Origin of the sequence: Microbacterium sp. ZW T6_19, assembly GCF_044987465.1 — a bacterium.
GTDB lineage: Bacteria > Actinomycetota > Actinomycetes > Actinomycetales > Microbacteriaceae > Microbacterium > Microbacterium natoriense_A.
Window position 1 is genome coordinate 388,136 of sequence record NZ_JBJDRH010000002.1, and the last position, 110,778, is coordinate 498,913.

The 110,778-nt window shown below is 67.8% G+C and carries 112 protein-coding genes, 3 tRNA genes and 1 other RNA gene (2 of these 116 only partly in view); 47 read left to right on the forward strand and 69 right to left on the reverse strand.

Annotated features, from left to right (window positions below):
- Nucleotides 1–379, reverse strand: partial view of a thiamine-phosphate kinase gene (gene thiL, locus ACI3KT_RS04380; protein ID WP_404902758.1) — the start only. The gene continues 617 nt to the left of window position 1, outside the view; 379 of the gene's 996 nt are visible here — the first part of the coding sequence; its start codon is at nt 377–379; its stop codon lies beyond the left edge, outside the window.
- Nucleotides 380–402: 23 nt separating this feature from the next.
- Between thiL and ACI3KT_RS04385 the strand changes: the two genes are divergently transcribed.
- Entirely contained in the window at nt 403–873 is a 471-nt protein-coding gene (locus ACI3KT_RS04385; RefSeq protein ID WP_292910099.1) for a DUF3515 family protein, read from the forward strand.
- Nucleotides 870–1,091: a PLDc N-terminal domain-containing protein gene (locus ACI3KT_RS04390; protein WP_292910100.1), complete on the forward strand. Its 222-nt coding sequence runs from the start codon at nt 870–872 to the stop codon at nt 1,089–1,091. The genes ACI3KT_RS04385 and ACI3KT_RS04390 overlap by 4 nt, the downstream gene beginning before the upstream one ends.
- A gap of 7 nt (nt 1,092–1,098) precedes the next feature.
- Here the strand turns inward: ACI3KT_RS04390 and ACI3KT_RS04395 are convergent, their stop codons facing one another.
- The 6 genes from ACI3KT_RS04395 to leuC all read right to left on the reverse strand — a co-directional run bounded on the left by ACI3KT_RS04395 (nt 1,099) and on the right by leuC (nt 7,458).
- Nucleotides 1,099–2,184 carry a D-alanine--D-alanine ligase family protein gene (locus tag ACI3KT_RS04395; RefSeq protein WP_404902759.1) on the reverse strand — a complete coding sequence of 362 codons (1,086 nt, stop codon included), beginning with the start codon at nt 2,182–2,184 and terminating at the stop codon, nt 1,099–1,101.
- A complete protein-coding gene (locus tag ACI3KT_RS04400) occupies nt 2,090–3,220 on the reverse strand; it encodes an NAD(P)H-dependent glycerol-3-phosphate dehydrogenase (RefSeq protein ID WP_292910102.1) in 1,131 nt (376 codons plus the stop codon). Before ACI3KT_RS04400 ends, ACI3KT_RS04395 begins: the two co-directional genes overlap by 95 nt.
- Nucleotides 3,210–3,968, reverse strand: coding sequence for a lysophospholipid acyltransferase family protein (locus ACI3KT_RS04405; protein ID WP_404902761.1), 759 nt, complete (start codon nt 3,966–3,968; stop codon nt 3,210–3,212). The genes ACI3KT_RS04400 and ACI3KT_RS04405 overlap by 11 nt, the downstream gene beginning before the upstream one ends.
- Nucleotides 3,969–3,973: 5 nt before the next feature.
- Complete coding sequence (gene murA, locus ACI3KT_RS04410) at nt 3,974–5,338, reverse strand: UDP-N-acetylglucosamine 1-carboxyvinyltransferase (protein ID WP_292910105.1); 1,365 nt, start codon at nt 5,336–5,338, stop codon at nt 3,974–3,976.
- A gap of 69 nt (nt 5,339–5,407) precedes the next feature.
- Nucleotides 5,408–6,004 carry a 3-isopropylmalate dehydratase small subunit gene (gene leuD, locus ACI3KT_RS04415; protein WP_307296501.1) on the reverse strand — a complete coding sequence of 199 codons (597 nt, stop codon included), beginning with the start codon at nt 6,002–6,004 and terminating at the stop codon, nt 5,408–5,410.
- Nucleotides 6,005–6,006: 2 nt separating this feature from the next.
- Nucleotides 6,007–7,458 carry a 3-isopropylmalate dehydratase large subunit gene (gene leuC, locus ACI3KT_RS04420; RefSeq protein WP_307296499.1) on the reverse strand — a complete coding sequence of 484 codons (1,452 nt, stop codon included), beginning with the start codon at nt 7,456–7,458 and terminating at the stop codon, nt 6,007–6,009.
- A gap of 188 nt (nt 7,459–7,646) precedes the next feature.
- Here leuC and ACI3KT_RS04425 point away from each other — a divergent pair, with 188 nt between their 5' ends.
- Both ACI3KT_RS04425 and ACI3KT_RS04430 read left to right on the forward strand, forming a co-directional pair.
- Nucleotides 7,647–8,945, forward strand: coding sequence for an O-acetylhomoserine aminocarboxypropyltransferase/cysteine synthase family protein (locus tag ACI3KT_RS04425; protein ID WP_404902763.1), 1,299 nt, complete (start codon nt 7,647–7,649; stop codon nt 8,943–8,945).
- Nucleotides 8,942–10,255, forward strand: coding sequence for an LLM class flavin-dependent oxidoreductase (locus tag ACI3KT_RS04430; RefSeq protein WP_404902765.1), 1,314 nt, complete (start codon nt 8,942–8,944; stop codon nt 10,253–10,255). Before ACI3KT_RS04425 ends, ACI3KT_RS04430 begins: the two co-directional genes overlap by 4 nt.
- Nucleotides 10,256–10,275: 20 nt before the next feature.
- On the opposite strand, the gene ACI3KT_RS04435 is transcribed toward ACI3KT_RS04430, so the two are convergent.
- On the reverse strand, nt 10,276–11,277 hold the full coding sequence (locus ACI3KT_RS04435) for a TerC family protein (RefSeq protein WP_292910115.1): 1,002 nt from the start codon (nt 11,275–11,277) through the stop codon (nt 10,276–10,278).
- 182 nt (nt 11,278–11,459) lie between these two features.
- Here ACI3KT_RS04435 and ACI3KT_RS04440 point away from each other — a divergent pair, with 182 nt between their 5' ends.
- From ACI3KT_RS04440 to ACI3KT_RS04480, 9 genes are all read left to right on the forward strand, one after another.
- Nucleotides 11,460–12,113, forward strand: a complete 654-nt coding sequence (locus ACI3KT_RS04440) for a TIGR00645 family protein (RefSeq protein WP_292910117.1) — start codon at nt 11,460–11,462, stop codon at nt 12,111–12,113.
- Nucleotides 12,114–12,174: 61 nt separating this feature from the next.
- A complete protein-coding gene (locus ACI3KT_RS04445; protein WP_292910119.1) occupies nt 12,175–12,732 on the forward strand; it encodes an RNA polymerase sigma factor in 558 nt (185 codons plus the stop codon).
- On the forward strand, nt 12,729–13,811 hold the full coding sequence (locus tag ACI3KT_RS04450) for a DUF4349 domain-containing protein (RefSeq protein WP_292910121.1): 1,083 nt from the start codon (nt 12,729–12,731) through the stop codon (nt 13,809–13,811). Before ACI3KT_RS04445 ends, ACI3KT_RS04450 begins: the two co-directional genes overlap by 4 nt.
- 111 nt (nt 13,812–13,922) lie before the next feature.
- Nucleotides 13,923–14,471 carry an ArsR/SmtB family transcription factor gene (locus tag ACI3KT_RS04455; protein ID WP_404902767.1) on the forward strand — a complete coding sequence of 183 codons (549 nt, stop codon included), beginning with the start codon at nt 13,923–13,925 and terminating at the stop codon, nt 14,469–14,471.
- Nucleotides 14,471–15,703 (forward strand): MFS transporter, encoded by a 1,233-nt coding sequence (locus ACI3KT_RS04460; RefSeq protein ID WP_404902768.1) that lies wholly within the window; start codon nt 14,471–14,473, stop codon nt 15,701–15,703. Before ACI3KT_RS04455 ends, ACI3KT_RS04460 begins: the two co-directional genes overlap by 1 nt.
- A 61-nt stretch (nt 15,704–15,764) precedes the next feature.
- The gene (locus ACI3KT_RS04465) at nt 15,765–17,078 is read left to right on the forward strand and encodes an acyltransferase family protein (RefSeq protein ID WP_404902770.1); all 1,314 of its coding nucleotides are present in this window, start codon (nt 15,765–15,767) and stop codon (nt 17,076–17,078) included.
- Nucleotides 17,079–17,108: 30 nt separating this feature from the next.
- Complete coding sequence (locus ACI3KT_RS04470; RefSeq protein WP_404902772.1) at nt 17,109–17,693, forward strand: RNA polymerase sigma factor; 585 nt, start codon at nt 17,109–17,111, stop codon at nt 17,691–17,693.
- Nucleotides 17,690–18,565 (forward strand): hypothetical protein, encoded by an 876-nt coding sequence (locus tag ACI3KT_RS04475; protein ID WP_404902773.1) that lies wholly within the window; start codon nt 17,690–17,692, stop codon nt 18,563–18,565. Before ACI3KT_RS04470 ends, ACI3KT_RS04475 begins: the two co-directional genes overlap by 4 nt.
- A 66-nt stretch (nt 18,566–18,631) precedes the next feature.
- Nucleotides 18,632–19,063, forward strand: coding sequence for a hypothetical protein (locus tag ACI3KT_RS04480; RefSeq protein WP_292904044.1), 432 nt, complete (start codon nt 18,632–18,634; stop codon nt 19,061–19,063).
- Nucleotides 19,064–19,119: 56 nt separating this feature from the next.
- On the opposite strand, the gene ACI3KT_RS04485 is transcribed toward ACI3KT_RS04480, so the two are convergent.
- A tRNA-Glu gene (locus tag ACI3KT_RS04485) sits at nt 19,120–19,192 on the reverse strand.
- A gap of 153 nt (nt 19,193–19,345) precedes the next feature.
- On the opposite strand from ACI3KT_RS04485, the gene ACI3KT_RS04490 reads away from it, so the two are divergent.
- The gene (locus ACI3KT_RS04490; protein WP_292904046.1) at nt 19,346–19,984 is read left to right on the forward strand and encodes an MBL fold metallo-hydrolase; all 639 of its coding nucleotides are present in this window, start codon (nt 19,346–19,348) and stop codon (nt 19,982–19,984) included.
- A 2-nt stretch (nt 19,985–19,986) separates the two neighbouring features.
- Nucleotides 19,987–20,874 carry an aminoglycoside phosphotransferase family protein gene (locus ACI3KT_RS04495; RefSeq protein ID WP_292904048.1) on the forward strand — a complete coding sequence of 296 codons (888 nt, stop codon included), beginning with the start codon at nt 19,987–19,989 and terminating at the stop codon, nt 20,872–20,874.
- A 53-nt stretch (nt 20,875–20,927) separates the two neighbouring features.
- Here ACI3KT_RS04495 and pepN read toward each other — a convergent pair whose 3' ends face one another.
- Nucleotides 20,928–23,420 (reverse strand): aminopeptidase N, encoded by a 2,493-nt coding sequence (gene pepN / locus ACI3KT_RS04500; RefSeq protein WP_404902775.1) that lies wholly within the window; start codon nt 23,418–23,420, stop codon nt 20,928–20,930.
- 124 nt (nt 23,421–23,544) lie between these two features.
- Between pepN and ACI3KT_RS04505 the strand changes: the two genes are divergently transcribed.
- Nucleotides 23,545–24,009: a MarR family winged helix-turn-helix transcriptional regulator gene (locus ACI3KT_RS04505; protein ID WP_292904052.1), complete on the forward strand. Its 465-nt coding sequence runs from the start codon at nt 23,545–23,547 to the stop codon at nt 24,007–24,009.
- A complete protein-coding gene (locus ACI3KT_RS04510) occupies nt 24,006–24,863 on the forward strand; it encodes a 3-hydroxyacyl-CoA dehydrogenase (protein WP_404902776.1) in 858 nt (285 codons plus the stop codon). Before ACI3KT_RS04505 ends, ACI3KT_RS04510 begins: the two co-directional genes overlap by 4 nt.
- A gap of 55 nt (nt 24,864–24,918) precedes the next feature.
- Here the strand turns inward: ACI3KT_RS04510 and ACI3KT_RS04515 are convergent, their stop codons facing one another.
- The 3 genes from ACI3KT_RS04515 to ACI3KT_RS04525 form a co-directional block, all read right to left on the reverse strand.
- The gene (locus ACI3KT_RS04515) at nt 24,919–25,878 is read right to left on the reverse strand and encodes a DNA topoisomerase IB (protein ID WP_292904056.1); all 960 of its coding nucleotides are present in this window, start codon (nt 25,876–25,878) and stop codon (nt 24,919–24,921) included.
- Between the two features lie 80 nt (nt 25,879–25,958).
- Nucleotides 25,959–26,453, reverse strand: a complete 495-nt coding sequence (locus ACI3KT_RS04520) for a hypothetical protein (RefSeq protein WP_404902778.1) — start codon at nt 26,451–26,453, stop codon at nt 25,959–25,961.
- Between the two features lie 96 nt (nt 26,454–26,549).
- Complete coding sequence (locus ACI3KT_RS04525; RefSeq protein WP_404902871.1) at nt 26,550–27,791, reverse strand: MFS transporter; 1,242 nt, start codon at nt 27,789–27,791, stop codon at nt 26,550–26,552.
- Nucleotides 27,792–27,871: 80 nt separating this feature from the next.
- Between ACI3KT_RS04525 and ACI3KT_RS04530 the strand changes: the two genes are divergently transcribed.
- On the forward strand, nt 27,872–28,720 hold the full coding sequence (locus ACI3KT_RS04530) for a hypothetical protein (protein ID WP_404902780.1): 849 nt from the start codon (nt 27,872–27,874) through the stop codon (nt 28,718–28,720).
- A 15-nt stretch (nt 28,721–28,735) separates the two neighbouring features.
- Here ACI3KT_RS04530 and ACI3KT_RS04535 read toward each other — a convergent pair whose 3' ends face one another.
- Both ACI3KT_RS04535 and fdhD read right to left on the reverse strand, forming a co-directional pair.
- On the reverse strand, nt 28,736–31,048 hold the full coding sequence (locus ACI3KT_RS04535; protein WP_292904062.1) for an FdhF/YdeP family oxidoreductase: 2,313 nt from the start codon (nt 31,046–31,048) through the stop codon (nt 28,736–28,738).
- 19 nt (nt 31,049–31,067) lie between these two features.
- Nucleotides 31,068–31,955 (reverse strand): formate dehydrogenase accessory sulfurtransferase FdhD, encoded by an 888-nt coding sequence (fdhD, locus tag ACI3KT_RS04540; RefSeq protein WP_404902872.1) that lies wholly within the window; start codon nt 31,953–31,955, stop codon nt 31,068–31,070.
- 102 nt (nt 31,956–32,057) lie between these two features.
- Here fdhD and glp point away from each other — a divergent pair, with 102 nt between their 5' ends.
- Both glp and ACI3KT_RS04550 read left to right on the forward strand, forming a co-directional pair.
- Nucleotides 32,058–33,302, forward strand: a complete 1,245-nt coding sequence (glp, locus tag ACI3KT_RS04545) for a gephyrin-like molybdotransferase Glp (protein ID WP_404902781.1) — start codon at nt 32,058–32,060, stop codon at nt 33,300–33,302.
- Entirely contained in the window at nt 33,299–34,180 is an 882-nt protein-coding gene (locus tag ACI3KT_RS04550; RefSeq protein WP_404902783.1) for an NTP transferase domain-containing protein, read from the forward strand. The genes glp and ACI3KT_RS04550 overlap by 4 nt, the downstream gene beginning before the upstream one ends.
- 45 nt (nt 34,181–34,225) lie before the next feature.
- Here ACI3KT_RS04550 and ACI3KT_RS04555 read toward each other — a convergent pair whose 3' ends face one another.
- From ACI3KT_RS04555 to ACI3KT_RS04595, 9 genes are all read right to left on the reverse strand, one after another.
- Nucleotides 34,226–34,615 (reverse strand): bleomycin resistance protein, encoded by a 390-nt coding sequence (locus ACI3KT_RS04555; protein ID WP_292904068.1) that lies wholly within the window; start codon nt 34,613–34,615, stop codon nt 34,226–34,228.
- Between the two features lie 162 nt (nt 34,616–34,777).
- A tRNA-Gln gene (locus ACI3KT_RS04560) sits at nt 34,778–34,849 on the reverse strand.
- A 110-nt stretch (nt 34,850–34,959) separates the two neighbouring features.
- Complete coding sequence (locus tag ACI3KT_RS04565) at nt 34,960–35,457, reverse strand: lipocalin family protein (protein WP_404902785.1); 498 nt, start codon at nt 35,455–35,457, stop codon at nt 34,960–34,962.
- A gap of 165 nt (nt 35,458–35,622) precedes the next feature.
- A complete protein-coding gene (gene gltX / locus ACI3KT_RS04570; RefSeq protein ID WP_404902786.1) occupies nt 35,623–37,128 on the reverse strand; it encodes a glutamate--tRNA ligase in 1,506 nt (501 codons plus the stop codon).
- A 12-nt stretch (nt 37,129–37,140) separates the two neighbouring features.
- Nucleotides 37,141–38,343, reverse strand: a complete 1,203-nt coding sequence (locus ACI3KT_RS04575; protein WP_404902874.1) for an MFS transporter — start codon at nt 38,341–38,343, stop codon at nt 37,141–37,143.
- A 47-nt stretch (nt 38,344–38,390) separates the two neighbouring features.
- Nucleotides 38,391–39,158, reverse strand: a complete 768-nt coding sequence (locus ACI3KT_RS04580) for a fumarylacetoacetate hydrolase family protein (protein WP_307296440.1) — start codon at nt 39,156–39,158, stop codon at nt 38,391–38,393.
- 48 nt (nt 39,159–39,206) lie between these two features.
- Nucleotides 39,207–40,304, reverse strand: a complete 1,098-nt coding sequence (locus tag ACI3KT_RS04585; RefSeq protein ID WP_404902788.1) for a branched-chain amino acid aminotransferase — start codon at nt 40,302–40,304, stop codon at nt 39,207–39,209.
- Between the two features lie 61 nt (nt 40,305–40,365).
- A complete protein-coding gene (locus tag ACI3KT_RS04590) occupies nt 40,366–41,409 on the reverse strand; it encodes a 3-isopropylmalate dehydrogenase (protein ID WP_404902790.1) in 1,044 nt (347 codons plus the stop codon).
- A gap of 131 nt (nt 41,410–41,540) precedes the next feature.
- Nucleotides 41,541–43,091, reverse strand: a complete 1,551-nt coding sequence (locus tag ACI3KT_RS04595) for an MFS transporter (protein WP_292910031.1) — start codon at nt 43,089–43,091, stop codon at nt 41,541–41,543.
- A 94-nt stretch (nt 43,092–43,185) separates the two neighbouring features.
- On the opposite strand from ACI3KT_RS04595, the gene ACI3KT_RS04600 reads away from it, so the two are divergent.
- Nucleotides 43,186–43,731: a TetR/AcrR family transcriptional regulator gene (locus ACI3KT_RS04600; RefSeq protein ID WP_404902791.1), complete on the forward strand. Its 546-nt coding sequence runs from the start codon at nt 43,186–43,188 to the stop codon at nt 43,729–43,731.
- Nucleotides 43,732–43,872: 141 nt separating this feature from the next.
- Here the strand turns inward: ACI3KT_RS04600 and serA are convergent, their stop codons facing one another.
- From serA to ACI3KT_RS04615, 3 genes are all read right to left on the reverse strand, one after another.
- Nucleotides 43,873–45,477 carry a phosphoglycerate dehydrogenase gene (serA, locus tag ACI3KT_RS04605; RefSeq protein ID WP_404902792.1) on the reverse strand — a complete coding sequence of 535 codons (1,605 nt, stop codon included), beginning with the start codon at nt 45,475–45,477 and terminating at the stop codon, nt 43,873–43,875.
- A 123-nt stretch (nt 45,478–45,600) separates the two neighbouring features.
- On the reverse strand, nt 45,601–45,942 hold the full coding sequence (locus tag ACI3KT_RS04610) for a hypothetical protein (protein ID WP_404902794.1): 342 nt from the start codon (nt 45,940–45,942) through the stop codon (nt 45,601–45,603).
- Nucleotides 45,939–46,412 (reverse strand): hypothetical protein, encoded by a 474-nt coding sequence (locus ACI3KT_RS04615; RefSeq protein WP_404902795.1) that lies wholly within the window; start codon nt 46,410–46,412, stop codon nt 45,939–45,941. The genes ACI3KT_RS04610 and ACI3KT_RS04615 overlap by 4 nt, the downstream gene beginning before the upstream one ends.
- A gap of 82 nt (nt 46,413–46,494) precedes the next feature.
- Between ACI3KT_RS04615 and ACI3KT_RS04620 the strand changes: the two genes are divergently transcribed.
- Nucleotides 46,495–47,430, forward strand: a complete 936-nt coding sequence (locus ACI3KT_RS04620; protein WP_307296428.1) for a hypothetical protein — start codon at nt 46,495–46,497, stop codon at nt 47,428–47,430.
- Here the strand turns inward: ACI3KT_RS04620 and ACI3KT_RS04625 are convergent, their stop codons facing one another.
- The gene (locus tag ACI3KT_RS04625; RefSeq protein ID WP_307296425.1) at nt 47,431–48,087 is read right to left on the reverse strand and encodes a GntR family transcriptional regulator; all 657 of its coding nucleotides are present in this window, start codon (nt 48,085–48,087) and stop codon (nt 47,431–47,433) included.
- A 71-nt stretch (nt 48,088–48,158) separates the two neighbouring features.
- Between ACI3KT_RS04625 and ACI3KT_RS04630 the strand changes: the two genes are divergently transcribed.
- Nucleotides 48,159–50,990: an FAD-binding and (Fe-S)-binding domain-containing protein gene (locus ACI3KT_RS04630; RefSeq protein WP_404902797.1), complete on the forward strand. Its 2,832-nt coding sequence runs from the start codon at nt 48,159–48,161 to the stop codon at nt 50,988–50,990.
- A gap of 55 nt (nt 50,991–51,045) precedes the next feature.
- On the opposite strand, the gene ilvC is transcribed toward ACI3KT_RS04630, so the two are convergent.
- The 7 genes from ilvC to ACI3KT_RS04665 form a co-directional block, all read right to left on the reverse strand.
- Complete coding sequence (gene ilvC / locus ACI3KT_RS04635) at nt 51,046–52,074, reverse strand: ketol-acid reductoisomerase (RefSeq protein ID WP_307296421.1); 1,029 nt, start codon at nt 52,072–52,074, stop codon at nt 51,046–51,048.
- A gap of 39 nt (nt 52,075–52,113) precedes the next feature.
- On the reverse strand, nt 52,114–52,623 hold the full coding sequence (gene ilvN, locus ACI3KT_RS04640; RefSeq protein WP_045258755.1) for an acetolactate synthase small subunit: 510 nt from the start codon (nt 52,621–52,623) through the stop codon (nt 52,114–52,116).
- A gap of 2 nt (nt 52,624–52,625) precedes the next feature.
- Nucleotides 52,626–54,428, reverse strand: a complete 1,803-nt coding sequence (locus ACI3KT_RS04645) for an acetolactate synthase large subunit (protein ID WP_292910011.1) — start codon at nt 54,426–54,428, stop codon at nt 52,626–52,628.
- A 79-nt stretch (nt 54,429–54,507) separates the two neighbouring features.
- Complete coding sequence (ilvD, locus tag ACI3KT_RS04650; protein ID WP_404902799.1) at nt 54,508–56,226, reverse strand: dihydroxy-acid dehydratase; 1,719 nt, start codon at nt 56,224–56,226, stop codon at nt 54,508–54,510.
- A gap of 9 nt (nt 56,227–56,235) precedes the next feature.
- Nucleotides 56,236–57,030, reverse strand: a complete 795-nt coding sequence (gene otsB / locus ACI3KT_RS04655; protein ID WP_404902801.1) for a trehalose-phosphatase — start codon at nt 57,028–57,030, stop codon at nt 56,236–56,238.
- Nucleotides 57,031–57,074: 44 nt separating this feature from the next.
- On the reverse strand, nt 57,075–58,484 hold the full coding sequence (locus ACI3KT_RS04660; protein WP_404902803.1) for a trehalose-6-phosphate synthase: 1,410 nt from the start codon (nt 58,482–58,484) through the stop codon (nt 57,075–57,077).
- Nucleotides 58,485–58,532: 48 nt separating this feature from the next.
- A complete protein-coding gene (locus ACI3KT_RS04665) occupies nt 58,533–59,762 on the reverse strand; it encodes an MFS transporter (RefSeq protein ID WP_404902805.1) in 1,230 nt (409 codons plus the stop codon).
- A gap of 192 nt (nt 59,763–59,954) precedes the next feature.
- Between ACI3KT_RS04665 and ACI3KT_RS04670 the strand changes: the two genes are divergently transcribed.
- Together ACI3KT_RS04670 and ACI3KT_RS04675 are read left to right on the forward strand one after the other, a co-directional pair.
- Nucleotides 59,955–61,160, forward strand: a complete 1,206-nt coding sequence (locus ACI3KT_RS04670) for a PLP-dependent aminotransferase family protein (protein WP_404902806.1) — start codon at nt 59,955–59,957, stop codon at nt 61,158–61,160.
- Nucleotides 61,157–61,435, forward strand: a complete 279-nt coding sequence (locus ACI3KT_RS04675; protein ID WP_404902808.1) for a hypothetical protein — start codon at nt 61,157–61,159, stop codon at nt 61,433–61,435. Before ACI3KT_RS04670 ends, ACI3KT_RS04675 begins: the two co-directional genes overlap by 4 nt.
- Before the next feature lie 28 nt (nt 61,436–61,463).
- Here the strand turns inward: ACI3KT_RS04675 and ACI3KT_RS04680 are convergent, their stop codons facing one another.
- Genes ACI3KT_RS04680 through ACI3KT_RS04690 form a run of 3 tightly spaced genes read right to left on the reverse strand, consistent with a single transcriptional unit; the run spans nt 61,464 to nt 64,082 of the window.
- Nucleotides 61,464–62,648 carry an acetyl-CoA C-acetyltransferase gene (locus ACI3KT_RS04680; RefSeq protein ID WP_404902810.1) on the reverse strand — a complete coding sequence of 395 codons (1,185 nt, stop codon included), beginning with the start codon at nt 62,646–62,648 and terminating at the stop codon, nt 61,464–61,466.
- A complete protein-coding gene (locus tag ACI3KT_RS04685) occupies nt 62,645–63,292 on the reverse strand; it encodes a CoA transferase subunit B (protein ID WP_404902812.1) in 648 nt (215 codons plus the stop codon). Before ACI3KT_RS04685 ends, ACI3KT_RS04680 begins: the two co-directional genes overlap by 4 nt.
- Before the next feature lies 1 nt (nt 63,293).
- Nucleotides 63,294–64,082 carry a CoA transferase subunit A gene (locus ACI3KT_RS04690; protein WP_404902814.1) on the reverse strand — a complete coding sequence of 263 codons (789 nt, stop codon included), beginning with the start codon at nt 64,080–64,082 and terminating at the stop codon, nt 63,294–63,296.
- 105 nt (nt 64,083–64,187) lie between these two features.
- On the opposite strand from ACI3KT_RS04690, the gene ACI3KT_RS04695 reads away from it, so the two are divergent.
- The 4 genes from ACI3KT_RS04695 to ACI3KT_RS04710 are packed head-to-tail and all read left to right on the forward strand — an operon-like array spanning nt 64,188 to nt 67,193.
- Nucleotides 64,188–64,973, forward strand: coding sequence for an IclR family transcriptional regulator (locus ACI3KT_RS04695; protein WP_404902815.1), 786 nt, complete (start codon nt 64,188–64,190; stop codon nt 64,971–64,973).
- Nucleotides 64,974–65,008: 35 nt separating this feature from the next.
- Nucleotides 65,009–65,446, forward strand: coding sequence for a MarR family winged helix-turn-helix transcriptional regulator (locus ACI3KT_RS04700; protein ID WP_292909989.1), 438 nt, complete (start codon nt 65,009–65,011; stop codon nt 65,444–65,446).
- Entirely contained in the window at nt 65,443–66,666 is a 1,224-nt protein-coding gene (locus ACI3KT_RS04705; protein WP_404902817.1) for an MFS transporter, read from the forward strand. Before ACI3KT_RS04700 ends, ACI3KT_RS04705 begins: the two co-directional genes overlap by 4 nt.
- A 47-nt stretch (nt 66,667–66,713) precedes the next feature.
- On the forward strand, nt 66,714–67,193 hold the full coding sequence (locus ACI3KT_RS04710) for a YbaK/EbsC family protein (RefSeq protein ID WP_404902819.1): 480 nt from the start codon (nt 66,714–66,716) through the stop codon (nt 67,191–67,193).
- Nucleotides 67,194–67,196: 3 nt separating this feature from the next.
- On the opposite strand, the gene ACI3KT_RS04715 is transcribed toward ACI3KT_RS04710, so the two are convergent.
- Together ACI3KT_RS04715 and ACI3KT_RS04720 are read right to left on the reverse strand one after the other, a co-directional pair.
- Nucleotides 67,197–67,607, reverse strand: coding sequence for a protease inhibitor I42 family protein (locus tag ACI3KT_RS04715; protein ID WP_404902821.1), 411 nt, complete (start codon nt 67,605–67,607; stop codon nt 67,197–67,199).
- An 85-nt stretch (nt 67,608–67,692) separates the two neighbouring features.
- Nucleotides 67,693–67,765 (reverse strand) — tRNA-Lys (locus ACI3KT_RS04720).
- 149 nt (nt 67,766–67,914) lie between these two features.
- Here ACI3KT_RS04720 and hisN point away from each other — a divergent pair.
- From hisN to ACI3KT_RS04735, 3 genes are all read left to right on the forward strand, one after another.
- Nucleotides 67,915–68,712: a histidinol-phosphatase gene (gene hisN / locus ACI3KT_RS04725; protein ID WP_307296355.1), complete on the forward strand. Its 798-nt coding sequence runs from the start codon at nt 67,915–67,917 to the stop codon at nt 68,710–68,712.
- Nucleotides 68,713–68,731: 19 nt separating this feature from the next.
- The gene (locus ACI3KT_RS04730) at nt 68,732–69,301 is read left to right on the forward strand and encodes a hypothetical protein (RefSeq protein ID WP_404902822.1); all 570 of its coding nucleotides are present in this window, start codon (nt 68,732–68,734) and stop codon (nt 69,299–69,301) included.
- A gap of 97 nt (nt 69,302–69,398) precedes the next feature.
- Nucleotides 69,399–70,337 (forward strand): hypothetical protein, encoded by a 939-nt coding sequence (locus tag ACI3KT_RS04735; protein ID WP_404902823.1) that lies wholly within the window; start codon nt 69,399–69,401, stop codon nt 70,335–70,337.
- Nucleotides 70,338–70,483: 146 nt separating this feature from the next.
- On the opposite strand, the gene ssrA is transcribed toward ACI3KT_RS04735, so the two are convergent.
- Nucleotides 70,484–70,853: a transfer-messenger RNA gene (gene ssrA / locus ACI3KT_RS04740) on the reverse strand.
- A gap of 132 nt (nt 70,854–70,985) precedes the next feature.
- Here ssrA and ACI3KT_RS04745 point away from each other — a divergent pair.
- Genes ACI3KT_RS04745 through ACI3KT_RS04765 form a run of 5 tightly spaced genes read left to right on the forward strand, consistent with a single transcriptional unit; the run spans nt 70,986 to nt 74,988 of the window.
- Nucleotides 70,986–71,645, forward strand: coding sequence for an SIMPL domain-containing protein (locus ACI3KT_RS04745; RefSeq protein WP_404902824.1), 660 nt, complete (start codon nt 70,986–70,988; stop codon nt 71,643–71,645).
- A 43-nt stretch (nt 71,646–71,688) separates the two neighbouring features.
- Nucleotides 71,689–73,290 carry a radical SAM protein gene (locus ACI3KT_RS04750; protein WP_307296349.1) on the forward strand — a complete coding sequence of 534 codons (1,602 nt, stop codon included), beginning with the start codon at nt 71,689–71,691 and terminating at the stop codon, nt 73,288–73,290.
- A complete protein-coding gene (locus ACI3KT_RS04755; RefSeq protein WP_292909971.1) occupies nt 73,287–73,595 on the forward strand; it encodes a hypothetical protein in 309 nt (102 codons plus the stop codon). The genes ACI3KT_RS04750 and ACI3KT_RS04755 overlap by 4 nt, the downstream gene beginning before the upstream one ends.
- A gap of 3 nt (nt 73,596–73,598) precedes the next feature.
- On the forward strand, nt 73,599–74,405 hold the full coding sequence (locus tag ACI3KT_RS04760) for a prolipoprotein diacylglyceryl transferase (RefSeq protein ID WP_292909969.1): 807 nt from the start codon (nt 73,599–73,601) through the stop codon (nt 74,403–74,405).
- Nucleotides 74,386–74,988 carry a hypothetical protein gene (locus ACI3KT_RS04765; protein ID WP_404902825.1) on the forward strand — a complete coding sequence of 201 codons (603 nt, stop codon included), beginning with the start codon at nt 74,386–74,388 and terminating at the stop codon, nt 74,986–74,988. The genes ACI3KT_RS04760 and ACI3KT_RS04765 overlap by 20 nt, the downstream gene beginning before the upstream one ends.
- A 28-nt stretch (nt 74,989–75,016) precedes the next feature.
- On the opposite strand, the gene hflX is transcribed toward ACI3KT_RS04765, so the two are convergent.
- On the reverse strand, nt 75,017–76,528 hold the full coding sequence (gene hflX, locus ACI3KT_RS04770) for a GTPase HflX (protein WP_404902827.1): 1,512 nt from the start codon (nt 76,526–76,528) through the stop codon (nt 75,017–75,019).
- A gap of 67 nt (nt 76,529–76,595) precedes the next feature.
- Here hflX and ACI3KT_RS04775 point away from each other — a divergent pair, with 67 nt between their 5' ends.
- Nucleotides 76,596–77,237 carry a class I SAM-dependent methyltransferase gene (locus ACI3KT_RS04775; protein WP_292909963.1) on the forward strand — a complete coding sequence of 214 codons (642 nt, stop codon included), beginning with the start codon at nt 76,596–76,598 and terminating at the stop codon, nt 77,235–77,237.
- Nucleotides 77,238–77,255: 18 nt separating this feature from the next.
- Here ACI3KT_RS04775 and ACI3KT_RS04780 read toward each other — a convergent pair whose 3' ends face one another.
- The 17 genes from ACI3KT_RS04780 to ACI3KT_RS04860 all read right to left on the reverse strand — a co-directional run bounded on the left by ACI3KT_RS04780 (nt 77,256) and on the right by ACI3KT_RS04860 (nt 92,923).
- The gene (locus ACI3KT_RS04780) at nt 77,256–77,915 is read right to left on the reverse strand and encodes an HAD family hydrolase (protein WP_404902828.1); all 660 of its coding nucleotides are present in this window, start codon (nt 77,913–77,915) and stop codon (nt 77,256–77,258) included.
- A 4-nt stretch (nt 77,916–77,919) separates the two neighbouring features.
- Complete coding sequence (dapF, locus tag ACI3KT_RS04785; RefSeq protein WP_404902830.1) at nt 77,920–78,792, reverse strand: diaminopimelate epimerase; 873 nt, start codon at nt 78,790–78,792, stop codon at nt 77,920–77,922.
- Nucleotides 78,793–78,815: 23 nt separating this feature from the next.
- Nucleotides 78,816–79,247 carry a GNAT family acetyltransferase gene (locus ACI3KT_RS04790; protein ID WP_404902832.1) on the reverse strand — a complete coding sequence of 144 codons (432 nt, stop codon included), beginning with the start codon at nt 79,245–79,247 and terminating at the stop codon, nt 78,816–78,818.
- Between the two features lie 23 nt (nt 79,248–79,270).
- Nucleotides 79,271–79,798 carry a dihydrofolate reductase family protein gene (locus tag ACI3KT_RS04795; RefSeq protein WP_404902833.1) on the reverse strand — a complete coding sequence of 176 codons (528 nt, stop codon included), beginning with the start codon at nt 79,796–79,798 and terminating at the stop codon, nt 79,271–79,273.
- The gene (gene miaA / locus ACI3KT_RS04800) at nt 79,795–80,703 is read right to left on the reverse strand and encodes a tRNA (adenosine(37)-N6)-dimethylallyltransferase MiaA (protein WP_404902835.1); all 909 of its coding nucleotides are present in this window, start codon (nt 80,701–80,703) and stop codon (nt 79,795–79,797) included. Before miaA ends, ACI3KT_RS04795 begins: the two co-directional genes overlap by 4 nt.
- Before the next feature lie 106 nt (nt 80,704–80,809).
- The gene (miaB, locus tag ACI3KT_RS04805) at nt 80,810–82,357 is read right to left on the reverse strand and encodes a tRNA (N6-isopentenyl adenosine(37)-C2)-methylthiotransferase MiaB (RefSeq protein WP_404902837.1); all 1,548 of its coding nucleotides are present in this window, start codon (nt 82,355–82,357) and stop codon (nt 80,810–80,812) included.
- Nucleotides 82,358–82,491: 134 nt separating this feature from the next.
- Nucleotides 82,492–83,313: a regulatory protein RecX gene (locus tag ACI3KT_RS04810; RefSeq protein WP_404902838.1), complete on the reverse strand. Its 822-nt coding sequence runs from the start codon at nt 83,311–83,313 to the stop codon at nt 82,492–82,494.
- A 57-nt stretch (nt 83,314–83,370) separates the two neighbouring features.
- Nucleotides 83,371–84,414: a recombinase RecA gene (recA, locus tag ACI3KT_RS04815; RefSeq protein ID WP_307296327.1), complete on the reverse strand. Its 1,044-nt coding sequence runs from the start codon at nt 84,412–84,414 to the stop codon at nt 83,371–83,373.
- 263 nt (nt 84,415–84,677) lie between these two features.
- Nucleotides 84,678–84,902 carry a DUF3046 domain-containing protein gene (locus ACI3KT_RS04820; RefSeq protein WP_292905892.1) on the reverse strand — a complete coding sequence of 75 codons (225 nt, stop codon included), beginning with the start codon at nt 84,900–84,902 and terminating at the stop codon, nt 84,678–84,680.
- An 18-nt stretch (nt 84,903–84,920) separates the two neighbouring features.
- Complete coding sequence (locus tag ACI3KT_RS04825; RefSeq protein WP_045258786.1) at nt 84,921–85,229, reverse strand: helix-turn-helix domain-containing protein; 309 nt, start codon at nt 85,227–85,229, stop codon at nt 84,921–84,923.
- A 135-nt stretch (nt 85,230–85,364) separates the two neighbouring features.
- Nucleotides 85,365–85,847 (reverse strand): CinA family protein, encoded by a 483-nt coding sequence (locus ACI3KT_RS04830; protein ID WP_404902840.1) that lies wholly within the window; start codon nt 85,845–85,847, stop codon nt 85,365–85,367.
- Complete coding sequence (gene pgsA, locus ACI3KT_RS04835) at nt 85,844–86,419, reverse strand: CDP-diacylglycerol--glycerol-3-phosphate 3-phosphatidyltransferase (protein ID WP_404902842.1); 576 nt, start codon at nt 86,417–86,419, stop codon at nt 85,844–85,846. Before pgsA ends, ACI3KT_RS04830 begins: the two co-directional genes overlap by 4 nt.
- Nucleotides 86,419–89,112, reverse strand: a complete 2,694-nt coding sequence (locus ACI3KT_RS04840) for a DNA translocase FtsK (RefSeq protein ID WP_404902843.1) — start codon at nt 89,110–89,112, stop codon at nt 86,419–86,421. The genes pgsA and ACI3KT_RS04840 overlap by 1 nt, the downstream gene beginning before the upstream one ends.
- 90 nt (nt 89,113–89,202) lie before the next feature.
- The gene (locus ACI3KT_RS04845) at nt 89,203–89,697 is read right to left on the reverse strand and encodes a GNAT family N-acetyltransferase (protein WP_404902844.1); all 495 of its coding nucleotides are present in this window, start codon (nt 89,695–89,697) and stop codon (nt 89,203–89,205) included.
- A gap of 64 nt (nt 89,698–89,761) precedes the next feature.
- Complete coding sequence (locus tag ACI3KT_RS04850) at nt 89,762–91,438, reverse strand: ribonuclease J (protein ID WP_292905881.1); 1,677 nt, start codon at nt 91,436–91,438, stop codon at nt 89,762–89,764.
- Between the two features lie 68 nt (nt 91,439–91,506).
- Nucleotides 91,507–92,484, reverse strand: a complete 978-nt coding sequence (gene dapA / locus ACI3KT_RS04855; protein WP_292905879.1) for a 4-hydroxy-tetrahydrodipicolinate synthase — start codon at nt 92,482–92,484, stop codon at nt 91,507–91,509.
- Nucleotides 92,485–92,512: 28 nt separating this feature from the next.
- Nucleotides 92,513–92,923, reverse strand: a complete 411-nt coding sequence (locus tag ACI3KT_RS04860) for an EF-Tu/IF-2/RF-3 family GTPase (protein WP_292905877.1) — start codon at nt 92,921–92,923, stop codon at nt 92,513–92,515.
- 41 nt (nt 92,924–92,964) lie between these two features.
- Between ACI3KT_RS04860 and ACI3KT_RS04865 the strand changes: the two genes are divergently transcribed.
- Nucleotides 92,965–93,507: an NUDIX hydrolase gene (locus ACI3KT_RS04865; RefSeq protein WP_292905875.1), complete on the forward strand. Its 543-nt coding sequence runs from the start codon at nt 92,965–92,967 to the stop codon at nt 93,505–93,507.
- Between the two features lie 12 nt (nt 93,508–93,519).
- Here ACI3KT_RS04865 and ACI3KT_RS04870 read toward each other — a convergent pair whose 3' ends face one another.
- Genes ACI3KT_RS04870 through ACI3KT_RS04880 form a run of 3 tightly spaced genes read right to left on the reverse strand, consistent with a single transcriptional unit; the run spans nt 93,520 to nt 95,565 of the window.
- Nucleotides 93,520–94,281, reverse strand: coding sequence for an SDR family NAD(P)-dependent oxidoreductase (locus tag ACI3KT_RS04870; RefSeq protein WP_404902845.1), 762 nt, complete (start codon nt 94,279–94,281; stop codon nt 93,520–93,522).
- A gap of 1 nt (nt 94,282) precedes the next feature.
- Nucleotides 94,283–94,759, reverse strand: coding sequence for a dihydrofolate reductase (locus tag ACI3KT_RS04875; RefSeq protein WP_292905871.1), 477 nt, complete (start codon nt 94,757–94,759; stop codon nt 94,283–94,285).
- The gene (locus tag ACI3KT_RS04880; RefSeq protein ID WP_292905869.1) at nt 94,756–95,565 is read right to left on the reverse strand and encodes a thymidylate synthase; all 810 of its coding nucleotides are present in this window, start codon (nt 95,563–95,565) and stop codon (nt 94,756–94,758) included. Before ACI3KT_RS04880 ends, ACI3KT_RS04875 begins: the two co-directional genes overlap by 4 nt.
- Before the next feature lie 96 nt (nt 95,566–95,661).
- Here ACI3KT_RS04880 and ACI3KT_RS04885 point away from each other — a divergent pair, with 96 nt between their 5' ends.
- From ACI3KT_RS04885 to ACI3KT_RS04895, 3 genes are all read left to right on the forward strand, one after another.
- The gene (locus tag ACI3KT_RS04885; protein ID WP_292905867.1) at nt 95,662–96,072 is read left to right on the forward strand and encodes a thioredoxin family protein; all 411 of its coding nucleotides are present in this window, start codon (nt 95,662–95,664) and stop codon (nt 96,070–96,072) included.
- Between the two features lie 22 nt (nt 96,073–96,094).
- Nucleotides 96,095–96,667, forward strand: a complete 573-nt coding sequence (locus tag ACI3KT_RS04890; RefSeq protein WP_292905865.1) for a DUF4395 domain-containing protein — start codon at nt 96,095–96,097, stop codon at nt 96,665–96,667.
- Between the two features lie 85 nt (nt 96,668–96,752).
- Nucleotides 96,753–97,178 carry an OsmC family peroxiredoxin gene (locus tag ACI3KT_RS04895; protein ID WP_292905863.1) on the forward strand — a complete coding sequence of 142 codons (426 nt, stop codon included), beginning with the start codon at nt 96,753–96,755 and terminating at the stop codon, nt 97,176–97,178.
- Here the strand turns inward: ACI3KT_RS04895 and ACI3KT_RS04900 are convergent, their stop codons facing one another.
- From ACI3KT_RS04900 to ACI3KT_RS04920, 5 genes are all read right to left on the reverse strand, one after another.
- The gene (locus tag ACI3KT_RS04900) at nt 97,179–97,613 is read right to left on the reverse strand and encodes a hypothetical protein (protein ID WP_292905898.1); all 435 of its coding nucleotides are present in this window, start codon (nt 97,611–97,613) and stop codon (nt 97,179–97,181) included.
- Nucleotides 97,613–98,353: a 4-hydroxy-tetrahydrodipicolinate reductase gene (gene dapB, locus ACI3KT_RS04905; RefSeq protein WP_292905861.1), complete on the reverse strand. Its 741-nt coding sequence runs from the start codon at nt 98,351–98,353 to the stop codon at nt 97,613–97,615. The genes ACI3KT_RS04900 and dapB overlap by 1 nt, the downstream gene beginning before the upstream one ends.
- Nucleotides 98,354–98,398: 45 nt before the next feature.
- Entirely contained in the window at nt 98,399–99,001 is a 603-nt protein-coding gene (locus ACI3KT_RS04910) for a histidine phosphatase family protein (RefSeq protein WP_045258802.1), read from the reverse strand.
- Between the two features lie 79 nt (nt 99,002–99,080).
- Nucleotides 99,081–100,109, reverse strand: a complete 1,029-nt coding sequence (locus ACI3KT_RS04915; protein WP_292905857.1) for an aldo/keto reductase — start codon at nt 100,107–100,109, stop codon at nt 99,081–99,083.
- Between the two features lie 214 nt (nt 100,110–100,323).
- Nucleotides 100,324–102,606 (reverse strand): polyribonucleotide nucleotidyltransferase, encoded by a 2,283-nt coding sequence (locus tag ACI3KT_RS04920; RefSeq protein WP_292905856.1) that lies wholly within the window; start codon nt 102,604–102,606, stop codon nt 100,324–100,326.
- A gap of 360 nt (nt 102,607–102,966) precedes the next feature.
- On the opposite strand from ACI3KT_RS04920, the gene ACI3KT_RS04925 reads away from it, so the two are divergent.
- Nucleotides 102,967–104,277 (forward strand): UDP-glucose/GDP-mannose dehydrogenase family protein, encoded by a 1,311-nt coding sequence (locus tag ACI3KT_RS04925; protein WP_307296297.1) that lies wholly within the window; start codon nt 102,967–102,969, stop codon nt 104,275–104,277.
- Between the two features lie 49 nt (nt 104,278–104,326).
- On the opposite strand, the gene ACI3KT_RS04930 is transcribed toward ACI3KT_RS04925, so the two are convergent.
- Complete coding sequence (locus ACI3KT_RS04930; RefSeq protein WP_404902846.1) at nt 104,327–106,249, reverse strand: GDSL-type esterase/lipase family protein; 1,923 nt, start codon at nt 106,247–106,249, stop codon at nt 104,327–104,329.
- Nucleotides 106,250–106,403: 154 nt separating this feature from the next.
- Here ACI3KT_RS04930 and ACI3KT_RS04935 point away from each other — a divergent pair, with 154 nt between their 5' ends.
- Together ACI3KT_RS04935 and ACI3KT_RS04940 are read left to right on the forward strand one after the other, a co-directional pair.
- Nucleotides 106,404–106,976, forward strand: a complete 573-nt coding sequence (locus tag ACI3KT_RS04935) for a DedA family protein (RefSeq protein ID WP_404902847.1) — start codon at nt 106,404–106,406, stop codon at nt 106,974–106,976.
- Between the two features lie 40 nt (nt 106,977–107,016).
- Entirely contained in the window at nt 107,017–107,193 is a 177-nt protein-coding gene (locus tag ACI3KT_RS04940; RefSeq protein WP_160298187.1) for a DUF5302 domain-containing protein, read from the forward strand.
- 53 nt (nt 107,194–107,246) lie between these two features.
- On the opposite strand, the gene ACI3KT_RS04945 is transcribed toward ACI3KT_RS04940, so the two are convergent.
- On the reverse strand, nt 107,247–108,686 hold the full coding sequence (locus tag ACI3KT_RS04945; protein WP_404902849.1) for a cation:dicarboxylate symporter family transporter: 1,440 nt from the start codon (nt 108,684–108,686) through the stop codon (nt 107,247–107,249).
- A 151-nt stretch (nt 108,687–108,837) separates the two neighbouring features.
- Here ACI3KT_RS04945 and ACI3KT_RS04950 point away from each other — a divergent pair, with 151 nt between their 5' ends.
- Both ACI3KT_RS04950 and ACI3KT_RS04955 read left to right on the forward strand, forming a co-directional pair.
- The gene (locus ACI3KT_RS04950) at nt 108,838–110,106 is read left to right on the forward strand and encodes an ATP-binding protein (RefSeq protein WP_404902850.1); all 1,269 of its coding nucleotides are present in this window, start codon (nt 108,838–108,840) and stop codon (nt 110,104–110,106) included.
- Nucleotides 110,103–110,778: the 5' portion of a response regulator gene (locus ACI3KT_RS04955; protein ID WP_404902851.1), read on the forward strand. It continues 17 nt past the right edge of the window; only the first 676 of its 693 coding nucleotides appear in the window; the start codon lies at nt 110,103–110,105; the stop codon falls past the right edge of the window. Before ACI3KT_RS04950 ends, ACI3KT_RS04955 begins: the two co-directional genes overlap by 4 nt.

Sequence of the window (110,778 nt, forward strand, 5' to 3'; positions counted from 1 at the left end):
CCAGCGCCGCACACGCTTCGCGGAAGCCGTCGGCGAGGCTCTCGACGAAAGACAGCCGCAGATCCCGCGGCACCGCGAGCGCGACGAGCAGTGCGGTCGGGCGAGCCCCCATCGCGGCGACGTCGGCGAGATTCACCGCTGCGGCCTTCCACCCCAGGTCGAAGCCGCTCGACCATGCGAGACGGAAGTCGGGACCGTGCACGAGCGTGTCCGTGGTCGCGACGACGGTTCCGGAGGGCGTGGCGATCACCGCCGCGTCGTCGCCGGGGCCGATGATCGTGTGGGTCGCCTGAGCCGTACGACTCAGGATCGCCTTCAGGATCTCTCCCTCGGAGAGATCGCCCAGGCGCGGATCGTCGGTGTCGGGTCGGGAGGGCATGCTGTCAAAGGTAGCCTGGAAGCATGCCCCGTTCTCGTCGTCTCGCCGTCGTGGCGGGAGCCCTGATCCTCCTCGGCGCACTGGCCGGATGCTCGACGACGGTTCACGTCGACCCCGCGGATGACGCGAATAACGCCGCCTGCGCGGACGTCTCTGTGCTGCTGCCCGACGCGATCGGCGACCTCGATCGGGTGTGGACGGACGCGCAGGCCACCGGCGCCTGGGGCGACCCGACGGTCGTGCTCAGATGCGGCGTCGACGTGCCGGCGCCGTCGGACCTCGTCTGCCAGACGATCGGCGGCGTCGATTGGCTCGTCCTCGCGCAGGAGGACGAGCGTCAGCGCCTCGTCACCTACGGGCGCGACCCCGCGGTCGAGGTGATCATCAAGCGCGGGTCCGACATCGACTTCCGCTCGATCGTCGAGAAGCTGTCGACCAGCATCCAGTCAGGTCTCCAGCCGTCGACCGCAAAGTGCACCGAACGCGTCGAATGATGAATCCGCTGATCCCTACGGCGTACGACGTCGTCTGGAGCGTCGTGACCGCAGCAGTGCTCGCATTCACGATCGCGGCGATCATCTCCATGATGCGGACGCGCCACGTGGGCGGTCTGAGGTTCCTCGTCTGGTTCCTGCTCGTCCTCGCGGCGCCGGTGCTGGGGGCCGCTGCATGGTTCGCCTACGGGCGCAGAGCCGAAGCCACGCGCCCGTAGGCGGTGATCAACGGCGCAGGCCCGCCTCGATGAGCTCGGAGATCAGGTCGCCGTAAGAGAGGCCCGACGCGACCCAGCACTTCGGGAACATCGAGATCGGCGTGAACCCGGGCATCGTGTTGAGCTCGTTGACGACGAGCTCGCCGGATGCGGTCAGGAACATGTCGACCCGCGCGAGCCCGCGACCGTCGACCGCCTCGAAGGAACGGATGCCGACATTCTGGATCGCGTCGATCTCGGCGTCGGTGAGTTCCGCCGGGCACACCACGTCGACGCCATCACCGCCCAGGTACTTGCCCTCGAAGTCGTAGAAGCCGCGGGAGGTGAGCACGATCTCGCCGGGAAGAGAGGCACGCACGCCGTCGGCTCCTTCGAGGATCGCGACCTCGATCTCACGCCCTGCCACGCCGATCTCGATGAGCACTTTGTCGTCCTCGGCGAAGGCGAGGGCCAGAGCGGCATCGAGCTCGGACAGATCCGACACCTTCGAGACGCCGACGCTGGAGCCGGCGCGAGCCGGCTTCACGAACAGGGGCAGCGGACCGAGCGCCTCGGCGGCAGCGCGGACGCTCGCAGCATCCGCGTCCCACTGCCGGGCCCGAACCGTGACCCACGGGGCGACGGTGATGCCTGCCGCCTGCAGAGCGACCTTCATGAAGTGCTTGTCCATGCAGAGCGCGGAGTCGAGCACGCCGCCGCCCGCGTATGGAACCTCGAGAGTGTCGAAATAACCCTGGATCGTGCCGTCTTCGCCGTGAGTCCCGTGCAGGATCGGGAGAACGATGTCGATCTCGCCGAGTCCCTCGACCGTGCCGTCGGCGCGAACGACCCGCAGAGTCCGATCGCCGCCGGGCTCCGGCCAGAGGATTCGGCTGCCGTTGTCGACCACCTCGGGAAGGTGCGCCGCGTCCAGCGGGAACTTGGCCGGGTCGTCGTCCTCGAGGACGAATGCGCCCTCGCGCGTGATTCCCACGGGGATCACCGCATAGCGGTCGCGATCAATCGCGCCGAGAACCCCGCCCGCCGTGGCGGAACTGATCGAATGCTCGCTGGAACGCCCGCCGAAGAGGACCACCACCGTCTGCTTGTCCATAGTTGGTCCTCTCCCCCTGAGGGGTGTCGTCGTCCGTCGTCAGGTGGGGTGCGATGTCGCGCGGGTTCATCTTCCCGTCGAGCACCATCTTCACCTGTTCGACGATGGGCATGTCGACCTCGGACTCGCGAGCGAGCTGCAGAATCGGCGCGACGGACGCGAGTCCCTCGGCCGTCTGCTGCATCTGCTTCACGACGTCCTGGAAGCTGTACCCCTGGCCGAGCAGGCGCCCGGCCGTGTTGTTGCGGCTCAGCGGCGACTGGCAGGTGGCGATCAGGTCGCCGAGCCCTGCGAGCCCCTGCAGCGTCTCGGGATGCGCCCCGTTCGCCACCGCGAAGTCGGTCATCTCCACGAGTCCGCGGGTGATGATCGAGGCCTTCGTGTTCTCGCCGTAGCCGACGCCGTCGACGATGCCGATCGCGACCGCGATCAGGTTCTTCAGCACACCGCCGAACTCGGTGCCGATCACGTCTGTGTTCACGAAGGTGCGGAAGTAGCTGTTGCGCGCGGCGCGCGCGATGATCTCCGCAGTCTCGAGGCTGCGCGAGGAGATCACCGCAGCGGTCGGCTGCTCCCGTGCGATCTCGAGCGCGAGGTTCGGCCCCGATGCCACGGCTATGCGATCGGGATCGCACTGCAGCTCCTGCTCGATGACCTGGCTCATGCGCAGACCCGTGCCGCGCTCGACGCCCTTCATCAGGCTCACGATCTTGGCGTCGTTATCGGCGAGGAGCGGGCGCAGGGCCTTGAGGTTCTCGCGCAGGGACTGGCTGGGAACCGACAGGTAGACCTGGTCGACGCCGCGCAGGGCCGTCGACAGCTCGTGCGTCGCCGCCATCGTGCGCGGCAGGTTGATGCCGGGCAGGTAGCGCGAATTCCGCTTCGCCTCGTCGATCTCGTGCGCCAGTTCGGCGCGGCGGGCCCACATCGTCACCTGGGCGCCGCCGTCGGCGAGGATCTTGCCGAAGGTCGTGCCCCAGCTGCCCGCACCGATGACGGCGACTCGAGGGCCCGCGACCGGCTTCTTAGGAGTCAAGACGTCCCGTCTCCTTCTGACCGTGCGAGGCGGGGTTCCACCGCTCCGCAGGCGCCTTCTCGTCGCGGATGTCCTCGAGCAGAGCGGTGATCGCGTTCATCAGTCGCTTCGTCGCCTCGTTCAGTGCAGCCTGTTCGCCGGCCCGGCCCCGAAGGTCCGAGACGTCGACCGGGTCGCCGATGACGACGGTGATCGGCTTGCGCAGGGGCCAGAGGCTGAGGCCCTTCTGATACCTGCCCATGATCGCCTGCGTGCCCCACTGCGCCATCGGGATCAGCGGGATGCCGTCGGACAGCGCCAGACGAACAGCGCCGGACTTGCCACGCATCGGCCACAGATCCGGATCACGGGTCAGCGTGCCCTCGGGATAGACGATCACGCCGCGCCCGTGCTCGACGAGATCCGCAGACTGCTTCATCGTCTGCTTCGCCGCGGTCGCCGACGAGGATCGCGCGACCGGGATCATGCCCGTCTTGCGCAGCAGCCACCCGACGACCGGGATCTTGAACAGGCTCTCTTTGGCCATGAACCGCGGGGCGCGACCGATGCGCCAGACGGCGACGGCCACGATCAGCGGGTCGAGTTCGGAGTAGTGGTTCGGGGCCAGAACGAAGGCGCCGTCGCGCGGGAGCTTCTCGGCTCCCGTGATGCGGATCTTCGCGAGAAGACCCATGAGCGGCACGACGAGGGCGGCGAGCGGCCAGAACAGGCTCGGCCGCCGCTTCTCCGGAGACCTCGATGCAGCCATCCGTGTCACCGGATGACGTCGAAGTCAGCGCCCAGGGCGTCGAGCTTGGCGAGGAACTTCTCGTAGCCGCGGCTAAGGATGTCGACACCCGACACCTTCGACTCGCCGGTCGCGGTGAGCGCGGCGATCACGTGGCTGTATCCGCCGCGCAGGTCGGGCACGACGATGTCGGCCGCGTGCAGAGGAGTGGGGCCGGTGATGACCGCCGCCTGCTCGAGCTCGCGCCGCGGGACGCGACGCGGGCCGTCCTGAAGACCGTGCGGGTGCACGACGATGTCGGCGCCCATCTTCACGAGAGCGTCAGTGAAGCCCATCCGGTTCTCGTACACCGTCTCGTGCACGACCGAGCGGCCGTGGGCCTGCGTGAGCGCGACGACCAGCGGCTGCTGCCAGTCGGTCATGAAGCCGGGGTGCACGTCGGTCTCGACGACGACGGGCTTGATCTCGCCGTCGCGACGGAACAGGATGCCGTCCTCCTGGATGTCGAACCAGCCGCCCGCCTTGCGGAAGACGTTGAGGAAGGTCAGCATCTCCTGCTGCTTGGCGCCGCCGACGAAGATCTCGCCGTCGGTCGCGAGGGCGGCAGAGGCCCACGAGGCGGCCTCGTTGCGGTCGAAGATCGACCGGTGGTCGTAGCCGCGGAGCTTCTCGACGCCCTCGATGAGGATGACGCGGTTCGGCTCGTACGAGATGATCGCGCCCATCTTCTGCAGCACGGCGATGAGGTCCATGATCTCGGGCTCGATGGCCGCGTTGCGCAGCTCCGTCGTGCCTTCGGCGCGTACGGCGGTGAGCAGCACCTGCTCGGTGGCTCCCACGCTCGGGTAGGGCAGGTGGATGTTGGCGCCGTGCAGACGCTGCGGGGCGGACAGACGGATGCCGCTCGGCAGCTTTTCGACGACCGCGCCGAACTTGCGCAGGGCGTCGAGGTGGAAGTCGATCGGACGGTCGCCGATGCGGCATCCGCCAAGGTCGGGGATGAACGCCTGACCGAGACGGTGCAGGAGCGGGCCGCAGAACAGGATCGGGATGCGGGACGCACCGGCGTGGGCGTCGATCTCCTCGAAGTGCGCCGACTCGACACCGCTGGGGTCGAAGACCAAGGAGCCTGGTTCGTCACCGGATGTGACCTGGACGCCGTGCACTTCGAGCAGCGAGCGCACCACGGCCACGTCGCTGAGGGACGGCACATCCCGGAGGGTGCTGGGGCCTTCGCCGAGGAGCGTCGCGACCATGGCCTTGGTGGCCAGGTTCTTCGCGCCCTTCACGTCGACGCGACCGCGCAGCGGGCGTCCTCCGCGGATGGCGAGGACGTCTCCGGTGAGAGCGGGGACTCCGTCCGGTACAGCATCGCGCACGGGTGTCGTCATTCGGAGCCTCACTTCATTCCACGGGATACGGGGGCGGGTTTGCCCCTGGCTCGCCCTCCCCCTTCCGTGTCACTGAACGGGGAGGGTTCGAGGCCGCCACGACTCGCGTCGAGCCTCGAACTGCGCGATCTTGTCTTCGTTGCGCAGCGTGAGCCCGATGTCATCGAGCCCTTCGAGGAGCCGCCATCTAGTGTAATCGTCGATCCCGATGTCGGCCTGGACCCCGCCGATGGAGGCGGTGCGCTCTTCGAGGTTCACGGTGATCTGAACCCCGGGATTCCGGTCGATCTCGGCCCAGATCCGTTCCAGGTCATTCTCAGAGATCGTCGCGGCAAGCAGGCCCTGCTTGCCCGAGTTCCCCCGGAAGATGTCTGCGAAGCGCGGGCTCAGCACGACCTTGAAGCCGAAGTCGCGAAGCGCCCAGACCGCGTGCTCGCGGCTAGATCCGGTGCCGAAATCGGAGCCGGCGACGAGCACGGAAGCCCCCTGGAACGGCGCCTGGTTGAGCACGAACTCCGGATCCTGCCGCCAGGCGTGGAACAGCGCGTCGTCGAAGCCGGTCTTTGTGACGCGCTTCAGGAAGACCGCGGGGATGATCTGGTCGGTGTCGACGTTCGAGCGCTTCAGCGGGGCGGCGATGCCGGTGTGGGTGATGAACTTCTCCATGATCAGGCCTCCACCGTCTCGTTCAGGTCGCTCGGGCTGGACAGGGTTCCGCGGATGGCGGTCGCCGCGGCGACCAGAGGCGAGACCAGGTGCGTGCGGCCGCCCTTGCCCTGGCGACCCTCGAAGTTCCGATTCGAGGTGGACGCGCAGCGCTCCCCCGGCGCGAGCTGATCGGGGTTCATGCCGAGGCACATCGAGCATCCGGCGAAGCGCCATTCCGCGCCGAACTCGGTGATGATCTTGTCGAGGCCTTCAGCCTCAGCCTCCAGTCGCACTCGCGCGGAGCCGGGAACGACCATGACGCGGACGCCGTCGGCCTTCTTCTTGCCCTCGATGATCGATGCGAAGGCACGGAGGTCCTCGATGCGACTGTTCGTGCACGACCCCATGAACACGGCGTCGACCGGGACCTCCTTGAGAGGGGTGCCCGGAGTCAGGTCCATGTACTCGAGGGCCCGCTCAGCAGCCGCGCGCTCGTTCGGGTCGGTGATCTCCGCCGGGTTCGGGACGGATGACGACAGGGAGCTGCCCTGACCGGGATTGGTGCCCCAGGTGACGAACGGTTCGAGCGTGTCGGCGTCGATGAACACTTCTGCGTCGAACGTCGCGCCCTCGTCGGTGGGAAGCGTGCGCCAGTACGCGACCGCGTCGTCCCAGTCCTGCCCCTGCGGCGCGTGCGGCTTGTCCTTGACGTACGCGAAGGTCGTCTCGTCCGGCGCGACCATGCCGGCGCGCGCACCGGCCTCGATCGACATGTTGCAGATCGTCATCCGGCCTTCCATCGACAGCGCGCGGATCGCGCTGCCGCGGTACTCCAGGACGTAGCCCTGGCCGCCGCCCGTGCCGATCTTCGCGATCACGGCAAGGATGACGTCCTTCGCCGTGACCCCGGGCCGCAGCGTGCCCTCGACGTTGATCGCCATGGTCTTGAACGGCTTGAGGGGCAGGGTCTGCGTGGCCATGACGTGCTCGACCTCGCTGGTGCCGATGCCGAAGGCCATAGCGCCGAAGGCGCCGTGCGTCGAGGTGTGCGAGTCACCGCAGACGACCGTGATGCCCGGCATCGTCAGTCCCAGCTGCGGACCCACGACGTGCACGATGCCCTGCTCGGCGTCGCCGAGCGAGTGCAGTCGCACGCCGAACTCTTGCGCGTTGCGGCGCAGCGTCTCGATCTGAGTGCGGCTGGTGAGGTCGGCGATCGGCTTATCGATCTCCCACGTCGGCGTGTTGTGGTCCTCGGTGGCGATCGTCAGGTCGAGCCGACGGAGCGGACGCCCCTCGGCGCGCAGACCGTCGAAGGCCTGCGGACTGGTCACCTCGTGCACGAGGTGCAAATCGATGTAGATGAGGTCCGGCTCGCCGTTCTCGCCCTTGACGACGAGGTGATCGTCCCAGACCTTCTCGGCAAGGGTCCGCGGACGTGCGGGAGCGGATGCTGCAGCGGGGGTGTTCATCGAATGTCTCCTGAAGCTGGCGGTTCGGCCCACAGTGGACTCCGCGACGAGGAGGGGCTCAGAACGAGGTCTCGTCGCGGCCGCTAAGAAGGAGCACGATCCGCATGACGTCAGGTTACCACCCGTTCAGCGTGCCCCCGCACGTCGTGACACGCTGTGGAAACCCGCACCATCGAGAGGTATCAGCCATGACCGTCGACGTCCCCAGCTTCGCCACCCGCGCCCTGCATGCGGGTCGCAGCCGACAGGCGGCATCGTCGCGGGCGACCCCGATCTACCTCACGGCCGGCTTCGAGTTCGACGACTTCGACCACGCCGCCACGCACTTCGGAACCGGCGAGGGCTTCGGGTACACGCGCACGGGGAACCCCACGGTGCAGGCCGTGGAGCGGCAGCTCGCGGCCCTCGAATCCGGAACGGATGCCGTGCTCGTCGCGAGCGGACAGGCCGCTGTCGCGGTCGCCCTCCTGACCGTTGCAGGGGCCGGCGATCACATCGTCGCCTCGACGCACATCTACGAGGGCACACGCGGGCTGCTCGTCGACAACCTCGCACGCCTCGGCATCGAATCGACGTTCGTCGATGAGATCGGCGATCCGAACGCCTGGCGGGCGGCGATCCGACCGAACACGCGAGCACTGTTCGCCGAGTCGATCGCGAACGCCCGCAACGACATCCTCGACATCACCGCCGTGGGCGCCATCGGCGATGAGTTCGCGATCCCGCTCATCGTCGACAACACCCTGGCCACGCCCTATCTCCTGCGCCCTCTCGAGCACGGAGCGTCGATCGTCGTGCACTCCGCGTCGAAGTTCCTCGCAGGTCACGGCTCTGTGCTCGGGGGCGTCGTGGTCGACAACGGTCGCTTCGATGCCGAGCACGCAGGCCACAACGCACCCCATCTCGTCCTGCCCGGCCGCGGAGGCCTCGCCAGCGTCGCCGCGCGCCACGGCGGAAACGCCCGCATCGGCTACGCCCGCGAGGCCGTGGCTCCGCGCTTCGGCACGACCCCGTCTCCGCTGAACGCCTTTCTGATCGGTCAAGGCGCCGAGACCCTCGGCCTGCGGGTCGAACGGCAGTCGAGGAACGCGCTGGAGATCGCGCGGTGGCTCGAGGCCCAGGATGCAGTGGAGAGCGTCGACTACGTCGGCCTCGACAGCCATCCCGATCATGAGCTCGCCCAGCGCTACCTCCGTGGAGGCTACGGCTCCATCTTCACCTTCACGCTGCGCGGCGGGCTGGAGGCGGCACGCGACGTCATCGAGAGCGTCGACGTCTTCACGCACATGACGCATATCGGCGACGTCCGCTCCCTCGTGCTGCATCCGGCCACCACGAGCCACGCGTATCGCACCGAAGAAGAGCGTGCGGTACTCGGCATCCGCCCTGGCACTCTCCGGGTCTCGATCGGCATCGAGGACGTCGCCGATCTCATCGGCGATCTCTCGCGCGTGCTCGCGGCGATCGAGGAACCGGTGATCGCGTGACCAGGCAGCAGCACTTCGGGTGGTTCCTGGCCCGCGGCTTCGGCCCGCAGGGCTGGGGCTACCCCTCGCTCGACTGGGACTACGACTGGACGAGGCCCGAGATCTATCAGGAGGCCGCTCGCACACTCGAGCAGGCAGGCTTCGATCTGGTCATCATCGAGGATGCTCCTTCCCTGGGCTCGGCGGAGACGATCGATCTGCGCGTGCGGCACGCGTTCGGTGGCCCCAAGCACGACCCCCTGCTGCTCGCGCCGTATCTGTTCCAGGTGACACGGCATCTCGGCGTCGTGCCGACGGTGAACCCGGCCGCGTACCTCCCGTACACGGCGGCGCGACAGTTCGCGACGCTGCAGCATCTCAGTTCGCACCGGCTCGGCCTCAACGTCGTCACCGACACCGGCAGCGCGCGGCATTTCTCGTCCGATCCTCAGCTCGGCCATGACGAAGCGTACGACCGGGCCGAAGAATGGCTCGACGGCGTCCGCTCGCTGTGGCGCAGCTGGGGCGACGGCGCCCTCCTGGCGGACCGCGCGACCGATGTCTACGCCGACGGCTCGAAGCTGCATCCGGTCCGTCACCGCGGCGAATACTTCGCCTTCGACGGTCCCCTCAACGCGATTCCGTTCCCGAACGGCGAACCGGCGATCGTCTCCCCCGGCGGTTCGGGACGCGGCCTCGGCTTCGCCGGCGCGAACTCCGACGTGCAGCTCGCCCTGGCGCCCCTGCACGAAGCCTCGGTGCGCGCATACCGCGCCAGGATCCACGACGCCGCGATCGCGGCCGGCCGCTCTGCCGACGACATCAAGATCCTGTTCGCCATCCAGCCCGTGATCACGTCTTCTCCCGAGGAGGCCGACCGGATCGTCGCGGCGTCCGCACATCCGGACGCCGCCGCTCTCGTACAGATCGCCCGCAAGCAGTCCAGCGATCTCGAGACCGATCTCACTGCGCTCGATCTAGACAAGCCGCTCGACCTGTCGATCTTCGGCGCACACGTGTCTCGCGGCAGCATCCAGCGTCTGATCGGCGACCGCGGAGAAGATGCTCCGTTGCGCGCGCATCTCACCGCGCTGGCGCGAGCCGGGCGCATCGCCGACCGCTCGGGCTTCGTCGGCACTGCCGAGGAATTCGCTGATCTGATCGAGGAGCTCGGCGACTGGGGCAACGACGGCGTGCTGCTGTGGGGCGATTTCCACCCCGTGACACTGCATCGCACGCTCGACGAACTCGTACCCGTCTTGCGGCGCCGCGGCATTCTGCGCCGCGAATACGTCGACGGCGGCCTGCAGGCGAACCTGCGCGCCTTCTGACGCGCAGGTCCGCCCGGTGCCTACTCGCTGATCGCGGCTTTCTCCGCACGCTTCTCGCGAGACGAGGCGATCAGGCTGGCGACGGTCGCGCCGACCATCGATACGAGGATCACGGTCAGCGACAGCCAGATGGGGATGTCGGGTGCCCATTCGATGTGCTCGCCGCCGTTGATGAACGGAAGCTCGTTGACGTGCATCGCGTGAAGAACCAGCTTGATGCCGATGAAACCGAGGATGACGGCGATGCCGTAGTGCAGGTAGCGCAGACGGTCGAGCAGGTCGCCTAGCAGGAAGTACAGCTGGCGCAGTCCCATCAGAGCGAAGATGTTCGCCGTGAAGACCAGGAAGCTGTTGTGGGTGATGCTGAAGATCGCCGGGATCGAGTCGATCGCGAACATCAGGTCGGTGACGCCGATGGCCACGAAGACGATGAGCATGGGCGTCCAGACCCGCTTGCCGTCGATCACGGTGCGCAGCTTGTTGCCGTCGTACTCGTCGCTGATGTCGACGCGACGACGGAGCAGGCGCACGATGAAGTTCTCGCGCTTGACCTCTTCGTCGTGGTCGCCGTCGGGCATCGCCTGCCTGATCGCGGTCCAGATCAGGAATGCGCCGAAGATGTAGAACACCGGCGAGAAGTTCTCGATGATGGCGACGCCGAGCAGGATGAAGATGCCGCGGAGCACGAGCGCGATGATGATGCCCACCATCAGCACCATCTGCTGCAGGCGCCTCGGCACCGCGAACTGAGCCATGATCAGCACGAACACGAACAGATTGTCGATCGAGAGGCTGTACTCCAGAGCCCAGCCGGTGAGGAACTCGCCGGCATACTGGCCGCCCGCGAACATGTACAGCAGACCCGCGAAGATCAGCGCGAGGGCGACGTAGAAGACGACCCAGAGTGTGGATTCCCTGGTCGACGGGATGTGCGGGCGGAACTTGGCGAGCAGAAGGTCGCCGATGAGGATGAGCACGAGGACGACGAGAGCGCCGATCTCGAACCAGACAGGGATGTTCACGGGTGCGTGGCACCTTTCGGGAGGGACGGAAATGAACCGAAAGTCTCTCCCCCGCACAAGTGTGCGTCGCGCGCCCGGAGCAGCTCAGTCGATGCTCGTGATGACGTTACGCGCGGATCCGGGATACTCCCTCTCGCGTCACCAATGCTACCGGAGCAGGACCGGCATGGTGAAATGGTCGCGTGACACCGACTTCGCATCCTGACAACGCCGCACACGGCATCGCCCCGCTCGAAGCCCCGCCCCAGAACTCCTGGGCGCGCTCGATCGCCTCGCTGATCTTCGTCAGCCGCTGGCTGCAGGCCCCGCTGTACATCGGACTGATCGTCGCGCAGCTCGTCTACGTCGTGGTCTTCATGGTGGAGTTGTGGCACCTGATCGCCGAGGACGTGTTCGGAGACATCACCCACATCCAAGAGGCGACCATCATGCTCTCGGTGCTCGGCCTCATCGACGTGGTGATGATCGCGAACCTCCTGATCATGGTCATCATCGGCGGCTACGAGACCTTCGTCTCGCGCATCAACACCGACGGCCATCCGGATCAGCCCGAGTGGCTGTCGCACGTGAACGCCAACGTCCTCAAGGTCAAGCTAGCGATGGCGATCATCGGCATCTCCTCGATCCACCTGCTCAAGACGTTCATCGCGGTCGGCAACATGGATGCGAACGGCATTCCCGAGAGCGAGACGCAGGGCCTTGGCAGCTACACCCCCACCGGCGTGTTCTGGCAGGTCATGATCCACATGGTCTTCATCGTCTCTGCTCTCGCGCTCGCGTGGATCGACAAGATGTCGCAGAGCACGGCGAAGGCCGCTCACGCCGCGGCGCACTGATTCTGAGACGATCAGTCGTCCGTCGACACTTTCCGGGTGAGAGACACCGAACGGAAGAACGATGCCCGCACAGACGAGTGATCAGAAATGGGCGGCCAAGGCCGCGGCAGGCGACGAGAGCGCCTTCCGCGAGCTGTACCGCGCATACGTCCGGCCGGTCTACTGGATCGCCCACGGCATCCTGGGGTCCGCCCCCGACGCCGAGGATGTGACGCAGGAGACCTTCGTCGCCGCATGGCGCAAGCTGCGCGGCTTCGAACTGCAGGGTGAGTCGATCCTGCCGTGGCTGGCGACGATCTGCCGCTTCCAGGCGGCCAATCGGCTTCGCCAGCGCAGGCGCGATCAGGCGAACACAGCGGATGCCGCCGACGAGACCATCCCGTCGACGATCAGCGTCGAGGACCAGGTCATCACGACAGACCTCGCCGAGCGTATCGCCGCCGAAGTGGGCACCATGACCGCACTCGATCGCGAGATCTTCCGACTGTGCGCCGCCGAGGGCTACGCGTATCAGGCGGCCGCAGAGGAACTCGGCATCAGCCACGCCGTCGTTCGGAACCGTCTCTCTCGAGTGCGCACGCGCTTGCGCGGTGCCGTCAAGGAAGCGAGCGAGGCATGACCGACAAGACCCCCACCCCAGAACTCCCCGATCTGTCGGACGCCGCGATCGCCCGCATCGAATCGGCCGTGTTCGACGAGATCGACAGCGAACGGCCCCCGGCCAGAGTCGCCGAACGCGCCCGCGCGCGGCGACGCGGCTGGCTGACGGGCGCCGGCATCGCTGCGGCGTTCGTCGTCGGAGTGCTGGTGACTCCGCCGATCCTCTCGTCTGTGGGCGGATCGGGCTCGTACACGGCCGTGGGCGGCGCTCCCTCGGGAGTGGACGGCTCCGCGCCGGAGATGAGCGACCGAGGTGCCGCGGAGAGCTCGGAGATCGCACCGGGGGCGGCGTCCGACAGTGCTCTCCAGAGCGCGGATGCTGGAACGGATCGCGAGATCATCTCGACGGCGAACGCGACCGTCGAGGTCGACGACGTCGCGGATGCGGTGGCCGAGATCACCGCACTCGCCGAGGCCCATGGCGGCTTCGCGGAGAGCACCGATATCGGAAAGAGCGCGTCGGTGTACGACACCGGCGATCGCGTCGCCACAGACAGCGGCTACGGCTGGATCAGCGTCCGCGTTCCGGCATCCGATCTTCCCGCGGTGATCGACGGGCTCACCGAGACCGGCGACGTCATCTCCTCCTCCATCGCCCGGCAGGACGTGACTTCGACGTCGATCGACCTGAAGGCGCGCGTCGACGCCCTCACCGCCTCGGTCCAGCGACTGACCGAGCTGATGGCACAATCGGGCTCGGTGTCGGAGCTGATCGAGGCGGAAGTCGCTCTGACCGATCGCCAGGCCGAGCTGCAGTCGTACCAGCAGCAGCTCAGCGCGCTCGAAGATCAGGTCTCCATGTCGACTTTGCAGGTGCAGCTGTCGAGCGCGGACGCGCCGAGCGCCGATCCCGCGGGGTTCGGCGACGGGCTCGCTGCCGGATGGCAGGGCCTGATCGTCTCGTTGAACGCCCTCGTGATCGCCCTCGGCTTCATCATCCCGTGGGCAGCCGTGGTCGCCGTCATCGTCCTCGTGATCTGGCTGATCCGGCGCTCCCGTCGCATCCGACGCGCAGCGAAGGCGTCGCAAGAGATCTGATCGCACCGAAAGAGCCCGTCCCGATGCACTCGGGGCGGGCTCTTTCGTTGATTTTCCGGGGTATACAAGAACTCTTGTCCAATAGGGGAATCGCTTCTAGCGTGTACTCCCGTGGAAGACATCTCTTTGATCACCGCGATCCACCACCCGCTGAGACGGCGGATCGTCGACTACCTGCACCTGTACGGCACGACGCAGGTGGGTGCCCTCGCACGCGCCCTCGACAGCCAGGTCGGCAGCGTCAGCCACCACCTGCGGATGCTCGAACGTCCCGGTGTCGTCGAGCGCGTCGAGGATCCGAACGGCGACCGGCGCACCAGTTGGTGGCGCCTCGCTCGCCGCGGCATGACCTGGTCGACCGACGACTTCGCCGACTCCCCCGCCGATGCCCTGCTCGCCCGAGAGGCGCAGCGCCAGGGCATCCGCATGCAGATCGAGCGGCTCCAGCGCTGGCATCGACGCAATAGCGACTCCCCGTACTCCGACTACGACGCGTTCAACACCGAGACCACGGCCTGGGCGTCGCCAGATGAACTGCGCGACCTCTCGGCACGTCTGCTCACGACGCTGAACGAGTGGAACGCGTCCATCGACGCCGAAGACGGGACCGAACGCGCGCCCGTCTTCTTCTTCGCCCACGCGTTCCCTTCGGAGCCGTGATGGCCATCACCGAACCCACCCTGATCACCGAGCCTCCCGTCTTCCGACGGGACGTGCGCGTGCACGCCTGGATCGCCGTGAAGGCTCTCTCCGATGCCGGCGACGCCCTCTGGACGATCGCTCTCGCCTGGACGGCCGTGCAGATCGCCTCCCCGGCCGTCGCTGGGCTCATCGTCGCCGCCGGCACCGTGCCGCGCGCGATCGTGCTGCTGTGGGGCGGCGTGATCGCGGATCGAGCCGATCCGCGGCGGATCATGCTGCTGTTCAACGTGCTGCGCATCGGCGTGCTGATCGGCGTGGCCCTATGGGTGCTGGCCGCTCCGCCCAGCGTGATCGTGCTGCTCGTGGCCGCGGTCGCGTTCGGCGTGTGCGACGCCTTCTACGAGCCCTCGGCGGGCACGATCGCCCGGCAGCTCGTGAGGGCGTCCGACCTTCCCTCCTACGGCGCCGTCGCACAGACCGCGTCCCGGCTGGGAACCATGGCGGGATCGGCCGCAGGCGGCGTGCTCGTGGCGTATCTGGGCCTGAGCGGAAGCGCCTCTGCGAACGCACTGACCTTCGTCGTGGTCGTCGCGTTCATCGCCATCTGGCTGCGCCCGCGGTTCGTCCTCGCGAGGGCTCCGAAGGAGTCGGCGCTGCGCGGCATCGGACGAGGGTTCGCGCACCTGCGAGAGGAGCCGACGACGCGGACACTCGTGATCGCTTTGTCCGGGCTCAACCTCGCCGTCGGCCCCGCCGTCGGCATCGGACTCGCGCTGCGTGCGCACGACGAGGGCTGGGGAGCGCAGGCGGTCGGGCTGTTCGAAGCGCTGCTGGGTCTCGGCGCCGCACTCGGCGCGGTGTGCGTGGCCCGCTGGCGACCACGGCACGAGGCGATAGGCGGCTTCCGGGCACTCGTCGTGCAGGGGGCGGCGATCGTCGCCCTCGGCGTCGGCCCGATCTGGACGGTGGCCGCGTCCGCGTTCGTGATCGGCTGCACGGCCGGATTCGCGTCCGTGCTGCTGAGCGCCACGTTCTCGGCCACGGTCGACACCGCCTATCTGGGGCGCATGGGATCCCTCACCCGTCTCGGCGACGACTGTCTGATGCCGCTCGCGATGGCGGCGTTCGGAGCGCTGGCGACCGCCACCGCTCTGTGGGTTCCGTTCGCGATCTTCGGCGGCGCGATGATGGCGCTGATGGTGCTCCCCCTGCGCAACCCGATGTTCCGCGCGATGGCTCTGCGTACGTAGTCTCCCTCTTCTGCGTGCGATGGAGCCGGAGCGGGCGGATGGCGTCACTAGAGTGATCGGCATGAGCAGCGCCGCCCTCTCCTCGAAGCCCCGATCTGCACCCGCGGACCGCGACCTCACCCTCGATCTCGCTCGCGTCGCATGCGTCGTCCTGGTCGTGTTCGTGCACATTCTGTTCACAGGAGTCGGCCGCGCCGCTGACGGATCACTGCTCATCGAACGGACGGTGGAATCGCAGCCGTGGTTCACCGCTGCGACGTGGTTCGCCAACATCATGCCGTTGTTCTTCGTCGTGGGCGGCTACGCCGCCCGAGCGGGCTGGCGTTCCACCGTCGCTCGCGGAGACTCTGCAGACGCCTTCGTGCGGGTGCGCCTCGCTCGGCTCGCACGCCCCGCGGTGCCGCTGTTCGCGTTCTTCACGCTGGCGCTCGGCGTCTGCCGTCTCCTCCGTCTCGATCCCGCGTTCGTCGACACCGTCGCGATCGGCGTGGGGTCGCCGCTCTGGTTCCTCGCCGCCTACATGATCGTGCAGGCGGCTGCGCCGCTGATGATGCGCCTGCACGCGCGATACCGCGGCTGGGTGCTGCTCTGGCTGTTCGCTGCCGCGGTCGCCGTCGACGCTTTCCGGTTCTTGTTCGTCGGGAGCGTGCTCGGGATCGACGCCGTGCCGTCCACCGGCTACGGCCTCGGGCAGGAGCTGTTCGGCATCCCCAACATCGCCTTCGTCTGGCTGTTCGCTCAACAGGTCGGATTCTTCCTCTTCGACGGCTGGTTCGCGAAACGGACGTGGTCGCAACTCGTCGGACTCGTCGCTGCGGGCTATCTGGTGCTGTGGGGCCAGGTCTCCCTCGGCGGCTATTCGTGGAGCATGCTGGGCAATCAGTGGCCGCCGACCGCGACGATGGCCGTGCTGGCGGTGGTGCAGGCATCCGCTCTCACCCTGCTGCACCGTCCCCTCGCAGCACTTATGCGCACCCGGAGCGCGCAGGGCGCGGTGTTCGTGATCGGCTCCCGGCTGATGACGATCTACCTGTGGCACCTGCCGGTGATCATGGTGCTCATCGGCATCGAGTTGATGCTGCCGTGGCCTTTGCCCGCCCCGGGGAGCGCCACGTGGTGGTGGACGAGACCGCTGTTCCTCCTGCTCGTGCTCGCGACGGTCTGGGTGCTGTCTCTGTGGCTGGTCCGCTTCGAGACGGCGCCGAAGCCGGGCATCCAACGCTTCTCGTCGACCACCGCGACGTCAGCGGCCGTCGTCCTGTTCATCGCCCCGACGATCGCGATCACGGCATACGGGCTCGATTTCCCGCTCGCCCTCATCGCGCTCGTCTGCACCCTCGCCTCGCTGTGGCTGACCGGATCGAAGAAGATGTGACCTTCTCGGGCGGTCCGGACATTCCCTGATATGGAGCAGTCGAGCGACGAGGAGATCTGGCGGCGCGTGCTGGACGGCGACGCCCGCGCCTTCGCCCTGATCTGGGATCGACACCGCGATCGTGTGTTCCGCGCACTGATCTCCCTTCGGAGTGAGCCGACGGACGCCGAGGATCTGTCCGCAATGACCTTCCTCGAGCTGTGGCGCAGGCGTCGCCAGGTGCGATTCGTCGACGCCTCGCTGCTGCCCTGGTTGCTCGTGACCGCGCACAACGTGCACCGCAACGCCGCGCGGGCGAGGCGACGGCACCGAGCGCTGCTCTCCCGGGTCCCGGCGGCGGAGCACGCTCCCGACCCGGCCGACCTCGTGGCCGACGGGACACCGCTGACCCGAGCTGTGCGCGAGGTGCTCGACGCCGCACGCCCCGACGACCGCGTCCTGCTCGCATTGACCGTGCTCGACGGGCTCACCGTCCGAGAAGCCGCACTGGCTCTGGGCATCGGCGAGTCCGCCGCGAAGATGCGCCTGTCCCGTCTCCGACGACGTATCTCCGACGCGGCGGAACCCGTGAAGACCGCGGAATCCGCGCCGATCCTGGAAGGAGAGATCACATGAGCGCACAGTTCAACGCCGAGCGATCGGCCGCGATCAGGCTGCTGCTGATCGAGGACGTGGCCGCGTCGGCGCCGAGGCGAACCCGCCCGGGGCTGGTCGCCGGGTTGCTGCTGATCGGCATCCTCACGGGTGCGGGCGCCTCGACAGCAGCTTTCGCGGCGACGGGCGGCTTCGTCACGCCTACCATCGCCCAGCCGAGCAGTCAGCCTCAGCCGGATCTCCCCGACGCCCTCGAGGCACCACCGGGAACGACGCCCGGAGCGCCGCTGATCTCGCTCATCGGCGCACCCTCCGCGCTCTCGGTCGCGGCCCCGACCGAGTATCCGCTCGCAGCACGGCCCGACGGCGTGACGCACGTCCGCGTCACCGTCACCGCGTTGACGCCCGGCTCCATCAGCTGGGGAACGGATGCCGACGGCAACAACCCTCGCGCCACGTTCAACAGGGGCGACATCGGCGGGCCCGGCGACACGACCTGGTACGACTTTCCGCTGGACGACACCACCGGAACGTTCTTCGTCACACCGGCGGACGGCCTGACCGCGACCGTGTCGTTCCAGTACCTCAACATGACGCCGACGCATCTGAAGAGGAACGCCGCCGGCCAGACCTACGGTCTCGACGGGGGGCCCGATGGCGTGCCCGATCTGGTTCTCGTCAGCGGAGTCTCACCCGAGGGGGAAGCGGTGCTCGGCTACGCGCGATCCGGAGAGCTCAACGCGTTCAGCCCCGAGCACGCATCTCAGCCGTCGGATCCGGAGGAAGCGCTCGCCTGGCAGGAGGAGCGCGAACGGGACTATCCGAGCGGGTGGGACATCCCCGTGTTCGAGAGCGACGGCACGACGCGGATCGGAACGTTCCACGTCGGATGAGAACGTTCCACGTCGGATGAGGTGGGCGCCGTGCGCTCCCGTGGCGGGGCGCGATAGCGTGTCGGCATGAACCGACGGCGGCAGGCACGGTGGACGACTCCCGTTCTGGTGCTTGCCGCGCTGCTGCCCGCCTCGGGGTGCGCGATGAACGCCTGCCCTGCCGTGGGATACAGCTACGACGGTCCCGCCGTCATCAGGTTCGCGCCCGTTCTTCCTCCGGCAGCGACCGTGGCCTCCTGCTTCGGCGAGGAATGCACTCCCGCCGCCGCAGTCGCCGCATCGGGCGACTGGAAGGTGCCTCAGGAGGCGCCCTACCTCCCGGCAGGCAGCATCGCCGCCGGAGAGATCCGCTCTCTTCGCGTCGTCGCCGCGACGTCGAGCGAGGTCCTGGTCGACGGCACGTACGAGATTCCGATCGAGATGGAACCGGAGGGCGTGTTCGGGCAGTGCCCGGGGCCGTTCCGCTTCGAACCCGTCGCCGTCGAGTGGGAGCCCTGAGACCGCGTCGGAGACGACGAAAGCCCTCGGCGAACCGAGGGCTTTCGTGTGTTGTGTGACCCCAGCGGGATTCGAACCCGCGTTACCGCCGTGAGAGGGCGGCGTACTAGGCCGCTATACGATGGGGCCAAGTCTTGCAGAGCGTTTCCGTTCCGCGACAACTCATAAAGTATGACATGCGATTTCATACCTCGCCAAATCGGCGCGGGCGGACGCAGGATCCCGGGCGTGGCGCAGCAGACGGGGTTTGCTCCTGCGGCGAATCAGGAGTTGACTCATCGCATGCGCGTCACGAAGTTCGAACATGCCGCCCTCCGCATCGACGAAGGAGGCGACACTCTGCTGATCGATCCGGGTTCGTTCACATCGCCGATCGACGACCTCAGCGGTCTCGTCGCCGTGGTGATCACGCACGAGCATCCCGACCACTGGACCCCTGAGCATCTCGACCGCATCCTGCGAGCAGCACCCGGCACGCCGATCTACGCGCCGTCCGGGGTGGCCGGCGCGGCCGACGGGTACGAGATCACCGTCGTCTCCCCCGGCGATACTGTGCAGGCCGGCGCGTTCACGCTGCGGTTCTTCGGCGGCCTGCATGCGGTGATCCACTCGTCGATCCCTGTCATCGAGAACGTCGGCGTGCTCGTGAACGACGAGTTCTACTATCCGGGCGACTCCTACGCCCTGCCCGACGAGGTCGAGGTCGGCACGCTCGCCGCCCCGCTGGGCGCACCCTGGCTCAAGATCGGCGACGCCATGGACTACGTGCTCGCCGTCAAGCCACGTCGTTCGTTCGGGACTCACGACATGACATTGTCGATCGCAGGGAAGACCATGCATCGGCAGCGTCTCCAGTGGGCGACGGAGCAGAACGGCGGCGAGTTCTTCGTGCTTGAGCCGGGCGAATCGCTCGACATCTGAGAATGGCGGACTCCCCCGCCGCCGAACACTCGGCTTCCGAGTCCGATGTCCGCGCGCTTCTGCGCGCCGCCGCACCGGATCTCGTCGAACTGCCCCTGTGTCTCGTCGCCGAAGGCTGGGACAACGCGATCTGGAGGCTCGGCGATGACCTGGCCGTACGGATCCCCCGCCGCGACGTGGCGGCACCGCTGATCCGGCACGAACAGCGCGCACTACCGGTCATAGGGCCTTGGCTGGCCGAGCTCGGCGTGCTCTCCCCGGTGCCCGTCGTGAACGGCCAGCCGACGTCGAGTTTCCCGTGGCCGTGGTCTGTGACCCCGTGGTTCTCAGGCGAACGCTCGCTCGGCATGTCGAGAGAAGACAACGGCGTCTGGGCTGCAGATCTCGCCCGCGCGCTCGGCGCCATCCACCGTCCGGCGCCGGATGACGCCCCGCCGAATCCCTTCCGCGGCAACCCCTTGGTGACGCGCGACGGAGTGATGCGGGAGCGGCTCGCGCAGTTCCGCGACCAGCCGGCCCTGCACGATGCATGGGCAGCAGGCCTGGCCGCACCCCTCTCGACCGAGCGGGTCTGGATCCACGGCGACGTGCATCCCGGAAACGTCCTCGTGCGCGACACGCACCTCGCGGCCCTGATCGACTTCGGCGACGTCACAGCCGGCGACCCCGCTTACGACCTCGCCGCGCATTGGCTGCTGTTCGACCGGGCGGGTCGATCGGCGTTCCGCGACGCGACGCACGATCGCTACGACGGCACGACATGGACGCGTGCCCGCGCCTGGGCCGCTTACCTCACCCTCGTCTTCCTGACGCAGAGCGACGACCTGCCCGAGTACCGCGAGATCGGGACGAGCACCGCAGCCGAGCTCGCCCTCCCCGCATCGAGGTGATGCGCGTCCAAGCCGCGGGTCGTTGAGCGAGCGGAGCGAGACGAAACGCAGCGTCAACGACCAGCGGCGGCGGGATGCCTGGCAGCACCTCGCACCCGCAGATCCCTCGCGAGCTGATCGCGCTGCTCGATGACGATGCGCCGCAGCGCCGCAGGGGCGTCGTCATGAGCCGCGAGCCAGGCGTCGACGGGCGCGAGCGAATCGGCTGCAGGAAAGAGCCCGACGACGAGACGCTGAGCGAGCTCGATACTGCGCGTGCGCCAGGCATCGGCGATCCGCTCGAAGTACTCCGCGTCGAAGCCCGCGATCAGGTCGCGACGCCCGCCCGCACGGAACCCGGCGATGGAGGCGTCCAGATGGTCGTTGCTGAGCGTGAGATCGTTCCAGGCGGCATCCCACGCCTCGGCGCGCACCGTCGCGAGCGGGCGTGATGCTGCGGCGCGCCTGGCGGCGGTGCGTCCACTGCCGGTGTCGTCGCGCTGGGCCTCGGCCGCGATGTCGTCCGTCGAGGCGTGCCCCGTCGTCACGAGAGCAGTGAGCAGCTGCCACCGCAGGTCGGGGTCGACGGTCAGCCCCGCGGGCGCCTCATCGTCGAGCATGGCCCTGATCTCGAGGTGGCGTGCATCGTCGAAGGCGGATGCCGTCGCCACCGCGCGCGCCCACGACAGCTGCGCGTCGCTTCCGGCGTCAGCCGATTGCAGGGCGTTCCATGCGCAGTCGAGCCACGCGCGCTGGGCTGTGCTCTGAGCTTCGGACACCACGAAGTGCCGCAGGGCGAACGCCGCGTTGCCGAGGACGTCGACGAGCAGGCCGATGTTCGATTCCGCAGGAGCATGCGCCTGAGCGATCTCGAGGAAGCGCACGGCGTCGAGTTCGCCGTCGCGGGTCGAGTTCCACAGCGACGACCAGACGAGCGCTCGTGCGAGCGGGTCGTCGATCGACGACAGCGACGACGCCGCGGTCTCGAGGGATCGCGCGTCCAGCCGGACCTTGGCATAGGTCAGGTCGTCATCGTTGAGCAGCACGAGGGCCGCGTCAGGCAGCTCCACCTCGGTGCGTTCGTCGGTGATGTCCACCGCGACCTGCGACTGGCGCACGAGCCGCCCCTCGGTCCATCCGTAGAGACCGACGCGCAGACGGTGTGGACGGGGATCGCTCTGTACGATCACGCGGCCCTCTTCGAGCCACAGAGTCGACACGCCCGACGTCTGGAGCCAGGCTTGCGACCAGCCGCTCATGTCCCGCCCCGACACCTCGCTGAGCTGCACGAGGAAGTCCTCGAGGGTCGTGTTGCCGAAGGCGTTCGCCGCGAAGTACCTGCGCGCCCCTTCGAAGAACGCCTCGTCGCCGACGAACGCGACCAACTGCTTGAGCACGGCCGCGCCCTTGGCGTAGGTGATCCCGTCGAAGTTGAGCTTCGCCGCCTCCAGGTCGGTGATGTCCGCGACGATCGGATGCGTGGTCGGCAGCTGATCCTGCTTGTAGGCCCACGCCTTGCGGCTCGCGGCGAACTTCACCCAGGCGTCGCGGAATCGCGTCGCGTCCGCCGAGGCGTGTGCGCCCATGTAGTCCGCGAACGATTCCTTCAACCACAGGTCGTCCCACCACTTCATCGTCACGAGGTCGCCGAACCACATATGCGCCATCTCGTGCAGGATCGTGTTCGCACGGGCGGCGCGTTGCGCCTCCGTCGCTGCTCCCCGTGACAGATAGGCCTCGGTGAAGGTGACCAGCCCTGGGTTCTCCATGGCGCCGAGGTTGTACTCGGGGACGAAGATCTGGTCGTACTTTCCCCAGGGGTACGGGTAGGCGAAGGCATCCGTGAAGAAGTCGAGCCCCTGCCGTGTGATCTCGAGGATCTCGTCGGCTTCGAGGTGCTGCGCCAGCGAGCGCCTTGCGAAGACCTTCAGTTCCACGCGCTGCTCTTCGCGCTCCCAGAGACCGTCGACACGGGAGTAGGGGCCGGCTGCGACGCTCGTGATGTAGCTGGAGATCGGCAGCGTCGGTGCGAACTCGACCCGCTGTACACCGACACCCGCATCGATCTTGACGGGCGTCTGGTTGGACAGCACCTCCCACCCGGCCGGCGCATCCACGACGAAGGTGTACGCCGCCTTCATATCCGGCTGCTCGAAGCAGGCCATGACTCGTCGCGAGTCGGCAGGCTCGTACTGCGTGTAGAGGTACGTCTGGTCATCGGCCGGATCGTGGAAGCGATGCATGCCCTCGCCCGATCGGCTGTATGCACCGGTCGCCGACACGACGACGACGTTCGACCCCCTCAGTCCTGTCAGCATGATCCGTGCGCCGTCGTAGACGACGGGAGCCTCTTCACCGTTGACCGTGACGCTCTCGACGGATTCGCCTATGAAGTCGAGCCACGTCTCCGCCTCGATCGCATCGAACTCGAGCGTGGTCGTCGTCGGGAAACCCGTGCGGGCACGTTCGGGAGCTCCGGTCAGGTCGAGTTCGACGCGGATGCTGCGCACGGAGACCGTAGCGGATCGCGCCGCGGTCTCCTCACGGGTGAGGTTGGCTGTGTCCATGCCTCCATCCTGTCATCCGCGCCCCTCACTCCCCTCGCACGACCGTGACGCTCACCTCGCACGCCCGTCTGTTGCGGAATGCAACAGTCGGGCGTAGTGTTGCATAAAGCAACAGGAGGCAAGAATGGGCACACGACGCACGGACAGCGAAACCGTACTCCGCTCGCTGGTCGCCATCTCACGACGCGGCCTCGTCGACGCCCGCTTCGGCGACGCGCCGCTCTCGGTGACCGACCAGTCGATCGTGATGGCGATCGCCGAGCAGCCCGGCATCCGCTCCACCGACATCGCGAGGATGTTCCGCCTCAACCGCTCCACGGTGTCGCGTCAGCTCGCGGGCCTCACCGCTCTCGGCATCGTCTGCGAAACGGATGCCGGAACCGGACGCGGGCGCCCGCTTGAGCTGACGCCCGCGGGGGCCGCCGCCTACCGCGGCACGCTCGATGCACTGCAGGACGTCATCGAGACGCACCTCACCGCATGGTCGGATGCCGAGGTCGCTCGGTTCGCGCACGATCTCGACCGCTTCGACCGTGCTGGCGAAGAAGGAACCCGACCCACAAGGTCAACACAGAAGGAAGAGAAATGAAGAACATCACCGTTCTCGGCACCGGCGTCCTCGGATCGCAGATCGCGTTCCAGACCGCCTTCCACGGCTTCGACGTCGTCGCATACGACATCGACCAGGCGGCGCTCGAGCGCGCGTCCGAACGGTTCCGGGGACTCGCCGCGCGATACACCGCCGACGGCGTCGCAGGCGCTGCCGACGGTGGAGCGGAATCGGCGATCAGCCGCATCCGGCTCACGCATGACCTCGCCGACGCCGCCTCTGACGCGAACCTGATCATCGAGGCCGTCCCGGAGAACCTCGCGCTCAAGCAGGGGATCTATCGCACCCTCGCCGAGGTCGCACCGGCGAAGACGATCTTCGCCACCAACACGTCGACGCTCCTGCCGAGCGACATCGTCGACGCGACGGGTCGCCCCGACCGATTCCTCGCCCTTCACTTCGCCAACGAGATCTGGTCGCACAACACGGCCGAGGTCATGGGCACACCCGCCACAGACCCCGCCGTCTACTCCGAGGTCGTCGAGTTCGCCGCGCAGATCGGCATGGTTCCGATCGAGATCAAGAAGGAGAAGGCCGGCTACCTGTTGAACTCGCTTCTCGTGCCGTTCCTCCAGGCCGGCGCCGAGCTGCTCGTCGACGGCATCGCGGAGCCTGCGGCCATCGACGCGACCTGGCGCATCGGCACCGGGGCGCCGAAGGGCCCGTTCGAGATCTACGACATCGTCGGCCTCACGACCGCGTACAACATCTCGCGCATGGGCGACGAGAAGCAGCAGAAGTTCGCCGATCTGCTCAAGGAGCAGTACATCGACAAGGGCAAGCTGGGCGTCGCCACCGGCGAAGGCTTCTACACCTACCCGCACGAGGGCTGAGGCGCATCCTCCAGCCTTCGAGCCGGTCGTCGCCCTGTGCGACGGCCGGCTCCTGTCATCCCAGAAGTCTGCGGATCGCCGTCTCCGGCGACACCGAGAGATCGAGCGTCCGACCGCGCGCGTACTCGCGGAACACACGCGGATCGATGTAGCTCCCCCGCGCGACCGCCGTCGTGTTGCCGAGACCCGATGCCGTCGCCTGCACCGCCAGCCGCTCGGCCCGCCGGCGATCCTGCCGCGCCTGCATAGGTCCGATGCGGGCGAGCGCATCGGCGGCGAGGATGGTGCCGTGCAGCGTGCGGAAATCCTTCGCCGAATACGACGCCCCCGTGAGCTCGCGCAGATACGAATTCACCTCTGCCGGGGTGATCCGCACTCGCCGACGGCCCTTTCGGTAGGCGAGCAACGGCGCCCTCGGCGATCCCGCTGCGAAGTCGGCGATCGCGTCGGCGAGGACGGCGTCGGTCACCTCGACCGACGCCGTCCGTCCGCTTTTCGCGGGGAAGCACAACGAGACCGACGGCCCATCGACGCGGACGTCTCGCCGCTGCAGGGTGGTCAATCCCCGGCTTCCATGGCGGACGAGGTATCGCTCGGATCCGACCCGCAACGCGGCATCGTCGAGCAGCCTGAACGCGAGTGCCAGAGCGCGCTCCCTGGTGAGTCCGTCTGCCCGCAGGCTCCTGGTCGCTCGCCGCCTCGCCGTCGGCAACGCCTCGGCCAGGCGCAGGGCTCGCGAGAACTTCCGGCGGTCTCTGCGCACCCGCCAGAGCGGGTGGTAGAGGTATTGCCGACGGCCCGCATCGTCCGTGCCCACCGCCTGGATGTGAGCCAGCGGATCCGCGGCTATCCACACGTCCGTCCACCGAGGCGGGATCACCAGGTCCTGGATCCGCTCGCGGTCAGCCGCCGAGACGGCCTGCCCGTCTTCGTCGACGTAACGGAAGCCGGATCCGGAGCGCACACGGCGGAAGCCGAGGTCCTCTCCGGGGATCACCCGCACCAGGCTCATCATCGCCCCCTCCTCACATCATCGACGACTCTTCCTCGTCGGTCTTCGGATGTGGAGGGAGTGGCGCGTGCGAGCACCACCTGCTAAGGCCGCGGGCCCGCGGGCGCGGCGAACACCGCTCGCATGTGATCGCTGGTGAGAAAGTCGGCGATGCCGATCATGATGAGGCTGAAGACGATCTGCTCGGTGACCATCCACACGGGGTACAGTCCGGGGATCGCGGCGAGCACGAGCGTGATGACCGGGAAGATCTGCGCGAACAGGCGCAGCCGCACGTAGGCCCAGCGCCACCCGAGCGAGGCGCGCCAGGCGAAGTAGAACAGCGTGGCGGTCATGCCGAGCACGACGACCGTACGCATCCAGACGCTGAACGGCACAGTGTCGCCTCCGGCGGCGAGAATCAGTGCGACCACGACGGCGCCGATTCCGAGCACCAGCTCGGCCACCAGCAGCCAGAGTATCCACCGGAAGGAACGGCGGGTCTTCGGATGCCGTCGGGATTCCTCGTCGATCGCATACCCGGCCTGGCGTCCGCCCGCGATGCGATCGAGACGGAGGAACAGCGATTCGAACGGCATGCCCGAAGCCTATGCGGCGGCGCATCCCTATCCATCATCCGAACGATGGAGATGCATGCCGTCGTGCCGCGAAGCCCGGCAGCGTCGCCCCGCGAATCAGACCTGAACGGCGACGCCGTTCGCGGCGGGATCGAGGACGCGCTCGAGCACGAGAGCGAGTACGCAGACGAGGACCGCACCGGCGACCATCGCCGCGATGAACCACCCGCCGAGCCCCTCGCCCAGCATCACGCCTGCCACGAGCGGTCCCGTGATCGCTCCTCCTTGGAACGCGGCGGAGTTGATCGCGTTGTAGCGCCCTCGCGTGGCATCGGTGGCGAGGTCGTTGTAGATCGCCGGAACCGTCGGCTGCAGCATCGTCTCACCGAACGCGAACACGCCCATGTACGCGATGACGCCGACAGCCGCGGCGAGCGTGCCGGGAAGCAGTCCCGCGCCGCCCAGCAGGAGCCACGACGCGGCCCAGATCACAGCCATGAGCTGCATGACACGGGTGCGCCGCCGCCCGGTGATGAGCTTCAAGACGGCGAACTGCAGCAGCACGATCACCGCGGTGTTGACGGCGAACGAGATGCCGACGACCTGCGTGGACACCTCGGCGACCTGTCGCGCGAAGGCCGGGAAACCCGCCTCCATCTGGCCGTAGCCCATGAAGACCGAGAGGAACGTGAGAGCCGTGATCCAGAGCACGACCGGACGGCGGAGGATCTCGCGGTACCCGCCATGCTCGGCTGGTGTGTCCGCTTCGTCTGGCTGCGTGCGGACGTGCCGGAGAGGTCCGAGCAGCAGGCCGAGCGGCACCAGGCACGTGACGGCGTCGATCAGGAAGATGGTCGTGAAGGTGCTCGGATCGTCGACGTTCACGAAAAAGCCGCCGATCACCCCTCCGATGCCGATGCCGAGGTTCACCAGGGCGAAGTTCACGCCGAAGTACTGCTGGCGGACCTCGCCGTCGACCACGGTCGCGATGAGGGCGTTGAAGCCGGGCCAGGAGACGCCGAAGTTCACGCCGATCAGCATGACGGCGACCGTCGCGACGAGCGGATGCGTGGCGAAGGCGAGCAGGACGCAACCCGCGATCATCGCGATCAACCCCGCGATCAGCACGCGTCTGGCGCCGATGCGGTCGATCAGGGTGCCTCCCGGCCCTGTGACGATCAGCCCGGTGATCGCGATGAGGCTCATGAGCGCACCGGAGAATCCCAGATCGAACCCGCGCACTTCATGCAGGTAGATGATCGTGAAGGGCAGAGTCATGCCTCGTCCGAGCGTCTGCACCGCCACCGTCGACAGCAGCCACCGCCCCTCTGCAGGCAGGGCGTTCCAGAAGCTCCTCATACCGACCACCAGTGCATTCTTGCGGATGCCGCCGACATGCTCGCTTTCCCCAGGCCCGCGGGTCTGGAATCATCCTGTCTATGGCCATGTCTTTCGAGGAGTTCCAGGGTTCGCTGCTGAACGCCGACCAGCGGGCTGCGATGGGCATCCACCTGACCGACGCTGAAGCGCACGCCGTCTACGCGGAGGCGGCGACCGCGCAGGCCTGGTACTCGTATTGGCTGTCGACGCAACCGGCATCCGCCCCGCCCGCGGAATACGTCATCGCGCCCGCGCCCTACCCAGGGGCCTCCGTCGATCAGCCCACCGTGCCGATCTCCGACCCCTATGCCGCGCAGCCCACGGGACTCCCGACCGCGACCACGTCCTATCCCGACTTCGCCTCGTCTATGGCTCCCGCTCCCCCGAAGAAGAAGCACACCGCCCTGTGGGTGATCCTGTCGATTCTGCTCGTGCTGATCCTCGCCGTCATCGGCACGGTGGTCTTCGCATTCGCCACGGCCCGCCACTGGACGGCGATCGACGTGCCCGAGCATCCGGAGACCTTCCACACCGAGGAGTACGACACCGGGCTGTACGACGTCACGATGGACGAGATCAACCCGTGCTGGGTGAACCAGGACTGGACGGACTGCACCAACCTGTACGTGGCCTCGTACAACGCCGCGTGCAGCGGTGTCAGCCTGACCGACAGCGGGTCCGCCGTCTGCACGGACTACGCCGACATGATCGAGCAGATGAAGGCGCAGGACGGCGAGGGTTACTACGTGGAGACGCTCGGCGGGTACGGAGGACTGCATCAGACGGCCGAGCGCGCCACCCGCGAGGTGTCGAACAACGACTACACGCCCGCAGAGACCCACGAAGCGGTGTGCTACCTCGGCTTCATCGGCGAATGCGGAACCAGCACCCGCACGACCACGGGCTGACGGACTGCGACGTCGTCAGCGCGAAGGCGACACGGTCACCTGAAGGCTCTTCATGAGCGGCTGATCGCTCTGAGCGCTGAAATCTCGGTGACCGATGAGCACGTTCATCTCCGGCATGTAGCCGGCGGCGCTGCCTCGAGGCAGGTCGTACGCGACCGCCCGGAACCCGCGTACCGCACGCGTGGAACCGTCTTTCGACGTCGAGACGATGTCGACCGGATCGCCCTCCGCGATTCCGCGCTCGCTCATGTCGTCGGTGTGCATGAAGATGAGCTCGCGGATGTTCTTGACCCCGCGATAGCGATCGTCGTTCGAGTAGATCGTCGTGTTCCACTGATCGTGCGAGCGCATGGTCTGCAGCACGAGGGTGTCGGCCGCGGCAGGGATCACATCGGGCAGCGGTGCGTGGGAGAACTCGGCCCGGCCCGAGTCGGTCCCGAATTCCCTCTCCCTCGCCCCCTGCGGGATCCGGAACCCGTGCCGATCGCGGACGAGACGGTTGAAGCCCTCGAACCCGGGGAGCACCTGGGCCATCACGTCGCGGATGCGATCGTAGTCGGCGACATACTCGTCCCAGGGCGTGCGCGTGTCCGGCAGGGTCGCTTTCGCCATCCCGGCGATGATCGCGGGCTCCGACAGGAGATAGGCGGATGCCGGCTGCTTGCGTCCCATCGACAGATGCACCATGCTCATGGCGTCCTCGACCGTCACCCCTTGCAGGCCGCCGGACTGCTCATCGCGCTCGGTGCGCCCGAGGCAGGGCAGGATCAGCGCCTTCTCACCGTGAACCAGATGGCTGCGGTTCAGCTTGGTGCTCACCTGCACCGTGAGCCGGCAACGGCGCAGGCCCTCCGCGGTGAAGGCGGTGTCCGGCGCCGCCAGCACGAAATTCCCGCCCATTCCGACGAACACCTTCACGGAACCGTCGTTCATGCCGCGGATCGTCTTGACGGTGTCGAGTCCCGGATGCCGTGGCGGGTCGATCTCGCACACCTCGGCGAGACGGTCGGTCCAGGCCGGCGGCCGATGGTCGATGCCGCACGTGCGGTTGCCCTGCACGTTGCTGTGGCCGCGGATCGGCGAGGGTCCCGCGCCCGGCCGGCCGATGTTCCCGCGGAGCAGCAGAAGATTCACGATCTCGCGGACGGTGTCGACCCCGTGCTCGTGCTGGCTCACGCCCAAGCACCAGCTGATCACCGTGCGCTCAGAGGCGAGGTAGACCTCGGCCGCCGATCTGATCTGGGCCTCCGACAGACCCGACTGACGGATGAGGTCAGGCCATTCGGTGGCGTCGACCAGCATCCGGTACTCATCGAAGCCTTGCGTATACTGCGCGAGGAACGCACTGTCCAGAGCGCCAGGGTCGCTCTGCGACCTCTCGAACAGGACCTTGGCCATGCCGCGGATGAGCGCCAGGTCGCCGCCGGGACGCACCTGCAGGTTCATCGTGCCGGTGTCGGTGCTCTTGAACAGGGCCATGTCGACGAACTCGTGCGGGACGATGGTCCGGGTGGCCCCGGCCTCGATCAGGGGGTTCACGTGGACGACCTGCGCGCCCCTGCGAACCGCGTCCGACAATGCCGTGAGCATGCGTGGGGCATTCGAGGCCGCGTTGACGCCGAGAACGAAGAGAGCGTCGCACTGCTCCCAGTCGTGCAGATCGACCGTACCCTTGCCGGTCGCGATGGAGGCGTTCAGCGCCCGCCCCGACGCCTCGTGGCACATGTTGGAGCAATCCGGCAGGTTGTTCGTCCCGTACTCGCGCACCATCAGCTGATACAGGAAGGTCGCCTCGTTGCTGAGTCGGCCTGACGTGTAGAACGCGGCCTCGTCGGGGCTGTCCAGTCCCCGAAGCTCGTCGCCGATTACGGCGAAAGCCTCGTCCCAGGAGATCGGAAGGTAGCGATCCGTCTCCGGGTCGTAGGCCATCGGCTCGGTCAGACGCCCCTGATCCTCCAGCTCGAAGTCCGTCCAGTCGGCCAGCTCCGACACCGTGTGCTCCCAGAAGAACGCCCGCTCGACGCGCTTGCGCGTCATCTCCCAGGTGACGTGCTTGATGCCGTTCTCGCAGATGTCCAGCTTCAGGTTGCCGAGATCGTCGGGCCAGGCGCACCCGGGGCAGTCGTAGCCTGCGATCGGGTGGTTCATCTTCAGCATCGCGAACGGACCTGCGATGGGCTCGCGTTCACGCAGCACCACGCGGCCAACCGACGCAGCCGCACCCCAGCCGGCTGCGGGGTGGCGATACGGCTTGCGCGACCACGGTCGATCCGTGCGCGGTCCGTACCCGCCCTGCCGCGGCTCGGCAGGAAGCAATCCGAATGCCATCCCCCGAGGTCCTCGATCCTCAGTGCTCACCGATCATCGCCCCTTCGTTCACCGTGTCGCGTGCCGTGGCGCGCGTGATCCTGATCCGCTGCGCGTGCGCGTAGACGTTCATGCTCCGCCCGCGGACGAAGCCCGCCAGGGTCAGCCCGGAGCTCTCCGCGAGCTCGACCGCCAATGACGACGGCGCTGAGACCGCTGACAGCACCGGAATGCCGGCCATCACCGCCTTCTGCACGAGTTCGAAGCTCGCCCGCCCCGACACCTGCAGCACCATGGCGCGCAGAGGCAGTCGCTCGTTCAGCAGCGCCCAGCCGACGACCTTGTCGACGGCGTTGTGCCGCCCCACATCCTCTCGCAGCACGAGCATCTCTCCCGTGGCACCGTCGAAGAGCGCCGCCGCGTGCAGTCCGCCAGTCTTCTGAAACGCGTCCTGACCGGCCCGCAGCCGATCGGGCAGGCCGGTGATCCACTGATCGTCGATCTCGAGTCGGTCCCCGCCGACGTCGTAGCGCGAGACGGTCGAGACGGCGTCGATGCTCGCCTTCCCGCACACGCCGCACGAACTGGTCGTGTAGAAGCGTCTGGCGTCGTCGGCCGTCGGCAGGTGCACCCCGGCACCCAACGCCACATCCAGCACGTTGTAGGTGTTCTCGTCGCCTCCCGTGCCCGGTCCGCCGCAATGGATCGCCGACCGGAACTCGTCTGTCTGGCCGATGATGCCCTCGGAGACGAGGAAGCCGGCGGCGAGCTCCACGTCGTGCCCCGGCGTCCGCATCGTCACCGCCAATGCGGTACCCGCGATGCGGATCTCGAGAGGTTCCTCCACCGTGAGCGTGTCGGCGCGTCGATCAGCGCCTTCTCCCGCGGTGATGCGGAGTACGGGTCGTCGCGTCGTGATCCTGCCCACGATGCCGACCCTACTCGCGCTCACGGCATTCGACACGACTCCGCGCGCCGTCGCTTCATACTTCAGGGGCACGAGGCGCACTGTGCGCCCGAACGGATACCGTTGACCCATGTCGTCTCCGACGCCGGTCACTCGGCCTCCCCGCGCATGATCACGATCGACGAGCACCGTCAGCGGATCCTCGACGCGGTGACCCCGCTCCCCGCCGAGCTGCTCCCGCTCTCGGCGGCACGCGGGCGTGCACTCGCGGCGGAAGTGCGCAGCCGGTGGCCGCTCCCCCTCTTCGACGCCTCGGCGATGGACGGCTACGCGGTGCGACAGGCGGATGCCGTCTCCGGGGCCGTACTCAGGGTGATCGCCGATGTGCCGGCAGGCGCCCCCGACGACCCCGCTCTGGGCCCGGGAGAGGCGGCGCGCATCATGACTGGCGCCCCCGTGCCGAGCGACGCCGACGCCATCGTGCCGCTCGAGCACACGGATCTGGGGACGGCGGTGCGGCACGACGCGCCGGAGAGCGTGACCGTGCTGACGGCGGCGGCGCATGGGGCTCACATCCGGCGCGCAGGCGAGGATCGCGGGGCGGGAGAGGTCGTCGTCGATGCCGGCGCGGAGTTGAAAGCATGGCAGCTCGCCGCGATCGCCTCGTGCGGATACGACCGGGTGCTCGTGGGGTCTGCCCCTCGAGTCGCCGTGATCTCCACAGGAACCGAGCTCGTACCGCCGGCATCGACGCCCGACCGCGGGCAGATCCCCGAGTCGAACTCGGTGCTTCTCGCAGCGGCGGTGGCCGACGCGGGCGGTAACGTCACCGCTGTGCGCTCGGTTCCGGATGATCCCGCGCTTCTCCGCCGCACCGTGCAGGGCGTGCTCGACGTCGCCGATGTCGTCATCCTGACCGGCGGTGCCAGCGTCGGTGCGTTCGACGTCGTCAAGGCCGTGATGGGACCCGAGTACGGCATCCGCTTCGACAGCGTGTCGATGCAGCCGGGAAAGCCGCAGGGATTCGGACTGCACCACGGCGCGCTGGTCTTCTGTCTGCCGGGCTCTCCGCTCGGAATGGCCGTGTCGTTCGAGGTGTTCGTGCGCCCGGCGCTGCGTGCACTGGCGGGTCACCGCGACGTCGAGCGACGACGGTCGATGATGCCCGCGAGCGGGTCGTGGCGGGTGCGCGCAGGCAAGACGCAGCTTCTCCCCGTCGTCTTCGACGGAGACCGGGTCGAGCCTGCGACCCAGGGCAACGGCTTCCATCCGATCTCCTCCCTGGCGGTCGCCGACGCCCTCGCGATCATCCCCGCCGATGTCGATGCCGTGCTCGAAGGCGATCTCGTGTCGGTGATGCTCCTGTGACCGCCGACCACGGCATCGCGGGTCCTGCGATCATCCTCGCCGGAGGGCGTGCTCGTCGACTCGGCGGCGCGGACAAGCCGATGGTGCCGGTGGCCGGGCGCCCGCTGATCGAGCACGCCATCGAGGCGGCTGCGACTCGACAGCGGATCGTGGTTGTCGGCGGCCCCTTCGAGATCGACGACGATCGCGTCGTCTGGGCGCGGGAGGAGCCGCGCTTCGGCGGACCGGCCGCGGCGCTGGCCGCGGGACTCGACGCTCTCGGCCATGTCGACACCGTCGATTCTCACCAAAGCGACGCAGAGGTGCTCGTGCTGGCCGCCGACCTCCCCGAGGCGGTCCGTCTCGTGCAGCTGCTCGACGCGGCCGCATTTCCCGCCGATGTCGACGGCGTCGTCGGAAGCGATGCAGCAGGGCGCGAGCAGTGGCTCGCGGGGCGCTATCACCTCGCCTCGCTGCGTCGCGCCGTGCACGCGCTGGCAGAGGCCGACGGAGCGTCGATGCGCGATCTGCTTTCGGGCCTCGTGCTCCGAGCAGTCCCTGTCGGCGGAGCGGCGACGGATCTCGACACCTGGGAGGCGATCGACGAGTATCGAAGAACGCACCCGGCGAACAGTGGGAAGGACCACATCATGACCGACTCCCCCTCCGACCTCGAGACGTGGGTGCGCGCGACGGCCACCGATCTCGGCCTGGATCCCGACCAGGTCCCGACCGGACTTCTCCTCGACGTCACGCGCGAGACCGCACACGAGGTGGTACGCCCGGCTGGGCCGGTGACCACGTTCCTCATCGGCCTCGCGGTCGGACGCGGCAGCACGATCGATGACGCCGTCGCGACCGTTCGAGCGCGCATCGCCGAGTGGCCGGGCGGCAGCTGAACGGAGCCGGAGATGAGGTCTCACCTCGTCTCAGCGCCCTCACGATCACCGGGCGAGCGGCGCCCGAGTATGGGGTTCGGCGATGAGAGCGAGCTGATTGCCGTCGGGGTCGACGAGGTAGGCGATGCGCAGTCCCGAACGCTCCACACGCGGCTCGTGCAGCCGCGGGAATCCCGTCTTTCCGATGGGGATGCCGGCAGCGATCGTGTCGCGCCACAGCTCATCGAGGTCGGCGACCCGGATGCTGCAGCGGAACGAGCTCGTCCACGGGTCGAGACCTGAGACCGGGAAGAACTCGAGCTCGACGGATCCGCGCCTCAAGATCATCCAGCCTTCATCGCGGAAGCTCTCGATGAAACCGAATCGCGCGTAGAAGGCGCTCGTCGCGAGGAGATCTCGTGAGGGGAGATTGGGAACGGCACGGTCTCCGCTCACTCCGGCGCCTCGTTCGCGCTCGGTTCGATCCTGCACCGGATCGCATGCAACAGGAACGTCGCGTACCTCATTCGCACTCCCCTCCGACGCTGTCGCACCAGCCGCGGGACGGGCACTTCCCGATACGACAAAACCCCCGGATGACCGGGGGTTTTCATCGTGCTGGGGTACCTGGACTCGAACCAAGAACAACGGAACCAGAAACCGCCGTGTTGCCAATTACACCATACCCCAAGGGCGAAACCGGAGCCTCGCACCGAGATTCAACCTTACCCGACCGGCACCCCGGTGCCAAATCAGCACACGCCGCCCGCGCGTGGCGCGGGATCGAGAAGAAGACCGGCTCAGAACGCGACGACCGCGCCCGACTGCGGCGTGGTGATCCATCCGGTCAGGTCGAATCCCTGGTCACGTGCGGTCTGCAGGAAACCCTCCGCCACCGCGTCGTCAACCTGCGTCTGCCTCGACAACAGCCACAGGTACCGGTGATCCGGCGTGCCCACGAGCGCGTGCTCGTAGTCCTCGTCCACGCGCAGCACCCAGTAGTCGGCGCGCGTGAACGGCAGCCAGCGGAGCTTCTCAGGCAGGAACGACACACGGAGCCGCCCCGGGTGATCCGGATCCGGTATCGCCTGTCCGAGGGCTCGCTCGGGCTCGCCGTTCTTGTCGAGGCAGCGGTTGTCGACTGTCACCGTGCCATCATCGGCGAGCGAGTACTCGGCAGTGACGTCCCGCGCCTCGTCATCCTCGAACCGCAACGGCAGACGCCCCTGCTCGTACCACAGGCCCAGGTACCGTGCGAGCTCGAGCGCGGATACTGAGCGCGCCATCTTCTCGTCCATTGCTGCCTCCTCCGGCTCTTCCTGTCCGAACTTAGAGGGCGCCTCGCGATCCCGCTATGGCCTTGAACCGGTTGCGAACATGTGCCACGGCGCCGCCGGGGTGGGCATACGCGAAAGGGAGAGGCGCCGGCCGTCAGCGCCCCTCCCTCCCGTCGTGTCCTCGCCTCAGCCCGCGAGCTGAGCGGACAGCGCGCGCAGGCGACGCAGCGATTCGTCCTTGCCGAGCAGTTCCATCGATTCGAACAGCGGCGGCGACACGCGCCGACCGGTGATGGCGACGCGCGGAGGTCCATAGGCCACGCGCGGCTTGAGCTCGAGGTCCTCGACCAGGGCCTTTGCGAGAGCATCCTGGATCAGCTGCGGCGTGAAGTCCGTCACCGGCTCGAGAGCGGCCACGCACGCGTCGAGCACCTCGGCGGCGTTCGCCGGCAGCCCCTTGAGCGCATCAGCCTCGTAGGAGATGTCGTCGGTGAAGAGGAAGCCGAGCATGCCGGGCGCCTCGCCCAGCAGTTGCACGCGCTCCTGGATCAACGGGGCCGCGCGGAACGCCAGCACCAGCTGCTCGCGAGTCGGCTCGTCGAACATGCCGGCCGCGGCCAGATAGGGCACGATCCGCTCAGCGAAGTCCTTCTCATCGAGCATCCGGATGTGGTCGCCGTTGATCGACTCGGCCTTCTTCTGGTCGAAGCGGGCGGGGTTCGGGTTCACGTTCACGATGTCGAACGCCGCGGTGAACTCGTCGAGGGAGAACACGTCGCGGTCGTGGCCGATCGACCAGCCCAGAAGAGCGAGATAGTTCAGCAGGCCCTCGTGGATGAAGCCGCGCTCGCGGTGCAGGAAGAGGTCGGCCTGCGGATCGCGCTTGGACAGTTTCTTGTTGCCGGTCTCGCCCAGGACGAGCGGCATGTGCGCGAAACGCGGCACGAAGGTCGTGACTCCGGCGTCGATCAACGCGGCGTAAAGGGCCAGCTGACGAGCCGTGGACGGCATGAGGTCCTCACCGCGCAGCACGTGGGTGATGCCCATGAGCGCGTCGTCGACCGGGTTCACGAACGTGTACAGCGGCACGCCGTTCGGGCGCACGACCACGAAGTCCGGGAAGGATCCGGCGGGGAAGGTGACCTCGCCGCGGATGAGGTCGACGTAGGTGAGGTCCTCGTCCGGCACGCGCAGGCGCAGAGCGGGCTGGCGGCCCTCGGCGCGGAACGCGGTCTTCTGCTCCTCCGTGAGGTCACGGTCGAAGTTGTCGTAGCCGAGCTGCTTCGCGCGGCCGTTCGCCTCGTTGCGGGCGTCGATCTCCTCGGCGTTCGAGTAGCTCTCGTACAGAGCGCCGGTGGCGACGAGCTTGTCGATCACGCCGCGGTAGATGTCGTGGCGCTGCGACTGGCGGTACGGCTCGTGCGGGCCGCCGACCTCGACGCCCTCATCCCAGTCGATCTTCAGCCACGTGAGCGCGTCGACGAGCTGGCGGAAGCTCTCCTCGCTGTCGCGTGCCGCGTCGGTGTCCTCGATGCGGAACACCATCTTGCCGCCGGTGTGGCGGGCGTACGCCCAGTTGTAGAGGGCGGTGCGGATCATGCCGACGTGCGGCAGACCGGTCGGAGACGGGCAGAAGCGGACGCGGACGTCGGCACCACTAGCGGTCGTGGTGAGGGGGTGAGGAGTAGCCATAGCCTTTCGATTCTACGTGGCGCGCCCTCGCGCGAGCGGCGAGAGCACCACGATCGCGACGACGATGACGGATGCGGCGATCCCGAGCCCCGCGTACTGGAAGTTCGACAGGATCACACCAGCGAGCACGGCGCCCGCGGCCGCGCACAGGCTCATGAGGGAGTCGCTGCGTCCTTGACGCCGGGTGCGCAGCTCGGGCGCACTCGATTCGGTGAGCAGCGCTGCGCCGGCGACCGTCGCTGCGCTCCAGCCGAGCCCGAGCAGGATGAGCGCCACGATGACTCCCCACGCCTGATCATTGGCGAACACGGCGAACGCCAGAGCGCCGCCGAGCAGCACCTGACCGATCAACACCACCCGAAGGCGGCCCAGGCGATCCGCGAGGATGCCGAACACCGGTGACAGCGCGTACATGCCGCCGACGTGCAGCGCGATCGTGATGCCAACCAGTGCCGAGACGTCGGCAGGCGTCGTGGCCGTCCCGTGCATCTCGTGCGCCATGTGCGACAGATGCACCGGGGTCATCGCCATGACCGACGCCATCACCACATGCGACCCCGCGACGGCGAAGATCGCATACCGCGCCACGACCGGCCGATCCTCTCGTACGGTGCTGGCGACGGTTGCCGCTGCCCTGGCGAGCCGTTGTGCCGTCAGGAGCGGATCGGGCCTGAGCGCGACCAGATACAGCACGAGGGCGAGACACTGCGCGACGAACGAGAACGCGTAGGACCCCGTCTGCGGCGGCATCCCCAGTGCATGCCCGACGACCTCACCCGGAGCGAGCAGCAACGGCCCCGCCACTCCCCCGATCGTCGTCGACCACACGACGATCGACAGGTCGCGACCGCGATGCTCCGGGGCGGCGAGATCGGTGGCGGCGAACCGTGACTGCAGGTTTCCCGCGTTGCCTGCCCCGATGGTGAGCGTGCCGAGCAGCAGCAGAGGGAAGATGCGCAGCGCCACCGCGAGCACCACGATCATGATGCCGACCAGAGCGAAGATGTTGCCGAGCGTCAGTGCGCGCCGCCGTCCGACGCGGGCTGCCATCCTCGCGAGCGGGATCGAGCAGAGCGCCGGCCCGAGGGTCACGGATGCCGTGGCGAGGCCCGAGAGACCATCGTCGCCCGAGAGATCCGCCGCGAGCAGCGCCCCGAGGGACACTGTGGCGCCGAAAGCGATCCCGCCGAGCACCTGCCCCGCAGAAAGCACCATGACGGTGCGCCGCTGCACGGCCGCCTGCTGCTCGGCGGCGAGTGTGATCACCGCGCGTCGCGAACGGCGTTGCGCAGGATGCCGAGTCCTGAGATCTCGACCTCGACGATGTCACCAGCGTCAAAGGCACCGACACCGGCGGGTGTGCCGGTGAGGATCACGTCACCGGGCAGCAGAGTGAACACAGCCGAGGCGTACTCGATGATCGACGCGACGGAGTGGATCATGTCGGTCAGCGGAGCGTGCTGGCGCACCTCTCCGTTCACGCGGGTCTCAATCGTGGCGGACGCGGGATCGAAGTCGGTCTCGATCACCGGCCCGAGGGGGCAGAACGTGTCGAAGCCCTTGGCTCGCGACCATTGTCCGTCCTTGCGCTGCAGGTCACGCGCCGTGACGTCGTTGCCGATCGTGTACCCGAGCACGTAGCTCAGAGCATCCGCCGCCGTGACGTTCTTCGCGATCTTGCCGATCACGACGGCGAGCTCGCCCTCGTACTCGGTCTGCTGCGAGAGCGATGGGCGGACGATCGTGTCGCCGGGGCCGATCACCGCGGTGTTCGGCTTCAGGAAGAGCAGAGGCTCCTCCGGAGCCGTTCCGCCCATCTCCGCCGCGTGGTCGTGGTAGTTCTTGCCGACGCAGACAACCTTCGACCGCGGGATGACCGGCGCGAGCAGCGCGGCATCCGCGAGCGGCACCCGCTGCCCCGTGGGTTCGTAACCCGCGAACATCGGGTCGCCGGCGAGCACGACAAGGTCGGACTCGTCGACGATGCCGTACATGATGGCGTCGTCATGGCTGAATCGTGCGATCTTCACCAGTCCACCCTATCCAGCCCTCGCACTCGCGGTGCGGGCGACAAGGGGTCAGACGAGGCGGAGCAACCAGCCGTGCTTGTCTTCGCGGCGACCGTACTGGATGTCGGTGAGCTCCTCGCGCAGCGACAGTGCGAGTTCGCCGAGCGGCTGCTCCTCTTCGAAATCGGTGCCGACCAGCACGCCGATCGGCGTCACGACCGCGGCCGTGCCGCAGGCGAAAACCTCGACGATGTCGCCGGACGAGACGCCTTCGCGCCATTCGTCGATCGAGATGGGACGCTTCTCGACGGTGTAGCCACGGTCTTTCGCGAGCTGCAGCAGCGAGTCGCGCGTGATCCCTTCGAGGATGCTGTCGGACTCGGGCGTCACGATACGGCCGTCCTTGAAGACGAACACGACGTTCATGCCGCCGAGCTCCTCGACGTCGTGGTTCTCGTTGAGGAACACGACCTGATCGCAGCCCTTCTCATACGCCTCGGCCTGCGGGAGCAGACTGGATGCGTAATTGCCGCCGGTCTTCGCCTTGCCCGTGCCACCGCGGCCTGCGCGGGCGTAGTCCTCGGAGAGCCAGATGCGAACCGGCTTCACGCCCCCGGTGAAGTAGGCGCCGGCGGGGCTCGCGATCACGTAATACGCGACCTTCTGCGCGGCGCGCACGCCGAGGAACGCTTCCTTCGCGAACATGAACGGACGCAGGTACAGGCTCTGATCCGCGCCGGAGGGCACCCACCGCTCGTCGACCGAGACCAGCTGGCGCAGCGACTCGATGAAGTACTCGCTGGGGAGCTCCGGGAGCGCGAGACGTCGTGCGCTGGCCTGCAGTCGCGCAGCATTGCGGTCGGGACGGAAGGTGTGCACCGAGCCGTCTGCATGCCGGTACGCCTTGATGCCTTCGAAGATCTCCTGCGCGTAGTGCAGCACGGACGCCGCCGGGTCGAGCGGGATCGGACCGTAGGGCTGCACACGGGGCCGATGCCATCCGCCCTTTACCGACCAGCAGATGTCGACCATGTGGTCGGTGAAGACGACACCGAAGCCCGGGTTCTCCAGGACTTCGGCGACCCGGGCGGGGGTTGCCGCGTTCAGGTTCTTCGTCACCGCGAACTCCAGCGGAGCCACAGTCGCCTCGGCGTCGATCGTCGTCATCTCGTCTTCCATTCCTCGTGCGTGGGCGCGTCCTCGCGCCTTTTCAGCCTACGCCTGTCGTTCAGAGACGTGCAGCGATGGCCGAGCCGATCTCGGCCGTCGTGCGCGCCCCCGTGCGGGCTGCGATGTCCGCCTCCACGGCCGCGCTCACACGTGCCGATTCCGCGGTCAGCCCCAGATGGTCGAGCAGCAGCGCGACCGAGAGGATCGCCGCGGTCGGGTCGGCCTTCTGCTGCCCCGCGATGTCGGGCGCGGATCCGTGCACCGGCTCGAACATCGACGGGAAGGCGCCCTCGGGATTGATGTTGCCCGATGCGGCGAGGCCGATCCCCCCGGTGACCGCGCCTGCCAGATCGGTGAGGATGTCTCCGAACAGGTTGTCGGTGACGATCACGTCGAATCGCGAGGGGTCTGTCACGAGGAAGATCGTCGCGGCGTCGACGTGGAGATAGTCGACGACCACATCGGGATGCTCGGCGGCGACCTCGTTCACGATGCGCTGCCAGATGGCACCCGCGTGCACGAGCACGTTCGTCTTGTGCACGAGGGTGAGCTTGCGGCGCCGGCGCTCGGCAAGCTCGAACGCGTAGCGGACGACGCGCTCGACCCCGAAGGCGGTGTTGACGCTGGTCTCGTTGGCGACCTCGTGCGGGGTGCCCCTGCGGATCGCTCCCCCGTTGCCGACGTACGGCCCCTCCGTGCCCTCGCGCACCACGACGAAGTCGACCTCGCCAGGGTTCGCCAGGGGTCCGGCCGCTCCGGCGAACAGCTTGGACGGACGCAGGTTGACGTAGTGATCGAGTGTGAAGCGCAGTTTCAGCAGCAGCCCGCGCTCGATGTTCGCATCTTTCAGACGAGGGTCGCCGGGCTGGCCGCCGACGGCGCCCAGCAGGATCGCGTCATTCGCGCCGATCGCCGCGAGGTCTTCGTCGGTCAGGGTGTCGCCGGTCTCGAGGAAACGCGCGGCGCCCAGCGAGAAGCGGGTCTTCTCGAACGAGACGCCACTGCCGGCCGTCGCCGCATCGAGCACCTTCTCGGCTTCTGCGACGACCTCGGGCCCGATGCCGTCACCGGGGATGACGGCAAGCTTGACGACGCGCGACATGACACTCCTAGCACTGGGGAGGAACCGACGCGCTCACACCGATGGGATCGTCGGTTCAGGATCCATCCAGCGTAGCGCTGCCCCGGGGCGCCCGTTGTCCGCGTGACAGCGAGCACCCGGGTGGATGAGGATCAGGCGGCGGGGTGCGACGAGCGCAGCGTGACGGCGGCGATCACGCCTGCGAGGACCACGAGCCCCGCTCCGATCAGCGATGTGACCATGATCCCCGACCCGAACGCCGTGGCGGCGGCATCCCACAACGCCGTCCCGAGTGTCTCGGGCAGCTCCGCCGCTGCCGTGTACGCGCCGGCGAGCGTCTCTTCGGCGGCGCGCGCCGCCTCTGCGGGCAACCCCTCCGGCAGGACGAGCGCGCCCCGGTAGAAGGCTGTGATGATTCCACCGAGCACGGCCGTCCCGAGCACGGCTCCGAGTTCGTACGCGGTCTCGGACACGGCGCTCGCCGCTCCGGCCTTCTCCGCTGGTGCGCTCGAGAGGATGAGCTCGTTGGAGATCGTCTCCGCGGCGCCGATCCCGAGGCCGAGCACGACGAACGCGACGATCAGCGGCGCGACGCCGTGCTCGGAGGTCGTGAACGCGACGACCAGATAGCCCGCCACCGAGAAGACGAGCGCCGCAGGAATCAGCACACGCGGGTGAACGCGACGCGAGATCGGCACGACCGTGAGGCCCGCCACGATCATCGCCGCCATGCCTGGCACCAGAGCGAATCCGGCGACCATCGGCGAGAGGCCGAGCACGAGCTGCAGGTGCTGCGACACGAAGTAGAGGAAGCCCACGAGGGCCACCACGCTCAGGAGGTTCACGAGAATCGCTCCCGAGAACGTGCCGCGACGGAACAGCGCCATGTCGAGCATCGGGATGTCGGCGCGCAACTGGCGGCGCACGAACAGCGCACCGAGCAGAACGCCCAGCACCGCCCAGGCGCCCGCGACGAGCGACGGGCCGTCGGTCGCAAAGGACTTGATCGCGTACACGACCGGGATCATCGCGCCCATCGAGAGCAGGATGCTGATCGGGTCGATGCGTCCCGGGTGAGGATCACGACTCTCCGGCACCAGAAGCGGCGCCGCGATGAGCAGCGGGATCAGCACGGGGACCGCCACGAGGAAGACGGACCCCCACGCGAAATGCTCGAGAAGGAAGCCTCCGACGATGGGTCCGAGGGCGGAACCCGCCGAGAACGCCGAGGCCCACACCGCGATCGCGAGGCGTCGCTGGTCGCGGTTGCGGAAGATCGAGCGCAGCAGGGAGAGCGTCGAGGGCATGAGCATGGCGCCGAAGAAACCGAGCAGCGCGCGTGCGGCGATCAGCAGACCGGCGGTCGGGGCGAAGGCGGCCAGCGCCGACACCGCGGCGAATCCGGTGGCTCCGATCAGCAGCATCCGGCGACGCCCGAAGCGGTCGCCCATCGTGCCCATCGTCACGAGAAGTCCTGCGAGCACGAGCGGGTACACGTCGATGATCCAGAGCTGCTCGGCACCCGAGGGCGACAGCGCCATCGAGATCTCCGGCAGCGCGAAGCTCAACACGGTGTTGTCCACCGACACCAGCAGAACCGGCAGCATGAGCACGACGAGCGCGGCCCATCCTCTCGCCCCGACGCGGGGCGCGTCAGTCTCGACGTCGTCACTCACAGTGGGAATCGACGCTGTGCGCGTCATGAAGCACCTCTCACATCTCACGGGCTCTGTTACTAAACCGTCCAGCTGGTATAGTAACAGATGTCCCCATCCGCTGACCGACTCCGAGGACCGCATGCCCAGACCGCCCCTCGCACGTGAACGCGTGCTCGATGCCTTCGAGGCCATCGTCATCGCCGACGGCGAACGCACCGCGACCCTCGATGCGACCGCCAAGGCGGCCGGCGTCTCGAAGGGCGGACTGCTCTATCACTTCGGGTCGAAGGAAGAGCTCATCGCGGGCCTCCTCGGCCGGCTCGAAGAACTCAACGATGCCGATCTCGCGAAGATGGCGTCAGCCGAAGAAGGCCCCGTCGCGTACTACATCCGCACATCGGTCATGGAGGACGAAGCCCTCGACCGCGCCCTCATCGCCGCGTCTCGCCTGGCGCAGGGAGGTTCTGCGGCTGCCGCCGACGCGTTGAGGCATACGCGGCGGCGCTGGGAGGACGCGATCCGCCCTCATGTCCGCGACGCGGCGAGCCTGGATCTCGTCATGCTGCTCAGCGACGGTCTGTACTTCAACAACTCGCTCGACGTGCACGGTCCGGAGCTCCTGGTCCCCCGGCGCCAGGAGCTGACCGACCTCATCGCCCTGGTGCTCACGGCGACGGCGCCCTGAGCGGTCCTCTCACGTTCACACGCCCGCATCCCTGCTGCCGACGGCGGCCGCGTCGCGCGGCCGTCATGGGGAAACGCTCCTCCTCCGGACACAGAGAAGCGGGAGGGGCTCATCGCCCCTCCCGCTTCTCTGTGGAGTCGATCAGACCTCGGCGAGCTCGATCTGACGGAACAGGTCGGCGTCGATCGCGGTGCGCACGTCGTCGAGCAGTTCGTCCGAGACGGGCGAGTCGAGGGTCAGTACGCTCAGCGCCTGGTCGCCTGCGGCGAGACGGCCGATCTGCATTCCGGCGATGTTGATGCCGGCCTCGCCGAACTTCTGGCCGTAGACCGCCACGATGCCCGGTCGGTCGGTGTAGAGCATCACGACGTGGTGCTTCTCGATCGGGAGCTCGAGGGCGTGGTCGTTGATCCCGACGAGCTTCTCCGTCTGCTTGGGACCGGTCAGCGTGCCCGACACCGACAGCTGGCTTCCGTCGGAGAGCGCGCCCTTCAGCGTGATGACGTTGCGGTACTCCTCGCTCACGTCGTCCTTGAGCAGACGCACGGCGATGCCGCGCTGCTCGGCGAGCAGAGGCGCGTTTACGTACGACACCGTCTCGCTGACGATGTTCGTGAAGACGCCCTTGAGCGCCGCGAGCTTGAGGACGCTCACGTCGTAGTCGTTCAGCTCGCCGTGCACCTCGACGTCGAGGCTCGTGAGCGGCGAGGTCGCCAGCGCCGAGAAGATCTGACCGAGCTTCTCGACGAGCGAGATGCCCGGGCGCACATACGGGTCGATGACGCCGCCGGCGACGTTCACCGCGTCGGGAACCAGGTCGCCGCCCAGGGCGAGGCGCACGGAACGGGCGACCGAGACACCCGCCTTCTCCTGCGCCTCTTCGGTGCTCGCTCCGAGGTGCGGCGTGACCACGACGTTCGGCAGCTCGGTCAGCGCGCGCGCAGCGCTGCCCTCGACCGGCGGCTCGGAGGTGAAGACGTCGAGGCCGGCGCCGGCGATCTCACCGGCGTTGAGCGCCTCGATCAGCGCTTCCTCATCGATCAGGCCGCCGCGAGCCACGTTGACGACGTAGGCCGACTTCTTCATCGCCGCGAACTGCTCAGTGCTGAGCATGCCCGTGGTCTCAGGCGTCTTCGGCATGTGGATCGTGATGAAGTCGCTCTCGGCGACGAGCTCGTCGAGCGTCAGCAGTTGGACGCCGAGCTGCTGCGCGCGGGCAGAGGTGACGTACGGATCGTATGCGACCACGCGCATGTCGAAGGCGGCGAGGCGTGCCGCGACCAGGGCGCCGATGCGGCCGAGGCCGATGATGCCGACGGTCTTCTCGAAGAGCTCTGCGCCCGTGTAAGAACTGCGCTTCCACTGTCCGGCGGACAGCGACGCATGCGCGGCGGGGATGCGACGGGCGAGGCTCAGGATGTGCCCGACCGTGAGCTCGGCAGCCGAGACGATGTTCGAGGTCGGGGCGTTGACGACCATGACCCCGGCCGTCGTCGCGGCCTTGATGTCGACGTTGTCCAGGCCGACTCCTGCGCGCGCCACGACCTTCAGGTTCGGCGCGTGGCCGAGCGCCTCTTCGTCGATGCGGGTCGCCGAGCGGATCAGAACCGCATCCGCCTCCGCGAGCGAGGCGAACAGCGCCTCGCGATCGGTGCCGTCGACGCTGCGGACGTCGAAGTCGGGGCCCAGAGCCTCGATGGTGGCGGGAGAGAGTTCTTCGGCGATGAGCACAACAGGCTTCGGCACAGTGGATCCTTCGGGGCAGCGCGACATGCGGGAGAGGGCCGATGCGCCGCACACCATGGGGGGCGCGATCACGTCAACTGTACCGGAGCCGCTCCGGTGCCCTGCGCCGTGTGTCGGCTCGGGTCAGATGGTCTGCACGACGAGGTCGCTCATGTTCAGGATGCTGTACCCGATGAGGTCCAGCCAGAACACCGCCACCAGCGCGAGCCCCGCGAGGAGCACGAGCGAGTACTCCCCCAACCTCCGTCGGCGTCCGATCACGAGCGCGAAGACGAATACCAGCGCGGGGAACAGCACACCGAACCCGAGCGTCACCCAGCCGGCCGCAGTCAGTCCGCTCTGCGCCATGGAGACGAGGTGCGCGATGGCGTTCCAGATCGCATAGGCGTAGAAGAGGCCCGCAAGTCCGGTGACGGCCGAGACGACCCAGCGAGGAGCACGAGAAGCGGAAGTCGGCACGCTCATGATCCGATCACCCCCACGGTCACGAAGGGCCACGGCACGAGCAGCACGACTCCGAGCAGCAGCACGCTGATCCTGATCCAGGCGGCCCTGCCCCGGGTGAGTACCCACGTCGTCAGGAACCAGATCGCCGGAGCGGCGATCGCGAGCACGAACCAGGGCAGGAACATGGAGTCGTCGACGATGAGGTTCGCCAGCGGCTTCAGCCGAAGGCCGCCGATCGCCCAGCCCACCGAATACAGCAGATAGACGCCGCCGATGACGCCGAGCAGGAGCAGCATCGTCGTGCTGAGGCCGGCCGGTTCGTCATCGACGACCTCGCCCTGCGCCGCAGCCTCGGCTTCTCGCTCGCCCTCCTCGCTGCCCTTGCCCACAGCCTTCCAGCCTTGCGGCAACGCGGTCGATGACGGTGGCGTCGTCGACGCATCGTCATCGCCGTCCCAGGTGAGGGGGTCGTCGGAATCCGAGCTCATGCCCCCAGCGTAGAACACCGCGTCCACTAGGCTCAGGGAATCATCAGGCTGCGCACTCGCGCAGGGGGAAGGGATGCCGGACGTGGCAGAGAACAAGAGCAACGAGATCGCCGAGCCTGCGGCGAACTGGAAGCCCACCGCCGAGGCCAAGTCGAAGGCGACGATGTTCCGCTGGATCGCCGCTGTGCTGTGGGCTGTCGCCATCGCCGCCGAGGCGGTCGGAATCTTCTGGCTGCTGCGCCAGCGCGAGTACGTCGGCGAAGACGGCAAGCTCGTCCGCGACCCCGACACGGGCCTGCTGTCAGAGCCGGGCGTCACCGCGCACTTCCCGCAATGGGCCTTCATCACGCTTCTCGTGCTGCTCGTCGTGATCGCCGCGCTGTCGATCATCGGGTCGATGCTGTGGAAGAAGGCGAACCGCCTGGACCCCGCCCGCAAGGCCGACAAGTTCCGCTTCTTCGTCCAGAACCAGCTGGGCGCGATCATCGCGGTTGTCGCGTTCCTGCCGCTGATCATCCTCATCTTCCTGAACAAGGACATGGACAAGGGCCAGAAGACCACGGCCGGCATCGTCGGCATCGTGCTGGCGGCTCTCGCCGTCGTCCTCGGCGTCGACTTCAACCCGCCGTCCATCGAGCAGTACACCGCCGACCAGTCCACCGTCATCCAGCTGCTCGGCAAGGACGAAGTCGTCTGGGTCGACGGCGGCCAGGTCTACCACGTGTGCGACTCCGTCTCGGACGTGCAGACCGGCAGCGAGATCCGTACGGGCACCACGGCCGAGGCGATCGAGTCGGGCAAGACCCGCCTGACGCTCGAGTTCGCATCCGAGTTGAAGAAGTGCGACCTCGCCGTCCCCGAGAACTCCGCCGAGATCGTCGAGGCTCTGCGCGCGATCCGCGACGGCGCGACGGAGACGACGCTCCCCGCGCCGGTGTGGGCCGACTCCACGGACGCACCGATCCAGATCCCGGATGCCACCGAGTCGCCCGAGCCCGCGGAGACGCCCGCCGAGTGATCAGTCCCGGCTGAGCGCGTCGACCAGCCTTTCCTCTGCCGAGGAGAGGTGCACGCTCAGCAGATCGGCCGCAAGGTCGGCGTCGCCGACCGCGACCGCCTCGAGGATCGCCGCATGCTGGGCGGCGATGTCTTCGGCGTCGAGCAGCCTTCGCCCCTGCACCTGCGCCATGCACAGCCGCACCTCATCGAGGACGCTGCGGTACATGCGTCCGGTCCGGTCGCTGCCCAGAGCATCGATGAGGGCGCTGTGGAAACGCAGGTCGGGATCGACCGTCGCGGGGTCCGGGCCAGGGGGCATGGCGAGCAGCTCGGCGTTGGCGACGCGCGCTGCTTCCGGCACCACGCGCGACTGCGCGAGCTCGCGCAGCGCCGCGCTCTCGAGTCGCGCCCTGGTGCGGTAGACGTCGCGCACCGTGTCGGCGTCGATACCCACCACGCGAGCACTGCGATGCGCCGTGCGCACGAGCAGACCGCTTGCGACGAGCTGCTCGATCGCGGCCTTCGCGCTCGGGCGCGCGACCCCGAAGGACTGCGAAACGGCAGCCTCTGTCAGCGGAGCCCCTGAACGGATGTCCCCGCTCAGGATCCTCGTGCGCAACTGAACGGTGACCGCATCCACGACACCCACCACTCCCAGGACTGCATCCGTCGTCATCCGTCCAGCCTAGTGAGCCACTCCGTCACCGGTACACTTGTCAGACAATCTCGTTCTCACTGAGGAGCACCGTGTCGACAACCCTCGCCGAACCGCTGGACCCCGCGCTTCTGGGGCCCTCGACCGAAGTGCATGCGCGCTCGATCGACCGCTTCGCTCGCGCACACGACGCCTCGCACTATCTCCTGATCCCAGATGCCGTGCTCTCCCCTGCCGATGCGGCAGGGGTCGCCCGCGTCTTCGGTGCAGTCAAAGCCGCAGGCCGCACCCTCACCTTCCGCTCGGGCGGCACGAGCCTCTCCGGCCAGGGCGTGAGCGGCGACATCCTCGTCGACACACGCAGCCACTTCCGCGATGTCGCGGTCTCGGATGACGGCGCATCGGTCCGAGTCGGTCCCGGAGCGACCGTGCGGCAGGTGAACACCCGCCTCACGCGCTTCGGGCGCAAGCTCGGCCCGGATCCCGCGAGCGAGATCGCCTGCACGATCGGCGGCGTCGTCGCGAACAACTCCAGCGGCATGGCCTGCGGCATCGTCGAGAACTCCTATCGGACGATCCAGTCGATGCTGCTCGTCCTGCCGAGCGGAACGATCCTCGACACCGCTGCTCCCGATGCGAACGAGCGGCTCCTGGCCGAGGAACCGGCGATCGCCGAAGGGCTGCTCGCACTTCGCGAGCGACTGCTCGCCTCACCGGAGAACGTCGCATTCGTGCGGCAGCAGTTCTCGATGAAGAACACCATGGGCTACGGCCTGAACGCGCTCCTCGACTTCGACGATCCGGTGGGCATCCTCGAGCACCTCGTGATCGGCTCCGAGGGCACGCTCGCCTTCGTCGCAGAGGCGCGCTTCCGCACGATCGAAGTCCGTCCGACGATCGCGACCGGACTCCTCGTGTTCGAGACGCTGTCCGACGCGATGGCGGCGCTGCCTGCCCTGACCGAGCTCGGCCTCGCGACCATCGAGCTGCTCGACGCGTCGTCGCTCCGCGTCGCACAGGGCCTCTCTGACGTGCCGGCAGCGATCGCCGCGATCGACGTGCGTCAGCATGCCGCACTTCTCGTCGAGGTGCATGCTCCGGACTCCGGCGCCCTCGCCGAGGACGCGGCGAATGCACTCGCGCATTTCACGACGCTCCCCCTCGCAGTCGCCCCCAGCCTCACGACGGATGCGGCGGAGCGCGCGGCGCTCTGGCACGTGCGAAAGGGGCTCTACACGGCGATAGCAGGAGCCAGGCCGTCGGGAACCACGGCTCTGCTCGAGGACATCGTCGTGCCCGTCGGCCGGCTTCTGGCGACGTGCGAGCGGCTGATCGAGCTGTTCGCCGAGCACGCGTATGAGGGTTCGGTGATCTTCGGCCACGCCAAGGACGGCAACATCCATTTCCTGCTGAACGAGCGGTTCGACGACCCGGCGAGCGTCGAACGCTACCGGCGTTTCACCGACGATCTCGTCGAACTCGTGCTGGGGCACGGCGGCTCTCTCAAAGCCGAGCACGGCACCGGACGCATCATGGCGCCGTTCGTGCGCCGCCAGTACGGGGACGAACTCACCGACATGATGTGGGAGATCAAGCGCCTGATCGATCCCGCCGGCATCCTGAACCCGGGCGTCGTGCTGTCCGACGACGCGGACTCCTATCTGCACGATCTCAAGCGCGTGCCCACTGTCGAGAAGGAGGTGGATCGCTGCGTCGAGTGCGGCTACTGCGAGCCGACGTGCCCGAGCAAGAGCCTTACGCTGACGCCGCGGCAGCGCATCGTGCTGCGTCGCGACATGGCCTGGGCAGAGGACCAGGGCGAGACTGCGTTGCTCGCCGAGCTGCGCGCCGACTACGACTACGACGGCGTGCAGACGTGCGCAGTCGACGGCATGTGCGCGGTCGCGTGCCCCGTCGACATCAACACCGGCGATCTCGTGCGCCGGCTGCGCTCCGAGCAGGCGTCGAAGATCGAGGACGGTGTGTGGGACGCCGCGGCACAGGGCTGGGGGGCGATCACGCGAGTCGGGGGCCTCGCCCTGACCGTAGCCGACGCTCTGCCGGCTCCTCTGGTGACGGGCGTCACGAAGATCGGGCGTGCGGTGCTCGGCGCCGACACTGTGCCGTTGTACGACGGCGGCCTGCCGCGCGGCGGGTCGAAGGCCCCGTCGGCTTCGACTCCCTCAGATGCCGCAGCGGTGTTCTTCGGAGCGTGCATCGGAACGATGTTCGGCACCGAAGGGCATGGCGAGGGATCGAGGGATGCCGTCATGACGGTGCTCTCACGCGCCGGAATCCCGTTCGTCGTGCCCGAAGACACCGGTGGACTGTGCTGCGGCACACCGTGGAAGTCGAAGGGACATCTCAGCGGCTACGACCGGATGACGAAGCGCACCCTCGCCGCGCTGTGGTCGGCGAGCCGACAGGGAGCGTTGCCGGTCGTATGCGACGCCGCGTCCTGCACGGAGGGGCTTCACGTGATGCTGGCGCAAGCGCTCGAAGATCACCCCGAGTACGCCGGGCTCGTGATCGAGGACGCCACGACCTACCTCGCCCGCGAGGCGCTCCCCCGGCTCAACGTGTCCGAAAAGCTCGATCGGATCGCCGTGCATCCTTCATGCTCCACCACAGCGCTCGGTGCGACCGGCGCGCTGACCGCCATCGCCTCGGCCGTCGCCGAAGACGTCTACGTGCCTGATGGCTGGGGATGCTGTGCGTTCGCCGGCGACCGAGGAATGCTGCACCCCGAGCTCACGGCGAGTGCGACGGAGGCCGAGGCCGCTGAATTGCGCGACGCCGAGGACCAGGGAGCGTTCGACGCGTTCGTCTCGGCGAATCGCACATGCGAGATCGGCATGACACGAGCAACCGGTCGCCCCTACCGTCACGTCGTCGAAGTGCTCGAAGAGCTCACTCGCCCCTGAGAACGATGAAGCGCCTCACGATCCGCGGATCGTGAGGCGCTTCATCTCGGCGAGGTCAGCGCGCAGCGCTGCCGTCGACGTAGTCCTCGTCCTGCTGCTTCCAGGCGAAGAGAGCGCGAAGCTCCTTGCCGGTCGCCTCGATCGGGTGCTGCTCCTCCTTGGCCCGCAGCGCCAGGAACTCCTGACCGCCGTTGTCCTGGTCCTCGATGAAGCGCTTCGCGAAGGCACCCGACTGGATGTCGGCGAGAACGGCCTGCATGTTCTCCTTGACGCGGGCGTCGATGACGCGCGGACCGGAGACGTAGTCGCCGAACTCCGCGGTGTCGGAGATCGACCAGCGCTGCTTGGCGATGCCGCCCTCCCACATGAGGTCGACGATGAGCTTGAGCTCGTGCAGAACCTCGAAGTACGCGATCTGCGGCTGGTAGCCCGCTTCGGTCAGCGTCTCGAAGCCGGCCTGCACGAGGTGGCTCATGCCACCGCACAGCACGGCCTGCTCGCCGAACAGGTCGGTCTCGGTCTCTTCGGTGAAGGTCGTCTTGATGACGCCGGCACGCGTACCGCCGATGGCCTTCGCGTACGAGAGGGCGGTCGCCCAGGCGGAACCCGAGGCGTCGCGCTCGACGGCGATGATGTCCGGGATGCCGCGACCGGCCACGAACTCGCGGCGGACCGTGTGTCCGGGAGCCTTCGGTGCGATCAGGATGACGTCGACGCCTTCAGGCGCATCGATGTAGCCGAAGCGGATGTTGAACCCGTGCGCGAACGCGAGCGTCTTGCCTGCCGTCAGGTTCGGGGCGATCGACTCGCTGTAGATCGTGCGCTGGTGCTGGTCCGGCGCGAGGATCATGATGAGGTCGGCCCACGCGGTGGCGTCGGCGACGGTCTTGACCGGGAACCCGGCCTCCTCCGCCTTGGCAGCCGACTTCGAGCCCTCCTTGAGGGCGATAGCGACCTCGACGCCCGAGTCGCGCAGGTTCTGCGCGTGGGCGTGACCCTGAGAGCCGTAGCCGACGATCGCGACCTTCTTGCCCTGGATGATGGACAGATCGGCGTCTGCGTCGTAGAAGATCTCGGTGCTCACTGTGTGTTTCTCCTTGGTTGTGGTGTGTGTAAGTTCTGGTCAGCCGCGCAGGACGCGTTCGGTGATGCTCTTGCCGCCGCGTCCGATCGCCAGCAGGCCGGACTGGGCGATCTCCTTGATGCCGAAAGGCTCGAGAGCGCGCAGCATCGCGTCGACCTTGCCCTTGTCGCCGGTGACCTCGATCACCAGCGCGTCGGAGGCGTAGTCGACAACCGAGGCGCGGAACAGGTTCACGACCTCGATCACGTTCGAGCGCGTGGAGTTGTCGGTGCGCACCTTGACGAGCATGTGCTCGCGCTGCACAGACGTGGAGAAGTCCAGCTCGACGATCTTGATGACGTTGATCAGCTTGTTCAGCTGCTTCGTCACCTGCTCTAGCGGGAGATCCTCGACGTCGACGACCACGGTGATGCGCGAGATGCCGGGCACCTCGGTCACACCCACCGCGAGCGAGTCGATGTTGAAGCCACGACGGGCGAAGAGCCCAGCGACACGGGTCAAGAGGCCGGGGGTGTTCTCCACCAGCAGGCTCAGCACGTGAGTCGACATGGTCAGTCCTCCTCGTCGAAAGCGGGCGCGTGGTCGCGGGCGTACTGGACGTAGCTGTTGCTGACGCCCTGGGGCACCATCGGCCACACCATGGAGTCGGCGCTGACCACGAAGTCGATGACCACCGGGCGGTCGTTCGTCTCGAGTGCCAGCTTGATGGCGGCGTCCACCTCGTCTTCCTTCTCGACGCGGATCGCGAGGCAGCCGTAGGCCTCTGCGAGCTTCACGAAGTCGGGGATGCGGATCGTGCCGTGACCGGTGTTCAGATCGGTGTTCGAGTGGCGGCCGTCGTAGAACAGCGTCTGCCACTGGCGCACCATGCCGAGGGACGAGTTGTTGATGATCGCCACCTTGATCGGGATGTTGTTGATCGTGCAGGTCGCGAGCTCCTGATTCGTCATCTGGAAGCATCCGTCGCCGTCGATCGCCCACACGGGGCGGTCGGGCTCGGCGACCTTGGCGCCCATCGCGGCGGGCACGGAGTACCCCATGGTGCCCGCACCGCCCGAGTTCAGCCAGGCGTTCGGGCGTTCGTACTTGATGAACTGCGCAGCCCACATCTGGTGCTGCCCGACGCCTGCTGCGTAGATGCCCTCGGGTCCGGTCAGCTCGCCGATCCGCTGGATCACGTACTGCGGCGCGAGCAGGCCGTCGGTCGTCGGCGCGAAGCCGAGCGGGAACTCCTTGCGCAGCCCGTCGAGGTACGACCACCATTCCTCGATGTCGGGCTTGCCCTCGCCGATGGCGCTGCGGTATGCCGTCTCGAGGTCGATCAGCACGTCGCGCACGTCGCCAACGATGGGCACGTCGGCCGTGCGGATCTTCGAGATCTCCGCCGGGTCGATGTCGACGTGCACGACCTTCGCGTTCGGCGCGAACAGCGCGGCCTTGCCGGTGACGCGGTCGTCGAAGCGCGCGCCCAGCGACACGAGGAGATCGGCCTCCTGCAGCGCGAGAACGGCGGGGACGGTGCCGTGCATGCCGGGCATGCCGAGGTGCTGCTGGTGCGAGTCGGGGAACGCACCGCGCGCCATCAGCGTGGTGACGACGGGCGCGCCGGTGGTCTCGGCGAGATCGAGCAGCTCTGCCGCCGCGCGACCGCGCACCACACCACCGCCGACGTACAGCACGGGCTTCTTCGCCTCGGCGAGAAGAGCCGCGGCGGCCTGAATCTGCTTGCCGTGCGCCTTGGTCACGGGCCGGTAGCCGGGCAGTTCATACTTGGGCGGCCAGACGAAGGGCGCCATGGCCTGCTGCGCGTCCTTGGTGATGTCCACCAGAACGGGTCCTGGACGGCCCGTGGAGGCGATCTCGTATGCCGCGGCGATCGCACCCGGGATCTCCGAAGCGTCCTTCACGAGGAACGAGTGCTTGGTGATCGGCATCGTGATGCCGACGATATCGGCCTCCTGGAACGCGTCGGTGCCCATCAGCGTCGAGAACACCTGGCCGGTGATCGCGAGCATGGGTACCGAGTCCATGTAGGCGTCTGCGATCGCGGTGACGAGGTTCGTGGCACCGGGACCGGAGGTCGCGATGCACACGCCGACCTTGCCGGACGAGGACGCATAGCCCTCAGCCGCGTGTCCTGCGCCCTGCTCGTGGCGCACGAGGATGTGGCGCAGCTTCGTGGCCGACATGAGCGGGTCGTAGACGGGGAGGATGGCGCCGCCGGGAAGACCGAACACATCCGTCACGCCGAGCAGCTCGAGCGTGCGGACCACGGCCTCCGCTCCGGAGATCTCGGGGGCGGAGGATTTGGCGGCGGGTGGCCTCGGCACAGCCGAGACGGAGTCAGCAGTCATGAGACTTCCTTAGTGATGGTCTGAGGGCGACGTCGGATGCCGGAGCATCTGGGGCCCGGATTCTGAGCGAGCCTGCGAATCAGCCGGTCGTCGCGCCTTCGGCGGCGGACCGCACGAGACGCGAGTACTTGGCAAGAACGCCACGGGTATAGCGCGGGGGAAGCGGCTCCCAGCCAGAGCGGCGGGAGGCGAGCTCCGACTCGTCGACGAGTAGGTCGAGAGAGCGAGCTGCGATATCGACCCGTATCAGATCACCATCGCGCACGAAGGCGATGGGACCTGCGTCCACCGCTTCGGGTGCTATGTGGCCGATGCACAGGCCGGTTGTGCCGCCTGAGAATCGTCCGTCTGTCAAGAGTAGTACATCTTTTCCGAGCCCCGCGCCCTTGATGGCGGCGGTGATCGCAAGCATCTCCCGCATTCCGGGACCCCCCTTGGGTCCTTCGTAGCGGATCACGATCACGGTGTTCTTCTCGATCTCGCCGTTGGCGACGGCATCCATCGCCGCCCGCTCGCGCTCGAAGACACGGGCGGTCCCCTCGAACACCGCGGCGTCGAAGCCCGCGGTCTTGACGACCGCGCCCTCTGGCGCGAGCGAGCCGTGCAGGATCGTGAGCCCGCCGGTCGCGTGGATCGGGTTGTCGAAGGTGTGGATCACCTCGCCGTCGATGGGCTGCGGGTCGAGGTCGGCGAGGTTCTCGGCGAGCGTCTTGCCCGTCACCGTGAGCGCGTCACCATGCAGCAGCCCTTCGTCGAGCATGGCCTTCATGATCACCGGGATGCCGCCGTGCCGGTCGACGTCGTTCATGACGTACTTGCCGAAGGGCTTCATGTCGGCGACGTGCGGAACCCGGTCGCCGATGCGGTTGAAGTCGTGCAGGCTCAGGTCGACCTCCGCCTCGCGCGCGATCGCGAGCAGGTGCAGCACCACGTTCGTCGAACCGCCGAGCGCCATCGCGAGGGCGATCGCGTTCTCGAACGCCTCCTTGGTGAGGATGTCGCGGGTGGTGATGCCCTGACGGAGCAGGTTCACCACGGCTTCGCCCGAGCGGTGCGCGAAGTAGTCGCGGCGACGGTCGGCGGCGGGCGGAGCCGCCGAGCCCGGAAGGCTGAGACCGAGCGCCTCGGCGACCGAGGCCATCGTGTTGGCCGTGTACATGCCGCCGCACGCGCCCTCGCCAGGGGCGATCGCGCACTCGATGCGCTTGAGGTCCTCCTCGCTCATGAGGCCCGCCCGGCAGGCGCCCACGGCTTCGAACGAGTCGATGATCGTGACGTCCTTCTCGGTGCCGTCCGAGAGCTTCACCCATCCGGGCGCGATCGAGCCCGCGTACAGGAACACGCTGGAGAGGTCGAGACGGGCGCTGGCCATGAGCATGCCGGGGATCGACTTGTCGCAGCCGGCGAGCAGCACCGAGCCGTCGAGTCGCTCGGCCATCATGACCGTCTCGACGGAGTCGGCGATCACCTCACGCGACACGAGCGAGAAGTGCATCCCCTCGTGCCCCATGGAGATGCCGTCGGAGACTGAGATGGTGCCGAACTGCAGCGGATAACCGCCGCCCGAGTGGACGCCCTCCTTCGCCCCCTGCGCGAGCCGGTCGAGGCTCAGGTTGCAGGGAGTGATCTCGTTCCAGCTCGAGGCGATGCCGATCTGCGGCTTGTCCCAGTCGGCGTCGCCCATGCCGACGGCACGGAGCATTCCTCGGGAGGTCGTGGCCTCGATGCCGTCGGTGACGACACGGCTTCGGGGCTTGATGTCGACGGGCTCGGGCGATTCGGGATCATTCGAGGACATGCAGGAAGTCTATTCCCGTGCGGCACCGCGGATGTCAGCGACCACGCTGAGAAGAGCGGCGATCTCCTGTGGACTTCCCACACGCAGGATCGCGGCGGTCTCCCCTTCGCCGACGCGGACCCCGAGATCGTCTTCGCCGAGCACGCGCATCGCATCCTCATCGGTGACGTCGTCGCCGGCGAACAGGATGCCGGTGGCATCGAACTGCGCGCGCAGGGCGGCCATCGCCGCGTCTTTGCCCTCGACGCGCGAGGAGAACTCCAAGACATGATGCCCCTGACGACGCCGCCAGAGCGGGAACCGGTCGGCGATGAGCGCATCGACCTCGGCGAACAGCGGCTCCTCCACATCGGGCGCCGCGCCCCGGGTGTGCACCCCCACCCCGAACGTCTTCGGCTCGAACTCGGCGCCGTCGTACTTCTCGACGATCGGACGCACGGCCGCCCAGAGCTCCTCCCGCTCGCCGTCCCGAGCTTCCGGAACGGGCTCGGCGAGACCGACGCCCGGGAACCAGTACTGCGCACCGTGCGACCCGGCCAGAGCCACGCGCGAGTCGTCGTCGTGCTCGGTGATCACCCGGAGATCCTGCATGCTGCGTCCTGAGACGTAGGCGACGATCGTCTCGGGCAGTGCGCTCAACCGCTCGATCTGCTCGACGATCTCGGGCAGCGCTCGGGCGGACAACGGCTGGACCACGAAGGGCGATGCCGTCCCGTCGAAGTCGAGGGCGATCACGAGCCGCGGGGTTCGCGCGATCGCGGTGAGTGCGGCATCCGGGGTTCCAGGGATCCAGGTGCGGGTCACGATGTCTCCGATCGTCAGGTGTTCGGTTCCGTGCTGCCAACCGCTCAGCGCGGATGGACCTCGCCCAGCGCGCGCAGGAACGACGAAGACCAGGCGTCGACGTCGTTCTCGAGGACGCGTTTGCGCAGCGCGCGCATGCGGCGGCCCTGCTCGCGCGGCTCCATGTGCACGGCCTCCATGATGGCCTCCTTGAGCCCCTCGATGTCATGCGGATTCACCCGCACGGCCTGTCGGAGCTCATCCGCGGCGCCGGTGAACTCGCTGAGCACGAGGACGCCTCGATTGTCGGCGCGCGTGGCGATGTACTCCTTGGCGACGAGATTCATCCCGTCTCTCAGGGCGGTCACGAGCATGACGTCCGCCGCGAGGTACAGCGCCACCATCTCCTCGCGCGGGTACCCCTGATGCAGATAGCGGATGGCCGAGTGGCCCACGGTGTCGGTGTCGCCGTTGATGCGGCTGACCGCGAGCTCGATCTCGTCCCGCAGATGCGCGTACGCGTCGACGCGCTCGCGGCTCGGACTCGCGACCTGCACCAGCGTCACGTCCTCGACGTGCAGCCGTCCTTCGGCGAGGAGCTCGCCGTAGGCCTTGATGCGGTGCCCGATCCCCTTGGTGTAGTCGAGGCGGTCGACGCCGAGCAGGATGCGCGAGGGGTTGCCCAGGCTCTCACGGATCTCGGCGGCTCGGGCCTGCACATCGGGCCGAGCCGCCAGCTCGAGGTAAGGAGCGGTGTCGATCGAGATGGGGAACGCCCGGGCGACGGCGGTGCGGGTCTCCCCCGGCCCGCTGGGCACCGACACGGCCGATCCCTTCACCTCGTACCGCAGTCGTCGTCGCACCGCGGTGAGGAAGTAGGTCGCGTCCTGTGCCCGCTGGAATCCGATCACGTCGGCGCCGAGCAGCCCCCGAAGGACCTGGTCGCGCCACGGCAGCTGGGCATAGAGCCCGTGCGCCGGGAAGGGGATGTGATGGAAGTATCCGATGGTCACGTCCGGCCGCAGCTCCCGTACGAGCTGCGGCACCAGCTGCAGCTGGTAGTCGTGCACCCACACCGTGCCGTTCTTCGCGACAGCGGATGCCGCGGCCTCGGCGAAACGCCGGTTCACGACGACGTAGGCCTCCCACCACTCGCGGTGGTACTGCGGCGGCGCGATGACGTCGTGGTAGAGCGGCCAGATCGTGTCGTTCGCGAAGCCCTCGTAGTACTCAGCGACCTCCTGTGCGCTGAGCGTGACGGGGACCAGATCGATACCGCCGATCTCGAACGGCTCGAGCTCGAGATCGGCCTGGCCGGGCCATCCCACCCAGGCGCCGTGAGCGCTGCGCATCATCGGCTCGAGCGCGGCGACCAGCCCGCCGGGCGACGTGCGCCATTCCTCTTCGCCGTTCGGGCCCTCGATGCGGTCGACGGGAAGTCGGTTCGCTACGACGACGAAATCTGCGACAGCCATTGTGGTCTCCTCACGCCTGCGGTGACTCCAGGCTACCCAGACCGGCGCTCAGTCCAGGCGACGTACGCGGATGGCGCTGAGCCGCCAGTTCACGATGCCGGCCGCGAGCGCGACGGCAGCGGCGATGATCGGCAGCACCAGAGCGCTCGAGGTTCCGACGCTTTCGGCGATCTGCCCCGTCAGCGCGGCGCCGAGCGACTGCCCGACGACGATCGCCGAGCCGAGCATCGTCATGACGGTGGCCGAACGGCCGAGGGGGCTGCGCGCGGCGCCGAAGCTGTACTGCGTCACGAGGGTCGGGCCGATGCCCGCGCCCATGATGCCCAGAGCGACCATCATCGACACGGGCGAGTCCACGAACGGGAGCAGCAGCGTGCCCGACAGCAGTATGCCGGCGAAGACGAGCCAGCGCGCCCTCATCGAGAAACGAGGCGGCAGCCAGGCCACCCCGAGGGCGAGGATCGCCGACCCGACGCCCATCACTCCGTACAGCACGCCGGCTTGTTCGGCCGCGCCGCGATCGGCCATGAAAGACGTCAGCGCGGTGAGCATCGTGCCGAAGAACATGCCGACGCCGAGAGTCCCGATGAGCACGATCAGCAGCTGCGGACGGAAGAGCTCCGACACGGCGGACGGCGCCGAGCCGTCGGCGTTGCGGTGCTTCGATACGGCGCGCGCGCTGGGGTGCAGTCCGAACGCCCCGACGAAGATGACGATGAGGACGGCGGCGATGGCCAACGGCGCCCAGGGGGCGATGACCGACGCGAGGACGCCCACCAGGAACGGCCCGAAGACGAACACGGTCTCGTCGGCCGCTGATTCGTAGGCCATGGTGCCCGAGATCGTGCGTTGTCGGGTCAGCTCCGGCAACCGATCCACGATGATCGTGACCAGCCGCGAACGCGACATCGGGGCGACCTGCGGGGCGGTGGCCCCGATGCCGAACGCCGCGAGCAGCACGAAGGCGTCGGCCGCCGTGCCGTAGACGACCAGGGTGAACCCCACGAGAGCGGTCGCGTTCGCGACCGCCAGCACCACGAGAACGGCGCGTTGTCCGAACCGGTCGGCGGCGGCCCCCAGCAACGGGCCGAAGCATGCCGTGCCGAGCCCGACGGCCGCCGACGTGAGCCCGCCGAGCGACAGAGAGCCGCGTGCGGACACGACGACGGTCAGCACGCCGACCACCATCATGGCGAACGGAAGACGCGCGACGAACGCGATGATGAAATAAGGAAGACCGGCGATGCGGAACAGGCTCGGCGGGGCGGAATCATGCATGGAAGTTGGCTCTCGCGCGTCGACGTAACGCGGGTCCTGGTGCCGCCGTTGCCCATCGGGAAAGCCGATGTCCGGTAGATGCACGTCTGCAGCCGCGGCGCACCGCGACCCATCCAGGCTACCGTGTCACACCGCTCAGGGTCTGGGAGCCCGCGCAGTAGCCTGGTCGTCACCCCTGCTCGAGGAGGATCCATGCCGACGACCCAGATTCACGCCGCACTGCCGGGCCGCTCACTGCGAGCAGGATCTGCGAAGACCTCGCCCGTGCGCGATCTGCTCGCTCTCACGGAGCGACCCGAGGTGATCTCCTTCGCGGGCGGCCTGCCTGCTCCCGAGCTGTTCGATCTCGAAGGCATCCGTACGTCCTACGATGCGGTGCTGCGTTCCCCGGCGGTCCTCCAGTATTCGACGTCCGAAGGCAACGCCGTGCTTCGCGAGGAGGTCGCCCGTCAGTACACGGCGGCGGACCTGCCGACCGAAGCATCCGACCTGATCATCACGACCGGGTCGCAGCAGGGCCTCGGCCTGCTCGCGACCGCGCTGCTCGACCCCGGCGACACGATCTTCGTGGAAGAGCCCTGTTATCTCGCAGCTCTCCAGACCTTCGCCCTGGCCGGCGCTCGTGTGATCGGCGTGCCCTACCTGGACGACGTACTGGATCTCGATGCTCTGGAGTCGCTCGCTCGGCAGCACGCGCCGAAGTTCTTCTACACCGTGCCCACCTTCCAGAACCCGACGGGTCGCACGCACGATCTCGAGGCGCGGGAGCGGATCGCGGATGCTGCCCGGAGGCACGGTTTCCGGATCATCGAGGACGAGCCCTACCGTCAGCTGCGCTACTCGGGCGACGAGCTGCCGTCGATCGCGGCGTTCGCGCCAGAACACGTCCTGAGCCTCGGCAGCTTCTCGAAGGTGATCGCACCGGGCCTGCGCATCGGCTGGGTCCGCACGACCGCCGATATCCAGCCGACAGTCACGATCGCGAAGCAGGCCGCCGACCTGCACACGTCCACGATCGATCAGGCGGCGGCCGCGCACTACCTCACCTCCGGTCGCGCAGGGGCCGCCCTCGACCGGATCAGGGCGGCCTACTCCGAGCGCCGGAACGCGATGCTCGACGCGCTGCCGACAGCCCTCCCGTCGGGCAGCACATGGAATCGGCCCGACGGGGGCATGTTCGTCTGGGCACGGCTGCCAGAAGGGATGGACGCGACGGCGGCGCTCTCGGAGGTCCTCTCTCACGACGTCGCGTACGTGCCGGGAGCGCCGTTCTTCGCGGGCCCTCCCGATGAGCGGACTCTGCGCCTGTCCTTCACGACCTACGCCCCTGACAGCATCCGGACCGGCTTGTCAAGGCTCGGCGCGGCGTGGAGCGCAACGGGTAGCGTGAAGGCATGAACTACCTCTTCGGCACGGGACTCATCGGCGCGATCACCGCGGGAAAGACCCTTCTCAGCGGATCGCGCGATGCGCCGATCACGTGGCGCGCCGTGCTCGCCTGGGCGAGTTGGGGCATCACGGTCGCGCTCGCGATCGGCGCGATGGTCGACGTCTACCGGGCGAATCGCGGCCTGCCTGTGGCATCGGACTCGCCGCTCGCCGCGAAGCAGGCGAAGGAACGGGAGAAGGCTGAGAAGCAGCAGGCGAAAGAGCTCAAGCGCAACCGCAAGTAACCGGCGATGCCTCTCGTCAAGACAACGTTCAGCGCGTGAGGATGAGTGCCTCGCCCTGTCCGCCACCGCCGCACAGTCCGACCGCTGCGGTCCCCGATCCGCGGCGCGCGAGTTCGTGCGCGACATGCACCACGAGCCGCGTGCCTGAGGCGCCGATCGGGTGACCGATCGCGATACCGCCGCCGTGGATGTTCACGACGCCGCTGTCGAGCCCGAGTTCCGTCTGAGAGCGGGCGACCACGGCACCGAACGCTTCGTTGATCTCGACCAGGTCGAGATCGGCAGGCGTGATCCCCTGCTTTGCACACGCCTTCTCTATCGCCCGCGCGGGCTGCGCCTGCAGCGAGTTGTCGGGCCCGGCAGTCTGGCCGCTCGCCCCCACCGTCACCAGCACGGGCCATCCCTTGGCTTCCGCCGTCGCGCGAGTCGTCACGACGACGGCCGACGCTCCGTCGGAGATCTGCGAGGAGTTGCCTGCCGTGATCGAGCCGCCCTCGGCGAAGGCCGCGCGCAGTCCTCCGAGCGACTCGACGGTCGTGTCGGGCCGCACGCCTTCGTCAGCGGTCACCGAGACAACCGGCCCACGTCGCTGTGGCACATCGATCGCCACGATCTCGGCGTCGAACACGCCCGCGTTCTGCGCGGCGGCTGCGCGCTGATGCGACAGCGCCGCGACGGTGTCCTGCGCCTCGCGGGTGAGCTCGTACCGGGCGTTGTGCCGCTCCGTCGATGCACCCATGCTCTCCTGGTCGTAGGCGTCGGTGAGGCCGTCGAAGGCCATGTGATCGAGCACCTCGACGCTGCCGTAGGTCCAGCCGTCGCGCGAGCCCATCAGGAGGTGCGGGGCGCGGGTCATCGACTCCATGCCTCCCGCGACGACGACCGCGGCATCACCCGTGCGGATCATGCGGGCCGCATCGATGACCGCGGTGAGGCCGGAGAGGCAGACCTTGTTCACGGAGTGCGCGGGCACGTCCCAGCCGACGCCGGCGCCGATCGCGGCCTGACGCGCCGCGTTCTGACCGGAACCGGCCGCGAGCACCTGTCCCATGATCACGGCATCCACGTCGGTCGGGTCGATCGACGCCTGCTCGAGCGCCCCGCAGATCGCGAACGACCCGAGCTGCGGGGCAGTGAACGAGGCCAGCTGGCCCTTCAGGCGTCCTTGCGGTGTGCGCGCAGCGGCGACGACGACGATATCGGTGGCGTTCATCTGTTCATTCCTTCACTGACGATCAGAGCGGGTTCCGTGGCGGCGATCACGTCGTCGACCGAGACACCGGGCGCCGTCTCGACGAGGACGAGACCGGCATCCGTCACATCGATCACGGCGAGGTCTGTGATGATGCGGTCGACCACTCCCCTCCCCGTCAAAGGCAGCGAGCAGTCGTTCACGATCTTGGCCGAGCCGTCTTTCGCGACGTGCTCCATCAGGACGATCACCCGAGCGGCACCGTGCACGAGGTCCATCGCGCCTCCCGGCCCCTTGACCATCTTGCCGGGGATCATCCAGTTCGCGAGGTCGCCGGAGACCGACACCTGCATCGCGCCGAGGATGGCGGCGTCGATCTTTCCCCCGCGGATCATTCCGAAGCTCGCCGCCGAGTCGAAGAAGGCGGAACCCGGCAGGACCGTCACCGTCTCCTTGCCCGCATTGATGAGATCCGGGTCGACCGCGTCCTCGGTCGGATAGGGGCCGACGCCGAGGATGCCGTTCTCTGACTGCAGCACGACCGTCACCCCGTCGGGTACGAAGTTGGGGACAAGGGTCGGAAGACCGATGCCGAGGTTGACGTACGCTCCGTCCTGCAGCTCGGCGGCGGCACGGGCGGCCATCTGGTCACGGGTGAGCGCCATGTCAGGCTCCTTCCGCCGCGGTTGCGACTGCGGACACGGTGCGCCGCTCGATGCGTTTGGGGATGTCGGCGCCCACCTCGACGATGCGGTGCACGTAGACGCCGGGGAGGTGGATGCTGTCGGGGTCGAGTTCACCGGGTTCGACGAGTCGTTCGACCTGCGCGATGCACACACGCCCGGCCATCGCGGCCAGGGGGTTGAAGTTGCGCGCCGACTTGTTGAAGACGAGGTTGCCGTGGCGGTCGCCGTAGGCCGCATGCACGAGGGAGAAGTCGGTGGTGATCGCCTCTTCGAGCACGAACTCGCGCGACTCGCCGCCGACGGCGAAGGTGCGGACATCCTTCGCGGGCGACGCGACCGCGACGGTCCCGTCGGCGTTGTAGCGGCGGGGAAGCCCACCTTCGGCCACCTGCGTGCCGACGCCCGTCTGCGTGTAGAAGGCGGCGATCCCCGACCCTCCGGCACGCAGCTTCTCGGCGAGGGTGCCCTGCGGGGTGAGCTCGAGCTCGAGCTCACCCGAGAGGAACTGCCGCTCGAACTCCTTGTTCTCGCCGACGTACGACGAGGTCATCTTCCGGATCCGCTGGGCGCCGAGCAGTACGCCGAGGCCCCAGTCGTCGACGCCGCAGTTGTTGCTGACGACGCTGAGATCCTTTGTGCCCTGTGCGAGAAGAGCTTCGATCAACGCGATCGGGTTGCCCGAGAGGCCGAACCCACCGACGGCGAGAGAGGATCCGTCGGTTATGTCGGCGACGGCGTCCGCTGCCGAGTGCCACTGCTTGTCGATCACGCGTGCTCCTTCGAAGACGTGTCCTCCCTCCAGCATCCGCCCGGCGGGCCGCAAGCGGAAGCCGCTTCTTGCGATGTGGTCGATCCGCCCACTAGCGTCCACATTATGGAATCGTCGTCGCGCAGCGTCCCCGGAGCACAGGCCATCGCCCGGGCGGCAGTCCTGCTGCGCCTGGTCACAGCGAGCGGCGCCGAGGGAGCATCCCTCCAGGAGCTGGCGCGCTCTTCGGAGTTGTCGCGTTCGACCGTCCACCGGCTGCTGAGCGCTCTCAGGGTAGAGGGGCTCGTCGATCGGGACGACGGACGCAGCCGATGGATGCCAGGGCCGGAGCTGTTCCTGATGGGCACCGTCGCGGCCGCTCGATACGACGTGACAGAGCTCGCGCGAGACATCGTGCGCTCGTTGGCCGTGAAGACCGAGGAGAGCGCGTTCTTCTCGGTGCGCAGAGCCGATGAGACCGTGTGCCTCCTGCGGGAGGAGGGTTCGTTCCCTATCCGCTCCTTCGTGCTCAGCGAGGGCGTGCGCTTTCCCCTCGGCGTCGCCAGCGCCGGGCTCGCGATCCTGTCGTTCCTGCCGGACCACGATGTGGATGCGTACATCGCCCGTCATCCGGAGCTCGTCTCCGATTGGGGGCGCCAGCACGACGTCGCGCCCTTGCGCACTCGGCTCACCGAGACCAAGGAGCGCGGTTATGCGATCAACCCCGGGCTCATCGTGGAGGGCAGCTGGGGCCTCGGAGCGGCCGTCTTCGATCGCGCCGGCCGCCCCGAGTGGGCGCTCAGTCTCACGGGCGTCGAGTTCCGCTTCGGCCCCGACCGCATCGCCGACCTCGGCCGGACGCTGCTGGCGCACGCGCACCAGCTCTCGAACAGGATCGCCACGCGTCGCTGACTCACATACATACCAAGAGGTATATACTTCTTGGTATGGAACGTGGTGAGATCATCCCTTCGATCGTGCTGTCGGGCTACGCGCTCGGCCGGATCGCCGCGCACGACGCGGGCAATGACGCACCAGCTGCGCAATGGCGCGTGCTGAGCCTGCTCAGCCAGCAGGGCGGGAAGCGAGTGGGCGAACTCGCCATGGCATCCCGTACGACTCAGCCCGGCATGACCCGATTGATCGGCGGTCTCGAGCGCGACGGTCTCGTGCTCCGTTCCCCCGACCCCGAAGACTCGCGTGCGATCGTCGTCGAGATCACACCCGCAGGGGTCGTGGCGCTGGATGCCTGGCGCATGGAATTCCGCGACACCCTCGCCCCTCGTTTCGCCGATCTCGACGACGGCGACTGGGAGACGCTGACCCGCGCGGCCGAGATCCTCGCCGCGCACACCGCAACAGAACCGACAGGAGCATCACGTTGAACACCCCCGCACCGTCCGTGTGGAAGCAGCCGGCACAGGTCTGGGCCGTCGCATTCGCCTGCGTCGTCGCCTTCATGGGCATCGGCCTGGTCGACCCGATCCTCCCCGCGATCGCCGAATCACTCGAGGCCACGCCGGTGCAGACCGAGCTGCTCTTCACGAGCTACCTCGCCGTCACCGGTCTCGCGATGCTCGTCACGAGCTGGATCTCGAGCCGCATCGGCGCCAAGAAGACACTGCTCATCGGCCTCGCCCTCATCGTGGTTTTCGCGCTCTTCTGCGCGCTCAGTGGCAGCGTCGACGCCGTGATCGGTTTCCGCGCGGGCTGGGGCCTGGGCAACGCCCTGTTCATCTCCACCGCGCTCGCGACGATCGTCGGCGCCGCTTCGGGCGGCAGCGGCGCGGCCATCGTGCTGTACGAGGCGGCACTCGGCCTCGGCATCGCGATCGGGCCCCTCCTCGGCGGGCTCCTCGGCGAGCAGAGCTGGCGCGCCCCGTTCTTCGGTGTCGTCGTGCTCATGGCGATCGCGTTCGTGGCGATCCTGCTTCTTCTCAAGGGAGCGGACGAGAAGCGCACGCCAGTGCCGTTCTCCGCGCCTTTCAAGGCGCTGGGTCGGCCCGCGCTCGCGACCCTGGCAATCGCGGCGCTCTTCTACAACATCGGCTTCTTCGTGCTGCTGGCGTTCTCGCCGTTCCCGCTCGGATTCGGCGCGATGGGCATCGGATTCACGTTCTTCGGCTGGGGCGTGGCGCTCGCCGTCACGAGCGTGTGGGTCGCACCGATCCTGATGCGGCGCATGAAGCGCACCCACATCATCTTCGTGGTGCTGCCGCTGCTCGCGATCGACCTCATCGCCGCGGGTCTCCTCGTCGAGTCCGCGACGGCGCTCGTCGTCTGCATCATCATCGGCGGGCTGCTGCTCGGTGTCATGAACACCGTCCTCACCGAGGCGGTCATGGAGGCGACGGACCTGCCTCGCTCGGTGGCGTCGTCGGCCTACTCCGCAGTGCGCTTCCTCGGCGGAGCGATGGCTCCCCCGATCGCCGCGGCCCTGTGGCACGGGTTCAACGCCACTGTGCCGTATCTCTTCGCGGCCGCCGCCGTGCTGATCGCCGCTCTCACCGTTCTGATCGGACGCAAGGCGCTGGCGCACATCGACGACGAGTCGGACGACGCGGGCGAAGAGGTGGAGGCGATCCTGCTCGGCGACGCCGCCTGACGGGGTCCGGCTCTCGACGGGCCTGCCGCGTTCGGTAGCGTGGGGTGATGACCGCCTCCGACCTCCCTGAACGCAGCAGGCTCGTCTTCCAGCATCTGGAGGATGCCGGCATCGATACTCGCATCCGCGTTCTGCCGGATTCGGCCCGCACCGCACCTGAGGCGGCTGCGGCGATCGGCTGCGACGTCGCCGCGATCGCGAACAGCCTGGTGTTCCTCGTCGACGGCGCGCCCGTGCTCGTGATGACGAGCGGCGGGCACCGCGCCGATCTCGACGTCGTCGCTCGCAGCATCGGCGCCGATGAGGTGTCGATGGCACCCGCATCCGTCGTCCGCGAAGCAACCGGTCAAGCGATCGGCGGAGTCGCGCCGGCCGGTCATCCTGCTCCCCTGCGCACCTATATCGACGAGGCGCTCGCCGAGCACGAGGAGATCTGGGCGGCAGCGGGCCACCCGCACACCGTCATGCCGCTCACGTTCGCATCGCTGAAGGCTCTCACCGGTGGCGAGGTCATCGCGGTCGTCTGAGAGCTATTTCACGGTGACGGTGATCTCCGCGGTCTTCTGATCGTCGATGTCCTCCGGCACCTCGCCTCGGAAACGGTACTCGAACGCGATCACGGTCGTTCCGGCGCCGGTGGTCGGGAACCGATAGACGAGTTCGCCCGGTGCGCCGGTCATGCCGTCGGGCGCGTCGGTGGTGAACTCCGAGTCTCCTTCGCCGAGCACCGCCGGGTCCGGCGCCGTGGTGATCACCCAGTCGTCCCCCACCGAGGGATTGACCTCGCCGAAGTCGACGACGAGAGTCTCCCCGGCGGACACAGTGACCGCGCTGGCGGTGTAGTCGACCGTCTTCTCCGCCGGTCCGGTGCACGCCGTCAGAATCGCGCCGGCGGCGACCAGCGCAGCGAGAACCGCGACCCCTCTTCTCATCGATGTCATGACCCCTCCGATGTCACGCTATCGCGCGCTGCCGGCGGACGCAGAAAAGCCCCGATGACTGGCGAGAGTCATCAGGGCTGATCCGTGCACCCCCAGGGACTTGAACCCTGAACCCACTGATTAAGAGTCAGTTGCTCTGCCGATTGAGCTAGAGGTGCGTGGCCCGGGAAGCATCCCCGGCCGAGGAATTACATTACCAGCGGTTGGGCCGCATGTGAAATCGAGGCCGGGCGCTGCTCCTCCCGCGCGTGTCGCAGCATGTCGGCGGCGCAGGCCGCAGTCAGATCGGACGACTATCCTTGGTGCCGTGACCGCCTCCCTCCGCGCCGACGATCTCTCCTCCGACCTCGCTCTCGCCCTACGGCTCGCCGATGCGGCCGACGAGCAGTCCCTGGCCCGCTTCGACAGCGCCGATCTGCAGATCTCGACGAAGGCCGACAACTCGCACGTCACCGACGCCGACCTTGCGACCGAGCGTGCAATCAGAGGACTCATCGAAGCCGAGCGCCCCGAGGACGGCATCTTCGGCGAGGAGTTCGGGGCACAGGGCGGCACCCAGCGCCAGTGGATCATCGATCCGATCGACGGCACCGCCAACTATCTGCGGGGCATCCCGCTGTGGGGCACGATGATCGCCCTCGCCATCGACGGGGTCCCCCAGGTCGGCGTCGTCAGCATGCCTGCGCTCGGACGCCGCTGGTGGGCGTCGACGGGCGGCGGCGCATGGACGACGACGGATGCCGGGGCGCGTCGCCTCAGCACGTCCTCCGTCAGCTCCCTCGACGATGCGAGCGTGAGCTTCCAGAGCATTGCGCAGTGGTCGCGCTCCGGCCATCTCGACCAGCTGCTCACGCTTGCTGACCGGGTCTGGCGCGACCGTGCCTACGGCGACGTGTACTCGTACATGATGCTCGCCGAGGGACGTGTGGACATGGTCGCCGAGTTCGACGTCAAAGAGTACGACATCGCCGCGGCCGTGCCGATCGTCCGAGAAGCAGGCGGCCGGATGACGTCTTTCGAGGGCGCTGAGACTATCTCGGACCGCTCGACACTCGCAAGCAACGGCATCCTCCACGACGCCTTCCTCGCCCTCCTGCACGACTGACCAGACCTCAAGGCACGAGATGAACCCCCGCATCCCCGCCGCAGCCCTCTCGGCGCTGCTCCTCGCCGTCGTCCTCACGGCGTGCTCCGGCGCGCCCCCGTCCGAGCCGAAGCCGACGAGACCCGCTGCCGAGACGACGCCGGAGCCCACGGTGCAGCCGGTCGAGACCGAGGCCCCTGATGCGACTGACGGCGAGCCCGCCTGCGACACGATAGTCACCGAGGGCACTGTGGAGGCGCTGACTGCCATCGGCTGGACGCCGAAGCGCCAGGACTTCGTGATCGGCGACATCGCGCTGCCCGACGGCATGCTGTGCTTCTGGGCCGACTACACGATCGCGACCGATCACGGACAGCTCTACGGCTGGGCGGAGATATCGTCCGACGACGCGGCCGCAGCCCAGGCATCGCTGCTCGAGAGCGGCTGGCTCCGCGAGAACGGCCCCGAGGGCAGCTACTTCACGGAGGACCCGCAGTTCTCCCTGGGTACGGATGACGAGGGCTACGGAATGACGTACCTGTTCGGCGACGGCTGGGTGAAGCTGTCCGACACCAAGCAGGGCCTCATCCTCATCGATTGGGCCGGTTGACTCCTCGATATCGGCCAGCGGCGCGCAGCAGAGGACTGACGATAGGCTTCCTGCCAGCGCATGGACGCATGACGGCAACCGTGGGGAGAACGCGAGCATGACGACGGACGAGCCACGACAGGACCCTCTGCAGCAGCGAGTGCCCCTGGCTCCGCCTGTCTTCGCTCCTCCCCTCGCGCCCGCCCAGCCGGCAGTGCCGCTGCCCACCCAGACCGCACCCCCGGCACTGCCTTCCCGCCCCGCGTCGCCGGGGAAGCGGAACATCGCGGTCATCGTGCTCGCGATCGCATGCTCCGTGCTGCTGCTGTCGACGATCGGCTTGGGCGTCTCGACGGCATTGCTGATACAGGGTGGTTCGGCGTCGACGCCTCATCCGACCCCCGATCCCACGTCGACCTCGCAGGGAACTTCCGCGGGATCCACGACCACAGAGGTCCAGGACTACCCCGTGACGGTCGCCTCCGACCTTCGAGTGGATCATTTCGCACTCGCATCCGATTCGAGCATCTCCACGCTGTATGCGCTCGTGACGAACACGAGCAGCAACCAGGTCGCGCGCTCCTCTTTCGACATCACCGCGTACGACGCTGACGGTCGCATCATCTACCGGACGCTGGATCTGTTCTACCTGCTGCCTGATCAGACCACGGTCTTGGACGCCAGCTTCCTCACCGTCCTCGACGAGCTCGACCACTTCGTGGTCGAGCAGCTGGACATAGAGTGGATCGACCCGCCCCTCAGCGGGGGTGCGACGATCGTCGAAGCCCGCACCGGAGATGGCCACGCCGAAGCCGATCTCGCCTCGACGCTGTCGGCAGCCGCCGAGTACACGGAGGTCTACCTGGCGGTCTTCGTCGACGACGAGCTGATCGGGGTCTGCTCGGATCTGACCGACTTCCCAGCCAACGGCGGCACCCTCACGGTCTCGTGCGGCCTCGACCCGGCATACGACAAGACCGAGGTCGACGTCGAGGACCTCCCGTCGAATGCGAAGCTCGACGTCCTCCTCAAGATCGACTACACGTTCGGCGAGTGACACGCGAAGAGCCCCTGCCGGTCATCGACCTGCAGGGGCTCTTCACTCGCGACAGCGACCTGTATCGTGGCGTGCTTCGCTCGCCACTTCTACAAAACTCAATCGCCTGGGTTCGAGAGCAAGCTCTCGAACCTCGGCTCAATCGTTTGTGGAGCTGGGGGGAATCGAACCCCCGTCCAACGCTGAGTCTCCACGCCTTCTCCGGGCGCAGTCTGTGCAGACGTTCTGCTCGGCTCCGACCTTTGTCACAGACACCTAAGTCGACGAGCCCAGCCTGGGAAGAGTCCCGCGTGACGTCCAGACGCCGTCACACAGCAAGATTCCTAAATGACGCCAGGATCCGTATCGGAATCACATACGGCCTGACGGACTATCGGGCTCGCTTAGGCAGCGAGGGCGAAGTCAGTGCGCTTGGTTTCGGCACTTATTGTTTTGCAGGGAGCGTTCACGAGATAACCCTGCATCCTCGGCCCGCTTCTCGTGGATTCACAGGCGCTGTCGAAACCGATCAGCCCCGTGGTCCTTCTCTCGAAGGAGCCGCTGTCGCACTGTGTAATTACCAGATCGGATGGTGTGCACCCGAGCCTCACAGCTTACAACGATTCGAGTGGCTCCGCCATTCCCGCAGGCAGGCGTAGAGTCGCGGGCATGAGCGATGTGATCATCACCGTCCGCGGCGAACACGAGGCACGAGTGGCTCCGGAGCGAGCCACCGTCCGCATCAGCGTGCGCACCGAAGGTCCCGAACGCACTGCAGTCGTCGACAGCACACTGCGCCTCGCAGAGCCGCTGCGCACGAGCATCGCCGCCCGCAAGGATGCGGGTGCCGTCCTCGAGTGGAGCAGCAGGAACTTCTCGGTGCGGGCAGAGCGCCCGTGGAATGCCGAGGGCAAACGACTCGCTCAGGTCTACTACGCGAACGTGGACTTCACGGCCACGTTCGTCGAGGCATCCGAGTTGTCGATCTGGATCTCGGAGATCTCATCCTGGGAGGGCATCGAAGTGGGCTGGGTCAACTGGCATCTCACACCCGAGACGACTGCCCGGATCGAACGCGAAGTGGCCGCGGCAGCGGTCGGCGTGGCCGTCACGAGGGCGCACGCCTACGCGGGAGCCCTCGGCATGAACGATGTGACGCCGCTCGAGATCGCCGACACCGGCCTCATCTCCTCAGGCCAGCCGGGGCCGTCGCCGATGACGAAGGCCCGTGGCATGGCCTTCGCCGCCGATTCCGCGCCCGCGATGGAGTACGAGCCCGAAGACATCGTGATCTCCGCAACCGTCGAAGCCCGCTTCGCCGCTCACTGAGCGTCGTCGGATGATGCGCGCCGACGACTGCTAGCTTCAGACCATGCCTCAGCCGACGACGACCGGAATGCCCCTCCGCGACTACCGCATCCACCGGTACGTCAACGCGTTCTGCCCCGAATGCCACGCCGAGGATCCCGATCGCCCGCTGTCGGAAGTGAAGCGTCTGTCCGGATGGCTGGCCGACCGCGACGGGACGATCTGGCTCGAGCGCGGATGTCGGGAGCACGGTCTGCAGCGGACGCTCTACGACGAGTCCGCCGAGATACTCCGCTATCTGGAGCAGTGGACGGCGCCGACCAAGGCGCACACTCCCGACGTCGTCGGCAACTTCGCTCCCGTTCCGGAGGCGTACCTCGACGGCCTTCCGGAGATGCAGACCCAGCACACCTGCATCCTGCTCGCCGACATCACCGACCACTGCAACCTGCGCTGTCCCACGTGCTTCGCCGAGTCCAGTCCGGCCGCGAGCGCCGTGGCGCCGCTCGAACAGGTGCTCGCGTCGGTGGATGCCAAGCTCGCGCGGGAGAACGACCGCATCGACGTGTTGATGCTGTCGGGCGGCGAGCCGACGCTCTACCCCTGGCTCGAACAGCTGCTCGAGCACCTGGTCGCCCGGCCGATCGTGAGGATCCTGATCAACTCGAACGGGTTGCGGATCGCCAACGACGATGAGTTCCTCGCCGTACTCACGCGGCACCGCGAACGCGTCGAGATCTATCTGCAGTACGACGGAGAAGAAGCCGAGACCTCGAAGTTCCACCGCGGTGCCGACATCCGGCGGTTCAAGGAGCGCGCCCTCGAGAGGCTGTCAGGTGCCGGCATCTTCACGACCCTGACGATGACCGCCGCCCTCGGCGTCAACGACCATGAGATCGGCACCGTCGTCCGTCGCGCGATGGTGACACCCTATGTCGGAGGCGTCACCATCCAGCCCGTCTTCGGGTCAGGGCGCTCGAGCGGAATCGACGTGACGGATCGGCTGACCCACACCGGCGTCCTCGCGCGCCTGGGGCCGCAGACCGACGGCGAAGTCACCTGGCAGGACCTCACGGCGCTCCCCTGCAGCCACCCGCACTGCTGCTCGGTCGGCTATCTGCTCCGCGACGACTCCGACAGCTGGCGGTCCCTCACGGCGCTGGTCGGCCACGAGCAGCTCAAGCAGTTCCTCGACCTGAACCCCGACCTCATCGCGAACCGGATCGCGGACAGCAACGTCAACCAAGCCCTCAAGGACAGCGTGAAGCAGTCGCTGCTCGACCTGCTGAGCGAGCAGTCGTCGCTGTCGCACCCGTCGATCGGGTCGCTGTGGAAGGACATCTGCACCGGGTGCGATCTCGGCATCGGCACACTCACAAAGCTCGCCACGGCGGCCCTCCCCGGACAGCACAAGCGGCTGCGTCGTTTCCTCGGCGAACGGGTGAAGCGCATCACCGTCAAGCCGTTCATGGACATCAACACCATGATCGAGGAACGTCTGCTGCAGTGCTGTGTGCACGTCGCCACCGTCAACGGCGAGACCGACGAGCATCAGTGCGCTCCGTTCTGCGCCGTGCAGGCGTGGAAGCCCCTGTCCGATCAGAAGCTCTCGACCGCCACGGGCCGCACCTCACTGCCCCTCGTCGGTTCAGCGGCGACATCATGACCACGTGGCCGTTGAACCAGCGCGATCCGAGCGTCGGTGATCCCCCGAACGCGCGCGACCCGCTGCGGCTGTGCGTCAACGCCACCGTCGCACTGATCACATGCGTCCTCGGTCCGGTCGCGCTGCTGGGCTTCTCCGGTATCGCGATCGTCGCGTACGCACAGGCCCGGCGAGCTGGCCTCCTGCGCTCGCGCTGCAAACTCGGCGACACGCGCAACGTGCTCGCCTACCTCATCGTGCTCGCTGTGCTCTCGGCGGCGGCGATCCCGTTCTGGGTGATGCTCTGGATGCGGATGCTGGGATAGCCGATGTTCCCCACCCTGACCGACCTGTTCGGATTCGGCCCGCCGATCGAGACCCACGGGTTCTTCGTCGGAATCGGGCTGCTCGCGGGCGGTCTCGTGTTCTGGGTCGAAGCGCGTCGACGCGGCGCGAACGATCCGCGGATCCCGTACCTCGTGCTGGGCGCTCTCATCGGAGCGGCGATCTTCTCGCGACTGGGCACCTGGGCGCAGCATCTGGATCCGTCGCAGAACCTCAGTCTGGGCGAGCAGCTGGTGTCGGGCAACGCCTCGATCCTGTCGGCTCTGGTCGGCGCGTGGGCGGGCGTGCACGTCACCAAGCGGATCGTCGGATACCGGGATCGCAGCGGCGATCTCTTCGCGCCCGCTGTGGCTCTCGCCATGGCCATCGGCCGATTCGGATGCCTGTTCACCGAGGACCCGGGCACGCCCACGGGTGGCGACTGGGGCATCGTCCTGACGCCCGCTCAGGCGACCCGGCTGGGTGCACCGGCGGGTGTCGGCCTGCATCCGAGCTTCGTGTACGAGATCGTCTTCCACGCCGCGGCGTTCATCGTGCTGTGGTTCTGGCTGCGGCATCTCGGACTCCGCAGCGGAGAGACGCTCACCCTCTACATCGCTGCGTATGCGGTCTTCCGCTTCCTCGTCGAGTTCGTGCGCGGCAACGACGTCGCCTGGCTCGTCTTCACGCGCCCGCAGCTGTTCCTGCTCGCGACTCTCCCGCTGCTCGCCATCCGCCTCGTATGGTTGTGGCGGAAGGGCGCGTTCATCCCCGCCGACCGGAGGACACAGAATGAGCATCAACCCGCCTGACGGCAGTCCCGAAGAACCGGATGCCGTGGTGCCGCCCGAACCGGTCGTGCCGCCGCAGCCGGTCGTGCCGCCGTCGACCGGTGTTCCACCCGTGCCGCTGGCTCCGGCAGCCGCTCCGCCGTACCCGGCCCAGCCGCCGCACCCGGCCCAGCTGCCGTACTCCGGTCAGTCGCCGTACCCGGCCCAGCCGCCGCACCCGGCCCAGTTGCCGTACTCCGGTCAGCCTCCGCACGCAGGTCAGCCGCAGTTCTACGGACAAGTCCCTCAGATGCCGTACGGCATGCCACCCGGCCCGCCGTACGGGCAGAAGAGAGGCCTCGGCAACGGCGCCAAGATCGGCATCGGGAGCGGGATCGGATGCCTGTCCTACGTCGTCGCGTTCTTCCTCTTCCTGGGCACGATGTCAGTGCTGAGTCAGGCCGGCCCCGCAGCATACTTCGTGATCTTCGGGCTGCCCGTGCTCGTCGGCGTCGGGCTGCTCTTCTCTCCCAGAACCCGCGGATTCGGCGTCGGCATCCTGATCGTGGCAGCGGCGGGCTGGCTCGTCGTACTCGGACCCTGCAGCACGTTGCTGTTCGCGTAGAGCGCCCTGCCCGGCGGTTCAGCCCCGGTCAGTCCGTCGCCGAGAACTCCGCGAGCTCTGCGGCGAGCCGTTCCGAGACGCGCGCGTGCACGGCGGTGCCCGCCTCACGGTGCTCGACTGACAGCAGCATCCCGGTTTCGTGGATGGCTGCGACGAGATCACCGCGCTCGTAGGGGATCACCGCGTTCACCTCGATCGCGGGCGTCGGCAGCGCGGCTTCGATGGCTCCCCGCAACTCGTCGATGCCCTCGCCGGAGCGGGACGACACGAAGTGCGCCTTGGGTTCGAGTCCCCTCAGGACCAGGCGCTCGTCGTCGGCGATGAGGTCGGCCTTGTTGAAGACGACGATCTCCGGCATGTCGCGTACGCCCACGTCACCCATCACGTCACGCACGGTCTGCAGCTGGCCGGCCGGATCGGGGTGCGATCCGTCGACGACATGCAGCACGACGTCGGCGTCGCCGACCTCTTCGAGGGTCGAGCGGAAGGCCTCGACGAGCTGATGCGGAAGGTTGCGCACGAAACCGACCGTGTCGGTCAGCGTGTACACACGACCGTCACTGGTCTCCGAGCGGCGCACTGTGGCATCGAGAGTCGCGAAGAGGGCGTTCTCGACGAGCACGCCTGCGCTCGTGAGCGCGTTGAGCAGGCTCGACTTGCCCGCGTTCGTGTACCCGGCGATCGCCACCGAAGGGATCGTGTTGCGCTTGCGCTCAGCACGCTTCGCCTCACGGCCGGGCGCGAAGTCTCGGATCTGCTTGCGCAGGAGCGCCATCTTCGTGCGGATGCGTCGACGGTCGAGCTCGATCTTGGTCTCACCGGGACCACGTGAGCCCATGCCGGCACCGCCGGCTCCGACCTGGCCACCGGCCTGGCGGCTCATCGACTCTCCCCAGCCGCGCAGGCGCGGCAGCAGGTACTCGAGCTGCGCGAGCTCGACCTGGGCCTTGCCCTCACGGCTCTTCGCATGCTGGCTGAAGATGTCGAGGATGACGGTGGTGCGATCGATCACCTTCACCTTGACGACGTCTTCCAGCGCGCGGCGCTGGCTGGGTGCGAGCTCGGTATCGGCGATCACGGTGTCGGCGCCGGTGGCAGCGACGATGTCCTTGAGCTCCTGCGCCTTGCCTCGCCCGATGTAGGTCGCCGCGTCCGGATGCGGGCGTCGCTGAAGCACGCCGTCGAGCACGACGGCGCCCGCCGTCTCGGCGAGGGCGGCGAGCTCACGCAAGGAGTTCTCAGCATCCTCCTGAGCGCCCTGCGGATACACGCCCACGAGGACGACGTTCTCCAGCCGCAGCTGCCGGTACTCGACTTCGGTGACGTCTTCGAGCTCGGTCGACAGTCCCTGCACGCGACGCAGTGCGTGCCGGTCGGCGAGGTCCCACTGGTCGCCGTCTCCCGAGCCGTATCCTGCGGTGGCGGCATCCTGCAGCGCCTGTGCTGCCCCGAAGACGCGCGCTTCCGTGCGCTTGTCCGCGTTCGCGAGAACGCGTTCGACTGCTTCGTCGTCGGTCGAGTGGTTGGTGGTGTCCGTCATCCGGTCCTTGTCTCTGGCTTTTGCGCGGAGTCTTAACCTTACCCGCGCTGTCCGGTACGCTCACGGTATGGGGTCCGACCACTACTTCACTGCGGCCCCGGCAAGCCCCGAGAACCTGCGTACGATCCGTGTGTCGCTCGCAGGCCGTGAGCTCGACGTCACCACCGCTGGCGGCGTCTTCAGCCCGGATCGGTTGGATGCCGGCACTGCAGTGCTTCTCGCCAACATGCCACCTGTTCCTCCCGGTGGCAATCTCCTCGACCTCGGAAGCGGATGGGGTCCGATCACGCTGTCGATGGCCTTGGCGGCGCCCCACGCGACCGTATGGGCTGTCGATGTCAATGAGCGCGCCCTCGATCTGGTGCGCCGCAACGCGGCATCTCTCGGGCTCACCAATGTCAACGCTTCACTCCCCGAAGATGTTCCCGCTGACGTCACGTTCCGGACCATCCGCTCCAATCCACCGATCCGTGTGGGCAAGAACGAGCTCCACGGACTCCTGGAGCGCTGGATCCCTCGTCTCGACGAGCGCAGCGACGCGTGGCTCGTCGTGCAGCGCAATCTCGGCGCGGATTCGCTGCAGCGCTGGATCGCGGCGACCTTCCACCCCGGCTACAGCGTGTTCCGCACGACGACCGGCAAGGGCTACCGAGTGCTGAAGGTCCGTCGTCACGGCACACCTCCGACCGAACCGATCATCATCGGTTGAGCAATGCGAGCGCGCGGCTCATCCCGCGGCTGCCATACCGAGCAGAGCGGGCAACTCCGCCATGTCGCTGAACACCTCGGTGTCCTCCCCCGCCAGCCATTCCGCCGGAGTCAATCCGCCTGCGTATCCGTAGGACCGCATTCCCGCGGCCCGGGCGGCTTGCACACCGAACCGGCTGTCCTCGACCACGGCGCATCGAGACGGTGCGACGCCCATTCGAGCAGCGGCGTGCAGGAACAGGTCGGGTGCGGGTTTGCCCTCGACGACGTCGTCCGCGCTGAAGATGCGGCCATCGAATCGTGAGAGCAGTCCGGTCAACCCGAGTGAGCGCCGGATCTTCTCGTGAGGTCCACTCGAGGCGACGCACGTAGGCACGGAGATCGCATCGAGAGCGCTCTCGACACCGTCCACCGCGTCGAGTTCGCGTTCGAAGGCCTCCACATAGAGAGGCTGAAAGGGCGATTCCCAGTCGTCCGGCAGCGCGCACCCCAGGTGCTCCTCGATCTCCGCCCGGAAGTGGTCGGTCGAACGCCCGACGAACCGGTGGACGATCTCTTCAGGCGTGAGCTTCCAGCCCAGGGTCGCGAGGACCTCACGATCGATCTCGACAGAGAGCCTCTCGCTGTCGACGAGAACACCGTCGCAGTCGAAGATCACCAGTTCGAACGGGGCGGACACCGGATCAGGCCAGTTCGACCTCGCCGTGGAAGACCAGGGTCGCCGGGCCAGACAGCGCGACGTGCTCGCCGTCTTCCGCGGGGAACATGCGCACGCCGAGCGTGCCGCCAGGGACTTCGACGCGCCAGTTGTTCGGCGCCTTCTCCCCCGCCCAGTAGCGAACCGCCAGGGCGGTGGCGGCGACTCCGGTGCCGCAGCTGAGTGTCTCGCCCACGCCGCGCTCCGACACGCGCATCTTCACGTGACCTATGCCGTCTCGCACCAGGGGCTCTCCGGGAACCACGAACTCGATGTTCGCGCCGGCGGGCAGCGCGGGCTCGAGGTCCGGAGTCCGGTGCAGTTCGAGGGACGCCAGCTCGGCGTCGGACGCCAGTGCCACGACGACATGAGGGTTGCCCACGTCGATGCCGAGACCGGGTCGGGTCACCGCCAGCCCGCCCGCGGTGACGAGCGGATCGTCGCCCGACAGCTTCCACAGTCCCAGGTCGACCTGATAGCCCGTCTCGCTGCGGGTGACGTCTCGCACGCCCGCACGGGTTCCGATCGGCAGCGTCGAACCCGGTTCGATCGTGGCGAGCCCGGACCTCACGAGATAGTGCGCGAAGACTCGAATGCCGTTGCCGCACATCTCCGCAATCGACCCGTCGGCGTTTCGGTAGTCCATGAACCACTCCGCCGCGGACTCCTCCGCGAGTGCCGCCGCACCGTCGGCGATCGCCGCGGAGCGGACGACCCTCAGGACGCCGTCGCCGCCGACGCCGAAGTGGCGATCGCAGAGCGCAGCGACCTGCTCGGCGTTCAGATCGAGAGAGCCGTCGGGGTCGGCGATGATGACGAAGTCGTTGCCTGTGCCGTGCCCCTTGGTGAATGCGACCATGAGGCCAGTCTATTCAGGCGCGACTATGCGTCGGCGATGAGTCTCTTCCCCGTGTTCCGAACGGAGAAACGCTCGTACCCGAGACCGTCATAGAACCCGAGAACGCCCTCGTTCCCTTCGCGCACCATCAGCTGCACCTTCGGGCAGCCCATAGCGAGGAGCCGCTTCTCGGCCTCGTGAACGAGAGCACGAGCGACACCGCGGCCGCGGTGCGATTCGGCGGCAGCGAGGTAGTACAGCCAACCGCGGTGGCCGTCGTATCCTGCCATGACGCTGCCGACGATGGCGTCTGTCTCTGTCTCTGTGGCGACGAGAAACAGCTCCGGCTGCACACCGAGCTTCCTCTCGATATCGAGTCGTGGATCGTTCCACGGGCGGGTGAGACCGGCCTCAGTCCAGAGGGCGACAACCGCCTCGATGTCATCGCGTCGAAAGCTTCTCACATGCCAGCTCATGAGTACGAGCCTACGGGCGGCCGTCAGTCTTTCCGCACCCGATAGCGCCCGCAGAGGAAGGCCCGATTGCGCGCCACCTCGATCAGCTCGAGATCGAGTGGCCGCGGCAGCACCGGAGCTCCGGACCCGAGTGTCACGGGAGCGTACTGCAGCCACACCTCATCGAGCAGACCGGCATCCGCGAACTGTCCAGCCAGATCGCCGCCGCCGACGATCCACAGATCCTTGCTGCCGGCCGCCTCCATCATTCGCGCGTGCACCTCACGCACGTCGGCCTGAGTGAAACGGACCTCACCGACGACCGGAGGCTCGAGGTCTCGGTGAGTGAACACCCACGTCGGCTGCTCGTAGCCCCAGTTCCCCTGCTCGGCCCGCATGACCCACTCGTAGGTCGATGAGCCCATGGCGAGGGCGCCGATGGATTCGACGAACCCCGGATACGCCATCGGACCGTCCATATCGATGTCCTGCTTCAGCAGCCAGTCGAGTGAGTGGTCGCTCGTCGCGATGAAGCCGTCGAGGCTGGTGGCCGTGTAGTAGTGGGTCGTCATAGGTCGATGATGGCACCGGCATCCGACATGGGTGAGCGCCATTCCAGCCCGGGGTAGCGCTTGAACCACGACACCTGTCGACGCGCGTAGCGCCGTGTGAGGGCCTGCGTCTCGGCGATGGCCTCCGCCTGTGAGAGACGGCCGTCGAGCCAGGCGAGCGCCTGCGCGTAGCCGATCGCGCGGCTCGCGGTCGCGCCGCGTTCCAAGCCGACTTCCCGAAGACGTGCGACCTCGTCGGCGAGACCGTCGGCCCACATGCGCTCCACTCGCGCATCGAGTCGCTGCACGAGGTCAGCCCGCTCGACGTGCAGGCCGATCAGATGCGTGGACGGATGCCAGAGCACCGGCGCCGATGGCAGCGAAGCCTGGTGCGTCACGCTCCCCTGCTCGAGGACTTCGAGCGCACGCACGATCCTGCGTCCGTTGTGGGGATCGATGCGCTCAGCCGTCGCCGGGTCTGCGGATCGCAGACGCTCGAGGAGGACGCCGGCGCCGCGTTCATCGAGCTCGCGTTCGAGTCGCGCCCGAACAGCGGGGTCGCGCGGAGGGAAGCGGAAGTCGAACACGACGCTCGAGACGTAGAGGCCGGAGCCCCCGACGAGGATGGCGTCTCCCCCGCGCGCGAGGATGTCTGCGATCGCGGCTCGCGCGAGCGGTTGATACCAGGCGACCGCTGCCTCGTCGGTGACGTCACGGACGTCGAGCAGATGGTGCGAGATGCCTCGGCGCTCCTCGAGGGAGAGCTTCGCCGTGCCGATGTCCATGCCGCGGTACAGCTGCATGGCGTCGGCGTTGACGATCTCCGCAGGGTTTCCTCGCTCGTGGAGCCTCTCAGCGAGATCGAGCGCGAGGTCGCTCTTGCCGGTGCCTGTCGCCCCGACGACCGCCCAGAGCCTCTGGGTCATCGAACGTCTCGCTCTGGGGCTCCGGTCTCAGGTCGCGACATTGCCACGGCGATGCCTGCATCACGGGGTGCCGTCGACAGGGCGCGCTCTCGCTGACGCTGCGGGTTCACACGCCCACGCGCAGAGTCGGCAGACCGAGCGAGACCGCGCGAGGAGCGCCGTCGGATGCCGCAGAGGGCACCGCGCACGACTCGGACTGCGCCCGATCCCAGGCGTCTCCGCCGCGGGTGCGACGGATGCGCAGCGGCTGGGCAGTCGGGTCGTCGGCGAGCAGGTGGAACGGCGCCGCATGGGTGATCGTCACGGTCACGGCATCGCCTGGGCGAGGGATCTCGGATCCGGGCGTCACCTCGAAATGCACGAGACGGTTGTCCTGTGCGCGTCCGGTCAGGCGATGGGTCTCCGCATCCTTCTTCCCCTCACCGACAGACACCAACAGCTCGACCTCACGGCCGACCTGCTTCTGGTTCTCCTCGAGCGAGATTCGCTCCTGCAGGGCGATCAGGCGGTTGTAACGCTCCTGGACCACCTCTTTGGGCACCTGGTTCTCCATCGTCGCGGCGGGGGTGCCCTCGCGGATCGAGTACTGGAATGTGAAGGCTCCGGAGAACCGCGACTGCTCGACGACCCGCATGGTGTCTTCGAAGTCCTCGTCGGTCTCGCCGGGGAACCCGACGATGATGTCGGTCGTGATCGCCGCGTGCGGGATGCGCTCGCGCACGCGCTCGATGATGCCGAGGAAGCGCTCGCTCCGGTACGAGCGCCGCATCGACTTGAGGATGCGGTCGCTGCCCGATTGCAGCGGCATGTGCAACTGAGGCATGACGCTCGGCGTCTCGGCCATCGCGTCGATCACGTCATCGGTGAAGGCGGCCGGATGCGGACTCGTGAAGCGGATGCGCTCGAGGCCCTCGATCTCGCCGGCGGCACGCAAGAGCTTGCCGAATGCCTGACGGTCGCCGAACTCGACGCCGTAGGAGTTGACGTTCTGACCGAGCAGCGTGACCTCGATCGCGCCGTCTTCGACGAGCAGGCGGATCTCGTTGAGGATGTCTCCGGGGCGGCGGTCTTTCTCCTTGCCCCGCAGATGGGGCACGATGCAGAAGGTGCACGTGTTGTTGCAGCCGACTGAGATCGACACCCAGCCGCTGTGCGCGGAGTCGCGCTTGGTGGGCAACGTCGACGGGAAGATCTCCAGGGACTCGAGTATCTCGAGCTCGGCCTCGCCGTTGTGACGCGCACGCTCGAGAAGTCCAGGGAGAGAGCCCATGTTGTGCGTTCCGAAGACGACGTCGACCCAGGGGGCTTTGTCGAGCACAGCTTGCTTGTCCATCTGTGCGAGGCACCCGCCGACGGCGATCTGCATGCCGTCTTTGCGACGCTTGACCGAGGCGAGCTGACCCAGCGTTCCGTAGAGTTTCCCAGCCGCGTTGTCGCGCACTGCGCAGGTGTTGATGATGACGACGTCAGGCTCGTCACCGGCTGCCGCCCGCACGTAGCCCGCGCTCTCCAGCGAACCGGAGAGACGCTCCGAGTCGTGAACGTTCATCTGGCACCCGAACGTGCGCACTTCGTACGAGCGCTGCCGCCCGTCGCTGTCTACTGCTGCCGACGACGCGTCGATGATCGTCGGTTCACTGCGAGGGATAGTCATGATCCTTCGATTCTACGATCGACAGCCGTGATACCGCTCGCGATGCACGTCAGCACTCTGATGCGCTTCGGGCTGCACGAGATCGGCCCGGCTGCCATGACCTCACCGGTCGGCGGCCGGGCCGATCGCGCACTTCATTCGAATCTCACGCCCGAGGGCCGTGGGCCGGAGAACTGCTCGCCCATCACCGTCCGGACCACGGAGCTGACGACACCCCCGGAGTACCCGCGACGAGCAAGCTGACCCGAGAGCCGTCGCTTGGCCGTCTCCTGGTCGAGCCGGGCGAGCGAGCGCATCTTGGATCTCGCGAACTCGAGGGCCCGTTCGACGTCATCGTCCGGAAGATCGTCGAGAGCCGCATCGATCACATCGCGCGGGATGCCCCGCTGCGTCAGGAGGCGGGACAGGGCGACTCTCCCCTGGCCCTTCCGCTCGACGCCCGAGGTGATGAGGTGGCCAGCGAGGACGGCGTCGTCGAGGTAGCCGCGGCGGCAGAAGTCGTCGATGACGTCGTCGACCTGCGCCGAGTCGAGCCTCTGCTCACCGGCTTCGTATCCCCTCAGCACCAGGCGCGCCTCAGAGACGGACAGCGAACGAGTTCGCAGCCGGCGGACGAGGACCTCTTCCGCGGCCTTTCTGACCTGCTCAGGGTCGACGCCCTCGTCGGGGGCGGCATCGCGCTCGCGCGTCTCGTGAGATGTCAGAGCGCGCAGCCGCGGTGCGGCTCGACCGGCCGCACCGCGCGCCGGATGCCGTTCGCTCGGCGTCCCGGCATCTGCGGGCCGCTCGTCTCCGAGCGTCGTCGACGACCAGGTGGAGCGCCAGAGCTGTGCCTCTTCGGCGGGACGGGGGACGACGCCCGCGGCGTCGTCCCCCACACCATCAGACCCATGGCTCTTCCGCGCTCCGCCGAAGAGCGGGATGACAGGGGCAAGCGACTCATCGTCGGCAGTCATGACTCACCCCGGTTGCTGAGCGACGCCGAAGCACGGTTGCGGAGCGACGCCGAAGCATCAGGCCGGGCGGCGCTCGGCAAGCTCATCGGCGGGAGCGGCAGCCGGCGCACCGATGCCGAGCTTCTGCTTGATCTGGGACTCGATGGCCAGCGCGATGTCGGGGTTCTTGAGGAGGAACGATCGCGCGTTCTCCTTGCCCTGACCCAGCTGGTCACCGTCGTACGTGTACCACGATCCGGACTTCTTGACGATGCCGTGCTCGACACCGAAGTCGATCAGGCTGCCCTCTCGCGAGATGCCGATGCCGTACAGGATGTCGAATTCGGCCTGCTTGAAGGGCGGCGCCATCTTGTTCTTCACGACCTTGACACGCGTACGGTTTCCCACCGCGTCGGTGCCGTCCTTCAGCGTCTCGATCCGACGGATGTCGAGTCGCACGGACGCGTAGAACTTCAGCGCCTTACCACCGGCTGTGGTCTCAGGCGAGCCGAAGAACACGCCGATCTTCTCGCGCAGCTGGTTGATGAAGATCATCGTGGTGTTGGTCTGGTTCAGTCCGCCGGTGAGCTTGCGGAGGGCCTGCGACATGAGCCTGGCCTGCAGACCCACATGCGAATCGCCCATCTCGCCCTCGATCTCGGCTCGGGGCACGAGCGCTGCGACGGAGTCGATGACGATCAGATCGATGGCTCCGGAGCGCACGAGCATGTCGGCGATCTCGAGCGCCTGCTCACCGGTGTCGGGCTGGGAGACGAGCAGAGCATCGATGTCGACACCGAGCTTCGCCGCGTAGTCGGGATCGAGCGCGTGCTCGGCATCGATGAAGGCGGCGATGCCTCCTGCGCGCTGCGCATTGGCAATCGCGTGCAGAGTCAGGGTCGTCTTACCCGACGACTCCGGACCGTAGATCTCGACGATGCGTCCGCGTGGCAGGCCGCCGACGCCGAGAGCGACATCGAGAGCGATGGAACCCGTGGGGATCACGGCGACGGGAGCGCGCTCATCGCTGCCCAGCCGCATGACCGAGCCCTTTCCGAACTGGCGGTCGATCTGTGCGAGTGCGGTCTCGAGGGACTTCTCGCGGTCTGCGGGTGATGGCATGATGTGTTCCTTCTGCTCGCGTGTTGCCGCCTGTAGGCTGTCGCGGCCCACCCCCGGATGGGGAGAACTCTCCGACAAGGCGTATGGCTTCGAGGCCTTGTCTTCACCGTACGAGGAGCCTCGGACATTGCGTCAGGACGCCCACGAACTGGGGATAACACGGCATCAGAACCACTTGTGCAGAAGACTACGCCCTATCGAACACATCTTCGAGGACATGTCGCATTCGGCGTGTCGAAACACGGATCTCTCGAACAACCGCCTCAGCGCTTGCGAGGTTCCAATCGTCCCGCGCCATGGCGTCGTTCGATCGGCACGTCCATCTCGGCACACAACGCCAGCCAGATCTCTCGGGGCGGCAGACCGTCTGTCAACGCCGCGGCAGCCGTGCGGTCTCCGAGCTGTGTCAGGACCAGGTCGCTGACCAACGAGGACGCGCGCCCCCCGAACTCGACGTCCACGGCGCGGAGGAACTCACTGCGACGCATCGACGAAAGAAGAGCTGATCAGCGCAGCGTGAGCTGAGGCTCGATCGACGCGACGAGATCGTCGGGCACGACATCAGGGAAGACCTGGATGCCCTCGAGCACCGAGATCCGGTCGCCGACCTCGCGCATGATGGTGGAGATCGGAACGTCGAGCGCCTCTGCGACCGAAGCGAGGATCTCGCTCGATGCTTCCTTCTGCCCGCGCTCGACCTCACTGAGATAGCCCAGAGCCACGGATGCCTTGCTTGCGACCTGCCGGAGCGTACGCCCCTTCTGCTGACGGAAGTCCCTCAGCACATCGCCGATTTCCTGTCGTACGAGAATCATCGGAACCTCCTCCCAGTTCCCGAGGTCGCCCTCGAAGAGATCGCCAGTCTAATACCTCTTGCTTGCACAGAATCTACCTTGACACCCTGTGGTTTGAATGTGAGCACACTCATGTCAACTTTGATGCAGAGCCATCTATTCCCGTAGCAGTTCGAGCAGCACGGCGAACGCCTCCTGCACCGTCTGCGCACGGATCTGCGCACGATCTCCGGAGAACAGGAAGGCCGCCGTTCGCGCACCTTCGGGCGTCACCGCACCGATGTGCACAGTACCGACCTGCTGACCATCAGGCGAGTCGGGACCGGCGATGCCCGTCGTGGAGATTCCGACATCCGCCCTGCGTCCGTCTACGGCCACGGCCGAGCGAACTCCGTCGGCCATCTGCGCGGCCACCAGCGGATGGACGGGCCCGTGCTCATCGAGCAGATCCGCATCGACTCCCAGCAGAGTGTGCTTGACGGGCGTCGCGTAGGCCACCACCGCACCCAGGAGAACGGCGGAGGCGCCCGGCACCGAGACGCATTCCGCCGCGACGGCTCCCCCGGTCAGCGACTCGGCGATGCCCAGCGTCCATCCTCGGGAACGCAGTTCCTCGAGGACCTCGGATGCCTCGCTCACGCCTTCGTCCGGGTGCCGCGCACCTGGGCGACGATGTAGTCGATGCCGCTCGCGACGGTGAGCACGAGCACGACGACCATCAGCACGGCCGTGACGAGGGTCCAGGGCTGGAGTCCGATGAGCACGTGCAGCGGCAGCAGCGCCCAGCCGAGCGCGACCGCCTGCACGGTCGTCTTGAGCTTGCCCATCCAGGCCGCCGCGACCACATGCTCGTTCACGATCATCAGCCGATGGACGGTGATCCCCCACTCGCGCACCAGGATGATCGCGACGATCCACCAGTTCACCTCGCCGAGGATCGCGAGGCCGATGAATCCGGCTCCGGTGAGGAGCTTGTCGGCGATCGGATCCCACAGCTTTCCGAAGTCGCTGACGATGTCGTACTTGCGGGCCAGGTACCCGTCGACCCAATCCGTGGAGATCGCGAGGATGAAAAGGGCGCCGGCCACCCAGCGCAGCACCGGATCCGGCTCGCCATAGGTGCCTCCGAGCAGCAGCAACACGAAGAAGACCACCGCGAGGGGGATGCGTGCGACCGTGATCGCGTTGGGGAGCTGCCGTGGAATGGCCATCAGTCGCGCCCCGTGAGTCCCCAGGCGTCTTCGTCGCCTTCCGCCTCGACGACCGGAAGCCCGTCGAACTGCGCCTCGACCGGATCCTGCGCGCGGCCGGCCGGTGCCGGCGCGGCCGCCGAAGGCGCAGCCGGCGCGTCGTCACCACGGAGCTTCGCGAGCACCTGCGGCAGCTGCTCGGCGGTCGCCAGCACGTCACGCGCCTTCGATCCCTCGGACGGGCCCACGATCTCTCGCGATTCGAGCAGATCCATCAGACGGCCCGCCTTGGCGAAGCCGACGCGGAGCTTGCGCTGCAGCATCGATGTGGAACCGAACTGGGACGACACGATGAGCTCGGCGGCTGCGAGCAGCAGCTCGAGGTCGTCTCCGATGTCCTCGTCGACTTCCTTCTTCTTGGCCGGGTCCATCGCCTCCTGCACATCGGACCGGTACTCGGGGCGGGCCTGACGCGTCACGTGCTTGACGACCGCGTCGATCTCCTTCTCGTCGACCCAGGCGCCCTGCAGACGGAACGGCTTGGACGAGCCCATCGGAGAGAACAGGGCGTCACCCTGACCGATCAGCTTGTCGGCGCCGGGGCTGTCGAGGATGACACGGCTGTCGGTGACGCTGGTCACGGCGAAGGCGAGACGCGAGGGCACGTTGGCCTTGATCAGACCGGTCACGACGTCGACGCTGGGTCGCTGTGTGGCGAGCACGAGGTGGATGCCGGATGCGCGCGCGAGCTGGGTGATTCGGACGATCGAGTCCTCGACGTCACGAGGGGCGACCATCATGAGGTCGGCGAGCTCGTCGACCACGACCAGCAGATACGGGTACGGCTTGAGAACCCGTTCGCTGCCGACGGGAACCTCGACCTCACCGGCACGCACTGCCCGGTTGAAGTCGTCGATGTGGCGGAATCCGAACGACGCGAGGTCGTCGTACCGCATGTCCATCTCTTTCACGACCCACTGCAGAGCCTCTGCGGCCTTCTTCGGGTTCGTGATGATGGGCGTGATCAGGTGAGGAACGCCGGCGTAGCTCGTGAGCTCCACGCGCTTCGGGTCGATCAGCACCATCCGCACGTCGGAGGGACGTGCCCGCATCAGCAGGCTCGTGATCATCGAGTTCACGAAGCTCGATTTGCCCGAGCCGGTCGAACCGGCGACGAGCAGGTGCGGCATCTTCGCGAGGTTGGCGATCACGATGTTGCCGCCGACGTCCTTGCCGACGCCGATCGTCATGGGATGCGTGCTCTTCTGCGCGGCCTGGGAACGCAGGACGTCACCCAGCGCGACCATCTCCTTGTCGGCGTTCGGGATCTCGATGCCGATCGCGCTCTTGCCCGGAATCGGCGAGAGGATGCGCACGTCGTTCGAGGCCACGGCATACGCGAAGTTGTTGCTCAGCTGCAGGATCTTCTCGACCTTGACGCCGTGCCCGACTTCGACCTCGTACTGCGTGACCGTCGGCCCGCGAGAGAACCCGGTGACCTTCGCATCGACCTTGAACTGCGTGAGCACGTTCGTGATCTGCTCGATCACCTTGTCGGTCGCCTCCGAACGCACGACGGGCGGCGGACCCTCCACGAGCAGGTTGGGCGGCGGAAGGATGTACGGCGCCACCGGCGCCTGCGGTCCCCGCTCCCCCGGCCCCTCTGTGCCGAAGCCGTCGAGGCCAGGGAGCTCCGGCATCTCACCGGTGTCGGAGTCGTCGAGCAGCGCCGTGCTCTGCTGCCCCGCGAGCGCGTCGGTGACCGACCGCACGTCGGACAGCACCTCGGTCGCCGCGTCGTAGGGGTCTTCGACGACCACGGCCTGGTCGTATGCGGGCGTGGGGTCAGCGGTCGTGAGGAGAGCGGTGATGTCATCCGATCCGAGAGTGCCCTCGTCGGGGTCTTCTTCTCGACCGGTCTTGTTACGCCGCCACCACGGCAGCACATCGGGATCGTCGACCTTGTCGGCCTCGTCGACGGCCGCGTCCTTCGCGGGCTTCTCGACGCGCTCGGCGTCGAACATCCAGGTGTACAGGTCTCCCAAGCGCTGACCGATGCGGTTCGGCGGCGTCTTGGTGAGGATCAGGATGCTCAGGCCGGCGAACAGGGCGAGAACGATGTACGCGGGGATCGTCGTCAGATACGTCAGGGGCTGTCCGACCATCCAGCCCGACAGCCCGCCAGCGGCACTGAGGGCGACCATGCCCTGCTTCGGCTGCGGCGTGCCACCCGCGACATGGCAGAACCCGGCCATCGCGATGGCGAAGAGGCCGAACCCGATGCCGATCCGCCCGTTGTCGTTCACCGACGAGGGATGCCGGAAGAGCCATCCCGCGAGCAGCAGGAGCAGAACGGGCATCACGAAGGCGACGCGTCCGACGAGGAGTCCCACGGAGTAGGCGCTGATGTTGCCGGCGATCTCGTTGCCGATGAAGAACCACTCGTTCACGGCTCCGGCGATGGCCAACAGCACCAGCAGGAACGGAAAACCGTCGCGACGGTCGTCCTTCTCGAGCGTCTCGGGGCCGAATGCGCGGAACATCCCGCCCACGCCGTGCGCGATGCCGTTCCAGGCACGGACGGCGAGAGGTGGCTTGTCGGCCTCGTCGATGTACTTCTTCGGAGCCGCCTGAGCCTTCGGCGCGGTCTGCCGCTTCGGGCGCGACGGTGCGCTCGCCGACGCGCGCGCGGTCTTCGTAGTGCTCCTGGGCATGCTCTCACGTTACGACCAGCAGCCGACAAAGCCCGTAATGACGCGGCTTTCCGGCATCCTTCGGTACCAGTCTCGGATCGCGCGAGCTCTTCAGGACAGCCGGTGCACCATGGTGTCGCGACCTTCGCTCTGCACCGTGGTGACGAACCCCTCCGAACGGTAGAGATTGCGGGCGAAGTTGTCGTGCTCGACGCTCAGGCTGAGCCGCCGATGTCCCTGCTCGTGCGCGTGGAGCACGAGTCGTCGCAAGAGCGTGCGGCCGACCCCGTGGGCTCGCCAGATCGGCTGCACCCCGATGATGAGCTCGGGCACGGCGGTCTCGACGAATCCGAAGCCGGGGTCGCTGCGGGGCAGCATCCGATACCAGGCGGCGCCCATCTCGTTGCCACCCGCGTCGACGGCGACGAAACCCGCATCCGCCGGGCGCATCCACCCGGAGATGTACCGGCGATGCACAGCGGATGTGAGGATCTCGTGGCGTGCCTGAGGCGCGCGACCCCGCCAGTTCGCCGCCTCGACGACCATGTCGCCGAGGAAGCTGCCGTCGCTCTGCACGGCGGGGCGGATCGAGAACTGCTCGGTCATGTCCAGAGCCTAGGACGCGCCGGTTACGCCCGAGTGACGCGCGCCTGTGAGTCCTCGGCCGTCGTCACGCCTCGATGACCAGAGGCACGATCATGGGACGACGACGCAGCTTCTGATTCACCCAGCGTCCGATCGTGCGGCGGACGACCTGCGACAGAGCGTGCGTGTCGCGCACTCCGTTGCCGGAGGCGTCCTTCAGCGCTGCGATGATCTTCGGCACGACGTCGTCGAACACCGAGTCGTCCTCCGCGATGCCGCGGGCGTGGATCTCCGGTCCCGAGATGATGCGGCCGGTACCGGCATCCACCACGACGATCACCGAGACGAAGCCCTCCTCGCCGAGGATCCGACGGTCCTTGAGGTCCGCATCCGTGATCTCTCCGACGGTCGAACCGTCGACGTAGACGAATCCGAGGTCGAGCTGTCCGACCACGCGCGCCACGCCGTCCTTGAGGTCGATGACCGTGCCGTTGGACGCGATGATCGTGCGCTCCTCGGCGATGCCGGTGTCTTGCGCGAGCTTGGCGTTCGCCATCAGGTGCCGGTACTCGCCGTGCACGGGCAGCACGTTCTTCGGCTTGAGGATGTTGTAGCAGTACAGCAGCTCGCCGGCGGCGGCGTGGCCCGAGACGTGCACGCGCGCGTTCGCCTTGTGCACGACGTTCGCGCCGAGCTTGGTGAGGCCGTCGATCACCCGGTACACGGCGTTCTCGTTGCCGGGGATGAGGCTGGAGGCGAGGATGACGGTGTCGCCCTCGCTCACCTCGATCGCATGATCCATGTTGGCCATGCGGCTGAGCACGGCCATGGGCTCGCCCTGCGAGCCCGTGGACATGTAGACGATCTGCTCGTCGGGAAGGTCACGCGCCTTCTTGAAGTCGATGAGGACGCCGTCCGGCACCTTCAGGTAGCCCAGCTGCTCGGCGATCGTCATGTTGCGCACCATGCTGCGACCGAGGAAGGCGACGCGGCGCCCGTGGGCGGCGGCAGCGTCGATGACCTGCTGCACGCGATGCACGTGGCTCGAGAAGCTTGCGACGATGACGCGTCGAGGGGCCTTGCCGATCACCTGATCGAGCACCGGTCCGATCGAGCGCTCCGTCGGGGTGAACCCGGGGACGTCGGCGTTGGTCGAGTCGACCAGGAACAGGTCGACCCCCTCTTCGCCGAGGCGCGAGAACGCCCGCAGGTCGGTGATGCGTCCGTCCAGCGGCAACTGGTCCATCTTGAAATCGCCGGTGGCGAGCACCATGCCGGCGGGTGTGCGGATGGCGACGGCCAGCGCATCGGGGATCGAGTGATTCACCGCGACGAACTCGAGATCGAACGGGCCCACCTTCTCCTGTTGGCCCTCCTTCACCGTGAGAGTGAAGGCCTTGATGCGGTGCTCCTTGAGCTTCGCCTCGACGAGGGCGAGCGTCAGGCCGGATCCGATCAGCGGGATGTCGCTCTTCAGACGGAGCAGGTACGGCACCGCTCCGATGTGGTCCTCGTGCCCGTGCGTGAGAACGACGCCGACGATGTCGTCGAGACGATCCCGGATCGGCTCGAAGTCGGGCAGGATGAGGTCGACGCCGGGCTGGTGCTCTTCGGGGAAGAGCACGCCGCAGTCGACGATCAGGATCTTGCCCTCGTACTCGAACATGGTCATGTTGCGACCGATCTCGCCGAGGCCGCCGAGCGGTGTGACGCGCAGGGTCCCCTCGTCGAGCTCTGCCGGATCTGCGATGGGGATGGACATGCTGTCTCCTCAGTCGGACGCTCCGCGCGTCCGTTCGTTCTCAGGGACGCGTCTCCGCGCCCGATGTCTCAGCGCGTGGTGCCGTGCACCTTCGGCAGGGCACCGCCGGCGGCCGCATTGCGGTCGGGCCGGAAGTTCGAGAAGTCCGCGCCGGGCACATCCGTGACGAGAGCGAGCTCGTCCTCGATGAGGGCGGCCTCCCACTCTTCCGGACCCACCAGGGGCAGACGCACGCGCGGGCTCGAGATGCGCCCGAGTCCGTGCAGGATGTACTTGGCTGCCACCGTGCCGGGAACGTGGGTCATCGCGGCGCGCACGAGCGGCTCGAGGCGCTTGTGCTCGGCGGTCGCGGTCGCGAGATCCCCGCGGTTCACGGCGTCGACGATCGTGCGATACGGGGTCGCGGTGATGTTGGCGGTGACGCCGATCAATCCCGTGGCGCCGATGGCGAGGTGAGGAAGCACGTTCGCGTCGTCGCCGGAGAAGTACATCAGATCGGTCTGGTTGAGCACGCGGCTCACCTCGGAGAAGTCGCCCTTGGCGTCCTTCACGGCGAGGATGTTCGGATGCTTGGCGAGCCGGAGGATCGTCTCGTACTTGATCGGCACACCGGTGCGACCCGGGATGTCGTAGAGGATGACCGGCAGATCGGTCGCGTCGGCGACGAGGCGGAAGTGCGTGAGGATGCCGGCCTGAGTCGGCTTGTTGTAGTACGGCGTGACGATCATGATGCCGTCGGCCCCGAGCTTCTCGCTGGCCTTGTAGAGCTCGATCGCGTGCGCGGTCTCGTTGGATCCGCCGCCCGTGATGATCTTGGCGCGGCCCGCCGAGACCGACTTGCCCACCTCGACCAGCTTGAGCTTCTCGGGGTCCGTGAGGGTCGAGGTCTCGCCGGTCGTACCCGTCACGACGATGCCGTCCGCACCCGCGGTGATGACGTCATCCATGTGCTTCTCGACGGCGGGCCAGTCGACTTCGCCGTCGGCGGTCATCGGAGTGACCAGCGCGACGAGAACCTGTCCGAATGGATTGCCCGAGTGCGTCATGTTCCCAGCGTATCGGTTCGTCGCTCGCTCACGCTGACGCGGACGTGCGGATGACGTCGCCTCGCGCCAGGTCGAGGTGGCCGCGCAGCAGCAGTCCCGCCATGGTCCCTGCCGCGGCTTCCGTCGCCTTCGTGCGGAACATCTCGATGCCGGTGATCTCCGATGTTCCCACCTCGGCGCCGTCGCGGTGCACCACGATGCGATCACCCACTCGCACGATCCCTGCCGCGACGGTGCCGGTCACCACTTGGCCGCGTCCCGTGATCGTGAAGACGTCTTCGACGACGAGCTCGCCCGTGGTGACGGCGGTGGAGACGGTCACTGGCGCACCGACTGCACCGTGCGCCAGACCGGCCAGGCGTTCGGCCTCGGCCTCGTTGTACTGCCGCAGCATCTCGTTCGCGTCCTGCGGATCGCGCTTCCTCCCGAACCAGCCCATGACGTCGATCCTACGCAGCAGCTGCGCATAGGCTCGGAGCCATGAGCTGGCAGACGCACGACTCCACGTCGGTCTATGAGAACGCGTGGATCTCCGTGCGCGAGGACCGTGTCACCGGTCCCGCGGGCGAGGGCATCTACGGCGTGGTCACGATGCGGCATCCCGCCGTCTTCGTCGTCGCGATCGACGCGGACGACCGGGTCTGCCTCGTGACCCTCGACCGCTACACCACGGGGACGTCGATCGAAGTGCCCGCCGGCGGGAGCGACGGCGAGGACCCATTGGTCGCGGCCCAGCGGGAGCTCCTCGAGGAGACGGGGTTCAGGGCCGCGGAATGGACGCGGATCGGCACGATGAACGCCCTCAACGGCATCGCGCACGCGCCCGAGCACGTCTTCCTCGCTCGCGGTCTCCAGCATGATGCAGCGGATGCCGCGCATTCTCAGGCTGAGGAGGGCATAGATGCGGTCGCCTGGGTACCGTTCGGCGATGTGCTGGAGATGATCGCCGACGGCCGCATCACCGACGGCGAGACGGTCGCCGCGATCGCCTATGCCGGCATCCGGATCGGGCGGTTCCGCTGAGTCGACGCCCGCTCAGACCCGGCCGCGACGCGCCACGCCCGCGGTGAGCGACCGCGGCAGGATGCCGGTCAGAGCCACGACGGCCTTGTACCGCAGCGACGGGATCGAGACGGCCTTGCCGAGTGCTGCGTCGCGCAGCCCCGTTCGCACGACGTCGGGGGCCTGCAGCCACAGGATGCTCGGCACGCCTTCCTGCCCCTTCTCGAGGCCCATGCGCTCGTGGAAGGTCGTGTGCACGAAACCGGGGCAGAGCGCGGTCACGGTCACGCCGTCTCTGGCGTACTCGGCGTTCGCCCATCGGCTGAAGCCGATCAGCCAGCTCTTGCACGCCGAGTATGTCGAGCGTGAGATGAAGCCCGCGACCGAGGCCACGTTGATGATCCGCCCGCCGCGCCCGCGCATGGTCTGCAGCGCGGCGTGCATGAGCCGCATCGATGCCTCGACGTGCACACGCAGATGGCGCACCTCGTCGTCGATGTCGTTGTCGGCGAACTGCAGGGGAAGGCCGATACCCGCGTTGTTGACGAGAAGGTCCACCGGGTCGCTCGCGTCGCGCAGGCGCGCGGCGACGCGTTCGACGTCCTCCGGCACCGCGAGATCGGCCGTGATGATCTCGACCGCGACGCCGTGCGCGCTCCGCACCTCGGCAGCCAGCTCCTCGAGCGGCCCGATCGAGCGGGCGACGAGGATCAGATCGGCGCGGCGACGGGCCAGCTGACGCGCGAACTCGGCGCCCAGGCCGGCACTGGCACCCGTGATCAGTGCGGTGGGCATGTCAGCGCTCGTATCCGAGGAAGCGGTAGCGGATGCCGCTGCGAGAGGTCTGCCACTCCCCCTCGTCGACGAGCCTCCAGCCCGCCTTCGACGGAGCGTAGGCATCGCCATCGACATCGACGTCGAGTTCGGTGACTTCGAGGCGATCGGCCTCAGCCACGACCTGACGGAAGATCTCGGCGCCGCCGATGATCCACACGCGTTCTTGGCCGCGGACGGCCTCCGCGATCGTCGCCGCACGTCGCGCGCCCTGCGCCGACCAGTCCTGCTGGCGGGTGATCACGATGTTCTCGCGGCCGACCAATGGGCGGAACCGCTCGGGAAGGGAATCCCAGGTCTTGCGGCCCATCACGACAGGAGCACCGAGGGTGACCTCCTTGAAGTGAGCCAGATCCTCGGGCACATGCCACGGCATCCCGCCCTCGGCCCCGATGACGCCGCCGTGCGCCTCGGCCCAGATCAGCCCCACCCAGGTCATACGGCCACCGCCGCTCGGATCGGCGCGTGATGCTGATAGTCCTCGACGATGAAGTCCTCGTAGCGGTAGTCGAGGATCGACTCGGGCGTGCGTGCGAAACGCAGCGTCGGATACGGGTAGGCCTCGCGTGAGAGCTGCTCGCGCACCTGCTCGAGGTGATTGTCGTAGATGTGGCAGTCCCCGCCGGTCCAGACGAAGTCGCCCGGCTCGAGCCCCACCTGCTGCGCGACCATGAGAGTCAGCAGCGCATAGGAGGCGATGTTGAACGGGACACCGAGGAAGAGGTCGGCGCTGCGCTGGTAGAGCTGGCAGGAGAGCTTCCCGTCGGCGACGTAGAACTGGAAGAGGGCGTGGCAGGGAGCCAGAGCCATGTCGGGGATGTCTGCAGGATTCCATGCCGACACGATCAGCCGTCGGGAGTCGGGGGTCTTGCGGATTTGCTCGATCACATCGGAGAGCTGATCGATGCTCTCGCCGTCCGGGGTGGGCCACGAGCGCCACTGCACGCCGTAGACCGGGCCGAGGTCGCCGTCGGCATCCGCCCATTCGTCCCAGATAGTGACGCCGTTCTCCTGCAGCCATCGCACGTTGGAGTCGCCGCGCAGGAACCAGAGCAGCTCGTAGGCGATGGACTTGAAATGCACGCGCTTGGTCGTGATCAGAGGGAAGCCCTGTGCCAGGTCGAAGCGGATCTGCCGGCCGAACACGCTGGTCGTGCCGGTTCCGGTCCGATCCGACTTGTGCGTGCCGGTCTCCAGCACGTCTCTCAGCAGGTCTTCATACGGAGTCGGCACGGCTTCGCTCATGAGAGCCAGACTACCTTCCCGGCCCGGTTGCGGGGCGGTTCGTCATGCTCGGAAACATCGGCCCGCAGGCGCACCCGGCAGTCGTACTCTCTACCCATGTCGCCTGTGCTCGCCCTCCTCATCGCCGCCGCGCTCCTCGTCGCCGCGGTGATCGCGGGCATCGTCATACGGCTCGTCGACGGCCGGCGTCGCGGCGGCGGACATCTGCGATTCGACGCGACGGATGCCTCGGGAGAACTGGGCGAGAAGGCCACACTCGTGCAGTTCAGCACCGAGATGTGCGCACGGTGCCCGCAGGTGCGGCGGATGCTGGGCGCCATCGCCTCGGCTGACGATGGCCTCGCCCACATCGAAGTCGATCTGACCCATCGCCCCGACCTGTCGTCGCGGTATCGCGTTCTGCAGACGCCGACCACGTTCCTCGTGGACAGAGCCGGTGTCGTCCGCGCACGATTCAACGGCGTGCCGCACCGGCACGCCCTCGCCGAAGCCCTCGCCGCCGTCTGAGTCACGAACACCGGAGCCCACCATGACCACACCCGCAGGCATCGACCCGCGCGGCCCGCGCTTCGCCGCGACCATCACCGCCGTGCTTCTCCTCATCGCGACGTTCCTCGGATTGATCGGAATCTCGACCGCGCAGGGCGCGACGACGTTCGGCTGGTTCGCGTACCAGCCGCTCGCCGACGCCACGTTCACCCCGACGGGCTGGGCGATCCAATCCGCTTCCCTCGCCGCGCGCGTCCTCGACCCCGCCTTCCTGCTGACCCTCGTGATCGCGCTGCTGTTCCTGTGGAGCGTCGCGTCGCCGCGGACCGCCCCGTGGGGCGCTCTGTTCCGCGCGGCCATCCGCCCTCGTCTCGCACCGCCCTCCGAGCTCGAGGACCCCCGCCCGCCGCGCTTCGCGCAGGGCGTCGGCCTGTTCGTCGTGACGATCGGGCTCGTGCTGCATCTGGTCGGCGTCCCGTGGGCGCTGCCGATCGCGACGGCGGCCGCGTTCATCGCGGCGTTCCTCAACGCGGCCTTCGCGTTCTGCCTCGGGTGCCAGCTCTATCTGCTGCTGCAGCGCGCGGGCGTCCTCGGGCGCACAGCATCCGCCTGAGCGCAGTTCCCCGCGACGTGCGCGCTCGGTAGGCTGGCGACGATGCGACGCCGCCACCCAGGCAGCGCGAGAACCGGAGGTCATCATGCCCGTCACCAGTGAAGCCAACAGCACCTGGACCGGATCGCTCATCGAAGGATCCGGCACGGTCGCCTTCTCGTCGTCGAACCTCGGCACCTTCCCCATCGACTGGAAAGCCCGCAGCGAGGGCAGCAGCACCACGACCACTCCTGAAGAGCTCATCGCCGCGGCGCACTCGTCGTGCTTCAGCATGGCGCTCTCGAACGCTCTCGCCGAGAACGGCACCCCGCCCGAGCGCGTGAACACGAGCGCATCCGTCACCTTCAAGCCCGGCACCGGCATCACCGGCAGCCACCTCAACGTCAACGCGGTTGTCCCGGGTCTCTCGCCCGAGAAGTTCCAGGAGATCGCCGAAGGCGCCAAGACCGGATGCCCGGTCTCTCAGGCACTCGCGGGCATCGAGATCACCCTCGAGGCCACGCTCGCCTGATCAGGCGCGTTCGAGGCGGATCGCCTCGCGGATGCTGGCTCGGGCGTCCTTGCGACGCCCGGCCGCATCCTGCACGACCCCCAGCCGGTAGCGGGCGCGCCAGTCTTCGGGCGCGGCATCTGCAGCGGCGGTGTATCGCTCGACGAGAGGATCGGCGTCTGCACGGGCGATCCGGCCGCTGGGAGTGAGGTCGGTCTCGACCGGGGGCATCCCGCCCTCGGAATCGAGCACCCGGCCGAGGCGATCCGCTCCGAAGCCGAACTGCATCTCTCTGATCAGCGCCCAGGCGCCGAGCGGCGCCAGCACGACCAACGCCACCCCCATGCCGATCGACACGGGGGTTCCGACGACGAGGAACATCACGGCGAGCCACACCGCGACCGCGAGATAGACCACGAGCGCAGCGCCCATCAGGGCGACGCCGATTCGCGACATCACGAGCGGATGCCGATGTCGATCATGTTCTCCAGCCCTACGACGACGCCCTCCGCGTGCAGAGCGAATGGCAGGGCGAGACGGATGCCGGGGGCGTACGCCTTGGCGGGCTCGACCGTGTCGTGCGTGAATGTGAGCGATTCGCCGGGCCCCGACAGGATGACCTCCTGCTTGGCGACGACGCCGGGGCGGCGCAGGGAATGTATCGGCACGCTGCCGACCTGCTGTCCTCGCGCGCGCTGGTCGGCGTGCGGGGCGCTCACCGGACCCTGCTCGGCGCGCGCCGCGGCGATCAGCTCCGCAGTGCGCACTGCGGTGCCGCTGGGCGAGTCGATCTTCGACTCGTGGTGCGCCTCGACGATCTCAGCCGAACCGAAGAACGGCGCAGCGGCCGCCGCCAGGGCCGTGCCCAGAACGGAGCCGAGCGAGAAGTTCGGGATGAAGACGGCGCCCGTGCCGGCGGCCTCGACGAGCGGGCGGACCAGAGCGATGCGCTCGGCCGACCAGCCGGACGTTGCGACGAGCACGTTCATGCCGCGCTCGACCGCTGCGCGCACGACGTCGATGCTGATCTGCGGTGTGGACGCGTCGACGACGAGGTCTGCGCCGTCGATCTCGGAGAGATCGCTCGACGACGTCAGCACGCGACTCACCTCGAACCCCTCGAGGTCGTCGATCACCGCGTGGATGATCTGCCCGAGCTTGCCGGTACCGCCGACGAGGGCCACGCGCGTTGTCATGCGACCAGTCTATTTGGACGGGCGCAGACCCGGCGGCGCGACAGGTCAGACCGGCATGCCGTCGGGGATGCCGGTGCGCAGCTCGACGGGCAGGTGGCCGGTGTCGTTGTGCGTCAGCAGCGTCCACGGGCGACCCTGCTTCTGCGCGATGACCGTGAGCCCGCAGTGGGCCTGGTTGAGGGTCATCCAGCGCCACTCGGGAGCCCCGAGCACCTCGCGCACGAACCAGGAGATCACGAAGTTGTGAGTGATGAGCACTTCGTGCACGTCGCCGGTCTTGCGGACGAGGAACTCGTTCACAGCATCGGCCATCTGCGCCCGACCTGCTTCGATCTCGGCATCCGTCACCGCTCCGAAGAACGGCTCGAACACCGCCGGAGTCTCTTCCGTCATGCCCGTGGGCACGCAATCGAACAGCAGCGCAGTGGGTTCGGGGTCGACCGACGGCAACCGGGCCGCGATCGCGCGGGCCGTCTCGTTGGCCCGCAGCAGCGGAGAATGCCAGACCGCATCGAGAGGAAGACCCGACAGACGATCGGCGATCAGTTCGGCCTGTCGCTGCCCCCGAGGTGAAAGGGGTCCGTCGGCGAGACCGTGCTCGGCGTCTTGATGTTCACCATGTCTGACCAGATAAATGTAATGCGTCACTACTCGCTCGCTTCATCGCCAGCATCCGCCGGACTCCACTCCACCATAAGCCAGGTGTGTGACAGACGCGTGACGACGCTCAGATGCCGGCTCGGGTCAGATCAGCCAGATGCGCACGCGACAGCGTCACCCCTGCGCCCTGCATCAGTTCGTCGACGTGGTCGCTCGCGAAGGCGTTCACGATCGGCGCCGCGATGGTCCGTTGAGCGAGCAGCCAGGCGATCGACACCGCAGCCACCGGCACTGAGAGCTCGGTCGCGACCTGGTCGAGAGCCCGGAGGATCTTGATTCCTCGGCGGTTCAAGTGGCTGCGCAGTTGCTCGCCGCGCACGCCCTGAGCGGCCAGCGCCTTGCTGCGATGGCGCCCGGAGAGGAAGCCGTGCTCGAGCGCGTGCGAAGGCGTGACCGCGAGGTTCTGCGCCCCCGCGACGAGGCGCAGATCGCCTTCGAACGGCTGTCGTCGGATGAGGTTGTAGGGAGCGTCGATCACTTCGATGCGCGGGTAGCCGGCGGACGCCAGGATGCGCGCCTCGACGAGCCTCTCGGGACTGAATCCGAAAGCCCCCACCGTCGTGATCTTGCCCGCCTCGACGAGCCACTCGACCGTCGCGAGGGTGTCTTCGAGGTTCGTCGTCGCGTCGAGTGTCGCATCGAGGTACAGGACGTCGATGCGCTCGACGCCCAGACGGGTCAGCGAGCCCTCGACGGCGCGGACCAGGTTCACCGAGCCGAGACCCGGGTTGTCGGCATGTGCGCCGATGCGCACGCTCAGCAGCGTGCGCTCCCGGTGTCCGCGTGAGCGCAGCCACTGTCCGATGATGTGCTCGCTGCGACCGCCGGAGAATCCGTCGGCCGTGTGGATCGCGTTGCCACCGAACTCGATGTAGCGGTCGAGAATGCCGTGGCTGGTCTCGAGGTCGACGTTCCAACCGAACTCGGCGGCGCCCAGCATGAGCGGGAAGGTCTCGAATCCAGTCTCTCCCAGCGCAACCCTCACGGTCTCGCCGACACCGGCCCCCACGATCGGGATGGGCGCAGACGGATGCTCAGCCGCCCCGTGCTGTGCACGTTCGACGGACGCTCCTGCGCCTACGCTGAACAACCGCATCATTCTCACCCCCGCATCGACCGTGCGTTCCGGTCTTGCGTCACTGCTGCCTATGCACCCCCCGGTGCGTACTTCGAGGGTATGCGACAACGGCGATCACGCTGACCAATCCAGGGAACGGCGCGGAAACACCGCATAACGGTTTGGTCACATCGGATACGACAGAACCCGGACGTCGCTCGGCGAGGCCCGGGTTCTGTCGTGTCAGCGGTGCTTACTCGGCTGCAGCATCCTCAGCCGGAGCGGCATCAGCCTCGGCAGCCGGAGCTTCGTCGAGCACGGGCTCGAGCGACAGCTTGCCGCGATCGTCGATCTTCGTGATCTTCACGAGGATCTTCTGGCCCACGGACAGGACGTCCTCGACGTTCTCGACGCGCTTGCCACCGGCGAGCTTGCGCACCTCGGTGACGTGCAGCAGGCCGTCCTTGCCAGGAAGCAGCGAGATGAAGGCGCCGAAGGTGGCGATCTTCACGACGGTTCCGAGGAACTGCTCGCCGACCTCGGGGTTGGTCGGGTTGGCGATCGCGTTGACCTGGGCACGGGCAGCCTCGGCCGAGGGGCCGTCGGTCGCGCCGATGTAGACGGTGCCGTCCTCCTCGATGGAGATCTGCGCACCGGTCTCGTCCTGGATCGCGTTGATCGTCTTGCCCTTCGGGCCGATCAGCTCGCCGATCTTGTCGACCGGGATCTGCACGCTGATGACGCGCGGCGCGGTGGGCGCCATCTCGTCAGGAGCGTCGATCGCGGAGTTCAGGACGTTGAGGATCGTCAGACGAGCCTCGCGGGCCTGGGTCAGCGCGCCGGCGAGCACCGACGACGGGATGCCGTCGAGCTTCGTGTCGAGCTGGATCGCCGTGACGAACTCGCTCGTGCCGGCGACCTTGAAGTCCATGTCGCCGAGAGCGTCCTCGGCACCCAGGATGTCGGTCAGCGCCGCGTAGCGCGTCTCGCCGTCGACCTCGTCGGAGACGAGACCCATCGCGATGCCGGCGACGGGAGCGCGCAGGGGCACACCCGCGTTCAGCAGCGACAGAGTCGAGGCGCAGACGGAGCCCATCGAGGTCGAGCCGTTCGAGCTGAGCGCCTCGGAGACCTGACGGATCGCGTACGGGAACTCCTCGCGGCTCGGCAGAACCGGAACGAGTGCGCGCTCGGCGAGGAAGCCGTGCCCGATCTCGCGACGCTTCGGCGAACCGACGCGGCCGGTCTCACCGGTCGAGTACGGCGGGAAGTTGTAGTGATGCATGTAGCGCTTGCTCGTCGTCGGAGACAGCGAGTCGATCTGCTGCTCCATCTTGAGCATGTTCAGCGTGGTGACGCCCAGGATCTGGGTCTCGCCGCGCTGGAAGATCGCGGAGCCGTGCACGCGCGGGATGACCTGCACCTCGGCGTCGAGCGGACGGATGTCCGCCAGGCCGCGACCGTCGATGCGAGCGCCCTCGGTGAGGATGCGTCCGCGCACGATCTTCTTCGTGACCGACTTGTACGCCGCGGAGAACTCGAGCGGAGCCCCCGCCGGAAGCGAACCCGCCTCGGTGGCCTCGATCAGCTCAGCCCTGACGCGGTCCTTGATCGCGTCGTCGGCCGTCTGGCGCTCGGTCTTGTCGGCGATCTGGTAGACCCCGACCAGCTCGTCGTAGGACCGGCCGGCCACGAAGTCGTAGACCTCCTGGCTGTACGCCGGGAAGACCGGGTACACACCCGGCTCCTTCGACGCGGTCGCTGCGAGCTCGGCCTGAGCCTTGACGAGCTGCGCGATGAAGGGCTTCGATGCCTCGAGTCCCTGCGCGACGATCTCCTCGTTCGGCTTGGTGGCGCCGGCCTTGATGAGGTTCCAGCTGCCCTCGGTCGCCTCGGCCTCGACCATCATGATCGCGACGTCTTCAGAGCCATCGGCCTTCGTGACGACGCGACCGGCGACGATCAGGTCGAACACGGCCTCCGAGACCTGCTCGGCGGTCGGGAACGCGACCCACTGATCGGCGTGCTCGCCGTGGCCGGGGATGAACGCGAGGCGCACACCGGCGACGGGGCCGGAGAACGGCAGGCCCGAGATCTGGGTCGACGCGGAGGCCGCGTTGATCGCCAGCGCGTCGTAGAACTCGCCGGGTGCGATCGACAGCACGGTGATGACGATCTGGACCTCGTTGCGCAGTCCGTCGACGAACGACGGACGAAGCGGGCGGTCGATCAGACGGCAGACCAGGATCGCCTCGGTGGACGGGCGTCCCTCGCGGCGGAAGAACGAGCCGGGGATCTTGCCCGCGGCGTAGGAGCGCTCTTCGACGTCGACCGTCAGCGGGAAGAAGTCGAAGCCCTCGCGCGGGTGCTTGCCTGCGCTGGTGGCCGAGAGGAGCATGGTCTCGCCGTCGAGGTACGCGGCGACTGCGCCCTGAGCCTGCTGCGCGAGGCGGCCGGTCTCGAAGCGGATGGTGCGGGTGCCGAAGCGGCCGTTGTCGAGAACGGCCTCGGTGGCGGTGATTTCAGGACCTTCCAAGAGGTCTCTCCTTCTTTGTTTAGACTCGCGAATCCGTATGACGCGCGAGCGTGTTCATGAAGGAGCGGAAAGGCGGGGTTCGGGCGCGCGGGCATTCCCGCGAATGTCACCTGCGCTGGCCACCAGTAGAAAGCCACCCGACGATCGCCGAGGAACCCACCACAGGGGACCAGCTTCTCCGCCGATCGCTCCATGAGTCGATATGAAGTTGTGAGTCGACACAGATCGACCTCATCCAGCCTATCAGCGAGAGCACGGAAAGCCCCGCCGCCGCTCACATCGCGGATCGGTCATGCCCCGGCCACGCACCGTTCATCCCGCGGATGCCCCGGCGTGGGCGGCATCCGCTCTGCTGGGTCCATGCGCTTGTCAGTGATCGGCTGCGGCTACCTCGGTGCCGTGCATGCCGCTGCGATGGCCTCGATCGGACACGACGTCGTCGGCATCGACGTCGACGAGCAGAAGGTGGCGGCCCTGTCGGCCGGCACCGCTCCTTTCTTCGAGCCACAGCTGGCCGAGCTCCTTCAGGCCGGCCTCGCCTCGGGACGACTCCGGTTCAGCACGCACATGGCGGACGCGGCAGGGGCGGGCGTGCACTTCCTGGCGGTCGGCACGCCCCAGCTTGCAGGCGGGCACGCGGCAGATCTGCGATTCGTCCACGCCGCGGTCGACGACCTCGTGCCCCACCTCCGCCCTGGCGACGTGCTGGCCGGCAAATCGACCGTTCCTGTCGGTACCGCGTCGGGCATCTCCGCCCGCATCGCGCCCACCGGCGCCGTGCTCGCGTGGAACCCGGAGTTCCTGCGCGAGGGGTGGGCGGTGCACGACACGCTGGCTCCCGACCGCATCGTGGTCGGCGTCTCGTCGGGCGAGTCCGGCGAGCGCGCCGCCGAGATCCTGCGCGAGGTCTACCGACCAGCAGTCGAGGCCGGCGCTCCGTTCCTCGTGACGGATCCTGCGACGGCAGAGCTCGTCAAGGGAGCCGCCAACGCCTTCCTCGCGACGAAGATCTCGTTCATCAACGCGATGGCCGAGATCGCTGAGGCCGCCGGCGCTGATGTGACGCTTCTCGCGGACGCGATCGGGCACGACACCCGGATCGGGCGACGCTATCTCGGCTCGGGCATCGGATTCGGCGGCGGGTGCCTGCCGAAGGACATCAGGGCCTTCGCCGCCCGCGCCGAGGAGCTCGGACGCGGCGAGTCGGTCGGCTTCCTGCACGAGGTGGATGCCATCAACCTCCGTCGGCGTGATCGAGCCGTGCAGATCGTCGTCGATGCACTGGGCGGTCTGGTGTTCGGCAAGCGCGTCGCCGTGCTCGGCGCCGCGTTCAAGCCCTTCAGCGACGACATCCGCGACTCCCCCGCTCTCGACGTGGCCGTACGTCTGCGAGGGCTGGGCGCCGACGTCGTGGTGACGGATCCCGCCGCGATCGACAACGCCAGGGCAGTGCACCCGCAGCTCGGATATGAACGAGATCGCGATGAGGCGCTGCGGGGAGCGCATGCCGTCGTCGTCGTCACCGAATGGGACGAGTACCGCCGTCATCTGTCGCCGGAGCACGCGGGCGCTCTGGTCTCCGCGCGCGTGGTCGTCGACGGGCGCAACTGCCTCGACGCCGCCGCGTGGCGGGCAGCGGGCTGGGCGTATCACGGCATGGGCAGGCGCTGAGGCCCTGAGCGCTCGCGCGCTGCGCCACCGAGGGCCCTCTCGGTGAGCGCTACACCTCCACGTCGCTTCTGACGTTCGAGCGGCCGAGATAGACGTACCCGTCGTGCTTGGCGGCGCGCCCGTCGCCGGCGGCCCGGCCGTGCAGACGCCGCCACACCCAGGGCAGCGCGTGCCGACGCCACCAGAGCCCTGCTCCGATCGGCTCGTGCTCGTGCAGAGCGGCGTCGAGAGCGCCGAGGGCGTCGGCGTGCGGCACGGCGAGGATCTCGCCCGCCCGGTAGGCGAGGAAGCGGTGCCCCCGGCTGCTCAGATGCACGAGGTCCTCACCCCAGTTCGGCCGCTCCCGCAGCGTCGGGTGCAGATCGGTGTCGATCAGGATCGCACCCGTGCGCGCGGCGACCCCGGCGAGCGCGGTCGCGAAGGCGGAGAAGCGCCGGGTGTAGATCGACGCCGCCCGCCTGCCGGGCAGAAACGGCGTGACCAGCAGCACGTCAGCTCCGCCGGCGCGGAGCTGCCCGATCGCATCCTCCACCTGACGAGCGAGCGCAGGGACGTCTGCACGGTGCTTCACCAGATCGTTCGCCCCGACGAGGATCGAGACGAGATCGGGCTGAAGCTGCAGCGCGCGCTCGAGCTGGGATCCGCACACGTCGGCGACCCGCTTGGATCTGATCGCGAGGTTCGCGTAGTGCAGACCGCCACGCGCGGCCAGCAGTAGAGCGAGCCGGTCGGCCCACCCCCGCAGCGCGCCGTCAGGCGCAGGATCGCACAGCCCTTCTGTGAGCGAATCACCCAATGCGACGTACCGCTGCCAGCGCACCTCGGTGACCGGCGCCGACGTCTCCGGCCGCACGACGCGGCGAGCGCGCAGGCTGCGGTCCACGTTGCTCAGCGTCCTCGCCTCATCGAAGTGTCCGAGCAACTGATCGCAGACCTTCGCCCAGCTGCGTCCCTGCACGGCCTCTCTTCCCGCTTCGCCGAACGCCCTGCGCTTGCGCGCGTCGCCTGCGAGGTCGTTCACCCGCATTCGGAGGTCATCGAGGTCGCCTGGCCGATAGAGCCAGCCGTCGATCCCCATGCGCACGAGGTCGAGAGGACCGCCTCGTCCGGTGGCGATGACCGGTACCCCGCTGGCGTGCGCCTCCTGCAGCGTCTGCCCGAACGTCTCGCTCTCCCCGGGGTGCACGAACAGGTCGAACGAGGCGACCGCTGCGGGGAGCGCCTCGCCATCGAGATGGCCGAGGAACACGGCATCGGGCAGCAGGGTCTCGAGGCGCTGCCGGCTCGGCCCGTCGCCCACGATCACGAGACGAGCACCGGGGATGCCGCGCAGGGACACGAGGTCCTCCACCTGCTTCTCCGGAGCGAGCCGCCCGACGTAGCCGATCACCACCTCGGCGCCCCACTCGGCGCGCAGGTCGTCATCGCGTCGCAACGGATGGAATCGCTCCGCATCCACTCCTCTGCCCCAGCGTCGCACCCGATCCACGCCCAGCCCCGCGAGCTGCTGCGCCGATTCGTTCGAGGGGGCGAGGCTGAGCGTGGCCCGGCGGTGCAGCCGAGCGATATGGGTCTGGGCGATGCCCGTGGTCGCGGCGATTCGATAGCGTTCGGTGTAGGCGGCGACATCGGTCTGATAGGCGGCGACGGATGCCACGCCCAGCCGGTCGGCAGCGAGCACGCCGCGCCACCCCAGCGCGAACGGCGACGCCAGGTGCACCACGTCCGGCCGGAATCGGCGGAGCGAGGCCGCCACTCGGTGCGCAGGAGACGTGCCGACCCGCACGTTCCGGTATCCCGGAAGGGCGAGGCTCGGGATCGCCTCCACGGCCGCGCCGTGCATAGCGGCTGGGATGCCCGCAGCAGCGGGCGCGATGACATGGGCGTCGTGCCCGGAGCGTTCGAGGTGCTTCAGGATCTGCAGCACGGATCCGGTGACACCGTTCATGTGCGGAAGGAAGGACTCTGTCACGATCGCGACTCTCACACCCTCAGAATGCCGCCGCCACGACCACCCGGCGTGCGGAAACGGGTCAGGGCACCAGATGTTCACCCGATGCTGGAACGCCGGTCACCGGCTATCCGACCGTTGGTTGCCGTTCACCTCGAACGCACACCCTGGGTGCATGCCGATCGATCTGCTGACCACGCCATGGGCTCTCGCCGTGATGAGCGTCCTCGTGCTGGGAGACGCGTTCCTCGTGGTGATCCCCGGTGAGGTCGCCGTGACCGCCCTCGGCGCGATCTCGGCGAGCGCGGGCGCCCCGCCTCTGTGGGCGGTGATCCTCTGCGCCGCTCTCGCCGCGGCATCCGGGGATATCGCCTGCTATCTGATCGGACGGACGGTCGGCATCGACCGCTGGGCCTGGATGCGCACAGTGCGCGTGCAGCGCGCGCTGCAGTGGGCGAGACTGCGACTGGATGCCGGCACGGCGACGGTGCTGTTCACCGCGCGATTCGTGCCCTTCGCCCGGCTGGCGATCAACCTCGTGGCCGGAGCATCTCGCATCCACGCACCACGCTATTTCGCACTCGTCCTCCTGGCGGCGGCAGGATGGGCGGTCTACCAGGCCTCGGTGGGAGCGCTGGTGGCGACCTTTCTTCCCGGGGGTCCGGTGGTCGCGGTGATCGTCTCGATCGCCGTCGCGATCGGACTGGGTGCGCTGATCGACGTGCTGACACGCAGACTGCGGCGGTGACCCTGCCATGCACCGGGCGCCGTGCCCTAGGCTGGCGGACATGAGCACCGAAGAAGGCGCATCCTCTCCCGAGGACATGAAGCGCAAGTTCAAGGAAGCGCTCGAGAAGAAGAACGCGCACCACCGGCAGGGCGAAGCCCACCTCGACGGCGACTCCGCCGTCCACGGCGCGCACGCACCGCAGACGCGGCGCGAGTTCCGACGCAAGAGCGGTTGACCGCGTGGATGCGGGAACCGATGCCCTCGGTTCCCGCATCCCTCACCTCCTGCTCAGCGCTGAGCGGCGCGCTCCCGCGCCCTCTGCTCCTTCGCCGACATCTCGGCGACCGCGGCCTCGTTCAGCTCGTGCAGGTCGGCGGCCTGCGCTGCCGCGACCGGCTCGTGACCGTCGACGCCGTCGAGGACCGACTCGTCGAAGGGCAGTTCGCCACCCAGCACCTGACGCACCCTGGTGCGATCGATCTGCCGCGTCCAGGTGCCGATCAGCAGTGTGGCGACGGCATTGCCGGTGAAGTTGGTGAGGGCACGACCTTCGGACATGAACCGGTCGATGCCGACGATCACTCCGACGCCGTCGACGAGATCGGGGCGGTACGCCTGCAGACCGCCCGCGAGAGTGGCGAGTCCCGCGCCGGTCACGCCCGCGGCGCCCTTGCTCGCGATGATCATGAACACGAGCAGTCCGATCTGCTCGCCGATCGTCATCGGCTGCCCGAGTCCGGTGGCGATGAACAGCGACGCCATCGTCAGGTAGATCGCGGTGCCGTCGAGGTTGAACGAATAGCCGGTGGGAACGGTGATGCCGACCACGGGCTTGGAGACGCCCACGTGCTCCATCTTGGCGATCAGGCGGGGAAGAGCCGACTCCGACGACGATGTGCCCACGATCAGCAGGTACTCGCGGCCGAGGTACCTCATCAGGCTGAAGATGTTCACCCTCGTCACCGCCCAGAGCAGCGTGCCGAGCACGGCGACGATGAACAGGATGCAGGTGATGTAGAACGCGACCATCAGGATGCCGAGGCTCCAGATGGCCGCGACGCCCGTCTTCCCGACGACCGCAGCGATCGCGCCGAACGCTCCGAGGGGTGCGAGCCACAGGATCATGCCCAGGATGCGGAACACGAGCTTCTGCAGCTGCTTCACCGCGTCCATGATGCCGGCGCCGCGCTCACCCAGGCCCTGCAGGGCGAAGCCGACCAGGAGTGCGATGAACAGCACCTGAAGAACGCTCTCGCCAGTGAAAGCGCCGAAGAACGTGGGCGGGATGATGCCGAGGATGAACTCCTGCGTGGTCTTCGCCTCGGTGCCGGTCGTGTCGTACGACGCACCGGCCATGTTCAGCCCCTCACCCGGGTGGATGATGTTGCCGACGACCAGGCCGATCGCGAGCGCGAAGGTCGACATGACCATGAAGTACAGCAGCGCGAGACCGCCGATCTTGCCCACGGTCGCCGCCTTGGCGATCGAGCCGACGCCGATCACGATCGTGCAGAAGATGATGGGCGCGATCATCATCTTGATGAGAGCGACGAAGCCCTTCCCCAGCGCCTCGAAGCTCTGACCGACCTCGGGCCAGATGAGGCCGACGAGAGCACCGAGCACGACTGCGAGCAGCACCGAGACGTACAGCCAGGTGTGGCGGTCCCAGGATTGCTTGCCTCGCCGCCAATGGAAACCCGGCAGGGTGAATCCGGTTGTGATGGCCATGTGGTCCTCCTCGATCATGAACGTCGTCGTGTCATGTGCCGGCTGCGACGTCGCGTCCGGTGCATCCCACGGTGGTCGACGTCGCGCGACCACGCCATTTGTGGTCGTATTGGTCACTGACGACCACATCGACGGCGAGCGGAGGAGCGAGATGGCACGTTCCCGCAGCATCGCCTCGCGCGTGTTCCTGATGCTGCTGTCGGCCGCCCTCGTGATCGGCGTGCTCGTCGCCGGGTTCCTCGTGGTCGAGACGCAGCGGGCCGTGCAGGCCGAGGCGGAAAGGGCCACGGCAGTGGCCGCCGCGGCCATCGCGACCTCCGGAGAGGTGGTCTCGGCTCTGCGCAGCGACGACCACGAGAGCGCCACCGCAGCGCTCGAACCGTACGCGTTGAGGGTGATCGATGAGGCCGGGCTGGACTTCGTCACCATCATGACGGTGGAAGGCGTGCGGATCACCCACCCCGACCAGGGACAGATCGGCGGGCGCTACCTCGGCACGATCCCGCCTTCGCCGGTAGCCCTCACCGAGACCTTCACGGGAACGCTGGGTCCGTCCGTGCGCACGATCGTCCCCGTGACGGCGTCCGACGGCGCGCTTGTGGGCTGGGTCTCCGCCGGCGTCACCACGGAGTCCATCTCAGAGACCCTTCTGCGACGGCTGCCGCTGTCTCTCGCCATCACGAGCGTGCTCGTCGGAATCGGCGCTCTCGGCGCGTGGACGGCGCGCAGGGTGACGAGGCGGATCGCCGGGGACCTCCCCCCGGGAACCGTCCGAGATGCGGTGTCGTCGTACGAGTCGATCCGCACCCTTGGCGAGGCGCTGCGCGCGCAGACGCACGAGCACGGCAATCGGATGCACACCGCGGTGGCGCTGCTCGAGCTCGGGCGCACCCAGGAGGCGATCGACATCCTCACCGAGACCTCCCGCGAGAGCCAATCCCTCGTCGATCAGGTGACCGCGCGTCGGCACGGCGACCCGACAGTGGGCGCCCTGCTGCTCGGCAAGGCGTCTCAGGCGAAGGAGCGGGGCATCGACTGGCGAGTGCGCATCGAACCGGACACCCCGCGCTCGGCGCTCACTCCGGTCGACAGCGTGTCGGTGCTCGGGAACCTCATCGACAACGCCATGGATGCGGCCGCCGGTTCTCCCGACAGCCAGGTCGAGGTGGCGCTGCACCCCTCCGACAGCGGCGGGGTGGTGCTCGAGGTCTCCGACAGCGGCCCCGGCATCCCGCGCGAGCTGAGTGAGCGCATCTTCGAGCACGGCTTCTCCACGAAACCCGCTGATGCGCAGGGACGCGGCGTGGGACTCGCTCTCGTGCGTTCGATCGTCGAGGAGGCCGGCGGGACGGTGGAGGTATCCAGCTCTCCCACGACCTTCCGCGTGACGCTCCCCTCGACGCGGAGGCGCAGATCGTGATCCGCACCCTGATCGTCGACGACGACGCCTTGACCGTGGAACTGCATCGCACCTATCTCGAGCGACTCGACGGCTTCGTCGTCGGCGGCGAATGCAGCGGAGCCCGCGCGGCGCTCGCAGCCGTGCTCGGCCCGCCGGACGGGCGCGCATTCGACCTCGTGCTCCTCGACATCACCATGCCGGACGGAACCGGCATCGATGTGCTGCGGACGCTGCGCGCCCGGGGCGCATCCGTGGATGTGATCGCCATCACCGGGGTGCGAGATGCCGAGACGGTCCGTCAGATGGCTGCGCTCGGCGTCTACCAGTACCTCGTCAAACCGTTCTCCTTCGCGACGTTCAGGGAGCGCATGCTCGCGTTCCGCGAGCACCGGATGCAGGCACGATCCACCGACGGAGAGGCGACGCAGGCCGAGATCGACGCGCTGCTCGGCCGCGCGGGAGGACGGATGCCGTTGCCCAAGGGCCTCTCGCCCGAGACCCTCGGGCGCGTGGGCTCCGTCGTGCGGGCGACCGGTCCGCTTTCGGCCAGCGAGACGGCCGCCGCACTCGGGATGTCTCGCGTCGCCGTGCGACGCTACCTGGAGCACCTCGCCGCCGATGGCGTGATCGCGCGCGCCGCCCGGTACGGTGCGCCTGGGCGCCCCGAGACCGAGTACTCCTGGATCCGCG

Excerpts from the sequence above, each read along its gene's own strand:
- ACI3KT_RS04530 (WP_404902780.1), top strand. The coding sequence starts at position 27,872 with ATGGCCATGTCTTTCGAGGAGTTCCAGGGTTCGCTGCTGAACGCCGAC.
- dapB (WP_292905861.1), bottom strand. The coding sequence starts at position 98,353 with ATGACAACGCGCGTGGCCCTCGTCGGCGGTACCGGCAAGCTCGGGCAG.
- ACI3KT_RS04700 (WP_292909989.1), top strand. The coding sequence starts at position 65,009 with ATGGAACGTGGTGAGATCATCCCTTCGATCGTGCTGTCGGGCTACGCG.
- dapF (WP_404902830.1), bottom strand. The coding sequence starts at position 78,792 with ATGGTCGCATTCACCAAGGGGCACGGCACAGGCAACGACTTCGTCATC.
- ACI3KT_RS04625 (WP_307296425.1), bottom strand. The coding sequence starts at position 48,087 with ATGACGACGGATGCAGTCCTGGGAGTGGTGGGTGTCGTGGATGCGGTC.
- pgsA (WP_404902842.1), bottom strand. The coding sequence starts at position 86,419 with ATGGCCATTCCACGGCAGCTCCCCAACGCGATCACGGTCGCACGCATC.
- ACI3KT_RS04945 (WP_404902849.1), bottom strand. The coding sequence starts at position 108,686 with ATGGCCATCACAACCGGATTCACCCTGCCGGGTTTCCATTGGCGGCGA.
- ACI3KT_RS04825 (WP_045258786.1), bottom strand. The coding sequence starts at position 85,229 with ATGATTCTCGTACGACAGGAAATCGGCGATGTGCTGAGGGACTTCCGT.
- ACI3KT_RS04480 (WP_292904044.1), top strand. The coding sequence starts at position 18,632 with ATGAACCGACGGCGGCAGGCACGGTGGACGACTCCCGTTCTGGTGCTT.
- ACI3KT_RS04670 (WP_404902806.1), top strand. The coding sequence starts at position 59,955 with ATGCCGACGACCCAGATTCACGCCGCACTGCCGGGCCGCTCACTGCGA.
- ACI3KT_RS04760 (WP_292909969.1), top strand. The coding sequence starts at position 73,599 with ATGTTCCCCACCCTGACCGACCTGTTCGGATTCGGCCCGCCGATCGAG.
- ACI3KT_RS04875 (WP_292905871.1), bottom strand. The coding sequence starts at position 94,759 with ATGACCTGGGTGGGGCTGATCTGGGCCGAGGCGCACGGCGGCGTCATC.
- ACI3KT_RS04490 (WP_292904046.1), top strand. The coding sequence starts at position 19,346 with ATGCGCGTCACGAAGTTCGAACATGCCGCCCTCCGCATCGACGAAGGA.
- ACI3KT_RS04585 (WP_404902788.1), bottom strand. The coding sequence starts at position 40,304 with ATGACGACGATCGACGCCGAGGCGACTGTGGCTCCGCTGGAGTTCGCG.
- ACI3KT_RS04405 (WP_404902761.1), bottom strand. The coding sequence starts at position 3,968 with ATGGCTGCATCGAGGTCTCCGGAGAAGCGGCGGCCGAGCCTGTTCTGG.
- ACI3KT_RS04475 (WP_404902773.1), top strand. The coding sequence starts at position 17,690 with ATGAGCGCACAGTTCAACGCCGAGCGATCGGCCGCGATCAGGCTGCTG.
- ACI3KT_RS04665 (WP_404902805.1), bottom strand. The coding sequence starts at position 59,762 with ATGCATGATTCCGCCCCGCCGAGCCTGTTCCGCATCGCCGGTCTTCCT.
- ACI3KT_RS04615 (WP_404902795.1), bottom strand. The coding sequence starts at position 46,412 with ATGAGCTCGGATTCCGACGACCCCCTCACCTGGGACGGCGATGACGAT.
- ACI3KT_RS04865 (WP_292905875.1), top strand. The coding sequence starts at position 92,965 with ATGAGCTGGCAGACGCACGACTCCACGTCGGTCTATGAGAACGCGTGG.
- recA (WP_307296327.1), bottom strand. The coding sequence starts at position 84,414 with ATGCCATCACCCGCAGACCGCGAGAAGTCCCTCGAGACCGCACTCGCA.
- miaA (WP_404902835.1), bottom strand. The coding sequence starts at position 80,703 with ATGACCCAGAGGCTCTGGGCGGTCGTCGGGGCGACAGGCACCGGCAAG.
- ACI3KT_RS04790 (WP_404902832.1), bottom strand. The coding sequence starts at position 79,247 with ATGAGCTGGCATGTGAGAAGCTTTCGACGCGATGACATCGAGGCGGTT.
- ACI3KT_RS04685 (WP_404902812.1), bottom strand. The coding sequence starts at position 63,292 with ATGGCGCTCACCCGTGACCAGATGGCCGCCCGTGCCGCCGCCGAGCTG.
- dapA (WP_292905879.1), bottom strand. The coding sequence starts at position 92,484 with ATGACGCACTCGGGCAATCCATTCGGACAGGTTCTCGTCGCGCTGGTC.
- ACI3KT_RS04470 (WP_404902772.1), top strand. The coding sequence starts at position 17,109 with ATGGAGCAGTCGAGCGACGAGGAGATCTGGCGGCGCGTGCTGGACGGC.
- ACI3KT_RS04510 (WP_404902776.1), top strand. The coding sequence starts at position 24,006 with ATGAAGAACATCACCGTTCTCGGCACCGGCGTCCTCGGATCGCAGATC.
- ACI3KT_RS04870 (WP_404902845.1), bottom strand. The coding sequence starts at position 94,281 with ATGCCCACCGCACTGATCACGGGTGCCAGTGCCGGCCTGGGCGCCGAG.
- gltX (WP_404902786.1), bottom strand. The coding sequence starts at position 37,128 with ATGGCTACTCCTCACCCCCTCACCACGACCGCTAGTGGTGCCGACGTC.
- ilvD (WP_404902799.1), bottom strand. The coding sequence starts at position 56,226 with ATGTCCTCGAATGATCCCGAATCGCCCGAGCCCGTCGACATCAAGCCC.
- ACI3KT_RS04735 (WP_404902823.1), top strand. The coding sequence starts at position 69,399 with ATGACGACGGACGAGCCACGACAGGACCCTCTGCAGCAGCGAGTGCCC.
- ACI3KT_RS04850 (WP_292905881.1), bottom strand. The coding sequence starts at position 91,438 with ATGTCCATCCCCATCGCAGATCCGGCAGAGCTCGACGAGGGGACCCTG.
- ACI3KT_RS04515 (WP_292904056.1), bottom strand. The coding sequence starts at position 25,878 with ATGATGAGCCTGGTGCGGGTGATCCCCGGAGAGGACCTCGGCTTCCGC.
- ACI3KT_RS04460 (WP_404902768.1), top strand. The coding sequence starts at position 14,471 with ATGGCCATCACCGAACCCACCCTGATCACCGAGCCTCCCGTCTTCCGA.
- pepN (WP_404902775.1), bottom strand. The coding sequence starts at position 23,420 with ATGGACACAGCCAACCTCACCCGTGAGGAGACCGCGGCGCGATCCGCT.
- ACI3KT_RS04880 (WP_292905869.1), bottom strand. The coding sequence starts at position 95,565 with ATGAGCGAAGCCGTGCCGACTCCGTATGAAGACCTGCTGAGAGACGTG.
- ACI3KT_RS04520 (WP_404902778.1), bottom strand. The coding sequence starts at position 26,453 with ATGCCGTTCGAATCGCTGTTCCTCCGTCTCGATCGCATCGCGGGCGGA.
- ACI3KT_RS04915 (WP_292905857.1), bottom strand. The coding sequence starts at position 100,109 with ATGCGGTTGTTCAGCGTAGGCGCAGGAGCGTCCGTCGAACGTGCACAG.
- ACI3KT_RS04730 (WP_404902822.1), top strand. The coding sequence starts at position 68,732 with ATGAACCCCCGCATCCCCGCCGCAGCCCTCTCGGCGCTGCTCCTCGCC.
- ACI3KT_RS04680 (WP_404902810.1), bottom strand. The coding sequence starts at position 62,648 with ATGAACGCCACCGATATCGTCGTCGTCGCCGCTGCGCGCACACCGCAA.
- ACI3KT_RS04425 (WP_404902763.1), top strand. The coding sequence starts at position 7,647 with ATGACCGTCGACGTCCCCAGCTTCGCCACCCGCGCCCTGCATGCGGGT.
- ACI3KT_RS04925 (WP_307296297.1), top strand. The coding sequence starts at position 102,967 with ATGCGCTTGTCAGTGATCGGCTGCGGCTACCTCGGTGCCGTGCATGCC.
- ACI3KT_RS04950 (WP_404902850.1), top strand. The coding sequence starts at position 108,838 with ATGGCACGTTCCCGCAGCATCGCCTCGCGCGTGTTCCTGATGCTGCTG.
- ACI3KT_RS04900 (WP_292905898.1), bottom strand. The coding sequence starts at position 97,613 with ATGTCGCGAATCGGCGTCGCCCTGATGGGCGCTGCGCTCGTGGTCTAT.
- ACI3KT_RS04445 (WP_292910119.1), top strand. The coding sequence starts at position 12,175 with ATGCCCGCACAGACGAGTGATCAGAAATGGGCGGCCAAGGCCGCGGCA.
- ilvN (WP_045258755.1), bottom strand. The coding sequence starts at position 52,623 with ATGTCGACTCACGTGCTGAGCCTGCTGGTGGAGAACACCCCCGGCCTC.
- miaB (WP_404902837.1), bottom strand. The coding sequence starts at position 82,357 with ATGACTATCCCTCGCAGTGAACCGACGATCATCGACGCGTCGTCGGCA.
- murA (WP_292910105.1), bottom strand. The coding sequence starts at position 5,338 with ATGACGACACCCGTGCGCGATGCTGTACCGGACGGAGTCCCCGCTCTC.
- ACI3KT_RS04840 (WP_404902843.1), bottom strand. The coding sequence starts at position 89,112 with ATGCCCAGGAGCACTACGAAGACCGCGCGCGCGTCGGCGAGCGCACCG.
- leuC (WP_307296499.1), bottom strand. The coding sequence starts at position 7,458 with ATGAACACCCCCGCTGCAGCATCCGCTCCCGCACGTCCGCGGACCCTT.
- ACI3KT_RS04810 (WP_404902838.1), bottom strand. The coding sequence starts at position 83,313 with ATGACTGCCGACGATGAGTCGCTTGCCCCTGTCATCCCGCTCTTCGGC.
- ACI3KT_RS04765 (WP_404902825.1), top strand. The coding sequence starts at position 74,386 with ATGAGCATCAACCCGCCTGACGGCAGTCCCGAAGAACCGGATGCCGTG.
- ACI3KT_RS04535 (WP_292904062.1), bottom strand. The coding sequence starts at position 31,048 with ATGGCATTCGGATTGCTTCCTGCCGAGCCGCGGCAGGGCGGGTACGGA.
- ACI3KT_RS04565 (WP_404902785.1), bottom strand. The coding sequence starts at position 35,457 with ATGGACGAGAAGATGGCGCGCTCAGTATCCGCGCTCGAGCTCGCACGG.
- ACI3KT_RS04745 (WP_404902824.1), top strand. The coding sequence starts at position 70,986 with ATGAGCGATGTGATCATCACCGTCCGCGGCGAACACGAGGCACGAGTG.
- ACI3KT_RS04695 (WP_404902815.1), top strand. The coding sequence starts at position 64,188 with ATGGAATCGTCGTCGCGCAGCGTCCCCGGAGCACAGGCCATCGCCCGG.
- ACI3KT_RS04715 (WP_404902821.1), bottom strand. The coding sequence starts at position 67,607 with ATGACATCGATGAGAAGAGGGGTCGCGGTTCTCGCTGCGCTGGTCGCC.
- ACI3KT_RS04610 (WP_404902794.1), bottom strand. The coding sequence starts at position 45,942 with ATGAGCGTGCCGACTTCCGCTTCTCGTGCTCCTCGCTGGGTCGTCTCG.
- ACI3KT_RS04645 (WP_292910011.1), bottom strand. The coding sequence starts at position 54,428 with ATGACTGCTGACTCCGTCTCGGCTGTGCCGAGGCCACCCGCCGCCAAA.
- ACI3KT_RS04845 (WP_404902844.1), bottom strand. The coding sequence starts at position 89,697 with ATGACCGAGCAGTTCTCGATCCGCCCCGCCGTGCAGAGCGACGGCAGC.
- ACI3KT_RS04595 (WP_292910031.1), bottom strand. The coding sequence starts at position 43,091 with ATGACGCGCACAGCGTCGATTCCCACTGTGAGTGACGACGTCGAGACT.
- hflX (WP_404902827.1), bottom strand. The coding sequence starts at position 76,528 with ATGACGGACACCACCAACCACTCGACCGACGACGAAGCAGTCGAACGC.
- ACI3KT_RS04860 (WP_292905877.1), bottom strand. The coding sequence starts at position 92,923 with ATGGGCTGGTTCGGGAGGAAGCGCGATCCGCAGGACGCGAACGAGATG.
- ACI3KT_RS04590 (WP_404902790.1), bottom strand. The coding sequence starts at position 41,409 with ATGTCGCGCGTCGTCAAGCTTGCCGTCATCCCCGGTGACGGCATCGGG.
- leuD (WP_307296501.1), bottom strand. The coding sequence starts at position 6,004 with ATGGAGAAGTTCATCACCCACACCGGCATCGCCGCCCCGCTGAAGCGC.
- ACI3KT_RS04465 (WP_404902770.1), top strand. The coding sequence starts at position 15,765 with ATGAGCAGCGCCGCCCTCTCCTCGAAGCCCCGATCTGCACCCGCGGAC.
- ACI3KT_RS04710 (WP_404902819.1), top strand. The coding sequence starts at position 66,714 with ATGACCGCCTCCGACCTCCCTGAACGCAGCAGGCTCGTCTTCCAGCAT.
- ACI3KT_RS04450 (WP_292910121.1), top strand. The coding sequence starts at position 12,729 with ATGACCGACAAGACCCCCACCCCAGAACTCCCCGATCTGTCGGACGCC.
- ACI3KT_RS04395 (WP_404902759.1), bottom strand. The coding sequence starts at position 2,184 with ATGGACAAGCAGACGGTGGTGGTCCTCTTCGGCGGGCGTTCCAGCGAG.
- ACI3KT_RS04575 (WP_404902874.1), bottom strand. The coding sequence starts at position 38,343 with ATGGTGCTTTCTGCGGGGCAGGTGCTCGGCGGGATCGCTTTCGGCGCC.
- ACI3KT_RS04385 (WP_292910099.1), top strand. The coding sequence starts at position 403 with ATGCCCCGTTCTCGTCGTCTCGCCGTCGTGGCGGGAGCCCTGATCCTC.
- ACI3KT_RS04795 (WP_404902833.1), bottom strand. The coding sequence starts at position 79,798 with ATGACGACCCACTACTACACGGCCACCAGCCTCGACGGCTTCATCGCG.
- ACI3KT_RS04600 (WP_404902791.1), top strand. The coding sequence starts at position 43,186 with ATGCCCAGACCGCCCCTCGCACGTGAACGCGTGCTCGATGCCTTCGAG.
- ACI3KT_RS04755 (WP_292909971.1), top strand. The coding sequence starts at position 73,287 with ATGACCACGTGGCCGTTGAACCAGCGCGATCCGAGCGTCGGTGATCCC.
- ACI3KT_RS04935 (WP_404902847.1), top strand. The coding sequence starts at position 106,404 with ATGCCGATCGATCTGCTGACCACGCCATGGGCTCTCGCCGTGATGAGC.
- ACI3KT_RS04505 (WP_292904052.1), top strand. The coding sequence starts at position 23,545 with ATGGGCACACGACGCACGGACAGCGAAACCGTACTCCGCTCGCTGGTC.
- ACI3KT_RS04525 (WP_404902871.1), bottom strand. The coding sequence starts at position 27,791 with ATGAGGAGCTTCTGGAACGCCCTGCCTGCAGAGGGGCGGTGGCTGCTG.
- ACI3KT_RS04895 (WP_292905863.1), top strand. The coding sequence starts at position 96,753 with ATGCCCGTCACCAGTGAAGCCAACAGCACCTGGACCGGATCGCTCATC.
- ACI3KT_RS04675 (WP_404902808.1), top strand. The coding sequence starts at position 61,157 with ATGAACTACCTCTTCGGCACGGGACTCATCGGCGCGATCACCGCGGGA.
- ACI3KT_RS04750 (WP_307296349.1), top strand. The coding sequence starts at position 71,689 with ATGCCTCAGCCGACGACGACCGGAATGCCCCTCCGCGACTACCGCATC.
- ACI3KT_RS04660 (WP_404902803.1), bottom strand. The coding sequence starts at position 58,484 with ATGGCTGTCGCAGATTTCGTCGTCGTAGCGAACCGACTTCCCGTCGAC.
- ACI3KT_RS04775 (WP_292909963.1), top strand. The coding sequence starts at position 76,596 with ATGGGGTCCGACCACTACTTCACTGCGGCCCCGGCAAGCCCCGAGAAC.
- ACI3KT_RS04390 (WP_292910100.1), top strand. The coding sequence starts at position 870 with ATGATGAATCCGCTGATCCCTACGGCGTACGACGTCGTCTGGAGCGTC.
- ACI3KT_RS04495 (WP_292904048.1), top strand. The coding sequence starts at position 19,987 with ATGGCGGACTCCCCCGCCGCCGAACACTCGGCTTCCGAGTCCGATGTC.
- ACI3KT_RS04885 (WP_292905867.1), top strand. The coding sequence starts at position 95,662 with ATGTCGCCTGTGCTCGCCCTCCTCATCGCCGCCGCGCTCCTCGTCGCC.
- ACI3KT_RS04940 (WP_160298187.1), top strand. The coding sequence starts at position 107,017 with ATGAGCACCGAAGAAGGCGCATCCTCTCCCGAGGACATGAAGCGCAAG.
- ACI3KT_RS04820 (WP_292905892.1), bottom strand. The coding sequence starts at position 84,902 with ATGCGTCGCAGTGAGTTCCTCCGCGCCGTGGACGTCGAGTTCGGGGGG.
- ACI3KT_RS04890 (WP_292905865.1), top strand. The coding sequence starts at position 96,095 with ATGACCACACCCGCAGGCATCGACCCGCGCGGCCCGCGCTTCGCCGCG.